Annotated in this window: 71 protein-coding genes and 6 tRNA genes; 42 read left to right on the forward strand and 35 right to left on the reverse strand. The window is 41.3% G+C overall.

Going from position 1 to position 91,263, the window contains the following annotated elements; genetic code table 11:
• Positions 1-218 precede the first annotated feature (218 nt).
• Positions 219-2,048, reverse strand: coding sequence for an ABC transporter ATP-binding protein (locus AC19MX_RS18455; protein ID WP_498299395.1), 1,830 nt, complete (start codon positions 2,046-2,048; stop codon positions 219-221).
• Positions 2,049-2,282: 234 nt separating this feature from the next.
• Between AC19MX_RS18455 and AC19MX_RS18460 the strand changes: the two genes are divergently transcribed.
• The 6 genes from AC19MX_RS18460 (at position 2,283) to sstT (ending at position 9,012) form a co-directional block, all read left to right on the forward strand.
• A complete protein-coding gene (locus AC19MX_RS18460) occupies positions 2,283-3,806 on the forward strand; it encodes a DNA-3-methyladenine glycosylase 2 family protein (protein WP_498299396.1) in 1,524 nt (507 codons plus the stop codon).
• A gap of 37 nt (positions 3,807-3,843) precedes the next feature.
• Positions 3,844-4,347: a methylated-DNA--[protein]-cysteine S-methyltransferase gene (locus AC19MX_RS18465; protein ID WP_498299397.1), complete on the forward strand. Its 504-nt coding sequence runs from the start codon at positions 3,844-3,846 to the stop codon at positions 4,345-4,347.
• Between the two features lie 77 nt (positions 4,348-4,424).
• Complete coding sequence (locus AC19MX_RS18470) at positions 4,425-5,711, forward strand: DEAD/DEAH box helicase (RefSeq protein WP_498299398.1); 1,287 nt, start codon at positions 4,425-4,427, stop codon at positions 5,709-5,711.
• Between the two features lie 11 nt (positions 5,712-5,722).
• Positions 5,723-6,202: a protein-tyrosine phosphatase family protein gene (locus AC19MX_RS18475; RefSeq protein ID WP_498299399.1), complete on the forward strand. Its 480-nt coding sequence runs from the start codon at positions 5,723-5,725 to the stop codon at positions 6,200-6,202.
• Positions 6,203-6,439: 237 nt separating this feature from the next.
• The gene (locus tag AC19MX_RS18480) at positions 6,440-7,342 is read left to right on the forward strand and encodes a chemotaxis protein (protein WP_498299400.1); all 903 of its coding nucleotides are present in this window, start codon (positions 6,440-6,442) and stop codon (positions 7,340-7,342) included.
• Positions 7,343-7,779: 437 nt separating this feature from the next.
• Positions 7,780-9,012, forward strand: a complete 1,233-nt coding sequence (sstT, locus tag AC19MX_RS18485) for a serine/threonine transporter SstT (RefSeq protein ID WP_498299401.1) — start codon at positions 7,780-7,782, stop codon at positions 9,010-9,012.
• A 99-nt stretch (positions 9,013-9,111) separates the two neighbouring features.
• Here the strand turns inward: sstT and AC19MX_RS18490 are convergent, their stop codons facing one another.
• The 3 genes from AC19MX_RS18490 to AC19MX_RS18500 form a co-directional block, all read right to left on the reverse strand.
• Positions 9,112-9,765, reverse strand: coding sequence for an RluA family pseudouridine synthase (locus AC19MX_RS18490; RefSeq protein ID WP_498299402.1), 654 nt, complete (start codon positions 9,763-9,765; stop codon positions 9,112-9,114).
• 169 nt (positions 9,766-9,934) lie between these two features.
• Complete coding sequence (locus AC19MX_RS18495) at positions 9,935-10,543, reverse strand: protein disulfide oxidoreductase (protein ID WP_498299403.1); 609 nt, start codon at positions 10,541-10,543, stop codon at positions 9,935-9,937.
• Between the two features lie 19 nt (positions 10,544-10,562).
• Positions 10,563-11,159: an acyl carrier protein phosphodiesterase gene (locus AC19MX_RS18500; RefSeq protein ID WP_498299404.1), complete on the reverse strand. Its 597-nt coding sequence runs from the start codon at positions 11,157-11,159 to the stop codon at positions 10,563-10,565.
• Between the two features lie 204 nt (positions 11,160-11,363).
• Between AC19MX_RS18500 and AC19MX_RS18505 the strand changes: the two genes are divergently transcribed.
• The 6 genes from AC19MX_RS18505 (at position 11,364) to secF (ending at position 17,127) form a co-directional block, all read left to right on the forward strand.
• Positions 11,364-11,552 carry a hypothetical protein gene (locus tag AC19MX_RS18505; protein ID WP_432401751.1) on the forward strand — a complete coding sequence of 63 codons (189 nt, stop codon included), beginning with the start codon at positions 11,364-11,366 and terminating at the stop codon, positions 11,550-11,552.
• A 68-nt stretch (positions 11,553-11,620) separates the two neighbouring features.
• Positions 11,621-12,661 (forward strand): tRNA preQ1(34) S-adenosylmethionine ribosyltransferase-isomerase QueA, encoded by a 1,041-nt coding sequence (gene queA / locus AC19MX_RS18510; protein WP_498299406.1) that lies wholly within the window; start codon positions 11,621-11,623, stop codon positions 12,659-12,661.
• Positions 12,662-12,814: 153 nt separating this feature from the next.
• The gene (tgt, locus tag AC19MX_RS18515; protein WP_432401755.1) at positions 12,815-13,939 is read left to right on the forward strand and encodes a tRNA guanosine(34) transglycosylase Tgt; all 1,125 of its coding nucleotides are present in this window, start codon (positions 12,815-12,817) and stop codon (positions 13,937-13,939) included.
• A 25-nt stretch (positions 13,940-13,964) separates the two neighbouring features.
• Positions 13,965-14,297, forward strand: a complete 333-nt coding sequence (gene yajC / locus AC19MX_RS18520; RefSeq protein ID WP_432401757.1) for a preprotein translocase subunit YajC — start codon at positions 13,965-13,967, stop codon at positions 14,295-14,297.
• Between the two features lie 17 nt (positions 14,298-14,314).
• Positions 14,315-16,165: a protein translocase subunit SecD gene (gene secD, locus AC19MX_RS18525; RefSeq protein WP_498299408.1), complete on the forward strand. Its 1,851-nt coding sequence runs from the start codon at positions 14,315-14,317 to the stop codon at positions 16,163-16,165.
• A 14-nt stretch (positions 16,166-16,179) separates the two neighbouring features.
• A complete protein-coding gene (secF, locus tag AC19MX_RS18530; RefSeq protein ID WP_160055624.1) occupies positions 16,180-17,127 on the forward strand; it encodes a protein translocase subunit SecF in 948 nt (315 codons plus the stop codon).
• A 283-nt stretch (positions 17,128-17,410) separates the two neighbouring features.
• Here the strand turns inward: secF and AC19MX_RS18535 are convergent, their stop codons facing one another.
• From AC19MX_RS18535 to AC19MX_RS18545, 3 genes are all read right to left on the reverse strand, one after another.
• Entirely contained in the window at positions 17,411-17,650 is a 240-nt protein-coding gene (locus AC19MX_RS18535) for a hypothetical protein (RefSeq protein WP_498299409.1), read from the reverse strand.
• A gap of 49 nt (positions 17,651-17,699) precedes the next feature.
• Positions 17,700-19,640, reverse strand: a complete 1,941-nt coding sequence (locus AC19MX_RS18540) for a putative bifunctional diguanylate cyclase/phosphodiesterase (RefSeq protein WP_498299410.1) — start codon at positions 19,638-19,640, stop codon at positions 17,700-17,702.
• Between the two features lie 509 nt (positions 19,641-20,149).
• A complete protein-coding gene (locus AC19MX_RS18545) occupies positions 20,150-20,551 on the reverse strand; it encodes a DUF3224 domain-containing protein (RefSeq protein WP_498299412.1) in 402 nt (133 codons plus the stop codon).
• A gap of 424 nt (positions 20,552-20,975) precedes the next feature.
• On the opposite strand from AC19MX_RS18545, the gene AC19MX_RS18550 reads away from it, so the two are divergent.
• The 5 genes from AC19MX_RS18550 to AC19MX_RS18570 all read left to right on the forward strand — a co-directional run bounded on the left by AC19MX_RS18550 (position 20,976) and on the right by AC19MX_RS18570 (position 24,592).
• The gene (locus AC19MX_RS18550) at positions 20,976-21,293 is read left to right on the forward strand and encodes a putative signal transducing protein (protein ID WP_432401767.1); all 318 of its coding nucleotides are present in this window, start codon (positions 20,976-20,978) and stop codon (positions 21,291-21,293) included.
• Positions 21,294-21,552: 259 nt separating this feature from the next.
• The gene (locus tag AC19MX_RS18555; RefSeq protein ID WP_498299413.1) at positions 21,553-21,912 is read left to right on the forward strand and encodes a rhodanese-like domain-containing protein; all 360 of its coding nucleotides are present in this window, start codon (positions 21,553-21,555) and stop codon (positions 21,910-21,912) included.
• A 7-nt stretch (positions 21,913-21,919) separates the two neighbouring features.
• The gene (locus tag AC19MX_RS18560) at positions 21,920-22,831 is read left to right on the forward strand and encodes a precorrin-2 dehydrogenase/sirohydrochlorin ferrochelatase family protein (RefSeq protein ID WP_498299415.1); all 912 of its coding nucleotides are present in this window, start codon (positions 21,920-21,922) and stop codon (positions 22,829-22,831) included.
• 79 nt (positions 22,832-22,910) lie between these two features.
• A complete protein-coding gene (locus tag AC19MX_RS18565) occupies positions 22,911-23,447 on the forward strand; it encodes a YaeQ family protein (protein WP_432401773.1) in 537 nt (178 codons plus the stop codon).
• A gap of 542 nt (positions 23,448-23,989) precedes the next feature.
• Positions 23,990-24,592: a CBS domain-containing protein gene (locus tag AC19MX_RS18570; RefSeq protein WP_432401775.1), complete on the forward strand. Its 603-nt coding sequence runs from the start codon at positions 23,990-23,992 to the stop codon at positions 24,590-24,592.
• A gap of 67 nt (positions 24,593-24,659) precedes the next feature.
• Here the strand turns inward: AC19MX_RS18570 and AC19MX_RS18575 are convergent, their stop codons facing one another.
• From AC19MX_RS18575 to AC19MX_RS18645, 15 genes are all read right to left on the reverse strand, one after another.
• Positions 24,660-27,104, reverse strand: a complete 2,445-nt coding sequence (locus tag AC19MX_RS18575; protein WP_498299417.1) for a S8 family serine peptidase — start codon at positions 27,102-27,104, stop codon at positions 24,660-24,662.
• A gap of 445 nt (positions 27,105-27,549) precedes the next feature.
• Positions 27,550-27,930 (reverse strand): rhodanese-like domain-containing protein, encoded by a 381-nt coding sequence (locus AC19MX_RS18580; protein WP_432401779.1) that lies wholly within the window; start codon positions 27,928-27,930, stop codon positions 27,550-27,552.
• 30 nt (positions 27,931-27,960) lie between these two features.
• Positions 27,961-28,173: a YgaP family membrane protein gene (locus AC19MX_RS18585; protein WP_432401781.1), complete on the reverse strand. Its 213-nt coding sequence runs from the start codon at positions 28,171-28,173 to the stop codon at positions 27,961-27,963.
• A gap of 39 nt (positions 28,174-28,212) precedes the next feature.
• Positions 28,213-31,455 carry an efflux RND transporter permease subunit gene (locus tag AC19MX_RS18590; RefSeq protein ID WP_498299419.1) on the reverse strand — a complete coding sequence of 1,081 codons (3,243 nt, stop codon included), beginning with the start codon at positions 31,453-31,455 and terminating at the stop codon, positions 28,213-28,215.
• A gap of 3 nt (positions 31,456-31,458) precedes the next feature.
• Complete coding sequence (locus tag AC19MX_RS18595; protein WP_498299421.1) at positions 31,459-32,511, reverse strand: efflux RND transporter periplasmic adaptor subunit; 1,053 nt, start codon at positions 32,509-32,511, stop codon at positions 31,459-31,461.
• Between the two features lie 207 nt (positions 32,512-32,718).
• Positions 32,719-34,002, reverse strand: coding sequence for an OmpP1/FadL family transporter (locus tag AC19MX_RS18600; RefSeq protein WP_498299423.1), 1,284 nt, complete (start codon positions 34,000-34,002; stop codon positions 32,719-32,721).
• 413 nt (positions 34,003-34,415) lie between these two features.
• On the reverse strand, positions 34,416-35,873 hold the full coding sequence (putP, locus tag AC19MX_RS18605; protein ID WP_498299425.1) for a sodium/proline symporter PutP: 1,458 nt from the start codon (positions 35,871-35,873) through the stop codon (positions 34,416-34,418).
• A gap of 135 nt (positions 35,874-36,008) precedes the next feature.
• Positions 36,009-36,716 carry a DUF3379 domain-containing protein gene (locus tag AC19MX_RS18610; protein ID WP_160055596.1) on the reverse strand — a complete coding sequence of 236 codons (708 nt, stop codon included), beginning with the start codon at positions 36,714-36,716 and terminating at the stop codon, positions 36,009-36,011.
• Complete coding sequence (locus AC19MX_RS18615; RefSeq protein ID WP_432401792.1) at positions 36,709-37,272, reverse strand: sigma-70 family RNA polymerase sigma factor; 564 nt, start codon at positions 37,270-37,272, stop codon at positions 36,709-36,711. The genes AC19MX_RS18610 and AC19MX_RS18615 overlap by 8 nt, the downstream gene beginning before the upstream one ends.
• 134 nt (positions 37,273-37,406) lie before the next feature.
• Positions 37,407-39,038: a BatD family protein gene (locus AC19MX_RS18620; protein WP_498299427.1), complete on the reverse strand. Its 1,632-nt coding sequence runs from the start codon at positions 39,036-39,038 to the stop codon at positions 37,407-37,409.
• Entirely contained in the window at positions 39,032-41,173 is a 2,142-nt protein-coding gene (locus AC19MX_RS18625) for a vWA domain-containing protein (protein ID WP_498299428.1), read from the reverse strand. Before AC19MX_RS18625 ends, AC19MX_RS18620 begins: the two co-directional genes overlap by 7 nt.
• A 2-nt stretch (positions 41,174-41,175) precedes the next feature.
• A complete protein-coding gene (locus tag AC19MX_RS18630) occupies positions 41,176-42,168 on the reverse strand; it encodes a vWA domain-containing protein (RefSeq protein ID WP_432401796.1) in 993 nt (330 codons plus the stop codon).
• Positions 42,168-42,710, reverse strand: coding sequence for a DUF4381 domain-containing protein (locus AC19MX_RS18635; RefSeq protein ID WP_498299429.1), 543 nt, complete (start codon positions 42,708-42,710; stop codon positions 42,168-42,170). Before AC19MX_RS18635 ends, AC19MX_RS18630 begins: the two co-directional genes overlap by 1 nt.
• On the reverse strand, positions 42,711-43,646 hold the full coding sequence (locus tag AC19MX_RS18640; RefSeq protein WP_432401800.1) for a DUF58 domain-containing protein: 936 nt from the start codon (positions 43,644-43,646) through the stop codon (positions 42,711-42,713).
• Between the two features lie 42 nt (positions 43,647-43,688).
• Positions 43,689-44,645 carry an AAA family ATPase gene (locus AC19MX_RS18645; RefSeq protein ID WP_432401802.1) on the reverse strand — a complete coding sequence of 319 codons (957 nt, stop codon included), beginning with the start codon at positions 44,643-44,645 and terminating at the stop codon, positions 43,689-43,691.
• Between the two features lie 249 nt (positions 44,646-44,894).
• On the opposite strand from AC19MX_RS18645, the gene fadI reads away from it, so the two are divergent.
• From fadI to AC19MX_RS18660, 3 genes are all read left to right on the forward strand, one after another.
• Entirely contained in the window at positions 44,895-46,205 is a 1,311-nt protein-coding gene (gene fadI / locus AC19MX_RS18650; protein ID WP_432401804.1) for an acetyl-CoA C-acyltransferase FadI, read from the forward strand.
• Between the two features lie 5 nt (positions 46,206-46,210).
• Positions 46,211-48,337 carry a fatty acid oxidation complex subunit alpha FadJ gene (gene fadJ / locus AC19MX_RS18655; protein ID WP_498299430.1) on the forward strand — a complete coding sequence of 709 codons (2,127 nt, stop codon included), beginning with the start codon at positions 46,211-46,213 and terminating at the stop codon, positions 48,335-48,337.
• Between the two features lie 490 nt (positions 48,338-48,827).
• Complete coding sequence (locus tag AC19MX_RS18660; RefSeq protein WP_498299432.1) at positions 48,828-49,061, forward strand: hypothetical protein; 234 nt, start codon at positions 48,828-48,830, stop codon at positions 49,059-49,061.
• Positions 49,062-49,309: 248 nt separating this feature from the next.
• Here AC19MX_RS18660 and AC19MX_RS18665 read toward each other — a convergent pair whose 3' ends face one another.
• The 3 genes from AC19MX_RS18665 to AC19MX_RS18675 form a co-directional block, all read right to left on the reverse strand.
• Positions 49,310-50,059 carry a hypothetical protein gene (locus tag AC19MX_RS18665; RefSeq protein ID WP_498299434.1) on the reverse strand — a complete coding sequence of 250 codons (750 nt, stop codon included), beginning with the start codon at positions 50,057-50,059 and terminating at the stop codon, positions 49,310-49,312.
• Between the two features lie 105 nt (positions 50,060-50,164).
• Positions 50,165-54,481 carry an EAL domain-containing protein gene (locus AC19MX_RS18670; RefSeq protein WP_498299436.1) on the reverse strand — a complete coding sequence of 1,439 codons (4,317 nt, stop codon included), beginning with the start codon at positions 54,479-54,481 and terminating at the stop codon, positions 50,165-50,167.
• Positions 54,482-55,001: 520 nt separating this feature from the next.
• Positions 55,002-57,791, reverse strand: coding sequence for an insulinase family protein (locus tag AC19MX_RS18675; protein ID WP_498299438.1), 2,790 nt, complete (start codon positions 57,789-57,791; stop codon positions 55,002-55,004).
• Between the two features lie 189 nt (positions 57,792-57,980).
• Between AC19MX_RS18675 and sixA the strand changes: the two genes are divergently transcribed.
• Complete coding sequence (gene sixA, locus AC19MX_RS18680; protein ID WP_160055573.1) at positions 57,981-58,454, forward strand: phosphohistidine phosphatase SixA; 474 nt, start codon at positions 57,981-57,983, stop codon at positions 58,452-58,454.
• A 161-nt stretch (positions 58,455-58,615) separates the two neighbouring features.
• Here sixA and smrB read toward each other — a convergent pair whose 3' ends face one another.
• Positions 58,616-59,143 carry an endonuclease SmrB gene (smrB, locus tag AC19MX_RS18685; RefSeq protein WP_498299441.1) on the reverse strand — a complete coding sequence of 176 codons (528 nt, stop codon included), beginning with the start codon at positions 59,141-59,143 and terminating at the stop codon, positions 58,616-58,618.
• A gap of 79 nt (positions 59,144-59,222) precedes the next feature.
• Here smrB and prmB point away from each other — a divergent pair, with 79 nt between their 5' ends.
• The 8 genes from prmB to AC19MX_RS18725 all read left to right on the forward strand — a co-directional run bounded on the left by prmB (position 59,223) and on the right by AC19MX_RS18725 (position 65,737).
• Positions 59,223-60,167, forward strand: a complete 945-nt coding sequence (gene prmB, locus AC19MX_RS18690; protein ID WP_498299443.1) for a 50S ribosomal protein L3 N(5)-glutamine methyltransferase — start codon at positions 59,223-59,225, stop codon at positions 60,165-60,167.
• 51 nt (positions 60,168-60,218) lie between these two features.
• On the forward strand, positions 60,219-61,313 hold the full coding sequence (gene aroC, locus AC19MX_RS18695; protein ID WP_432401821.1) for a chorismate synthase: 1,095 nt from the start codon (positions 60,219-60,221) through the stop codon (positions 61,311-61,313).
• Entirely contained in the window at positions 61,313-62,494 is a 1,182-nt protein-coding gene (locus tag AC19MX_RS18700) for an MFS transporter (RefSeq protein WP_498299445.1), read from the forward strand. The genes aroC and AC19MX_RS18700 overlap by 1 nt, the downstream gene beginning before the upstream one ends.
• Before the next feature lie 28 nt (positions 62,495-62,522).
• Positions 62,523-63,659 (forward strand): ATP-NAD kinase family protein, encoded by a 1,137-nt coding sequence (locus tag AC19MX_RS18705; RefSeq protein ID WP_498299447.1) that lies wholly within the window; start codon positions 62,523-62,525, stop codon positions 63,657-63,659.
• A 3-nt stretch (positions 63,660-63,662) separates the two neighbouring features.
• On the forward strand, positions 63,663-63,941 hold the full coding sequence (locus AC19MX_RS18710) for a YfcL family protein (RefSeq protein WP_498299449.1): 279 nt from the start codon (positions 63,663-63,665) through the stop codon (positions 63,939-63,941).
• Positions 63,942-63,964: 23 nt separating this feature from the next.
• Positions 63,965-64,504 carry an RNA methyltransferase gene (locus tag AC19MX_RS18715; RefSeq protein WP_432401830.1) on the forward strand — a complete coding sequence of 180 codons (540 nt, stop codon included), beginning with the start codon at positions 63,965-63,967 and terminating at the stop codon, positions 64,502-64,504.
• 145 nt (positions 64,505-64,649) lie between these two features.
• A complete protein-coding gene (locus tag AC19MX_RS18720; RefSeq protein WP_498299451.1) occupies positions 64,650-65,021 on the forward strand; it encodes a rhodanese-like domain-containing protein in 372 nt (123 codons plus the stop codon).
• Positions 65,022-65,041: 20 nt separating this feature from the next.
• The gene (locus tag AC19MX_RS18725; RefSeq protein ID WP_498299453.1) at positions 65,042-65,737 is read left to right on the forward strand and encodes an alpha/beta fold hydrolase; all 696 of its coding nucleotides are present in this window, start codon (positions 65,042-65,044) and stop codon (positions 65,735-65,737) included.
• A 281-nt stretch (positions 65,738-66,018) separates the two neighbouring features.
• On the opposite strand, the gene AC19MX_RS18730 is transcribed toward AC19MX_RS18725, so the two are convergent.
• From AC19MX_RS18730 to AC19MX_RS18750, 5 genes are all read right to left on the reverse strand, one after another.
• Positions 66,019-66,108, reverse strand: a tRNA-OTHER gene (locus AC19MX_RS18730).
• 421 nt (positions 66,109-66,529) lie between these two features.
• A tRNA-Met gene (locus AC19MX_RS18735) sits at positions 66,530-66,605 on the reverse strand.
• A 186-nt stretch (positions 66,606-66,791) separates the two neighbouring features.
• A tRNA-Met gene (locus AC19MX_RS18740) sits at positions 66,792-66,867 on the reverse strand.
• A gap of 86 nt (positions 66,868-66,953) precedes the next feature.
• Positions 66,954-67,029 (reverse strand) — tRNA-Met (locus AC19MX_RS18745).
• 84 nt (positions 67,030-67,113) lie between these two features.
• Positions 67,114-67,189, reverse strand: a tRNA-Met gene (locus tag AC19MX_RS18750).
• Between the two features lie 292 nt (positions 67,190-67,481).
• Here AC19MX_RS18750 and rlmKL point away from each other — a divergent pair.
• From rlmKL to rmf, 5 genes are all read left to right on the forward strand, one after another.
• The gene (gene rlmKL, locus AC19MX_RS18755) at positions 67,482-69,617 is read left to right on the forward strand and encodes a bifunctional 23S rRNA (guanine(2069)-N(7))-methyltransferase RlmK/23S rRNA (guanine(2445)-N(2))-methyltransferase RlmL (protein ID WP_498299455.1); all 2,136 of its coding nucleotides are present in this window, start codon (positions 67,482-67,484) and stop codon (positions 69,615-69,617) included.
• Positions 69,607-69,840 (forward strand): glutaredoxin family protein, encoded by a 234-nt coding sequence (locus AC19MX_RS18760; RefSeq protein WP_432401839.1) that lies wholly within the window; start codon positions 69,607-69,609, stop codon positions 69,838-69,840. The genes rlmKL and AC19MX_RS18760 overlap by 11 nt, the downstream gene beginning before the upstream one ends.
• Position 69,841: 1 nt before the next feature.
• Positions 69,842-71,758, forward strand: coding sequence for an ABC transporter ATP-binding protein (locus AC19MX_RS18765; protein ID WP_432401841.1), 1,917 nt, complete (start codon positions 69,842-69,844; stop codon positions 71,756-71,758).
• 25 nt (positions 71,759-71,783) lie between these two features.
• Complete coding sequence (locus AC19MX_RS18770) at positions 71,784-73,679, forward strand: DUF3466 family protein (protein WP_432401843.1); 1,896 nt, start codon at positions 71,784-71,786, stop codon at positions 73,677-73,679.
• A gap of 229 nt (positions 73,680-73,908) precedes the next feature.
• Positions 73,909-74,085: a ribosome modulation factor gene (gene rmf, locus AC19MX_RS18775; RefSeq protein ID WP_160053401.1), complete on the forward strand. Its 177-nt coding sequence runs from the start codon at positions 73,909-73,911 to the stop codon at positions 74,083-74,085.
• A gap of 62 nt (positions 74,086-74,147) precedes the next feature.
• On the opposite strand, the gene fabA is transcribed toward rmf, so the two are convergent.
• Positions 74,148-74,663 (reverse strand): bifunctional 3-hydroxydecanoyl-ACP dehydratase/trans-2-decenoyl-ACP isomerase, encoded by a 516-nt coding sequence (gene fabA / locus AC19MX_RS18780; protein WP_432401845.1) that lies wholly within the window; start codon positions 74,661-74,663, stop codon positions 74,148-74,150.
• 75 nt (positions 74,664-74,738) lie between these two features.
• Positions 74,739-76,478, reverse strand: coding sequence for a S16 family serine protease (locus tag AC19MX_RS18785; RefSeq protein ID WP_498299470.1), 1,740 nt, complete (start codon positions 76,476-76,478; stop codon positions 74,739-74,741).
• Between the two features lie 249 nt (positions 76,479-76,727).
• On the opposite strand from AC19MX_RS18785, the gene AC19MX_RS18790 reads away from it, so the two are divergent.
• The 5 genes from AC19MX_RS18790 (at position 76,728) to AC19MX_RS18810 (ending at position 82,601) form a co-directional block, all read left to right on the forward strand.
• Positions 76,728-76,817 (forward strand) — tRNA-Ser (locus AC19MX_RS18790).
• A gap of 104 nt (positions 76,818-76,921) precedes the next feature.
• Positions 76,922-78,247, forward strand: a complete 1,326-nt coding sequence (locus AC19MX_RS18795; RefSeq protein ID WP_498299457.1) for a site-specific integrase — start codon at positions 76,922-76,924, stop codon at positions 78,245-78,247.
• 998 nt (positions 78,248-79,245) lie between these two features.
• Complete coding sequence (locus AC19MX_RS18800) at positions 79,246-80,577, forward strand: hypothetical protein (RefSeq protein WP_498299459.1); 1,332 nt, start codon at positions 79,246-79,248, stop codon at positions 80,575-80,577.
• A 328-nt stretch (positions 80,578-80,905) separates the two neighbouring features.
• A complete protein-coding gene (locus AC19MX_RS18805) occupies positions 80,906-81,244 on the forward strand; it encodes a hypothetical protein (protein WP_432401851.1) in 339 nt (112 codons plus the stop codon).
• 34 nt (positions 81,245-81,278) lie between these two features.
• Positions 81,279-82,601 carry a hypothetical protein gene (locus tag AC19MX_RS18810; RefSeq protein ID WP_498299461.1) on the forward strand — a complete coding sequence of 441 codons (1,323 nt, stop codon included), beginning with the start codon at positions 81,279-81,281 and terminating at the stop codon, positions 82,599-82,601.
• A 100-nt stretch (positions 82,602-82,701) separates the two neighbouring features.
• Here the strand turns inward: AC19MX_RS18810 and AC19MX_RS18815 are convergent, their stop codons facing one another.
• Complete coding sequence (locus tag AC19MX_RS18815) at positions 82,702-83,310, reverse strand: sigma-70 family RNA polymerase sigma factor (protein WP_432401855.1); 609 nt, start codon at positions 83,308-83,310, stop codon at positions 82,702-82,704.
• 23 nt (positions 83,311-83,333) lie between these two features.
• Positions 83,334-86,186 carry a serine/threonine-protein kinase gene (locus tag AC19MX_RS18820; RefSeq protein ID WP_498299463.1) on the reverse strand — a complete coding sequence of 951 codons (2,853 nt, stop codon included), beginning with the start codon at positions 86,184-86,186 and terminating at the stop codon, positions 83,334-83,336.
• Positions 86,187-86,748: 562 nt separating this feature from the next.
• On the opposite strand from AC19MX_RS18820, the gene AC19MX_RS18825 reads away from it, so the two are divergent.
• The 3 genes from AC19MX_RS18825 (at position 86,749) to AC19MX_RS18835 (ending at position 90,703) form a co-directional block, all read left to right on the forward strand.
• Entirely contained in the window at positions 86,749-87,888 is a 1,140-nt protein-coding gene (locus tag AC19MX_RS18825; protein WP_498299465.1) for a hypothetical protein, read from the forward strand.
• A gap of 336 nt (positions 87,889-88,224) precedes the next feature.
• Positions 88,225-89,175, forward strand: coding sequence for a hypothetical protein (locus tag AC19MX_RS18830; protein WP_498299467.1), 951 nt, complete (start codon positions 88,225-88,227; stop codon positions 89,173-89,175).
• Between the two features lie 22 nt (positions 89,176-89,197).
• Positions 89,198-90,703, forward strand: coding sequence for a S8 family serine peptidase (locus tag AC19MX_RS18835; RefSeq protein WP_498299469.1), 1,506 nt, complete (start codon positions 89,198-89,200; stop codon positions 90,701-90,703).
• Positions 90,704-91,263 lie beyond the last annotated feature (560 nt).

A 91,263-nucleotide genomic window follows, 5' to 3' on the forward strand; every position in this document is an offset into this window, starting at 1 on the left:
CTGTTGTATCAAAGCAGCCCAATCTTGATGTGAACGTGTAGCCATGTTAACTCCTGATGTCATTATCAGTCGTTAAGATAAAGGCTCGATGAGCGCAGTTGAAGACGTACTTGCCCGGACGCTTACAATTGTACTGATAATTTTCTTCATATTTTGGCCGTAAAAAAGCCACTCAAATAGAATGGCTTCCTGGTGTTACAACGCTGAAAGTTATGACATTAATCTAACCCTAAGAACCCACCAGTTTGATGTGACCAGAGTTGTGAATATATTCCATTAGCTTTAATCAGCTCTTGATGAGTGCCTTGTTCTACAATTTTACCTTGGTCCAATACAATCAGACGGTCCATTGCTGCAATGGTGGATAACCTATGGGCAATCGCAATAACCGTTTTACCTTCCATTAATTCGTATAAAGACTCTTGAATAGCCGCTTCGACTTCTGAGTCGAGCGCTGAAGTGGCTTCATCGAGTAATAATATCGGGGCGTTTTTAAGTAAGACTCTTGCAATTGCGATACGCTGGCGTTGACCACCAGACAGCTTAACGCCGCGCTCACCAACCTGTGCATCTAAGCCTGTATTACCGAAAGGATCCGTTAACGTATCAATAAAATCAAATGCTTGGGCTTGAGTAATTGCGGCCATCAATTTTTCTTCGCTAGCGTGTGGATCGCCATAAAGAATATTTTCGCGAATCGAGCGATGTAGTAGTGATGTATCTTGAGTCACCATGCCAATGTTGGCACGTAATGAATCTTGAGTAATGTCCGTTAATGGTTGGCCGTCAATAATAATTTGTCCCTGCTCGACATCATGAAAACGCATCAGTAAGTTCACTAATGTCGATTTTCCTGCACCTGAACGACCCACTAAACCGACTTTTTCACCTGGTTTAATATGTAAGTCAAGCGCATCGATAACCCCTTTTTTCTCACCGTAATGAAAACTTACCTGGTTAAAATCAATTTGACCGTGGTTAACAACAATGTCCTTTGCATCTAGTTTATCTTGAATCGCAATGGGTTTTGACAAAGTATTCATGCCGTCAGTTACGGTACCAATATTTTCAAATAACGAGCTAATTTCCCACATAATCCATTGAGACATGCCGTTCAAACGCAGCGCTAAGCTCACAGCAATTGCTATTGCGCCAACGGTAATGGCACTGTCTGCCCATAGCCAAATTGAAACAGCAGTGATAGTGAATGCCAATAAATAATTAATGATTTGAACTAACACGTTAATTACTGTGACTAAACGCATTTGGCCATAAACCGTGTTTAAAAAAATGCTCATACTGTCGCGCGCATAATCCGCTTCTTGCTTGGTATGAGAAAACAATTTTACGGTGGAAATATTGGTGTAACTGTCAACAATACGGCCCGTCATTGTTGAACGGGCATCAGCTTGCTCAGTGGCTACAGCTTTTAGTTTAGGCACTAATTTCCATTGAATAGCAACATAGGCGGCTAACCAAATCAGCATAGGTAATACAAGGCGTACATCGGCGCTGGCAATCATGACTAACATCGAGGTGAAATAAATCAAAATGTACATCAGCACATCTAATAATTTCATGACTGTTTCGCGCACAGCTAGCGAGGTTTGCATCACTTTAGTGGCTACGCGGCCAGCAAAATCGTCCTGATAAAACGAAATACTCTGCTTAAGTAAATAACGGTGTGCCTGCCAGCGAATGGCCATTGGGTAGTTGCCGAGCAACGTTTGATAGACAATGGATGCATGCAACCAGACTAAAAAAGGGATAACAAATATTACAATAATGGACATACCAATTAAGGTTACATGTTCATCTTGCCATAATGTCTGTGGGTTCTTAGTGACTAACCAATCAACTAATTTTCCCATAAATCCAAATAACGACACTTCGAGAATGGCAAGCATTGCCGTGAGTACAGACATCACAATTAATGGCCAACCAAACCCTCGAGTATAATGACGACAGAATGCGTATAAGGTATTCGGCGGCTGAGTCGGTTCTTCTGGTGGTAAAGCTTGGGTCAAAGATTCAAAAAATTTAAACATCTATTGCTCTAACATGGTTAGTGAGATTTCTGGTGCATAGGATAACGTAAAAATGACAAATGTAATGGGTTAAATTGTTACCGTATACAAATGCGATTGAGTTCCGTTTTCCGCTAGGTGTGGTACTTTGCCTTAGGTAAAATAACCCAATGGCACGTTATACGAGACTCTTAAGATGAATGTTCAATATGCTTTTTATTTTTATTCAGTTGCAGGTATAGGTTATGCCAATTGATGGGGGCTTCAGTAGATTGCACATTGACAGCACAAGTATGCCAGCAGGCTAGGCTTAGTCGCGACGCACGTTTTGATGGTCAATTTTTTACCGGAGTGCTAACAACGGGGATTTATTGTCGTTCAATTTGTCCGGCTCCGCCACCTCATGAAAAAAACGTCCGCTATTTTGATTCTGCAATAAAAGCCGCTAATGCAGGTTTACGACCTTGCCTTAGATGTCGTCCAGATAGCGCACCCAGTTCGCATGCTTGGCGAGGTACTGACACCACATTAAATCGCGCAATTACATTAATTGAACAGGGATTTTTAAGTGGTGATAATGCAGGAACGATCACTGAGCTTGCTGATCGGCTTGGGATCACTAGTCGATATTTAAGCCAGCTTTTTAATCAAGGTGTCGGCACCTCGCCTAAACGGTTTGCGATTTATCAGCAATTGATGTTTGCAAAACAACTTATTCATCAAACGTCATTATCTATGACTGATGTCGCCATGGCGGCTGGTTTTAATAGTATTCGACGTTTTAATGAAGTTTTTAAACAAGAGCTTATGCTAACACCATCAGATTTACGCAAACAGCATAATACACTGACACTAACGAAAATCCATTCAGATAATGAAGTCATGTCAGTGAACCCTATTCAACTCGCCTTAGCCTATCGACCGCCACTTAATTGGCAAAAAATGAATCGCTTTTATGCTTTTCGCCAAGTCGAACACATGGAGGTCATTGATGGAAACGGCGGTTATGCGAGAAGCTTTTCGTTCTTTGGTGTTAACGGTGTCTTTTCGGTGAGTCCGAATACCCAAAAATCGCAACTTGATGTGAGCATTTATTTTGTTAACGTAGACGACGTGAAGCATTTGCACAAAATTGTTAGCAAAATCAGGTCTATATTCGACTTGGATGCAGATATGCAGGTCATTGAAAAAGCATTCGTTCCTATTTCATCTCTAGGGGCTAAAGTGGATGCTGGTTTACGGATCCCCGGCACAGGTAATGTATTTGAAGCTGCATGCAGGGCGGTTTTAGGGCAGCAAGTCAGTGTGGTGCAAGCGACTAAGTTACTCAATACGTTAGTGCAGTATTATGGTGACGCACTCACCATAAACGGCAAAACGTGGCGACTCTTTCCTTCACCCCAAGTCATCGCCCAAGCCTCACTTGATGAGTTAAAAATGCCTGGCGCACGTAAACTCGCATTGATTGCTTTGGGCCAATTTGTTGAGCAATATCCCGACTCTACACCACAAGATTGGCTAGCGGTTAAAGGTATTGGCCCATGGACGGTGGCTTATGCTCAAATGCGAGGCTTAAGTGACCCTAATGTATTCTTGGCCACTGATTTGGTGATAAAAAATCGCCTTTATGCGTTGCATCAACTCGCTAATAAACCTATTGAATCAACTAAAATATATGCCCAAATAGCCAAAGAAATTAGCCAACTTGCCAGCCCTTGGGGCAGTTATTTAACGTTTCAGTTATGGGATGAAGACCCACTGAACCCAACAGAAGAGTAAAATGATGCCAATAATTGCTCCCCCAAGAATACACGCTATGGTTTCTAGCCCCGTGGGTTTGCTTTCTCTCAAAGCATCCGAGCATGGTTTAACCCATTTACAAGTTGATGATTTAGCGCTGATTTGTGCAGATGTGATGATTCAATCATCGACAACGTTAATGAGTCATCACGAAGATGACTCATTAACCGCTGAAGCAAAACGACATATTGAGGTGACAATCCAGCAGTTAGCAGAGTATTTTTCCGGCACAAGGCAGCAGTTTAGTGTCACGCTAGCCGCCAAAGGTACTGAGTTTCAACTACAAGTGTGGCAAGCATTAAGTGAACTGGCTTTTGGTGAAAGCTGCAGTTACAGCGATATAGCCAATATCATAGGTCGGCCCAAAGCGGTTAGGGCCGTTGGTGCGGCTAATGGCGCTAATCCTATCGCTATTATTGTTCCGTGCCACCGTGTGATAGGTAAAGGTGGTAAGTTAACCGGTTATGCTTATGGTCTGGACATGAAGCAATGGTTGCTTAACCTAGAAGCGAGCGAATAAATCGTAATTAATCTGACTGATGCGCCAAAGTGCGGTAAAATATCCGATTGTTATCCATTGTTGAGCGCATCAGATCCATGACACAAGCTTCATTAGCTACCACCTTTGCAGAATTTGGCCTAAACACTCCGTTATTGGCTCGATTGGCAGAGCTTCAATATCTTCAGCCTACGCCGATTCAAGCCCACACAATACCCAGTATTTTAGCGGGCAAAGATTTATTAGCAGGCGCTAATACTGGCTCAGGTAAAACCGCAGCGTTTGCATTGCCGATATTGCAGCAGTTAATGAAACGCACCAATGTTAATGCCACCAAAGGAAACTTTGCCAGTGCTTTGGTATTAGTGCCGACACGCGAGCTTGCCAAACAGGTCGCCGACAGTTTTAAATCTTATGCCGTGCACTTAAATGGCGACATCAAAGTGGTTGCTGCGTTTGGGGGTGTATCAGTTAATACTCAAATGCTCGCTTTACGTGGCGGTGCTGATGTTGTTGTGGCAACACCTGGTAGATTATTAGATTTAGTGTCATCCAATGCGATTAAGTTATCTGCAGTGACCACATTAGTGCTTGATGAAGCCGACAGAATGCTCAGTTTGGGCTTTACTGAAGAGTTATCGCAACTTATCGCCTTACTGCCAAAGAAAAAGCAAACACTGCTGTTTTCGGCCACATTTCCTGAAGAAGTGCGCCAGTTAACCCAAGCGTTATTGGTTGAGCCTTTAGAAGTACAGTTACAAAGCGCTGAAGCAAGTACTCTGGTACAACGTGTTATGACGGTTAACCGCGAGAAGAAAACCGCTTTGCTTGCGCATTTATTACTAGAACATCAGTGGCGCCAAGTATTGATTTTTGTCAGTGCTAAAAATAGCTGTAATCACTTAGCGCAAAAGTTGGCTAAACGTGGCATTAGCGCTGAAGTGTTTCACGGTGATAAAGCGCAAGGTGCACGTAGTCGAGTACTCGAAAGCTTTAAAGCTGGAGAGATACAGGTATTGATTGCAACCGACATAGCCGCACGAGGTTTGGACATTGAAAAACTGCCCGTAGTAATTAATTTTGACTTACCACGCAGTCCAGCAGATTATATGCATCGCATTGGCCGAAGTGGCCGTGCAGGAGAGGTCGGTTTAGCGTTAACCTTGTTATCGCATGATGAGTATCATCATTTCTCAGTTATTGAGAAAAAGAATAAAATTCGTCTTGAACGTGAACAAGTTGGCGGATTCGAAGCCGACGAGAATATGCCTGATGTTGTGTTAGAACAACCTAAACCCGTTGCAAAATCGGAAGGTACAGGTAAGAAAAAACGCAAAAAGTCACCCCCAATTAATGTTGATATTTGGGCTAAAAAACCAGATTAGTAGTAGGTAATATGAAACATATTTTTTGGTTAGTTGATGATCAAATCGCAGGGCGAAGTGGTCCTAATAAAGATGCATGGGACTTAGCAGAGTTAAAGCAAGCCGGGTTTGGCGCGATTGCATCATTAAACAATGGTGAAGGCTGTGATACTGCTGCCATGGCACAATTAGGTTTAAAGCATAGGGTCTTTAATTTACCAGACAACATTCCACCTAAACCGCAAGATTTAGCGGTATGTGCGGAAATTTTGCCGCAAATTTTGGCCTTTATTCGTCAATGTGAAGCTGAGGGATTACCGGTATTATTGCATTGTCGCTCTGGTATTAACCGCACCGAAATGGTGATGGCGTATTACATGATGGAAAATGGTGCCGCCCCTGTACATGCAGTAAGCCAGGTTCGTAATGCCAGTGGTTTAGCATTTGATGCAGATGGCTGGGATCAATTTGTTTATGATGTGCTTTATGAGTTACAGTCACCATCAAATTAATAAGTCATTCTGTTTGTTAAGGTACTTGCAAACAGATTGAATACACACTCAACACCGAGTGTAAGGGAAACATCAAGATAGATCGTTAAGATTTATCTCAATGTTTCCCTTTATTTTTTGTGAAATCGTCATCACTGTGAATTTTTTTGTATTGTGATCCGTATGTGTTAAAGGCACGCTAAACTTTGGCGATAAATGCTATAGTGAAAAAGACAAACGTGTGAATAAGGGGAAACGATGAGTCCAAAAATGAGCAAAGCGAATCAATCGCAAGGTCTATTGCTTTTTAGGTTGAACCAAACCCAACAGTTTGCATTGGGAACCTTAAAAATTCGTGAGCTTGTTCCGTATACGCCGTTAACCAAAATCCCTCATTCTCATCCCGCTATTATGGGCGCAGCAACAATCCGTGGCATGACGATTCCTGTTATTGATATGGCTGCTGGCATTGGCTTTAAGCCTGTAACAGAACAAGAACGTCAAGATTGTTACATCATCATTACCGATTGCCAACGCATGGTGATTGGTTTTTTAGTGCGCGCAATCGATAAAATCATTGAGTGTAATTGGCGCAACATTGAGGCTCCTTCAGATAATTTAGGCAAAAATGCTTTTTTAACTGGAGTGACTCGGTTTGATGACAAGCTAGTACAGCTTCTTGACGTAGAGTTATTATTATCAAAAATATTTCCTGACGATCCCATCACTAATCGCGCTATTTTGACCGACGTTCAACGAGAGAAACTCAAACCGTTACGCATTCTCTTAGTCGATGATTCAAAAGTGGCTCGTAAGCAGTTATCTGATGCATTAGATTCAATCAACATTGCCTATCAAGTGACATCAGACGGCCATGAAGCATTGCAAATGATGTTGCAAGCTGCAAAAGAGCGTGCGCCGATAGATTTACTTGTCAGTGATATTGAAATGCCTGGCTTAGATGGTTATGAACTCGCGTTCGAAGTTAAAAATAATCCCGATATCGCCAATGCTTATATTATCCTACACACATCATTATCTAGTGAGATCAGCGTGAGTCAGGCTAAGCAAGTTGGGGCTAATGAAGCATTAACTAAGTTTGATGCCAAAGAGTTGATTGACGCTATGTTGCGCGGCGCTCAAACAAAACAAGTTGTTTGATAAACAGTAAAAACATCAATATTTTCTATAGCCTTGGGCTTGCAACATGTTTAACAACTTGATTGCATTTTATATAGAACAGATAAATTATTGTTCATTTAAACCACAACGATTGATTTTTTTTACTCTTTTGTGCTCAACACTAGACTTCTTATGTTCCATCCTGATATATAGCTACAAGGCTTTTTCGGTGCACCGCGCCTAGTGATAGCCTAAAGCTAAAACCGTTGAGTTATTTCTGAAACACTTATGTTGAGTTAAATTGTTAACATGGATGCCAACAACATAATAATTTTCAGAGATATAGGTTAATTTGTGTATCGCTTTATAGGCTAACAACAGTTTTTTTATAAGGTACTACGCTCTTAACCACTGCATTAGCTTTAGCGACTACTAACGATTAAAAAGCCATTAATATAATAATCATAGGTTAAGCAATGAATCAGAAAAAATCACTGTTAGCTCGAATCGCTAGCGGTAGCTTAGTGCTACAAATTATCAGCGGGATCATTTTGGGAGTGATCTTAGCCAGTGTTTCAACAACCGGTGCCCACAGTGTGGCATTTTTAGGTTCGCTGTTTGTTGGCGCACTAAAAGCCATTGCACCCGTACTTGTATTTGTATTGGTCGCATCATCGATTGCTAATCAAAAGAAAAACAGCCACACCAATATGCGCCCAATCATTGGTTTATACCTTTTAGGGACCTTTGCTGCGGCGTTTACTGCGGTTATTTTCAGTTTTGCATTTCCAACGACATTATTACTGGCAACCGGAATTGAAGGTTCTAACCCACCTCAAGGTATTACCGAGGTGTTAAATACATTATTATTTAAAATTGTCGATAACCCAGTCAACGCATTGTTAACTGGTAACTATATCGGTATTTTAGTGTGGGGCGCAGGGTTAGGTATTACCATGCATCACGCCAGTGAAAGCACTAAGCAAATGCTGTCAGATCTAAGCGATGCCGTATCCAATATTGTTCGCTTTGTGATTCGCTTAGCCCCAATCGGTATTTTCGGCTTAGTGGCCGCTACATTTGCTGAAACAGGTTTCGAAGCACTAGCAGGTTATGCTCAGTTATTAGCGGTACTCGTTGGCGCAATGTTATTTATTGCCTTAGTGGTTAACCCACTCATTGTATTTGCTAAAATTAAGCGCAACCCTTATCCATTGGTTTTAAAGTGCTTACGTGAAAGTGGCGTAACGGCTTTCTTTACTCGTTCGAGTGCGGCCAATATTCCAGTTAATATGGCGTTGTGTGAAGAGTTAAAGCTGCATAAAGACACTTACTCAGTGTCTATTCCATTGGGTGCGACGATTAACATGGGCGGGGCGGCAATTACGATTACCGTGTTAACCCTTGCTGCAGCACACACACTTAACATTCCTGTCGACTTTATGACCGCGTTGTTATTGAGTATTGTTGCATCGGTATCAGCTTGTGGTGCGTCTGGTGTGGCTGGTGGATCGTTATTGTTAATTCCATTAGCTTGTGGCTTATTTGGTATTTCAAATGACGTTGCAATGCAGGTTGTCGCGGTAGGCTTTATTATTGGTGTTATTCAAGACTCAGCAGAAACTGCGTTAAACAGCTCTACTGACGTTATCTTTACGGCTGCGGCATGTGAAGCTGCCGAAGCGAAAGAAGCGGCTCAAGCAAGTTAAATTATAGCGTACTCAAAAAATGCCGGCCCATGGGATAACTGTGGCGCCGGCATTTTTGTGCTTAATTTATGCCGTTATTCTTATTCTGAGTTCAGGCTTTTAGAATGGATGTTGGCTAAAAAAGGTCATTTCAACTTGGGTGTACGGGTGTGTAATGGTTAATGATTGCGCATGTAAATTGAGGCGTTTACTGGCTTGTATGATTTGTGCATCGCCATAAAACTCATCACCTAATATAGGATGACCCAGCGCCAGCATGTGCACCCTTAATTGGTGGGTGCGGCCAGTATGAGGCTTAAGTTCCATTAAGGTTGAATTTTTACGGTGTTCTAGCACACTAAAATAAGTCAGCGCTGCTTTGCCTGACTCGGTTAACATCTGAAAGGGGGGTGAATCAGGGTTTGGCCCGAGTGCAAAATTCACTTTACCTTGTTGTTCCAATACCTTGCCAAATACTTCAGCAATATACACTTTTTTGGCTTGGCGGTTCTGAAACTGAATTTTTAAGTGAGATTCCGCTTTTTTGGTACGCGCAAAAATCATAATGCCAGAAGTATCACAATCTAAACGGTGGATTAAAATCGCTTCTGGGTAACGTTGCTGTAAGCGAGTAATTGCAGTGTCATGGGTGTCTGGTGAGCGCCCCGGATTTGATAACAATCCAGAAGGTTTATTAATCACAATAATATCACGGTCTTTATAACGGATGTCCAACCAAGGAATTGACGGTGGTCGATAAGTAAAGATGTGCATGATGGAATTGTCTCTTTAATAAACTAAAGTTATGCCTGAAAGTAACGCGCGCATACTAACAAAATTTGTTCAGCAACGAAAATAAGATAACGTCAATAGGGGGATATAAGTGGAATGTTTAGGATCAAATGACAACATGCTGCCATTTAATATCTCAAGTAGAGCTTAACTACAAGCTTGCAAACCACAAGCGAAGAGACATGCCCCAACTGCTGGTAATCCCCGATGTCACAAAGCGAATTTGATTGTTACGGTCGACAATATAAATTGCAGGTAGGGCGGTTGCCCCCCATTGTTGGCTATAATCGTTGCCATTGATGTTTTGATTGATGACCGCAAATTGGTAATCATTATGCTGCATAAAAGCGTCAATGTCGCCATTTGAACCAGAGGCGACAGCAACAGAAATAACGGGGTAAACTTGAGCGTTAGCCACATTGTTGACCATCGGCGAGGTGACTTTACACACTGGGCACCATGTTCCCCAAAAATACACTAAGGTTGCTTTATTGTCCCGCGCAGCAGTATTAAAGAGTGACACCTTATCGTTGTTGATAAAATGGTTATTGACCAAGCTACTTTTTATTAAGTCTCCCTTTACTAAGCTGGCATTAATAGGAAGAGCTGTACCTGTTTGCATGTCACGTTGAAGGTAACTGGCAACGGCAAACATCAGTACCGCGAATATTGCGCTGTCTCGTAAGGCCAATAGCCAAAAACGCGGTGAACGAACGTTGCTACCGACAGTCTTTATTACACGGGTTATCCATATTGGCATATTGAGAGCTTACTTCATCTTAGGGTAAATATTGGCTTGGGGTTTTACGACTGTATATCTTGCTGTAAGCCATTAACTGTGGGTAAAAAGTTCGAAACGCTATTTCAATCTCAACGTAAAGTTTATCAACGTCACGTATCGCATGGTCAAATAGTTCCGGTTTTGACAATCTCTGGCTAACCCCTTTTATCGCTTGATTTAACCCTTGCTTCGTTTGATAGCTACTCAACCAATCCTGTTGGATTATTTTAGGTGCGATAGCTTGTAAACTTGCAGGTAATTCAGCGGTGGTATTAAGTTCCTGGTAGGCTTTTTGGCAAAAGACATCGAGTTCTTGATGATGGTATTCTTCCCAATAAAACGCTAAGTAATGGTCAAAGGTTAAATCGATTAATATCGGGGCGACTCGGCGAGACGTTTTAGGGAATTGTTTCAATAAATCGATAATAATTTCATGGCTATCAGTGACTTGATCTATTTGACGATGCAACCAAATTCCTTGTTGAAGATGTTGAGGGTGATCTTCAATTTTTCCTTTGGCGAAATCACCGCACAAATTAGCGACTAGGTGGGTATCGCTTATGTCAGCTAAATGTAAGTGAGCTAAAAAGTTCATATTTTGTGCTTCTAATTTTATTATTTTACAGTATGATACAAGCCGTTTGTAACAAAGCATTACAATAATGACAAGCTGCTTGGTTCAATCATAACGCTTTATACACAAATGTCATGGAGTATTGTGTACTGTGTTGGAATAACGGCTATAAATTAGTGTTAGCTAATTGATTATAAAAATTAAGGCTTTATTTAGGGATCATGGATGATGAAAGACTGGCTTAAAAAAATCTTCGGCAGGCCGATTGCGGCTAAAACAAATAAAGTACAGATTGATATGCGTTACGAAGTTCATTCTTTTAAGTCTGATAAAACGACAGCGCAGCCAACAACGGCAACGTTGGAACACAACAGTCTCAACTCTCCCACATCACCACAAAAGCCGACAAAGTAATCAGTAAACTTGATCTTAACTTGCGCTCGCCATAGACTAGCGGCCGTTTTTACTGTTGAGATATTACTATGCGCGTTGCTGACTTTTCTTTTGACCTTCCAGATGAGCTTATTGCTCGCTATCCAACGGCACAACGCAATGCGTCGCGTCTATTAACCCTTAATGGTATAGACGGACAGTTAGCGGATAAGCAATTCACTGATTTACTTGAGTTAATTAACCCAGGTGACTTAATGGTGTTCAATAACACCCGAGTGATCCCAGCACGCTTATTTGGCCAAAAAGCCACAGGTGGCAAGCTTGAAATCCTAGTTGAGCGTATGCTTGATGATAAGCGTATCCTTGCCCATGTTCGTAGCTCAAAATCGCCAAAAGTGGATTCATTAATTCACTTAGATTCAGGTTATCAAATGAAGATGCTTGCGCGTCATGATGCTTTATTTGAACTAGAATTATTAGGCGATAACACTATTTTAGCCGTGCTTGAGCAAGTCGGCCATATGCCTCTTCCTCCCTATATCGACCGTCCTGATGAAGATGCGGACAAAGAGCGTTATCAAACTGTTTATAATCAAACACCAGGAGCCGTAGCTGCGCCTACCGCTGGTTTGCATTTTGATGAAGCAATGTTAGCCGCGTTAAAAGAAAAGGGCGTCAATGTTGCCTTTGTTACTTTGCATGTTGGCGCGGGGACATTTCAGCCTGTTCGTGTTGATAATGTGCTTGAACATAAAATGCATTCTGAATGGGCAAATGTTTCGCAAGATGTTGTCGATCTTATTGCACAAACGAAAGCCAATGGTCACCGCGTTGTCGCCGTTGGTACGACGTCAGTACGTTCACTAGAAAGTGCTGCTCGCGCTTGTGGTGATGCGCCTCTTGAAACGTTTAGCGGCGATACTGATATCTTCATCTACCCTGGTTATCAGTTTAAGATTGTTGATGCGATGGTGACTAACTTCCACTTACCTGAGTCAACGTTAATCATGTTACTCAGTGCGTTTGCTGGTTACGATGAGGTCATGGCTGCGTATCAACATGCTATAGCGCAAAAATATCGCTTTTTTAGCTATGGCGATGCCATGTTTGTGACGAAAAAAGCCCCCTAATAGCCGAAATTGATTTACAATAGCCGCCAATAAACGCCCGCAAACAGTGGGCGTTTTGATGTTTTAATGTGTTCTTAACCTTGAAGCATTAAAATTTGCCCTCATTACTATAGAAACTAAACAAGTCAGACTGTTTATCTGGCAAGGTGATTTATGAAATTTGAATTAGACACAACTGATGGACGTGCGCGTCGCGGACGTTTGATATTTGACCGTGGCACAGTAGAAACGCCAGCATTTATGCCTGTAGGTACTTACGGTACCGTTAAAGGTATGACGCCTGAAGAAGTGCGTGCCACTGGTGCAGACATTTTATTGGGTAATACTTTCCATTTATGGCTACGCCCTGGCGAAGAAATCATGCGCAAACATGGTGACTTGCATGACTTTATGAACTGGCAACGTCCAATATTGACTGATTCGGGTGGATTTCAGGTGTTTAGCTTAGGCGACATTCGTAAAATAACCGAAGAAGGCGTGCATTTTCGTTCACCGATTAATGGTGAAAAAATCTTTTTAGATCCAGAAAAATCAATGCAAATTCAGGATTCATTGGGTTCTGATGTTGTGATGATTTTTGACGAATGTACGCCATACCCAGCAACACATGACGAAGCGCGTAAATCAATGCAAATGTCACTACGCTGGGCAAAACGTTCGCGTGATGAGTTTGACCGCTTAGAAAATCCTAACTCACTGTTTGGCATTATCCAAGGCGGTGTTTACGAAGATTTGCGCGATGAAAGTGTCAAAGGATTATTAGACATTGGCTTTGATGGTTACGCCGTTGGTGGCTTAGCGGTTGGAGAGCCTAAAGCAGATATGCACCGCATTTTAGAGCATGTTTGTCCGCAGATCCCTGCTGATAAGCCTCGCTATTTAATGGGTGTAGGTAAACCAGAAGATTTAGTAGAAGGTGTGCGTCGTGGCGTTGACATGTTCGACTGTGTCATGCCAACACGTAATGCCCGTAATGGCCATTTGTTTACCAGCGAAGGGGTAATCAAAATCCGTAATGCGCGTCATCGTGATGATACCGCAACGCTTGACGCTAAATGTGATTGTTATACCTGTAAAAACTATTCACGTGCTTATTTATACCATTTAGATCGTTGTAATGAGATTCTCGGTGCGCGTTTAAACACCATTCACAACCTACGTTACTACCAAATGTTGATGGAAGGTTTGCGCGGCGCAATTCAGACAGGTACATTAGACGCCTTTGTGAAGGAGTTCTATACCAGTCTTGGTCGTGAAGTACCTGAGTTAATCGATTAATTTTAGCTAATAAGAAGAGAGAACTATGTTAATTTCAAATGCTTATGCAAGCCCAATGGGTGGCGCTGCCGGTGGCGAAACCATGCAGTTAATTTTTATGCTTGTGATGTTCGGGTTGATTTTCTACTTCATGATTTTCCGTCCACAGTCAAAGCGCGTTAAAGAACACAAAAACCTAATGGCAGCAATTTCAAAAGGTGATGAAGTGTTAACTAGCGGTGGTATTTTAGGCAAAGTAACCAAAATCAGCGAAGAAAGTGATTACGTGTTATTAGCTATTAACGATAACAACCAAATTACGATTAAAAAGGATTACATCGCAGCGGTATTACCTAAAGGTTCTATCCAGTCGTTATAAGCCAAGAGGGCTATGGTGTGTTAAATAAATACCCAATGTGGAAAAACATCATGGTGGTGCTTATCATCGCCATTGGTGGTTTTTATGCCATACCGAATCTGTATGGTGAAGACCATGCCGTTCAGGTAGTGGCAACTCGTGGTGCAGAAGTAACTGCGTCAACTCAAGCCAACGTTGTACAAATGTTAGAAGGTAAAGGCATTGCGATTAAGCGTGCTGAGCTTGAAAACGGACAATTGTTAGTTCGAGTACAAAACCCTGAGCAACAGTTAGTGGCTAAAGAGGCCATTGCTGAGCAACTCGGACAAAAATTTACCGTCGCACTTAACTTAGCGCCAGCAACCCCTGAATGGCTTGAAGCTGTTGGTGGCTCGCCAATGAAGTTAGGTTTGGACTTACGTGGTGGTGTTCACTTCTTAATGGAAGTGGATATGGGCGAAGCGATCCGCAAAATGGAAGAAGCCAAAGTGGCTGATTTCCGTAGCCAACTACGTGAAGAAAACATCCGTTACGCTGGTGTTCGTAAAACCCCTAAAGGCATTGCGATCAAGTTTCGTGATGCTGATACGGTTAGCAAAGCTGAGAATTATTTAAAAACTCGCAGCAACGATATGGTCTATACCGATGCAAGCACTGATAAAGAGTTTGTATTACTGGCAACGATGAGTGATGTATACCTTAAGCAAATTAAGGAAGAAGCATTACAGCAAAACATCACGACTATTCGTAACCGTGTTAATGAGTTAGGTGTTGCCGAACCGGTAGTACAACGTCAAGGCGCTGAGCGCATTATTGTTGAACTCCCTGGTGTGCAAGATACTGCACGTGCAAAAGAGATTCTAGGTGCTACAGCATCGATTGAGTTTCGTATGGTGGACGACAAAGCAGATGTGAGTGCAGCGGCGAGTGGCCGCGTACCAGCCGGAGCTGAAGTGTATCAGCGCCGTGAAGGTGGCATTGCTGTTCTGAAAAAAGAAGTGATGTTAACGGGTGATCACATTACCGGTGCACAACCGGCATTTGATGAATACAGCCGTCCGCAAGTTGCGATTAATCTTGACGCGAAAGGCGGCACGATTTTCTCTAACGTGACCAAAGACAACATCGGTAAACCAATGGCAACATTGTTTATTGAGTACAAAGACAGCGGCTTACGTAATCCTGACGGCACCGTTAAAATGACACGTATTGAAGAAGTCATTTCGGTTGCGACGATCCAGGCGCGTTTAGGTCGTAACTTTGTGATTACGGGTCTTGAGCACAGTGAAGCCCAAAGCCTTGCATTACTGCTTCGTGCTGGTGCACTTATTGCGCCAGTGACAATCGTAGAAGAACGTACAATTGGTCCAAGCCTAGGTGCTGAAAACATCGAAAACGGTGTACAAGCAATGGTATGGGGCATGGTTGTTGTGCTGGTATTTATGATGGTTTACTACCGTGCATTTGGCTTTATCGCCAACCTTGCATTGATGGCTAACTTGATTATGGTTGTGGGCGTAATGTCGATGATCCCTGGTGCGGTATTAACCTTACCTGGTATTGCTGGCATGGTGCTAACAGTCGGTATGGCTGTTGACGGAAACGTGCTTATTTTTGAACGTATCCGAGAAGAAATTCTAGGCGGTCGTAGCGTACAACAAGCCATTCATGAAGGTTATGGTAATGCGTTTTCAACCATCGCCGATGCTAACATCACCACCTTTATGACAGCACTTATCTTGTTTGCTGTGGGTACCGGTGCGGTTAAAGGCTTTGCTGTTACCTTAATGATAGGTATCGCGACTTCGATGTTTACAGCCATTGTTGGCACACGCTCAATCGTCAATGCGATTTGGGGTGGTAAGCGCGTTAAGTCATTATCTATCTAAAGGAGAAGTTGAATATGTTTCAGATATTTTCAGTAAAAAACACAGTCGACTTTCTTCGTCATGCATTTCCTATCAGTGTTATGTCGCTTATCTTAGTGATTGCTTCTTTTGTGTCGCTAGGCGTGCAGGGCATTAACTGGGGATTAGACTTCACTGGCGGTACTGTTGTTGAGATGGAGTTTTCAGCACCGGTTGACTTAAATGCGTTGCGTGCAACCATGACAACGGATGACGCTGAAGGCGCAGTGGTACAGAACTTTGGTTCTAGCCGCGACGTTTTAGTGCGTTTACCTGTAAGAAGCGAACTGAAAAGTGATGCTCAGGTGGCTGCAGTATTAACGGCAGCTCAATCAATTGATGCTGGTGTAGTGCAAAAACGTGTTGAGTTTGTGGGTCCACAAGTCGGTAAAGAGTTAGCAGAACAAGGCGGCCTCGCGGTTATCGTTGCCTTAATCTGTATCCTCATTTACGTTTCATTTCGTTTTGAATGGCGCTTAGCAGCAGGTTCTGTTGCGGCACTCGCTCACGACGTGATTGTGACCTTAGGGGTGTTTTCGGTATTACAGCTGGAGTTTGACTTAACGGTATTAGCCGGTTTGTTAACGGTTGTCGGTTACTCACTTAACGATACCATCGTAGTGTATGACCGTATTCGTGAAAACTTCTTGAAAATGCGTAAAGGCACACCTGAAGAAATTGTGAATACCTCAATTACTCAAACCATGAGCCGTACTGTTATTACTACCGGTACGACCTTGATTACGGTTATTGCGCTATTCCTTAAAGGTGGCACCATGATCCACGGCTTTGCAACTGCATTGCTATTGGGTATTTTTGTGGGTACATACTCATCAATTTACGTGGCGAGTTATTTAGCCATTAAATTGGGTATTAACCGCGAACACATGCTACCGGTAGAGATTGAGAAAGAGGGCGCAGATCAGCCTTCAATGGTGCCTTAACACGCATTGTTACTGCTCAATGGCTCACAACAAACCCCAGCTTGCTGGGGGTTGTTGTTTTATCGTTATCAATTATTAAATGTGTTCAAACACTCGCCTGAAAGTAATGCCCCCAGCAACTTCGGCTTTGCGTACTCGCTATTTGCAAGGGAACACCCATAACTACATTGCGACGTCTTAATCAAACACCACTTAGCGCATTCTGAGTGGTCACTTATTAATGCGGATTGGTATAAAACGTTATCGTAGCTAGCATGAAGTATTAGGCTGGATGTTGTTGGTTTTATCGCTGAGCAGATTGTTCACGAAGATGTTGTTCACAGGCGGTAACCAGGGTTTGATACCAAGGCGTGTCAGTTTCGATGACTAAGGCTTCCCAGCCATCGGTACTCAATATCTCTACGGTAACTAATTTAAGCGAGCGATCATTGTTTACCGTTAGCCTAAATGTTCCTACCGCAGTGTTTAATCGACTAATGTTAATCAGTTTGCGGTTAGCGGTTTGAGTATTTATGCTTATCATCGCCTAACGTCCTTTATCACGACGTAATGTCGTTGATATCATAAAACATCTAACCCGCTTTTATTTGTACTACAGGAGCTTTAGTGGCTTGCGGCGCATATACACCAGTGCCTGTCATTGCAATATGATTAAAATTTTTGCTAATCATTTTACTGCCGACATCTTTAGAGGTTTCTGGACGGCTAATTAAATAGCCTTGAATGCAATCAATGCCGAGCTTTTTCACTAATTCAAACTGTGGCGCGGTTTCAACACCTTCAGCAACAATTTTTAAATCAAGGGTTTTACCCAAGCCACTAATTGAATTTAAAATCTTTTCATATTTTGGGTTAATGTTAGCTTGGTCAATAAACAGTTTATCAATTTTAATCACATCCACAGGTAAATTAGCCAAGGTGGACAGTGAACTAAAGCCAGTACCAAAGTCATCAATGGCAATTAACACTCCGGCTTGACGCAGTTTTTCTAAATCTGATATCACGTTTTCAGAAGCATCAATAAAGCAAGACTCGGTGATTTCCAATAATAGTGCTTTAGGCGGTAATCCGACCTTATTAATGATTTCCATCACCCAATCATGAAGCGGGATATGGGCTAATTGCACCCCAGAAATATTGACAGATATTCTTACCTTATTCATACCTGCATTATACCAAGCCGCCATTTGGCGACAGGCTTCAATCATGATCCAATTACCCAGTTCTAAGATTAAGTTAGAGTCTTCTGCAATGGGAATAAATTCAGCAGGCGAAATAGAGCCTTCTGTTGGATGGTGCCAGCGTACGAGACATTCAAAGTAATCGATGCTGAAATCGTTCACATTCACAATGGGTTGAAAGGATAAACTAAAGTTTTGGCTCGCCATAGCCAGGCGCATTTCTTCAAGTAAATAGTGATAACGACGCATTTTATTGCCCATTTCAGGCGAATAAACACGGTAAATACCTCGTCCATCCGTTTTAGCGCGATACATTGCAACATCGGCCATTTGTAATAAGGTGTTGGGATTTGCCGCACTGTCGGGATAAACCGCAATCCCAATGCTTGCACCAATTTTAATTAACTTATTGCCTAATACAAAATCGCCTTCTATTTCTTGTAATACATTTTGAGCAACTTCTATAGCGATGTTTTCATCTTGTAAGTCTTCAATAAATATCGAGAACTCATCACCACCTAATCGCGATAAACTTAACTCCAAGCCTAATGTTGGTGCAAAATGACTGAGTTTGCGGTTTCGCACCACAGTCGCAAGTCGTTGGGCTACCTGAATTAATACTTCATCACCAAAACTGTGGCCAAACGAGTCATTCACCTGTTTAAAGCCATCAAGGTCGATAAACAATAATGCCTGTTTTATCTTTAGGGCTTGGGCTTTTTCAAGTTGAGTTTGCAGGTGTTGTAAATAGGCATGACGGTCTATCAGTCCTGTCAATTTATCTTGATGTTGGCTAATGATATTTTTATGCTGTTGCTCATGAATTTGTTTATTGAGCTCAATCAGAGCCAGGCTCAGTTTAGAGATAGTATTTTGTTGTTCAACCTGAGGCGGAGTAATATTAAAGGCTGCCAATAGCTTATTGGTTTCGTTGTTGACCACTTCTAAAGACTTATCAAGCTTTCTCTTTTGTCGGCGAGTAATGTAAAACGGAATACCTATGGCAAAACTGCCTAAAAGCAACAAAGGCAAGTTGCTGAATAGCATAATGTTATTAAAGGCTTCATCAAGACTGATTACTTTTATTTTATTATCAATTTTTGACAACACAACATAGTTTTTTTCGTTGTCGGACACAATTTTGTAGTTCAACAACATGTTCGCCCAATGATTGTTTACTGGGGTCACATTACGTTGATCGAATTGTTGTAAATTGACGTTGTTATTATCGCGATTAAAGACTTGTAAACTTTGGTTTAGCGTTAATATAACTAAAAGATATAACCCGACCAATAAACTTAAACAAAGCAAGATTATTTTGGATGTCCGCATTAGTCAGGGCTCTTAATAGTGAATTATATTGGTTTTTTGACGGGCTATGAATTGAAGTAACCCGTTTATAATGAATTTCTGAGTGTAGAGTATATGTCACCATTTAACAATTGAGTCTGTGGCTTTTTATTCATTTTTTAATGAGCATGGTTGAGGTCGGAAATGTTTTTATTTATGTAAATCAACAATGAGTTAGCCTCAAGTCGAGACCATAACTCAACACTAAGATGGGCCAGCGTTCAGGCTTTAATTAAGATATAAACTTGCTACTCATAATGAGGCATCTATTTAAATCTAAGCCATTGATACACCGTTTTTGTACCATTGCGTTCAAGTGTTCAAAATACTCTCTTTGAAATAAAGTCATTATCTATGTGTAGGCTAATACTTTTTACTGACAAATAAGCATGGCGATAATAATTTTATTTTATAGCGTGTTTTATAGCGTGTTTTATAGCGTGTTTTTTGGCGTGATATAACGCGAACGTTATGCAGTGATTAATCCACCATTAAGGTAAGTTAAACGTTATCACATATTCAGCTTGACCATTCTCGGTTGACGTAAACTCGCCTTGACCAATATATTCTGTCAGATTTTGTGTGCCGGAACCCGCAATAACCGCAAATTGGCTTTGAGCTACGCCTGCGATAAATGTTCCATTATGCTGAAATATGATCCGGCCTGTGATTTCTGGTGTTGTAACCGTTAGCTCCTCTATACCGGTAAATACCGCAGTAGTATCTTGTTGATATGACATTGCATAACGGATCTCCGCCAAGCCGGTGATGTCTCCAGAGTAAGTTTGTTTTATGCTTGCAATCGTTTGTTTCGTGCCATCGTCATGCTCTGCGTATGACGTTTCATTCCATTGGGTGATTTGAAAAACGCCTTTTAAGACAACCTTGGTCATGTTGAGTCCTTTTGAACACGAGCTTTGCTCTATGTTATCGATAAGCTTAAGGTAATCATTGTTTAACAGAAATGTCCAATTTATACCATTCCATGCTAATAAGTGATGATTAAGCGAGAGTGTAAAAGGGCTTAAATAAGGCGCATGAATGCATAGTGGTTCTCTTTCGAAGTCATACAATGCAATGTAAGCCCTTTTTATACTCGCCTGAAAGGAATGCCCCTGCAGTTTTACTTTGCGTTGTCGCTATTTGAAAGGGAACATCCATGACAGCATTGCGATGCCGTAATCAAAAAACGCTGGACGCATTCTGAGTGGTTACTTATTAATGCGGATTGGTAATATAAACAATACTCGACAGATTTTAGTTGAGGCAGTAGGATTAAACAAAATTTGCCAGCAGAGCAATGCAGTAGGATAACGCATGGAACAACGAAAAGTATTATTGGCCGGTGGCAATCTGTTACAGGCTCACACATGGAAAGGGCTACTGGAAACCAGTGGTATTGAAGTTGATCTTAAAGGTGAAGCGCTGATAGGTGGCGTGGGTGGCCTTCCTATCGAAATGCAAACTGTCGAATTATGGGTGATGAACACCCAGTTAGCCGCTGCACAAACGTTACTTGATGCCCTCGAAATAGAACAGCCACAATGGCAATGTGTTCAGTGCCATGAAATAAATGAAGGCAGCTTTGAATTATGCTGGCAGTGCAGCGCGCAAAAGAGTGAAACGCATAACTGAATGTTATAGCCAAGTGGGTGACTGTGATTGGGTATACACTCATAAGCTATATCAATTAACTGATATTAATCCACCCACTATTATTTTAATGAGTGATTAACGAATATTACGTAACATTCACTGAAACAGACAGATAAAATCTATCTAAACACTTGTATAAAATTGTTATTTTCTTAAGCTATTGAATAAACCTTTTTTATGGTTTTGACGTATGTAGGTGCCATTGTATCAAGTGGCGTTATCTTTTTAAGGACTCGTTATGCAAGCCTCTCCTGCATTTGCTCGTTTAGTTGAATCAGTTATGCCCCATGTTACGTTAGTGACTATCGAGCAGTATCAGCAACAAGAACAATGGCAATTAATCGATGTACGTGAAGACAATGAATGGTTGCAGGGGCATTTGCCCAATGCCAAGCATGTAAGTCGCGGTATTATTGAACGAGATATTGAACACCGTTTTCCGGATAAAAATACGCCAGTTTTGCTCTACTGCGTTGCAGGCCAGCGTGCTGCATTGGCAGCTTATAATTTGCAATTGATGGGCTATACCCAAGTTGCTTCTATGGTTGGGGGTTATCGAGCCTGGATCCAACATCAATTCCCTATTGTTCAAGACTGAGATTTAAATGCAATATTTTCCACTGTTTGTTGATACTCAAGGTTTACGTGTGTTGCTTGTTGGCGCGGGCGAGGTGGCAACGAGAAAGCTCGATTTGTTGTCGCGAACAGATGCCATTATTCATGTTATTGCACCTGACGTTGCTAAAGATATTGAGACCTATCATGCAAAGGGGCGTATTACGTTATCACGTCGTGCAGTGACAGATGCCGATATTGCACATGTGGATATCGTGTATTTAGCCACAGCAAATGAACAGCTTAATATGGATTTTGCTGACTTAGCCAATGAACGTGGTATCTGGGTCAATGTGGTCGATAATCCGTCGTATTGTCGCTTTATTACCCCTTCAATTGTCGACCGTGGACGCTTAGTTGTTGCGATTAGCACCGCGGGTGCAGCGCCTGTATTTGCTCGGACTATCCGCTCACGGTTAGAAACCATGCTGCCGTCATCATTGGCCCCATTATTTGATTTTGTTGCAAGTAAACGCGAGGAAGTTCAGCAAACCCTTGCCGACGGTAAAGACCGCCGACTCTTTTGGGAGCGCTTCTTTAACAGCAATCAAGATAAATTCGATAATCTCACTGAACAGCGTTATGCAGATGCTTTTCAAGAGATGAGTCGACAAGGTGAAATTTTATTGTTGACCGAGCACACTCCAGCAAACTTGTTACCGATAGCTGCAATGCCATTATTGCAAAAACTGGATGTGATTTTTAGTGATGAAGCCGTTGATAGCGATACCAATGAGTTGTTGCGCCGAGATGCAAATAGAACCTCTATTCCTAAATTAAGTGAGATTGCGGATCATTATGAGCAAGGCGAGCGTATGCTGATTGTCGCCAGCCCTGAAAAAGTGGCTCAGTTAATTGCTTATTTCCCGATGGCAAAACATTTGCGACCGGGTGCGTTATAACGTTTTAAGCGTGCTCAACTAACACGCCGAGTCTAGTTTGTAGTAGACTCGGCTTTTTTATGCCTATTGAGAGCGTCTAATGGCCGCCAAAGCTACCGTATATAAAGTTGCACTTCAAATTGCTGATATGGATCGTCATTACTATGCTGATCATGCTATTACACTTGCTCAGCACCCTTCAGAAACCGATACGCGGATGATGGTTCGATTATTAGCCTATGCACTAAATGCATCGGAGTCATTAGCGTTTAGCAAAGGGTTATGTGTCGATGACGAAGCCGAATTATGGGATAAAAGTTTAAGCGATGAAATTAACTTGTGGGTTGAGTTTGGCCAGGCTGATGAAAAGTGGTTACGTAAAGCCAGTGGCCGAGCCAAGCAAGTTATTTTGTATACCTATGGCGGGCGCAGTGTGCCTATTTGGTGGCAACAAAACCAACAAGCATTAAGTCGTTATGACAACTTGTCGGTAGTTAACTTTCCTGAAGAAGCCGTTAAGCAACTCGAGGTCTTTGTCACTCGTAATATGGCGCTTCAAGTCAGTATTAGTGAAGGGCAAGTATGGTTTTCTGACAAAGACAACAGCGTCATGATAGAACCTGAAAAGCTTAAGTAATGAGCACTTGGGTTACTCGACCTTTGGTTATTCGCATAAGGCCTACTTTATCCTGAGGGAGTCAGGCAGTTAATATTAACGCTTCCTCTCGCGTTAAGGCTCAAACATTATTTAATCAAACACAGCGATGTCTCATCGCTGTGTTAACTCTGCACTATTTATCATATTAATTGGTTATCACATTAGATTGGTTATCACATCATATTAGTTATCAGGTTAGTTAGCAGATTAATTAGCATATGAGCTAGGCATTTATCTCACCAAAAACATTCGCTTTTTAAACATCAAGATAAGCTTTTAATGATAAGCGCCTTTTAATGCGACTACTTTAATGCCGCTAAGCGCCTAGCACATTGCATATCATTACAATGTGAATTTAACCTTAATTTACTAATTATGAATAAAGTTTAATCCAAAGGGTATTGTACTAATAAAATCGCAGGCAGATAATCAAAACATGTTTCAAACAATATGTTTATCTTATCCGTTTGATTAACAATGATTTTGTTATTCTGCGGTGGCAGTTGATTAAGGATGTTATTGTGAAAAAATTAGCATTATACCCAGTAGAGAAAATCGACGAGTTAACCTCTCCAGAAGCACACGAAGATATCTCAATCCTTTCTTCTGCTGTCAATATCTTCACTGACTTTAAGAAAGTGACCCCGTTAGTGATTGAATCTAATGCATCTGCTGTAGAAGTTGAAAGCTTGATGCAAAAGTCTCATGTACGTCTTAAATTAGTGGTTAATCATAAAAATGAATTTATTGGCTTGATAAGCTTTGAATCGTTACACAACCAAGAGATTTTAAAACGCGTCGCTGAAGGCCATCAACGTGAACAACTTAAAGTCACAGACTTTATGATTGCCAAAGATCAGTTAAAAGCTATCGATTATGACGACTTAAGCTATGCCAGAATTGGCGACGTAATTGAAACGTTAAAGTCAGCGGGCCAGCAGCATTGTTTAGTGTTAGATAGAAAAAATCATGCTATTCGTGGTGTGCTATCAGCTAATGATATTGCTCGCAGATTAAAATTAGCGGTCGATGTCAGTACTCCCAATTCATTTGCAGCGATTTTTGATGTGATCAGTAAAATTCAACAGCCTGCGGTATTAAATACATTACAACCACACTTTTAATATTTTACGCATTGTTGAACAAAAAAATAGCCACATAATGTGGCTATTTTTAATTCAACAAAGACTGTTACTGAAAGCTTAAAGTCCAAGTATCAATATAACCCGTATCTCTGTTAGCGTTATCAACCGCTTTCAGTGTCCATACACCGCTCGACTCAACGCCTGTCATGTTTGCGCTGTACGTTTGGGTAATATTGTCGGTTCCGCCACCGGTATTGTTATGTAACACAACGCTTTGGCCTGTTGGGCTAATCAGTTGGATTTTTAAATCGCCAATATAGGTGTGGATCACACCTAACGACACCGATACCGTTCCAGAGTTGCCCGTACGGCTTACCGTGATAGGGCTAGTGATCCCCGTGGTGTTGTTATCTGGAATGGTATAGTTGTTGGTATTGGTGTAAATCGCTGGACCACCCGTTCCGCTGCCAGAACTTGCCGCAGTATAATTAGCCACTAAGCTTACGCCGCTAAAGGCACTGTAACCTTGTACCATCACGTAATAGGTACCTGATTGCGCCGTAGCAATAGGGCAAGACTCTGCATTACCGCTTTTCCACGGACGACAGTCGTAACTGCTCGTGGTTGGCGAAGCGCCATACTGCACATACATGTCAGCATCACCCGTACCACCACTCATGGTAAAGCTTAGATTTGTTGCCCCTGCTGGTACATCAAGCGAATAATAAAGTTCATCATTTTTTGCCCCAGCTAAACCGGTTTTAACTACCCCTTTTTCAAGCTCGTTATCACCTGAGCCGGTACCAGGATCGGTTGGGCCAGTACATGATTCATCTAGATAAGCTTTTGCAGCAGTAGCATTGACCATACCAAAGCCAGTTTTGTTGTCGCGGCCTGCGACATTTAAGTCATCTGCCGTTGCATTTAGTGCTGCACGGATCTGAGTCGCACTACATTCTGGGTGGTAACTCCACACTAATGTTGCGACGCCCGACACATGCGGTGTCGCCATTGACGTGCCGTTATAGTATTCATAATCTTGATTGCCCAAGTTTGAAACCGTAGCCGATTGGCCAATTTTGGCTCGTAGCGCTAAACCTGTTGCACGGTCAACAGACATAGATGGCACTGTAATTTCACTGTTTGCATCAACCAAAAAGGGATTCTGTAAGCCAGGCAATGCGGTGTTACTGTAAACAATAATGCCTTTTGCACCTGCGGTTTTACACGCTTTAACGGCGTTGATTTCTGGGTAGCTAGCGCCTTGATTACCTACACGCTCCACCAAACAAATTTTATTACTCATGCTGCCACAATTAAAGCTTGTGCCATTGACGCTACACTCTGCCAATGTCGCAGTAGCGCTTGCGTTAATGGGTGCTGACGCATAGCTACTGCCAGATGGCGTTAAGCGGTTATGCGGAACAACACCATTATTAAAGTAAGATTGGCCAGCAATAGTGATATCTGCAGTGCGGCCTTCGCCGACAGTCACCGTTGATAAAATCGCTTCACCCGGGCCAGAAATCTCAACTTGGTCGGTGTATTGTGAAAATGCAGCATGGTCGCGATTGCTGTCTACCGCAGCAACAGACATCACGCTGTCATACGATGCAGGGTAACTGTAACTGCTGTCACCGGCGTTACCTGCAGCAGCAATCAATAATACGCCATTATTGAAATGGGCATTTAATGCATTACGCTCGGTGGTGGTTGAGCCGCTGCCGCCCAAACTCATTGTGACTACATCCGCGCCACCTGAATTAACACAGGTATCAACTGCCGCAACAAGCGATGAAGAATAACCCCATCCCGCTTCGTTAAACACCTTAACTACATGAATATTGGCATTTTGGTTTGGCATAACACCCACCACGCCTTCATTGTTGGCAATCGCCGCTATGGTGCCCGCAACATGCGTACCGTGCGCATTATTATTGCCTGGCTGATACCAGTTGCCGGTACCTGAGTTATTGGTCCCCGTGACATTATTACCGCTTAGGTCGTTGTGACTGCGATCGTAACCCGAATCAATAATACAAATGGTACGGTTTCCTGCTTGGCTGTCACTCAATACTGTCGCGCCGACATAAGTTTGCCCCCACGGGGTGGTTTCGGCTAATAAGCGACGCGGTAAATCTTCTTCTACGTATTCGACATCTTGACGCAGACGCAATGCTCTAATAGACGTGCTGTCGAGCTTGGTTGAATAACTATTGCTTCGACCTATTCGTTTCATTTCTCGTGCTTTAACACTGTTAAGCGCTCTTAGCTGGCTGAAGACTTCATTGGTACGAGGTTGATAGTCCATACTACTGGTATCAGTGACATCGTTAGCGCTTTGGCTAAGTGCAATATCACTCATCACTTGCGCTGCATTGTCGTTTCTAAATTTAACGATATAACGCTTAGGCAAAGGGGGCTGTTGTTCAATCTGTTGATTTGTTAAAGAAAGGGTTAACGGGCTTGGTGCGGCATTGACTTGAGTTGAGATGGCTAACGCCAATGCTGTCATGCTAAGCACAACAGCCTTATGTTGATTTTTTTTCATTTTATCTTCCATGTTATCAGGGTTAAATATTGTCTTTCTAATTATGTTTTATCGATAAGCTATGTTTGCTTAACAGAATAAAATGTAATCAAAAATTAACCTATTGTAAATAAAATGTTAACAAAATATCTTTTTGAACAAGTGTTCTAACATGCTGATTTTGAATTTTTATTAGTTTTTATTGAATTAGTATTCTCTTGTGGAGTGAGGTTGTTGCGTGGTTTTACTGCATTTGTAGCGGGTTGTGTTCGATGAAAGCGCTTAACTAAAAAGTTGGATTATGTGACACTTATTCGTGTATTTTTATTTGGCATCAGCTAGTCAGTCAGAAGGTCATCATTAAGAGAATAAAACATGACGAGTTGCATCGCTTTAGTATCGACATTCGATTGTGAGGCTATCATGTAGAAATATATGGCCCTAATGTGATTAAGGCCATAAATGATTATTGTGCAGACATTAATGAGTCAATTCCACCCGCATTGTATGTGGCGGTATAACCTTGATCGACTAATGCACTTTGAGCAATACCGCTGCGGCGACCACTGCGGCAATACAATACGACTTCAGTATCTTTGGCGAGGTTGAGTTTTCCGAGCTCTGTCACAATATTTTCAAATGGAATATTAATCGCCCCTTTCACATGACCCGCTGCAAATTCTTCAGGGGTGCGCACATCGATTAACGTTGCGCTATTATTAATTTTTTGCCATGCCACATTGGGTTGTTGCTCTACTGCCAACGCCGGTGTTGCACACCACGCCGACACCATAAACAATGCTGCCAATATTGGTTTTATTGTGATTAGAATAGATTTTTTCAACACAAGATTCCTTATTGTTAACCTTTGCAGAGGTTATTTGTTTAAGGCTATTTGCGCTGCAGTTTTAATCCCTAATTTCTTCATGATCATCGCTGCAGGGCAAAAACCTGTAAATGCACTTTGGAATAGGTTAGCGCCAACAAACACAGTAAGCCAGATAAAATGTTGGCTAACGGTTGCCATAAGCACTAAAGACAACAAAATCATAAAGCCAGCAAAGGCCATAATACTTCTTTCTAACGACATCGAGAGCTCCTTTGGGCTTAATGCCCAATAACAAAATAACTACTGAGTAATTTTTGCTGCCATTTTTGATTTCATCACTGAAAAATACAGTATTGGGATCACAATTAGCGTCAAAATTGTTGAGATAAAAATTCCGAAAATTAAGCTTATCGCTAACCCATTAAAAATAGGGTCGTCGATAATAAATAGGGCACCAATAATGGCCGCCATCGCGGTTAACATAATCGGTTTGGCTCTGACAGCGCCAGAGTGAATGACAGCCTGCTCTAATGGCACGCCGGCAGCCGTTTGCTGGTTAATAAAATCGACCAGCAATATCGAGTTCCTAACAATAATCCCGGCAAGAGCAATCATGCCAATCATTGACGGTGCGGTAAATTGCGCCCCTAATAATGCATGGCCCGGCATAACACCAATAATGGTTAATGGAATAGGGGCCATAATCACTAAGGGGACGACATAAGACTTAAATTGTCCGACGACCAGTAAGTAAATCGCAATCATACCAACGGCATAAGCAATGCCCATGTCTCTAAAGGTTTCGTAGGTTATTTTCCATTCGCCATCCCATAAAATGGCCACATCAGTTAAGCCATCTGGCTGGTTAACTAAATGTTGTTCAATAGGGTAATTAAGCTCGCCTTGTTCTGTTTCATGGTTAATTTGGCTCACCATGTCAAACATCCCATACAATGGACTACCCGTAGGGCCAGCCATATCAGCAATAACCATAATCATCGGGACCATGTTTTTGTGAACAATAGGTGCATCAATGGTGCGTTGTTTAACTGTAACCAGTTCGGTAAGGGCAATTTGAGCGCCGTTTTGACTTGCCACCCGCAATTGCAATACTTGCTGTAAATTCACTTTTGCAGCTTCATCGACTTGTAAGCGAATTGGCGTAGGGTGCTTACGTTCAGGGATGTGCAAATAACTGGCGTCATTGCCATTAACTGCACTGTTAATCGCATCGATAATGCTGCTGTAAGACACGCCAAGTAAACGCGCTTTACTGCGGTCTATAACGACTTGCCATTGCTGTTGTTGAGCGGGTAAGAAGATGTCCATATCGACAACATAATCAGTATTTTTAAACCGCTGTAATAAGTCATTGGCGGCTTGCTCTCGTAATTGTGTTGTTGGAGCATACACTTCCGCCACAATGGGTGACCACACCGGTGGTCCAGGGGGCACTTCAACAATTTTTACGTTGGCGTTATATTGCAAGGCAATACGTTGTAAGGGTTCACGTACTGATGATGCAATAGTGTGACTGTCGCGATCGCGGTGCTTTTTATCCACCAAATTGACTTGAATATCGCCTAGTTCTTGGCTGCTGCGTAAAAAGTAATGTCTTACCAAACCGTTAAAATTCATCGGTGCATGAGTACCAGCGTAAAGCTGAATGTGCTCAATTTCTTCAACGGTTGTCAGGTATTGACTTAACTCTTGCAGTACACGCTGAGTTTGCTCAACTGGCGTGCCCTCAGGCATATCAACCATTACTTGAAACTCAGACTTATTATCAAACGGCAGCATTTTGAGCACTACCGCTTGAAATACCGGTAACGCCACGGCAAATGCAATAAGCAACGTGATAACAAGCATTAATCCTTTACGGGATTTAGAGGCATGTTCACCGATTAAAAATGGACTCATTAACGTTGTAAAAAAGCGGGTGAGTGCCGTTTCTTGCTCGGTATTATGATCATCATTGCTGTGATGTTTATGTGGTTTGAGCAAGTGACTGCTTAACCAGGGGGTCATGATAAAAGCAATTAACAATGATATCAGCATACCCATACTGGCATTAATAGGAATCGGGCTCATGTAAGGCCCCATCAAGCCTGACACGAACGCCATCGGCAGTAACGCCGCGATAACAGTGAACGTTGCTAGAATAGTGGGGCCACCCACTTCATCGACAGCATGCGGAATAAGCTCGCTGATGGATTTATTACTGAGTGCCATATGACGGTGGATATTCTCAACCACCACAATGGCATCATCGACCAAAATCCCGATGGAAAAGATAAGCGCAAATAACGAGATGCGATTTAAGGTAAATCCCCACGCCCACGAGGCAAACAAAGTGATCGCGAGGGTAATGATAATTGCAATACCCACTACCGCGGACTCGCGAACTCCCATAGTGAACAGCACTAATAGCACTACAGCAGAAGTCGCAAATATCAGTTTAAAAATAAGCGTGTTGGACTTGTCACCGGCGGTTTGGCCGTAATTACGTGAGATAGCCACCTCAACATTATCAGGGATCAGCACATTATTGACCGCCTCAACTTTGGCCAACACTGCATTGGCAATATCGACGGCATTTTGGCCAGCTTGTTTACCTATGGCAATGGTTACTGCGGGGTAACTGCCTTGTTGATTAACATGCCATACACTTTGTTTAGGAATGTCGCTTTGTAATTGAATGTCGGCAACATCTGCCAAATACACTACGCCAGCAGCGCCCGTTGTGGTGGCTTGATTGACCTTGATTAATAAATTCTTTACATCATCGATATTGCGTAAAAACTCGCCGGTTTGCAGTTTGATTTCTTGATTGTATTGCGTGAGTGACCCTAATGCAGACGTCTGATTATTGTCTTGTAACGCGCTGCTGATGTCGGTAAATGTGATGCCATAACTGTTCATCTTGATGGGGTCTAAGCGCACATTTAACACCAACTCATGTTGGCCCTGGCTGTATATCTCGCGGGTGCCAGGGATCCGTTTAAGCTCCGTTTCTACCACAGAGGCTACCGAGGTTAGCTGCTCCGCTGTCATGTTAGGGTCTTTCGACCATAAAGTGAGTCCGACAATCGGCACATCATCGATACCACGAGGCTTGATGAGCGGTTCACCAATTCCGGCAGCATAATTAAATTTATCACTATTGGAATATAACTGGTTGTAGAGGTTAACCACGGCTTCATCTCGCGGTACACCGACATCAAAAATCGCAATAATTAATGCCCCGTCAGGTTGCGAAAATGAGTACAGGGTATCAATGCCTTTAATTTCTGAAATAATCTGTTCAGCCGGAAGGGTAACTTGGTTTTCAACTTCGGTTGGCGTAGCGCCAGGATAAGGGATGAATACATCGGCAAAGGTCACATCGATTTGCGGCTCTTCTTCCTTAGGGGTAATGATGACGGCAAAAATACCTAACAATAACCCCAATATGGCTAATAAAGGCGTTATTGCACTGTGTTGAAACGCACTGGCGATTTTGCCTGAGATGCCTAAACGAGATGAGCGCTCTGAAGGTGACATAAATTACTCCTTCACCTTGGTGACATTGGCATTAATTAAGTATTGTGCCGCGTCGATGATGATCTCATCCGATGGCATCAAACCCGATAACACTTCAGCTTGTTGTTTGGCGCTATCCATAAACCCTAATCGTACTTGGCTGAGTACAATTTTGTCACCGTTTTTACGGTATACAGAGGTGAGATCACCTACCTGATGAATCGCAGACATTGGCACCATTAAGCTTGGTTGACTCGTTTGCTCAAACAATACTTTTACCCATTGCCCAACAAGGTGGTCGGTGTCGTTTGGGTTAATAAAATTGACGCGTACAGCATGGCTGTGAGTGATCGGGTCGGCAAAGTTAAATGGATTGATATCGTTCGCCTCAATGACCTTGCCGTTAGCTAATTGAATGCGGATATTCTCAAGTTGTTGAATGCTGGGTAAATCTTGCTGTGATACTTGAAACACCACTCTAAGATGTTGAGTGTCGTAACCAGAAAACAGTGCCTGACCGTATGAAATGGTTTCGCCTTGTTCGACAAAACGCTGGGTAACACGGCCACTAAAAGGCGCACTGACAATCGTGTAATTTAAGCTTTCGTTGGCTTTAACAAGCTGAGCTTTAGCACTGCTTACTGCTTGTGCGGATGATTTTGCTTTTGCTGTTGCTTCATCCATCGCCCCTTTTGATATGGCACCTTTGGGAAATAATTCTTTATAACGCGTGTACTGTGCTTGAGCTTCACTGTTTACGGCTTCGGCTTTTGCGAGCTCCGCTTCAGCGCCTGCCAGTCCTGCACCCTGTTCTTTATTGGTAATTTCAAGTAATGCAGCGCCTTGGGGTACCAAATCATTCACATCGTAATGAATATTAATAATTCGACCAGAGGTTTGTGCTGATACCGTAGCCGCTTTAACTGCTTCTACTTTTGCGTCAAATACGCGTGGCTGTGCATGAGTAGAATATTGTATTGTCAGCGTATCAAATGCTTCAGATGCCGCAAATATCGGAAAAGAAATCGCAGTGCATAGTGCACCAATAAGAGAGAATGACGTGAGTAAGCGAGACATAATGGTAGCACCTATATAAAGTCTATAAGAAAATTCTAATGGACTTTGGTTTTTTACGCAATAGGTGTATTAGAAAAATTTATATATTAGTCCTAATAGATATAAAAAACCGCCAATTAAAGGCGGTTTAGTTGGATAGATCAGAAGTGGTAAACCCTATTAGTGTTTACCACTGCTGCATGTTAGGCATTTAACATGCCGACAGGCTTAAAAACTGTAGTTGTACTGCACTGAGTAATACGCCGCATTTGAGCGAGTTTGTGCTGAAATCTCGCTGTCTAATCCCGGTGCCATAGGCAGGATGGCACTGTTTTCTAATACGGTAACATCTTCACCGCGAACAAATGCAATGCCAAAATCAATGCTAGATTTATTGGTTAAATCATAGCTAACGCCAGCGGTATACCAGGTGCGATCAGAATCTGGGATTGACAATGATGAGTGCTGATCAACAACACCTTCATCTGAGGCGATACCTGCACGTAATGTCCAATCTTCTGTAAGATTGTAGGTCGCGCCTAAACTTAAGAACCACGAGTCTTTCCAGTGGTATTCTTTTAAGTCAGTTTGCGAAACACCGTTGTCGCCGTCGATCACTTCGATGCGGTCAAACTTGCTCCAGTTAGTCCATTGTGCGGTGTAATGCACTGCAAAATCATTGGTTAGCTGGTGGAAACCAGCAAACTGAGCAATATCAGCAATTGGGATATCAATTTCGTTATATTCTGAATAAGCATAATTAACATCACCCTTAGCGGTTAATGTTGGGCTTAAACGGTAGCTTAGGCCAAAACGATTATTTTCATTCATTTCATATACCACACCAGCAATACCGCCTAACGCCCAGCCATCGGCTTCAACGTCAACAATACTGCCTATTTGTGGGTTTTCTGTGGTACGAGTCAATGTTCCGCTGCCATATACGGCATCAAGGCCTAAACCTAAGCTCCACTGCTCGTTTATACGGTATGACACACTAGTGTTTAAGTTAATCGTAACCACTTCGGTGTTACCCAGTAAGTCTACCGGTGTTGGTAATGGCACAGCATTACCGCCAACGGTTGGCGTTCTGTCTGCTAATGCAGTTAAATCTGTACCTGTACCATAGTTACTAAATGCAGCGACACCAAAGGCCCATTTATCATCAATTGGGTTAATATAATAAAAATTAGGAATGACTTTTGAGTCTGCAGCATCGTGCTCGCTGCCATAGTCAACAGCCTGGCCGCCGTATGAGCCCGTTACATCAGACACAGACACATCGATATCGGCGTACACAGCACCTAAAGATAATGAGGTGTTATCAAATAATGCCATTGCTGCTGGGTTACGTGATAACACTGAGGCATTGTCGGCAATAACTGCATCGCCGGCCATTGCACGGCCAATGCCTGTTGCTGATTGGCTATTAAGTTGAAAGCCTGCTGCAGAAGCTTGAGTGCTAGCAAGTAATACTGCTGTAGCAAGAAGAGTCTTGTTGAACTTATTCATTATTATTTCCCATTTATTATTACTGTGACGAACAAGAATTAACTTGTTGGACCACTCACAGCGTAAAGTCTGGTGCATCTTAGGTAAGTGGTATGCCACTAACAACTCCGACCAGATGTTAGTTGTTGTTAATATTAAGTTAATTATGCTTTGTGACTGTGTCCTAGGTGTTTGATAGCATGGCAGTATATGTAAATACGCTTTACTCACATTTTTAAGAAATACATTAATTAAAAAACATTCATTTGTACAAAATGTAATATAAACGTTAAAAAACAAGAGGGTAAATAAGTTGGTGGGAAAGGAAACACAACCTCAGGGCGAGATTGTGTTTCCCAAGTTCGATTGTGTTATCCAAATGCGAATGGTGGATTAGGCGCTAATGATTAATTAAGCGCAAAATCGATAGCAAATTATGATTTTAACGCAGCATTAAAGTTATCAAAATCGGCCATTGTTTTAGGGGCAGGCGGTGACAGTTTACTCACCACAATGCCAACTAATGTGGCTAACAAAAAGCCCGGAACGATTTCATATAAATCGAATAAACCGCCAGTAAGCTGTTTCCATACCACCACGGTAATCGCTCCAACAAGAATGGTTAATATTGCACCATTACGGCTATAGCCACGCCAAAACAATGACATTAAGACCACCGGCCCAAATGCTGCACCAAAGCCTGCCCAAGCGTAGCTCACTAACCCTAGCACACTGCTGTCAGGGTTTAAGGCCACAATGCCAGCCACTAAGGCAATGGCGATAACACCAAAGCGTCCTACCAGCATCAGCTCTTTGTCACTGGCTTTAGGGCGTAACCATTTAAGGTAAAAATCTTCGGTAATCACACTCGAGCAAACCAGCAGTTGCGAGTCGATCGTGCTCATAATAGCCGATAAAATGGCGGCAATCAGTAAGCCACCAATCCATGGGTTAAAGGCAACATGTGCTAAGTTAATGAAAACCGTTTCTGCGTTTTCTAATGGCTCAGCGGCAAAGTACAAACTGCCAGCTATCCCAGTGGCCAAGGCGCCAACTAACGATAACATCATCCAGCTCATGGCAATACGACGAGACAGCACTAAATCTTTTGGATCGCCAATGGCCATAAAACGCGACAAAATATGCGGTTGACCAAAATAACCCAAGCCCCAAGCCAATAAAGACACTAAACCTAAAACCGTGGTGTTGTCGTTAATAAATGACAACATCTCAGGGTCTATTTGTTCAAAACCAACTTGTGTATCGGGCTGACTAAATATGGCTACGGGGACAATAATCAAGGCCAATAACATTAAACAACCTTGGAAAAAATCAGTCCAACTTACGGCAAAAAAACCACCAACAAATGTGTATGACACAATAATGAACGAGCCAATAATCAATGCGACGGTATAATCGAGACCGAAAACTTTTTCAAACAATATTGCGCCACCTACCATGCCTGAAGATGCATAAAATGTGAAAAACACTAAAATGGTCACAGCAGACACTAATCTTAATAAACCATGACTGTCGTTAAAACGATTTTCGAAAAAGTCTGGCAATGTGAGGGCGTTATCTGCCATTTGGGTGTAAATACGTAAGCGCTTGGCGACAAATAACCAGTTTAGCCATGCACCAAAAATCAATCCAAAGCCAATCCATGCTTCGCCTAAACCGCTGAGATAGACCGCGCCAGGTAAGCCTAATAATAGCCAGCCTGACATGTCTGAAGCACCCACACTCAGTGCTGTTACGGCCGGGCCCATTTTCCTGCCGCCAAGTATATAGTCGTCTACCGTGTCTGTTTTACGATAAGCCCAGTAGCCTATGCCCATCATTAGTATTAAATATCCAACAAATGTAATGATGATTGGTGTTTGAATTTCCATATATCGTCCAGAGAGTTATTTTTATGGCCGCAATCCTAGCAGAAGTTTGATCTTGTTCACACTTTGATTTTTTCATGAACAAAAAAAATCCGCTATTCAATGGAGTAGCGGATTTTTAGTGATACAACTTCAGTGTTAAATAAAGGTGTTTTCGACTTCTTTTTTGACAAAATCTAAGTCAGATGCAGGCTCGCCAACAAGAACCATATAGGCATTTGCTGTTTGAAAGCTTTGTCCTTTGTATTGATTGTCTGCAAAGGCTTCTTCTAACACCATGCGACTTTCAGCAGGCACAATAAATAAAGTGACTTTATTACCTAATTCATCAGCCATCACCAAGTGCAGTGATTTTACCCCTTGGAAATCACAATATGAGGTGTAAAACACTCGTCCCGGTTGTTTGATGAATTTAGAGTCGCTCAGACCTTTTAGGCTAGCCAGTTTAAAATTAACATCATTAAAGCCTATGTCTTGTTCCATCACTAATGCTTTAGTTTCATGGTGAACGTGTGCTAATGAGTTCTCAGATAAATTCACTGGGGTAAACCGTAACATGCTAAAACTGACGCCCACGACAAAAGCAACCGATGCTGCCATGGCCATCATATATCGGCCACGCTTTTTGGTCTGTTGGTGTTGGCTTAATTGCTGTCGCAATAATAATTTATCAGCCAGTCCTTCAGGTACATCAATTGCCAATGCCTGAGTCAATTTTTGGTCAAATGCTTTTAGGTCTTTGACAAACTTAGCATCGTCTTCATTTTCAGCAAGGTGCGCTAAAAACTCGTCGGATTGATTGTTTGGATCGCCATATGCTTGACGACGAAATTGTAGATCATCCATTTGATTGACCTCTTACCTCTGGTGCTTCTAATGCTTCTTTTAATTGGTTTCTAGCTCTGAATAGGCGCGTCATGACCGTATTGCGGTTCAATTCGAGCATATCGGCAATTTCATCGCCACTAAATCCACCAATCAGTTGCAATAACAAAGGTTCTCGGTATTCGATATCGAGCTTACCTATTTGGCGACGAAGCCAATATTGTTCTGTTTGATCTTCATTACTTGACGAAAAAACATCTTCAAGTAACTCTTGTTCAACATCACTATAGTCAAATTGTTTGCGCTCAAAACGTCTGGCATTTTCCCGTCGTAAAATGGTAATGAGCCAGGCTTTTGCGGCTTTATCATCTTTTAAAGAATCCAAAGCACGCCACGCTCGTAAGAACGTTTCTTGAGTGATATCTTCTGCAACATGTTTATCTCCGCATAGCCAAAAAGCGTAACGGAAAATGTCGGTGTGAAGTGCCCTGACAAGGCTATCGTATCGTCGTTGTTTTGTTACCATGTCAGATAAGACCGCGACATCTGTCTTTTTCTTTCGTAGGGATCCAAACATTTTTTAACTTTTTTTAGTTAAACATGTCCAGTAGCTTAAAAAGCCCGAGCGGCAATAGCAAGATAAATCACCTCAGCACCATCGTTCATGCTTTACTTAGCCGTTACTGGACACTGAGGTGAAAGACTAAGCCATTAAGGATTTAGGTCTGCGATGAGGGATGTTGATTTGGAATGAGGCTGCTCTTTATACGCCAAAATAGCATCCATCAATGATTTTTTATCCATCGCTTGAGGCTGACGGCTGTATTTGTCTGCTTGCAATTTATTAATGGCAAGGGCTAAAGCCGGTGATAATTCGCTGATTTGGCTTAAGGTCATGGCTGAACCACAACGTTCGCTAAAATAGGCTTGTACTGCAGTAATGGCCGCGCTGCTGTCATTTCTGTCACATGCATGAATAATCGCATTTAGCCCTGTGGTGGCTGTTTTTCGTGGTGTATTCACTTTTTTTGGGCTTTCATCTTGGTTGAACAAGTAACTTGCCGCCACCGCTCTGCGCCATAACACGAGAGTGATTAACCACAGCACCGCAAACACAGCACTGACGATTGGCCAGTATTCACTATTTGTTGTTGGAGTGAAACTATCTGCTGCGGGAATATCGGTAGTGGTTGCGCTACTGCCAATCACTGTGATGGTGCGTTGTGGCAAGGTGGCAAACTGTTGCTTTTTAAGGTGTGGGTTCCACCATGGCACGCGAATTTCAGGTAGGACATACGTGCCAGGTTTTGTTGGCACTATGGCGGTCGTCAGGCTGTATTGCGACACCACTTGATTGTCGCGCACAAAAGTTTGTCTAAGCGGTTTTTCTGGGTATGCTTTTAATCCTTCCGCTAGCGGGATATCAATATCGGGCAGGCTAGTGTCGTCAGTATTAGAGGCAATAAGGCTAATGGTACGGGTAATTGGGCTACCGACCTCAAATTCGGTGACATCTTCTGGCCAGGTTTCTTTTAACATGGCGATGTCGCTCACCAACCATTTACCTTGATAACTGGGTGGTGTTGAGTTGATTTGAATCACTTCACGCTCGGCTTCTGTTTGCATCGGTCTGCTTTCATTAAAGCCAAACATGCCACCACGACGCTGTGCTTCAACTAAGACATCACCGGAAAAACTTGCGCCATTGATGACAAGCTCGCCAGGCAGATCGGCAATAATGCCGTAGGTGCGCTCAATGACTCTAAAGCGACGTCCGTCGAGTATTTCACTGCCGTCTTTGTCTTCGCCAATTTGTTTAATTTGAGCGCCTTCAACGGCGGGGGCACTTAATACGCCGCGCTGTAGCTCTACTGCCAGATATAATTTAACTTTGTATGTAATTAATTGGCCCACATACGCTTCAGAAGCATTGGTTTGTACTTTAATGAAGACATTTTGTACTTCATCTGCTGATGCGCCCGATGGCATCACTTTCAAGGCAATGGGTGTTGAGCTGACATCTTTGATATTAAATGCTGGGATGATGACAGTCCCGGTGGTTTTTGGCGACAATAAGACTTGCCAGCGGGTTTCGCGCGTGGTGTCAAAGTTAACCATTTTCGTGCTGCGACCGACGCTGGTTCTACCCACAATAAAATCATCAAGTAAGACGGATGTGTCGAGTGCACCGGCATTGATATCGTCATCGGCCACGATATCCAATACAAAGTATTCACCTTCAGCCACGGGATTTCTATCTACGGTGGCTTGCACTTGGCTAAGTGCAAAAGCGGGTGAAGCAATAATAAATAGCAATAGGCTAAATAGAGTTCTGATTACCACTGTTCATTATCCTTTGACGGTTGACTATTTTGACGACGCTTTTGATATTCAAGCTGCATTTTGTTGCGAATGAGCACTTGTGGATCTTCGTTTATGGCTCGTAATGCCCGTTGCATATCTGCAGGTAAATCATTTGGATTCACTTGCGATGCTGAAATCACTTCAGAAGATGTTTCTGATGGTTTTTCTGTCGGTGCTTGTGGCGCTGCGTTCGCACTTATTTGCTGCTGTTGCTGGTTAGCTTGCTCTTCGGCGGCTTCTGTTGCAGCTTGCATGCTGGCTTCGTTACTTAATGGTTCACTGTCGCTAGGCTGTTGGCCTGTTTGTTGTGACTGTGGATCATTTTGCCCGCTGTCTGCAGCAGATTGCTCATCTGACGCTGGGTTATTGTCATTAGGCTGTTGCTCTTTATCCGCTTGTTGTTCAGAGCCTGATTGTTGCTGGCTATCTTGCTGTGAATCATCTGAAGCATTATTTTGTGGGTCATTGTTTTGTTGATCACTGTTTTGTGATTGATTGCTTTGTGAGTCATTAGCCTGCTCACTCGCATCATCTTGCGACGATTGCTGTTGTTGATTGTCAGCATCGCTTTGTTGATTCTTTTCTGATTGCTGCCCATCTTGTTGATCGCCGGCCTCATCAGATTGTGATTGCTCAGACGATGATGAATTATCTTGGTTAGATTGATCTGAGTTTGAATCGTTTGATTGCTCACCCTCGCCAGATTGATCTTGATTTGACGATTGTTCTTGTTCTTGTTTTTGTTGGTCAAGCAGCTGCTTTGCTAACTCAAGGTTTTTCTGTGCTTCACTAAACGGCGATTGTAATTCAATAGCTTGTTGATAACGATTAATGGCTTCTTGATAGTCGTTAAGCTGCATCAGCGCATTACCCTGATTATATAAACTATTGGCGCTGCTATCTTGCTCAAAACCTTCAAGAGCTTGCTGATAATCACCGGCTTTGTAATGAGCCGATGCCTGCCATAGAGGGTCTTTAAAGGTGTCAGCCGCTTGGGTGAAGTCGCCTTGTTCAAACGCCGATTGTGCTTGTTGATCTTGAGTCTGCCATAAATCTTGCCAAAGCGATGCGTGAGCAGGTTGGCTATTGATAGCCGTTAACCCCATTAGGCTGCCAAGTAAAAAAGCGGGATTTAATAGAAGTGTCAATAATCCCTGGCGAAAACTGATGAGCATAGGTAATACCAATAACATTGCGAGGTAAGGTCCTAAATCTTGCCAAGATTCACCGGCAAGTTCTGTTTCGGTGGCATCACCATCAATGGCTAACCAGTCGGTGAGCGTGTTGATATCGCTGCCGTCGGTTTGTGCGGGCACTAAAATCCCTTGGTGTTGTTGAGCTAACTTTTGCAATAAACCGTAATCTGTTTTAGCCACCACCACTTCATTGCTGTTGTCGCGCAGTAATTGGCCATCACCTAAACTAATTGGCGCACCTTGTTTACTTCCAAATGCCATAATGGATAAGCGGTAGCGGCTATTTTTTAATGCTTTAGCGGCTTGATTGAATTGGGCATCTGACACTCCGTCGGTCATTAAAATAATATCACCACGTACATGTCCGCCTTGTGCCAGTAGATTTTCGGCAAGTGTCAGTGCTGAAGAGAGGTTAGATCCTTTTGTCGGCATAATCTCTGGTGATAGTGTCGGTAATAAATTAAGAATGGTTGCCGTGTCGAGGGTTAAAGGGCTGATGGTATATGCATCACCAGCGTAGGCAATAAGGCCGGTTTCACCTTCTTTTAACTCTGCTAATAAGTCAGTGGCTCTAAAGCGCGCATAGGACAAACGATTGGGACTTAAATCGGTGGCGTACATCGATAATGACATGTCCATGATCAACACTCGGCCTTGCTCTGTCGCAAATACGGGTAAGTTTTGTTTATTAACAGCAGGTCCCGCTAAGGCAATAACCGCGATAATCCAGCATGCGATTAACAACCATTTAGGCTGGCTTTTATTGTCTGTACCTTGCGTAATTAGCAGCTGACTTAGATGAGGCGCGATATATTGCTTCCACGCCGACTGCTGGCTGTGTCTGCGCCAAAACAATAAGCTGACTAAGGCTACTGGGAGTAGGGCAAACAGCCACTCGGGTCGAATAAAATGCAACATAATCAGTTTGTCTCCTTGGTTTTAGGAGTAAAAACCGTTGGCCATTGCTGTTGTAACACAATGAATAAACTGATGAGCAATGACAATAATAAAGGCCAATAGAACAATTCACTTTTAGGGCGATAACTTAGTTGGTCGCGACTGACCGGTTCTAGTTTATCGATTTGTTGATAAATGCTGTTTAACTCTTCACTGTTGCGGGCTCTGAAATAATAACCATTGGTCATTTCGGCTAATTTTTTCAATTGCGTTTCATCTAAATCCATTGAGGGGTTAATACGCTCTTTACCAAAGATAGTGCGGCGTTCAAGTACTTCTGCACCGACACCAATAGTGTAAATGGTGATGTTACGCTTAGCTGCAATTTGTGCTGCCACTTCAGGTTCAATATTACCGGCGTTGTTTGAGCCATCGGTTAATAAAATTAATACGCGGTTACTCTCGTCGACTTGATCGAAGCGTTTTACCGCCAATGCGATAGCTTCGCCAATTGCCGTTTGTTTACCGACTAAACCAATTTGGGCATCGTCTAAAAAAGTCGCTACTGAGCGTCTGTCTTGGGTTAAGGGTGCTTGCAAATAAGCATGATCGGCAAACAAGATAAGCCCGAGTCGGTCGCCTTTACGACGCTCAATAAAATCACTGAGTACGTGTTGAATTAAGGTAAAGCGATTAACGGTTTGGCCATTAATTTCCATGTCTTCAATTTGCATGCTACCTGAAAGGTCAACGGCCATCATTAAATCGCGGCCTTTTGACGGCAACTCAATGGGATCGCCTAACCATTGCGGTCTGGCGATGGCAAGTAATAACAAGGTCCACATTACCCAGTAACGTTTTCGGCTTTGTTTATTTTTATGGGTATGAGTCACTGTGGTGGTTGTCGCAATACCGGGTATGTGTAAGTGCCCGCCGACATCAGTGGTTTTGGTTTGTTTTATCAAAAGTGGTAAAGGCAGTAACAGCAGTAACCATGGCCAATATAAAGCTAACATTAGGCCTCCTGCACATTATTGTTAAGCGTTAACGAAGCGTCGCTAAAGGTGTGTTTGTTGCTAAGCCATGTTTTTGCAAGTGACGCCAATTGCTGTTTTTCGTCCAACGTTAGACCACTGGCCTGGTGACGCTTAACCAGTAATGGGCCTATGATTTGCTGCTGTTTGTCAGGCAGGCGGGTATCTAACCAATTAAACCACGGTTGACCATTGAGTTTGGCTAGGTTTTCGCGAGGTAAATAAGTCATGGCAGTACGTTTAAGTAAGCTGTTGACCTGCGCGGCAAAGCCATCGTCGTTAATATCGTATTGATTCAACAGGGTGAGTGCCATTCTTCTTGGCGCATGATATTGATATTTTTTATAAAGTTGATAACCAAGCCAAATCGCAACGGCAATAATGAATACGGCAATTATCCAATAACCGGGTGCGATTGGCATTGAGCTAATCTGTTCAGGAAGTTTGATGTCTTGCAACTGTGCTAATGGCGACGCATTGGCATCGGTTGTTATTGGCGACATTGGCGAATTTGAGGTTGTCATTTAACGTAAAATATCCAATTGGGCACTGAGCGGTTTTGCCGCATCAATTAATTTAGGTTGTACTTTAATTAAATTCATTAGGTTAATAAATTGCTGTTGTTGTGATTGCTGGTTTGCCAACCATGCTTCATAGCTTTGGCGAGTTAACGTTAGCTGTTGTTGACCATCTCGCACGGGTAAAGTGAACTGCTTGGGCAAAGCTAATGTGCCTTGCCTGAGAGGATCGGTGACCACAAATGCGCCTATATCACAGTGGCGAGATAACTCTGTAAGCGGGGCTAAACACTGCTGATTAATATGTTGGCCGTCACTAATAATCCAAATCAATGACCCCGGCTTAGCAATACGTTGTAACCGCTGACACGCTTTAAACATATGGTCAGGGTCTGACACAAGCTGATTTATTTGGCTTAACTGCTGTTGATGAACATCAATTAACCCGGAGGTTAACTGCAAAATACCCTGGCGACGACTGCGAGGTTTAAGTTCTAAATGAGTAGATTCACTGGCAATCAGTGCGCCTAGGCGGTCGCCATGGTTAATCGCATTCCAGCCTAGCGTAGTGGCAAGGTGAGCAATTTGCACAGATTGCAGTAGGAGTTGTGAGCCAAAATAAGCGCTGTGGCTTAAATCTATTAGCAGCAGAATAGGGCGTTCGCGCTCTTCAACAAACAATTTTGTGTGTGCCACACCAGTACGCGCAGTGACGCGCCAGTCAATAGTGCGGACGTCATCGCCATTTTGGTAATGACGTACTTCAGCAAACTCCATACCGCGACCTTTAATCAGGCTACTACGATGCCCTGACAAGGCGGCTTTAGCCCGCGATTGACGATCGGGGATCGCCCGTGACAGACTTTGACAGGCAATGAGTTCTTGCTCGGTGAGGTTCACACCATCGCTATAAAGCGGCAATGACTGAGTATCGTGAATCATAGCGCGAGTATACTTACTAATATCAACATGCAATTGCGCCTTTTAAGGTACGGCTACTTGGCTAAGAATATGGTTGATAACCTGATCCGCTGTCACACCCTCTGCTTGTGCTTGATAGCTCAATAACAGACGGTGGCGTAATACATTAGGTGCAACGGCTTGAATATCTTCAGGTGATACAAAGTCACGGTTGTGTAACCACGCGCGGGCGCGGGCACAGCGCTCTAATGAAATAGTTGCACGCGGACTGACGCCATATTCTAACCATTTGGCTAACTCGGCGCTGTAACGTGCTGGCTGACGAGTGGCCATAATAATTTCAACGATGTACTGCTCTAGCGGATCGGCTAAATAAATCTCTAATGCTTGATCGCGCGCCGCAAAAACATCTGCTTGAGCAACTGGGTCGATTGTTGGCAGTTGATGCGTTTGTGCTTCTTTACGCGATTGACGCAAAATAAGGCACTCAGTTTCGGCACTAGGATAATCAAGGTTTAAGTGCATTAAAAAACGGTCAAGCTGCGCTTCAGGCAGTGGGTACGTGCCTTCGTTTTCTAATGGGTTTTGTGTCGCCATGACTAAAAAGAGTGGTGGTAATGGGTAACTGGTTTTGCCCACTGTCACTTGGCCTTCTGCCATCGCTTCTAATAATGCTGATTGTACTTTTGCCGGTGCACGGTTAATTTCGTCAGCTAAAATAAGATTATGGAAAATCGGCCCCGCTTCAAATTCGAATGTACCGGTTTGTTGACGATAAATATCGGTGCCAGTTAAATCGGCAGGCAATAAGTCTGGCGTAAATTGAATGCGATGAAACTCACCTTCAACCCCGTCGCAAAGTGCTTTAACTGCACGGGTTTTTGCTAAACCTGGAGGGCCTTCAACTAATAAGTGGCCATTGGCAATAAGTGCAATTAATAGGTTTTCGGTTAATACGGGCTGACCTAAGACAACAGTATCTAAATAGGCGCGCAGTGAGTGGAAACGACTTAACGGCATAGCTGTACTCAATTTATTTAGTTGGCATTGGGGTTATTGAAGCCTATGTTATGAATTCTATGGGTTTTTGGCTAGTAGGATTAACATATTTTAACTATTAATGAATCAGATAGTTGTAAACGCCTGTTTAAAACTATTCAATAAAAAGTTAGAATCAGATCACACTTTGATGGTCTGACCAGATAATCTGGCAAAATAGAATACTTATCGGCTCTGCCTTGATGAGCTAACAATAATAGAGGATGACATATGAGTGATAGACAACAGGTAACGAATTCCCGGGGCGAACGCATTGCGATTGTTGCCGGTTTACGAACTCCATTTGCTAAACAAGCCACTGCTTTCCATGGTGTTTCTGCGCTGGATATGGGCAAAATGGTGGTGAATGAGTTGCTGTCTCGCTCTGAAATAGACCCTCAACTTATTGAACAATTAGTTTATGGCCAAGTGGTACAAATGCCCGCCGCGCCAAATATTGCTCGTGAAATCGTATTGGGTACCGGTATGAATGTCACTACCGATGCATATTCAGTTACCCGTGCTTGTGCGACGAGTTTCCAGTCGGCGGTCAACGTGGCTGAGTCAATTATGACCGGAAATATTGAAATCGGTTTAGCGGGTGGGTCAGATTCATCGTCTGTATTACCGATTGGCGTGTCGAAAAAATTAGCTCACGCATTGGTCGATCTTAATAAAGCACGCACATTTAAGCAAAAGTTTGCGATAGCACGTCGTCTAGGCTTGAAAGATTTAATGCCAGTACCGCCAGCGGTAGCAGAATATTCAACCGGTTTGTCTATGGGGCAAACGGCTGAACAAATGGCTAAGACATACAATATTAGCCGCGCAGATCAAGATGCATTAGCCCATCGTTCACACACTTTAGCGACTGAGACATGGAATTCTGGCGTGCTTCAACAAGAAGTGATGACGGCACATATTCCACCTTATAAACAGTTTATCGACCGCGACAATAATATCCGCGAAAATTCTGTGCTTGAGTCTTATGCCAAATTACGTCCTGCGTTTGACCGCAAGCACGGCACAGTGACAGCCGCAAACAGTACGCCTTTAACCGATGGTGCATCGGCGATTATTTTAATGAGCGAAGGCCGTGCTAAAGCATTAGGTTATCAACCAATAGGCTACATTAAGAGTTATGCTTTTACCGCTATCGATGTATGGCAAGACATGTTAATGGGCCCGTCTTATGCCACGCCATTAGCACTTAAGCGTGCAGGTATGGAATTAGAAGATTTAACCTTAATTGAAATGCATGAAGCATTTGCTGCACAAACATTAGCTAACATGCAGATGTTTGGGTCTAAAAAGTTTGCTGAAGAGAAGCTAGGGCGCAATCGCGCGATTGGCGAAATCGATATGAGTAAGTTTAACGTGCTAGGTGGTTCGTTAGCCTATGGTCACCCATTTGCAGCCACTGGCACTCGCTTGATTACTCAAGTGTGTCGTGAACTTAAACGTCGTGGCGGTGGTACTGGTTTGGCAACAGCTTGTGCCGCTGGTGGTTTAGGTGCAGCAATGATTTTAGAGGTGGAGTAATGAGCATGGAAAAGACATTTAATTTAGCGCGTCGTGAAGATGGTATTGCCATTTTAACTATGGATGTTCCTGGTGAAACCATGAACACCTTAAAAGAACAATTTGGGCCTGAAATCACCGAAATACTGGCTGAGATCAAAGCTGACAGTAGCATTAAAGGTTTGGTTGTGACTTCTGGTAAGGCTGATTCGTTCGTTGCTGGCGCTGATATTACCATGTTAGCAGCATGTAAAAGTGAAGCCGACGCGAAAGCTTTGTCTCAACAAGGTCATGTGGTTTTTTCTGAACTTGAAGGGTTGTCTATTCCTGTTGTAGCTGCCATTAATGGTGCGTGTTTAGGTGGCGGTTTAGAGTTAGCGTTAGCGTGTCATTTACGTGTATGCAGTGACGATAAAAAAACCATGCTAGGTGTGCCAGAAGTGCAATTAGGTTTATTGCCTGGTGGCGGTGGAACACAGCGTTTACCACGATTAGTCGGCATTGCGACTGCATTAGATATGATGCTGACAGGCAAACAAATTCGTCCCAAACAAGCATTAAAAATGGGCTTAGTGAATGACGTGGTGCCAAATTCAATTTTAGTTGAAACCGCAGTAGAGCTTGCTAAAAAAGGTAAGCAAGCTGCTAAACCTGTTAAGCAAACTAAAATTAACCAGTTTTTAGAGTCTAGTTCGTTTACGCGCGACATTATGTTCGATCAAGCTCGCAAACAAGTGATGAAGAAAACCCAGGGTAATTACCCTGCACCAGCTAAGATTATTGATTGTGTGCGCCAAGGTATGAACAAAGGCATGGTGCAAGGTCTTGAGGTTGAAGCGACTCATTTTGCTAATTTAGTGATGTCAAAAGAATCTGCTGCATTACGTAGTTTGTTTTTTGCCACTACGGAAATGAAGAAAGAAACCGGCGCTGAAGGTGCTGTACCGCGTAAAGTGAAAAAAGTGATGGTGATAGGCGGTGGCTTAATGGGTGGCGGTATTGCCTCTGTTACCACGACCAAAGCGAAAATTCCTGCACGCGTTAAAGATATCTCAGAGCAGGGTTTAAGCAACGCATTATCGTATGCTTATAAATTATTAGATAAAGGCGTTAAACGTCGTCATATGACGCCAATTGCCCGTGATAATATTATGTCGTTGATGACCACAACCACAGAATACACCGGCATCAAAGACGCTGATATTGTTGTTGAAGCGGTATTTGAAGACTTAGCGCTTAAGCATCAGATGGTTAAAGATGTAGAGCGTGAATGTGGTGAACATACTATTTTTGCATCAAACACCTCATCATTACCTATTGGCCAAATTGCTGCAGCGGCAAGTCGTCCTGAAAATGTGATTGGTTTGCATTACTTCTCTCCGGTAGAAAAAATGCCGTTAGTGGAAGTGATTGCCCATAAAACCACGTCGCCTGAAACTATTGCTACGACAGTGGCATTTGCACGCAAGCAGGGTAAAACCCCGATTGTTGTTCAAGACGGTGCCGGTTTTTATGTTAACCGCATCTTAGCTTTGTATATGAACGAAGCCGCTCAACTGTTATTAGAAGGTCAGCGCATTGAGCATTTAGATCGTGCTCTAGTGAAGTTTGGTTTCCCTGTCGGCCCGATGACTTTGCTTGATGAAGTGGGCATTGACGTCGGCGCTAAAATTTCGCCGATTTTAGAGAAAGAGCTCGGTGAGCGATTTAAAGCACCTGCCGCGTTCGATAAGTTATTGGCTGACGATCGCAAGGGTCGCAAAAATGGTAAAGGCTTCTATCAATATGGCCCTAAAGCCAAAAAAGCAAAACTGGTTGATGAGTCGGTTTACAAAGTGCTCGATATCTTAATTGCCTCAGATAAAGAATCTAAAGATGTCGCTGAACGTTGTACCATCCAAATGCTAAACGAAGCGGTTCGTTGTTTAGAAGAGAGCATCATTGCTTCTGCAAGAGATGGTGATATTGGGGCAATTTTTGGTATTGGATTCCCACCATTCTTAGGTGGACCGTTCCGTTATATCGATACATTGGGTGCTAAAAACCTAGTCGACACATTACATGGATACCAGTCACTTTACGGTGATCGTTTTGCGCCGTGTGACACACTAGTCAAGATGGCGAGTGACGGCAGCCAGTTTTACAATAGCTAATTACTGAAAGACGTTAACCTAAAACCGCTCATCATGAGCGGTTTTTTATTACCCAATTATTAGCAGTATAAAGATACCATCGCTCGGTAAGAATTAAGGGTGTGCTTGTTTGCGGAAAGGCCTGATAATAAAAATCATCATTTCTGATTCAGTTGCCATAAAAGATGTGATCAAAATACATACGGAGTCTATTTTTGCCGATTAGCGGTGCGTCAAACTTTTGACCGACCTTTATTTTAGCAAGTAACAAGCCGGCAATAATTTGCCGCTTATTTGTTATCGTATGGCATACCTTTGCCTGATTTTTGATCGAATAACGTCATTATTTAGGGTATGGTTATCATTCTTTAGTCTAACCTTTTGGTTTGACGTTTTAGTTTAAAAAGGCTGAATTGCTTTGATTGTCTAGAGTGCCTTGAGTGTATAATGAGTGAGTTCAACTTCCTGAGGTTTGATAACTTCTTTGGTGTACGTCCTAAGGACGATATTTTTGATAGCAGAGGTTAGTAGTATGCCGGTGAGTTTGTTGGTGATTCTTGTATTATCGAGTGCAAGCAGTTGTATTGCATTTGCATTAGCAGCTTATAAGCAAGGATTAGCGGTGAAACGATGGGCATGCTTAGCATTGTTACTCGGTCCGCTGACTTATCCCTTATTTAGCGCTCATAAGCGCCTTGCTGATGTAAAGTTATTGCGTCACGGAAAATATCGAATCGAATGCTAATTATTACGGATTGCTGATTACAGATTACAGATCAATGATTGCTGATAGTCATAATGTAGATTAATAAAAAAGGAGCATAAGCTCCTTTTTTATTGGGTATCACGATTGGACATCGTGTGAATTACTTCCACCAAGCTTTGGCTTGGATAACTTCTAAATGATTCAACCCTTCAGGTAGCTTCACCTTTTTACGTGTCGGTTTGGCTAAGCCAAGTGCGATTTTAAGAGAAGTAAACATCATATTCTCCTTAAGCTGTTTGGGTGTTTAAGACTTTCAGACCAGGAATACCAGCAGTTTGCGTGTCTAGAACTTTAAGACCAGGGATACCAGCAGTTTTCGTGTCTAGGACTTTAAGACCAGGAATACCAGCAGTTTGCGTGTCTAGGACTTTCAGACCAGGGATACCAGCAGTTTGCGTGTCTAGGACTTTCAGACCAGGGATACCAGCAATTTGCGTGTCTAGGACTTTAAGACCAGGAATACCAGCAGTTTGCGTGTCTAGGACTTTCAGACCAGGGATACCAGCAGTTTGCGTGTCTAGGACTTTAAGACCAGGAATACCAGCAGTTTGCGTGTCTAGGACTTTCAGACCAGGAATGCCAGCAGTTTGCGTGTTTAGGACTTTCAGACCAGGAATACCAGCAGTTTGCGTGTCTAGGACTTTCAGACCAGGAATACCAGCAGTTTGCGTGTCTAGGACTTTAAGACCAGGGATACCAGCAGTTTGCGTGTCTAGGACTTTAAGACTAGGGATACCAGCAGTTTGCGTGTCTAGGACTTTAAGACCAGGAATGCCAGCAGTTTGCGTGTCTAAGACTTTAAGGCCAGGAATAGCTGCAGTTTGCGTGTCTAGGACTTTCAGGCCAGGGATACCAGCAGTTTGCGTGTCTAGGACTTTCAGGCCAGGAATACCTGCAGTTTGATTTGTGCTAACCATTGCATAGCTACCAACAGACAATGCAGATAAAACCGCTAGTGTAATTATTCCTTTAATCATTTTTATTCTCTCTTTTATTATTCAAGCTCAGGGTTAAATAGTTATATTATTTTGACTACTGAGTCTTAGTTAGCATTTACCATGCCAAATCTTAAAGAGAATGATTTATTTTTTCATTATTGTCTGTTCAAACGTATCAAATTTGAGTTTTTCTGCTGTGAGCATTAATTCAAAGTCAGCTTCCTTTATTGGTTTGCTATATATATACCCTTGAATTTCTTCGCAATTTAATGCTTTTAGTATGTTAAGCTGCGCAGTTTGTTCTACCCCTTCACCAACAACCGTTAAACCCATATTGTGCGCAATGGTAATAATTGAATCGACCATTTTAAGGTCGCGATCAGACTTGTCGATATCATCAACAAAAGTCTTATCAATTTTTAAACAATTAATTGGGAAGCGTTTTAAATATGATAATGATGAGTAACCGGTACCAAAATCATCCAGTGCCAAGCTAATGCCCATCTTAGCCAGCTGCTGCATCACCTTAATGGCTTGTTCAGGGTTTTTAATTACAGTGCCTTCTGTTATTTCTAACTCTAAATGCTTTGCTGGAAGTTTTGTCAGTCGTAAAATTGACTCTATACGTTGTTGCAAGTCTGTGAGAGCAAACTGTTTTGACGATAAATTAACAGCCACACGGCCCGTAAATAATCCAGACTCCAACCATTTTTGCGCAGCAAAGCAGGCTTTGCGTAATACCACGTCACCAATTTCTACAATAAGACCATTTTCTTCAGCTAATGGAATAAATTCATTGGGGCCAATCAAACCTAGTGTTGGGTGATTTAAGCGAACCAGCGCTTCCATGCCTGTGAGGCGATCTTTTTTAACGTCAATTTTAGGTTGATAGTAAACCTCAAATAAGTCGTCTTTTAATGCTTCTCTAATCAGATTTTCAATTTCTAATTGGCGCAAGGCATTTTGGTTTAATGATTCTGAGTAGAATTGATAACGACTCCCACCTGCTGATTTAGCATGATACATCGCGATATCGGCTTTACGCAGTAAGGCTTGCTCATTTTGTTCATCTTCAGGATAGAGCACTATCCCAATACTGATCCCCAATACCAGTGATTCGTTGTTCAGATTAAATGCGGGTTTTAAACAATTAATCACTTGAGTGGCAATAGCGGCACATGAACCGATATCTGGATGCTGATCAACAAGCAGGGCAAATTCATCTCCGCCCAATCGATAAAGACTTGCGTGCTTGGGTATAGCTAGTTTGATCCGCTCAGCTACGCCAATAAGCAAATCATCACCGATTTGATGCCCTAGCGAATCATTAATGCGTTTAAAATTATCTAAATCCAACACCATCAGAGTATGGTGAATGTCTTTCTTAACCAGGTTACTTAAAGTGACTTGTAAGCTCGAGCGGTTAGGTAATCCGGTTAGCAAGTCATTGTTGGTTAGTTTCCTAAGCTCTTCTTCTTGTTGCTTACGGCGGGTAATGTCCGAGAACACACCAACGTAATGACTGGTTTCGCCTTGCTCGTTGTAGATGGCGTCAATGGTGATCTCCATTAAGAAATAATCATCTGTGCCTTTGCAAGATTCAATTTCGCCACTCCAACGACCCTGTTGCTTTAGGATTGTGCGAATTTGTTCTGAATAACTGTCAGGGTAACGATTAAAACTCAGTGTTTCGTTGAGGTACTTCTCTTGAGTCGATGCGGTTAGTTCACAGCAAGCATCGTTGACTTCAACAAACTGGTATTTTTCATTGAGGATGAACATTCCTTCTGAAATGTTTTCAATGGCGCGAGCAAATAATCGCAGTTGTTCTTCGGCTTGCTTAATATTATTGATATCTTTAATCGTGCCTGTCATACGTAACGGCTGATCTTTTTGATCACGTTCTACAATTTTAGCGCGGTCTAAAATCCATACCCATTGTTGGTTACGTGCTTTCACCCGATATGCTATTTCGAAATGATCTGTTAAGGCATTAAAATGATCATTTAAGGCTTTAGTGACACGCTCTCTATCGAGTGGGTGAATATTACTTTCTTCGTTAGGGTTTCCTGAACGGCGACCGTCTTGAGGGAAGTCCAGTGAGCCCCATATATTAGAGCGATAAATTTTGCCACTTTCAATATCCCAATCCCACATTTCATCGCCACTGCCCCAAAGTGATAACTTTAACCTTTCTTCACTCTGAGCGATTTGTTTTTGTATTTGCCGGCGACGGTTAATTACCCTAATGGTTAGAAATATAACGATTAAAAATATAATTGTATAAATACTTATAGCTAAATTAGATAACCACCATGGTGGTGTTATTAAAACTTTTAGCTCTTTAATGTCGGTTTTATTTCCGGTAAGTCTATTTTCTGCATAGATTTTAAATGTGTATTCACCAGCAGATAAGTTTGTGTAAGTAACGGTATCATTACCTTTAGTTGATAACCAGTTTTGCTCTAAATCTTCTAAGTAGTAGAAAAACTCATAATTATTTTTTCTTTTCCCTAAAACACCAAATTTAAATGTGAAAGGGTAGTCTGAGTATTTCAATGTGATAGATTTAGTTCTATTAAGTGGTTCTTCTAATACTGATCCTTCTTTTACTTCCACTGGTGAGTTAAAAAGCAATAAATCTTGTAGTAATATCTTGTAGTCTTTTTTTTCTGTTATTTTTGCTAGTATTTTAGAAGGGTTTAATATGCCAACTCCTTCATTGCTACCTAATATTATTTTATTTTTTACTATTAGCGATGCTTGCGAGTTATAGTCTTCTAGTGAACCATTGTTTATATCTAATGTATATTTTGCATTGTTTTTCAGGTCTATAATGTTTGCTTCTCGGTTCGATGACGCTAGAATTAATCCATCTAAATATGTAAGTGAGTAGATAACTTTGTTTCTATTAAGAATGATTTTTGCCTTTCTGTTTTCAACACTATTTAAATTTATGGACAAAACAGAGTTTCTTGTCCCAAAATAAATATCTTCATCTACATGTAATAAGTTGAAAACAAAATCCTCATTATATATTAAGTTTAATGTCTTATTTTTATATTCAATCAATCCACTTTGCGAGGCAATCCACAATGTATCGTCTACTAACAGCGTATCATAAACAGGATAATTTGTTTTCGTTTCAATTTTTTCTAATATTTCACCACTAAAATTTAGTATAAAAATATCACCTTTGAATGTTGATATGTACAGTTTCTCACTAAATATCTTTACGTTAAATATTACCTCGTTAAGTATTTTATTTTGTTCTTTTGTTTTTGTATCTAAAACAAAAAGGCCTGATGAAGAACCAATGTAAAGATATTTATCTGTTGCTGAAATTGATTTAGGACCATGAGGTGCTTTTGTTTTAACTGTTTCTACAAGTTTTAATTCATTGTTATATATATAAACAACACTCTCGTCGTTTATTATGTATATGTTGTTCTGGTTTTTTGTTATCGACCAAACACTTCCGTTAATGCCTAATAATTTGTTTATGTAGTTGTTTTCATCAGTTATTTTTATAAATCCATCATTGTAATTTGATACGTATATATTTCCATTCTGCTCTTTTACAAATGAATTGTTTAGTTTTTCTTTTTCAATGTTAAAGCTTCCTAGGTTTGTTGCTTTTAATTCGTCATTAATTAATTCTATTTGATAAAGGCTGTTTCCATTGATTGCTATTGCATTTAAATTGTTGCTGCTTAAGTTTTGTAATTTTAAATTAGACTTCTTTGTAAGTTTATTTGAATAGAAATAAATGCCATCATTTTTAATAACTATAATTTTGTTGCGTAGATTTGATATTTCATTTGTTTTTTTGGTTATTTCTACAAGGTTATTATTATATATTTCAAACAGTGTGCCCTCATAGTTTCTAATGTAATATTTTTTATTGGTTTTTATTATTTTTTTTACTTCTTTTAATAATCCACTGTCATACTTATGTGTTATTTTTAATGTTCTATTATCATAAGATAAAAACTGATTATTCAACCCGATGAATATTTCATTGCCTTGTTGCGATATAGACCAAATGGCTTGTTCACCAATTTGATTTGAGATGCTGTTTGGGTGAAATGATTCTGTCTCTTTATTAAATTCGACTAGGCCTTTGTCTGTACCGACAAGTAGGGTGCCGTTATTATCAATGAGTAAATTGCGGATAAATGAGCTGGGTAATGATTTACCATCATCAGCAGCATAAAACTGTTTAAATTCATTGCCATCAAAGCGGTTTAAGCCATTAATGGTACCAACCCAAACGTATCCTTCTTGATCTTCAACGATGGCGGTGACCGTATCCTGTGACAGGCCGTCTGCTACACCGTAATTGGTATGGTTGAGTAGCAGGTCAAAGTTTGATTCCGTGCTCTTGTCATCAAAGGCATGTGCTAATGAACAAAAGAGTAAGCTGGCATAGACGCAGATAAAGAGTAAAATTTTAGGCATAATTGTTATTTTTGTTCTCAGTCGATGCCGCAATAAAATAGAATAATTGTCTACTTTTTCAGAAACCTGCGTCTTTGTCAAAAGCATGTTAACAAAAAAAACGAGATTGGTAGATTATTGAGCAATTATTCTAAAGAAGTTGGTGTAGAGTTACTTTTTTATCAACAACTTAAGTAGCACTAAAGTTTTATATAGCATGCAGTTCAGTAAGTTGTGTTTACACTCTTTACATTGGAGAGCTTTTCTACGTTAGGGTAATACACAGCGCTAATCACAGGGCGGTATTCCTGTTTGCTTAAAAATCAATCTGTTTAGTTAGTTCATCGTGTCAGATTGTAGAGTTGAGTTAATATTAATCAATTTGCGCATTAACATTGAGTGAATCCATTTCAATGACTAAATGGGCTGCTTATTATATTCTTTAAATACAATAAGCATACTTAAATGATAATGTTTCGCCCAATGTTAAGTCTCTATGATTAACAAACTCATCTTGAACGCTTACGTAAAAAACGATTGATTAAAATTGAAACTTATCGGCTTGTTCCTTGAAGGCTTTTAGATCGACAATCATGTTATCAGAACGAAGGCTAGCCTGACTGTGATGTTGTTCACCACAACTGAATAATACAAGGCGATCACAGTTTTTGCTGCGCATATGAGTCACCATAAATTTAATTAAATCTGCTCTGGTGAGTTTCATGACTTCAGCAACCACGGTTTCACGTTGGTTAAATTGATAATCTCGGTTTCCTAAGCTTACCCAGTAACGTTGGCTGCGGGTTTTTAAGTTAGTGTCATTTTCCATTATTTGGCTAATCATGCCTTGCTTGGTACTTTCCCACTGCTCATTGGTGATTTGCATCACAGCATAGTTAAAGTCAGCGATAAACTCATCAATGGCTTCTAGGAGTTGCCTAGGTCCAGTTGTAGGGGATTGCACATAAAAGATAATCCCAGGGTGTCGATTTAACGGTAAATAACCCGTACCAACCATATAGCCGAGTTGTTGCTTAGTGCGTAACTCGTGGAAGAATGTGGAGGACATGGTGTGATTTAGCAAACTAAATAGCGCCATTCGCTCTGGTGTTGCTGCTCGTGATTGATAATAAACGATGATGGCACTGTCTTGATGAGCAATGCTTTTCTCTCGTAGTAACGAGCCTCTTTTGTCTAAATTGACTAACTCTCTAGCAGACTCTGCACTGGGTTTAGTGACTAACGACAATAAATGCTGTAATCGTTTGCCTAGATCCAGTGTCTCTTGTTCTAACCAATCACCATAGACCAGCCCTTCAAGATAGACTTTTTTGTAGAATGCACTGACATGGTTATGCAAGTCTTCTAATGTGAAATCGGCTAACTCTTGCGCCATTCTGCCGGGTTCAAAGCTTCTTTGTTGTAATGTGACGGTAAGACTAGTAAAGAGTTGTGATATCGGCTTAGCCTGGGCAACGTTATTCCAGCTGCGTAATATTTGCTTTTTGATCATGTTAAAGCGCTGTTCGGTAAAGTTACGTTCGCGCGCTTTATTAATAATCAAGGTTAACAGTTTTTCCTGATTACCTGTAAACCCTGTGAGGTGCAGGGTGATACCGCCTTGATGCGGATAAATATTGTAATTAAGTCCTGCTACTTCAGCTTGATAAGTCGGCTCAGTTAAATAGTCGATGAGCATTTCAACATAAAGACGTGTTAATGCCGCCTGTCTTGGTGTTGAGCTGGCTTGATCTGAGTCCAGTGATAGATACAGGTGGCCTTTAGGTACATTAAATTCATCATCCTTTTTGTGCCATATCCGGTAGCCTTCACCCTCGGCGACAATCTTAGGGGCGAAGGTATTACTTTTATCGGTTCTCGCTTGCGGGTTAGCGACAATAAATGGATTTTTTTCAGGTAACTTAAGGGCTGACCTTGTAGTCACAGAGGCCCATTTTTCAAGTTGTTCTGCAGCTATTGGATTGACTTTGTAAGGCGTGTCGTACCATGCGGCTTGTTTTTCGACTTGTGATTCTTTTGCCACGGTCATCAAACGCATGTTATCGGCGGACATCATCGATAATAACTGTTTGGTTTCATGCTCAAGCATTTCATCCATACGATAGTCACCGTAAATAATGTCTTCGATGTCGTAATGATGCATGTTAATACTGAGATGACTGGCTAAATCCAGGGTTTTAATTTGCTCTTGAAATCGAAATGCGGTGTCTAATAAGCTCGCACGTTCTTGGTATCGCCATGCGGTTAAGCCATGTTGTTTAATGAGTTCAATATATTCAAATACGCAGGTGACGACTTCTTCTAATTCAGCATAGCCTTTGTCTGTGAGTTGAATACTGATTGAGTAATCTTTAAAGTTGTAACCATTAACGCCACCACCGGCAGATAAATTATTCGCCAGTCCCTGTAATTTTAAATACGACAACAAACTACCAGGACTTTCATTGCCCAGAAGGTGGCTGATGAAAGTCAGAGGTTTACGTTTGTAAAATTGATCTATTTCAGGAAGGGTAAAACAGATACTCACCCGTTTTTGATCTTTGAGCGGCACAATTTGAATGTGTTTCTGTTGTTGGTCTTTATTTAATAAGGCTTCTAACGGATAGTGTTTACTTACATTTCTGTTTTTAATACCTGAAAAATATTGGTTAACAATAACCTCTAATTCAGCAATTGGCCGTGGGGCGACAACGCAAAGCGTCATAATATTAGCGCTGTAATGCTGCTGGTAAAATGCTAATAGCTCTTGGCGAATATCTGCCTGTTTACCGGCTAAAGTGGCCAGGTTACCCACAGAAAACTTCGAAAATGGATGCTTTGGATTAACGGTTTCTTTTTGAACTTGATAAACCCGGCGAATATCATCTTTAAGCTTTAGGCTAAATTCAGATTCAATCGCATGTCTTTCACGGTCAACTAATTCTAAATCAAATTTAGGCGCGATAAAAAATTGACTGAAACGGTCTAATGAGCCCTCTAAAGCGTCGGCATTAATGCTGTAAAAAAAGTTTGTTTGTTCTGTGCCTGTCCATGCATTGTTATTGCCGCCATGTTGGTTAATGTAAGCATGGTACTCACCCGAATCAGGGTATTTTTCAGTACCTAGAAACAACATGTGTTCAAGAAAATGTGCCATGCCAGGGCGTTCAACAGGATCGTCAAAATGACCAACGCTGACCGCCATTGAGGCTGCAGCTTGGTTTGATTGCATATCTTCAACCAAAAGCACTCGTAATTGATTGCTTAATACTCGGTATTGATATTGACGATGATCGTTTTGGCTTTTATAAACTGCTGGATAATCAGGCAAAAGGAGGCTCCAGTAAACATAACTTGTTATATATTGATCTTCTTATGGGTTTTTAGCAAATAGCCGGGGCAAGTTTTATGCTTTTATCGACTAAAGTTTAGCTAAATATCGGCGATAGTAGGGTATGTTGTTACGCTATTTAGCGCTACAATTGACTCAGAATGATAATAAAAACATCCAGAGAGAAGTATGCAACTATTTTTGATGCGACATGGCGAAGCTAGTTTTGATGCACCGTCAGACAGAGAGCGTAAGTTAACTGAAATAGGCCGTATTCACAGTGGATATATGGCTAATTGGTTAGTAAAAAATATTAGCCACTTTGATTTAGTGATTGTAAGCCCTTATTTGCGTGCGCAACAAACGTGGCAAGAAGTCAGTAAGCATTTACCTGAGCCCCGCAAGTTGGTTGTACTTGATGACGTCACTCCCTCTGGTGATGCTAAAAGAGCCACTGATGTTGTGCTTGCCTACGCAGAACAATACAAAGCAGACCATGTGTTAGTGATTGCTCACATGCCTATTCTCGGTTTTATGGTCAGCGAATTAGTTGCTGGTATCGAGCCGCCATTATTTGCCACGTCTGCTATTGCGCAAATAGATAAACACATGCAGCAGTGTAGTTTTGTTGCCATGACAGCCCCTCACCAAGTTGTTTCTTGATAGATAAATAAATTGATTGATTGATCAATATATTTGTCTGAGATTGAATTCCGACACATAAGGTAAGTCATCACTTACCTTCATCACAGGTATGACACGACAGCTTTTATCGCTTGCACATGACGTCGTTTAATTTCGCTTTGGATTAATCACGTTAAAGGTTAACGTCGATGAGGCTGTTCACCTATATCTATCAGTACCAGTAACGCCGCATTGCCGCCCCATTCTCTAGGCGCTTGATGAAACGCTTTTACCTTAGGGTGCTGCGCTAACCACAAAGGCAGTTGCTGCTTTAAAATCCCCGTACCGAAACCGTGCATAACACAACAGCAAATACTGCTTTGTTTAACACATGCTTGGATAAGTGCGGCTAACTCGAGTTTGGCTTCAGACTGCCTTAAACCATGCAAGTCGAGTAATAAGTCGGGCGAATAATCACCTCGCCTTAAGCGTTTTAGCTCAAGCTTATCTGCACTGTCATTTATCCAGCGCATAGGGCCTTCGACCGGCAGCAGCGGCTGATAAGTATCCGAAAAATAGCTATCAACGTGGATTTGACGCTCTTTAAATTCGAATTGTTGTTTGGGTTTGACTGGCTGTTTAAAATGGTGGGTATCTTGCTTAAGCGGTTTGATACCGTCTATCAGTTGACTAAACAGCGACGTGTCTGAGTAATTTTCGTCTTTCATGGCGGTATTGTATTGAATTCTAGGTCATCTTAATAGACATCAGTTACAATACGGCAGAACAATTTTTTAGGAGTGTGTTTTGGATAAGATCTTTGTAGATGAAGCTGTCACTGAGTTAAGTACCATAGGTGATATGTTGCGCTGGGCGGTTAGCCGTTTTAATGATGCCAATATTTATTATGGCCACGGTACTGATAATGCTTGGGACGAAGCCATTGCATTGGTTTTTCATGCTTTACACTTACCTGAAGAAATCGGTCAGCAAGTTATTTTAAGTAACCTGACTAGCAGTGAAAAACATAAAATTGTTGAGTTAATTATTCGTCGTGTACGTGAACGTTTACCGGTGCCGTATTTAACCAACAAAGCGCGTTTTGCCGGGCTTGAATTTTATGTTGATGAGCGTGTGTTAGTGCCTCGCTCACCGATTGCAGAAATGATTAATAACCATTTTAGTCCGTGGTTATATAACAAGCCTGTGAATCGTATTATGGATTTATGTACGGGTAGTGCTTGTATTGCTATTGCCTGTGCTCATGCATTCGAAAATGCCGAAGTTGATGCACTTGATATTAGTGAAGATGCATTAGAAGTGGCGCAGATTAACATCGAGTCACTTGATGTGCTTGAGCGTGTTTTCCCTATTCAGTCAGATTTGTTCTCGGCAATTCCTAAAGGGCCGCATTACGATTTAATCGTTTCAAATCCGCCGTATGTTGATGCTGAAGATATAGGTGACATGCCAGATGAGTATCACCACGAGCCAGCGATTGGTTTAGCGTCAGGGCGTGATGGTTTAGATTTAACCAAACGCATTTTAGCTAATGCGGTAGATTACTTAACCGAAAATGGCGTATTAGTCGTTGAAGTGGGTAACTCAATGGTGCATTTAATTGAGCAATTCCCTGATGTTCCATTTACCTGGGTTGATTTTGAATTTGGCGGTGACGGCGTATTTGTATTGACCCGTGATCAGCTAGTTGAAAATGAATCACTTTTCTCTGTATACAAAGATGTTGAATAATAGAGAATAAGTTAAGGTTGATTGAATAAAATATAGAGGTAGTTAACGCGCATGTCAGGAAACAGTATTGGTCAAAATTTTGTTGTGACAACCTTTGGTGAAAGCCATGGTGTTGCCTTGGGTTGTATTATTGACGGTTGTCCACCAGGACTCGAATTAACCGTTGAAGACATGCAACATGATTTAGACAGACGACGTCCAGGTACATCGCGCTACACCACCGCTAGACGTGAAGCGGATGAAGTGAAAATTTTATCGGGGGTGTTTGAAGGTAAAACGACAGGCACCTCGATTGGTCTATTGATTGAAAATACCGATCAACGCAGCCAAGATTATTCAGACATTAAAGACACCTTCCGCCCTGGTCATGCTGATTATACTTACCAGCAAAAATATGGCATGCGTGATTACCGCGGTGGTGGACGCTCATCGGCGCGTGAAACCGCTATGCGTGTTGCGGCTGGTGCAGTGGCTAAAAAATACCTTAAGCAAGTGCATGGTATTGAGATTCACGGCTACCTTGCTCAATTAGGGCCTATTTGTGCTGAAACTATCGATTTAACCCAAATTGAACAAAACGCGTTTTTCTTCCCTGATGCTACCAAGCTAGAAGCATTAGATGAGTACATGCGTGGTTTACGTAAATCGGGTGACTCAATTGGCGCTAAAATTACGGTAGCGGCCACAGGTGTGCCAGTGGGTCTTGGTGAGCCTGTATTTGATCGACTCGATGCTGATATTGCTCATGCGCTTATGGGTATTAATGCCGTTAAAGGTGTTGAAATCGGTGATGGTTTTGGCGTGGTTACCCAAAAAGGCTCTGAAGGTCGTGACTTAATGTCACCAGAGGGCTTTGCTTCAAATCATGCTGGTGGTGTATTAGGCGGTATTTCATCAGGGCAACCTGTAGTGGCCCATATTGCGTTAAAGCCAACATCCAGCATTAGCGTACCGGGTCAAAGTATGACAGTGCAGGGTGACACGGTCGATATGATCACCAAAGGTCGACACGATCCTTGTGTGGGTATTCGAGCTGTTCCTATTGCGGAAGCCATGCTGGCGATTGTATTAATGGACCATCTATTAAGACATCGCGCGCAAAACCAAGATGTTGTTCGTCAAACTCCTGTGATTGGAATGCGTTAATGTCCTTAAGTCAACGCGCTGAACCAGATTTACGCTGGCTCGGCGCCTGCTATTTCTTCTTCTTTTCTATTCTCGGCATCATGGTTCCTTATTTAGGGGTCTTCTTTGACAGCCGAGGTTTCAACGCGCAAGAGATTGGTTTTTTGTTGGCTATTTTAATGGCCACGCGCATTGTCGCACCTAATATTTGGGCTGCAGTTGCTGACAGAACTGGAATGCGAGCGGAGCTGATTAAACTCGGGTCGTTCGCGGCTGCAATTACGTACGTCAGTTTTTTCTTTGATGGCAGCTTTTTATATCTCGCGGTTAGCTTGGCTATCTACACCTTTTTTTGGAATTCAATTCTGGCGCAATTAGAAGTAATCACCTTAGAAACCTTAGGTGATAAAGCTGAACGTTATGGCGCTATTCGTAGCTGGGGCAGTGTCGGATATATTGTGTTAGTGATAAGTGGTGGTTTTGCCATTGATTATTGGGGCCCTGAAGTGCTGCCTTATATGGGCATGATATTATTTCTTGGTTTGTTTGCCTGTTCATTACCGTTACCGGCTAATCGCAGTGTCGTACTCAATAAATCTGACCGTCCCAAATTAACGTTCGATGCCTCACTTATTTGGTTTATGTTATCTGCGATGCTATTGCAGATGAGTGTCGGACCATTTTATGGCTTCTTTGTACTGTACTTAAAGCAATTTGGTTATTCAGAAACCGTTGCGGGTATGTTGGTGGCATTAGGTGTACTTGCCGAAATTGTGATTTTCTTTTATTCATCTCGATTAATTCGCCAATATGGTATTCGAGTCTTGTTGGTGGTGAGTATGTTACTGACTTCAGTGCGCTGGCTGTTATTGGCTTTTGGTGTCGACTCAGTTTTAATGTTGATTATTAGCCAACTGCTACACGCGTTTACATTTGGTTTAGTGCATGCTGCGTCCATTCATTTTATTCATCGTCATTTTAATGTTAGCCACCGCAGCACAGGGCAGGCGTTATACGCCAGTGTCAGTTTTGGTGTGGGTGGTGCGTTAGGTACCTGGATAAGTGGCATGATTTGGGGCGATGGTAGCCAAACCATGTGGGTCTGGGTCTTTGCCGCTAGCTGCGCGTTTTTATCTATGATTGCGGTACTGATGATCCCAAATATTAATGGTGAAGCCGTCGCTAATGCAGCACAAGATTAATATCTAAAAAGAGTCGCAAGGAGCTATCGTGAAACGTTTTCGCTTAGGGGTAATCATCAATCCATTGGCTGGATTAGGTGGCAGTGTTGGCCTAAAAGGCTCAGATGGTGTGGCATTAGAGGCCATCGCTAAAGGCGCAATACCTAAAGCTCAAATGCGTATGCAGCAAGCGCTAGCAGTAATATTACCTTTTGCAGATAACATTGACATCATTACCGCCTCGGGCGACATGGGCGCAAACTTATGCCGCCAAATGGGATTTACGACTAGTGAAGTTTATCGCTGCGACAATACCACCTCCGCGCAAGATACCCAACACGCTGTGACATGTTTACTCGAACAACCATTAGATTTGCTGCTGTTTGCCGGCGGTGATGGCACTGCACGAGATATTTATGCTGTTGTTGAAGATAAGTTACCCGTATTAGGCGTGCCTGCTGGCGTTAAAATTCACTCGGGGGTTTACGGTATTACACCACATGCTTCTGGTCTGGTGGTGAGTCTGTTGTTAAAAGGTGAGCTTGTCAGTTTAATGTCGGCCGATGTGATGGACATTGATGAAGTTGCATTTAGACAAGGCACGGTAAGAGCAAAACGATTTGGTGAAATGACCGTACCCGCAGAGCCTCGCTATATCCAAGCGGTGAAAATGGGTGGTAAAGAAGTTGACGAGTTAGTGTTAGCAGACATCGCGGCAGATATTATTGAATCAATGGACGATGAATTATTTATTATGGGCTCAGGCAGTACTGTTGCCGCCGTGATGGAAGATTTAGGGGTAGACAACACCTTACTCGGTGTTGATGTTATTCAAGACAAAACGTTAATCGCTCAAGATGTCAGCGCGAATCAGTTACTCGAATTCACCAAAGAGATACCTGCTGACAAGGTTAAATTGGTGATCACTCTTATTGGTGGGCAAGGGCACATATTGGGGCGTGGTAACCAACAATTGTCACCTGAGCTGATAAAACGCATCCCAAAAGACAATATTTTAATCTTAGCCACAAAAACTAAGCTTAAAGCACTTGAAGGTCGACCATTAATTGTGGATAGTGGCGACCCTGAATTAGACAAAGCACTCACAGGCTATTACAAAATAGTCACTGGCTACCGTGATTACGTGATGTATCAAGTAGCCAACCCAGATTTAGTGGAGAACTAAACCATGTTAGAACAGTACGATGCAGCATTAGAGTCTTGGATTGAAGAAAGCGTAAATAACAGTGACGATGATGCATTGTTTGCTTGTGGTTACTTACAAGGTCATATCGCTGTTGTGTTAGCTGAATTAGAAGTAGAAGCTGAACAAGATTTAGCCGCTCTCGATCAAAAAATATTAACCTGTTTAGCGTTAGCGGATAAAGAATTAAATGCAGACGATTACACGCTAGTAGAAGCTGCCTGGCAACAACTGCGTCAACGTATCGTTGCGCAAGCTGCGTAAACTTGGAATAGATAAACAGTGTTATGGTAAATCCGTCTTCGCAAGTGACTATTGGTTTAGTCAACCCTAAAACGCCGGTAAACGTTGGTGGGATTATGCGCGCTGCAGGCTGTTATCGTGTCGACAGTGTCTGTTATACCGGCAAACGTTACGAGTTAGCGGCTAAGTCTGGTGATGCACAATATGATGTCGACACTAAAGATGCAGCTAAACGCATTCCATTAGTAGGTGTTGAGTCATTACTTGAAAATGTCCCTCAAGGTGCAACTATTGTATGTGTTGACTTAGTAGTTGGCGCGACACCGTTGCCATTATTTACTCATCCCGATAATGCGTTTTATATCTTCGGCCCTGAAGATGGCACTATTCCGCAGCAATTAATTGATGCGGCTACCGATGTTGTTTATGTGCCGACTGTAGGTTGTATGAATTTAGCGGCATCAGTCAATGTACTACTTTATGATCGCCTTGCTAAAATGACTCAAGTCGAAGCGGATGATGAATTGATTAAACAAAGTCGTGATAATAATAACCGGACCAAAGTGAAGCATTGGTTGAAGTAAGTGGCTTCAATAGCATATTAAATTGAAAATGCCGGATGAGAAATCATCCGGCATTTTTTTCAGCGGCATTGCTATTATTAGATTGAATAAAAGTCTTAACATAATGTAGTTTAAGCTAACTACTTGTTATGTGAAGGAACTACCTATGTCACTCATCAGTCGACTATCTCAGTGGCTACCATTTGGTCATGTGCCAGAAATGGATGCCAATACCGTTTTCCAACACCTTGAAAATAACAATATTCAAATTGTAGATGTGCGCACTACGCTGGAGTGGGATAAATCACACATCAAAGGGGCTATTAACCTTCCTATAACTCATTTTTCTGCAGATTCCGTTAAACAACTACAGCTTAATACAGACCAGAAAGTTATCGTTATTTGTCTCTCTGCCCATCGAAGTATTCCAGCCGTTAGAAAACTTAAGCAGTTTGGCTTTAATGATGTTTATCAACTCAAAGGTGGAATGCTGAGTTGGTGGAAAGCGAAACTTCCGACATTATCGACTCAAAACTAGTACACACAAGGCTTATCAATATGACGTTACTCTTTTTACATGGCTCGGGTTGTACGCATGTTGTTTGGCAGCACCAACAACAGTTTTTTGAACATAGCATTGCTATTGATTACCCCGGTCACCCAGAGGGGCAAGCACTGACTCATGTTGATGAGTTAACACAATGGTTAGCAGATTATATTGTGCAACATCAGTTGGATGATGTGGTATTAGTTGGGCATTCTTTAGGCAGTGCGATAGCAATGCAGCTCGCTATCTCAGCAAAAGCAAAGATACAATTAAAGGCGTTAGTATTAATTGGCGCAGGAGCTCGGCTCAAAGTGATGCCTCAGCTTTTACAATCACTATCAACACTTGCCGAGTCGGCACTGCCATTACCAGACTATTTGCTGGTAGCAAATCAAAATATTGCCGAGCCTTTACAATCACAAATTAATACTTCAATTATCAATAATGGCGTTAACGTCATGCTGACTGATTTCACTATGTGCGACCAATTTGATGTTATAGAGCAGCTACCGCTAATTGATGTGCCAACGTTAATTATTGTGGGCGATGCAGATCAAATGACACCGATAAAATATGCCACATTTTTACAGCAGCATATCCCCAACGCGCAAATTGCCATTATAGAGAAGGGCAGTCATATGGTCTTTGCTGAACAACCCGATAGGGTAAATCAATGTATCGAAACCTTTCTTAACAGACTCGAGTGAACATTTCCTGACGTAAATTGAGTTTATTCATGTAGCTGAATTGTATGCGCGGAGCTGATTTTTGATGAGAGAAAATGGTTGCGAAAGCAGGGCTTGATAAAAAGAAAGAGCGACGACCTTCAGCTTTGGCTTATAAAAAAGAGTTGTTTATAAAATACAGCGGTTTCTGAAAAGCTGAGTCCGACGAGTTACCAACTGCTTTGGTATTGATTTTTAATAATGGAGTTTTGATAATTATTTTGAATTGAATATAGGGAGTTAAGTATAAGGAATTTTCAAAATGGTTGCGGGAGCAGGACTTGACCCTACGACCTTCGATGATTGTTTATGAAAAGCTGAGCCCGACTAGCTACCTACTGCTCCATCCCGCGACTGATTTTGATTACGTTTATCTATATTCTTGTTGAACAAGAAAATGGTTGCGGGAGCAGGACTTGATAAAAAGAAAGAGCAACGACCTTCGCTTTTTGTTTATAAAATACAGCGGTTTATAAAAATCTGAGTCCGACGAGCTAACAACTGCTTTATTCACAATAAGATTTCATTAAAATTTGGTGTTTAATTTACATTGAATATGAAGATTTGGATTAGATATAGGAGAGACAATATTTTTCAAAATGGTTGCGGGAGCAGGACTTGAACCTACGACCTTCGATGATTGTTTATGAAAAGCTGAGCCCGACGAGCTACCAACTGCTTTATTCACAATAAGATTTCATTAAAATTTGGTGTTTAATTTACATTGAATATGAAGATTTGGATTGGATATAGGAGAGACAATATTTTTCAAAATGGTTGCGGGAGCAGGACTTGAACCTACGACCTTCGGGTTATGAGCCCGACGAGCTACCAACTGCTCCATCCCGCGACTGATTTTGATTACGTTTATCTATATTCTTGTTGAACAAAAAAATGGTTGCGGGAGCAGGACTTGATAGAAAAGCTACGACCTTCGACTCTTGTTTATAAAAAGCTGAGCCCGACGAGCTATCAATTGTGCTATTCCGCGTCCGATAAACGCTATCAATTATTTTAATTCTATTGACTAAAGAATTGGTTGCGGGAGCAGGACTTGAACCTACGACCTTCGGGTTATGAGCCCGACGAGCTACCAACTGCTCCATCCCGCGTCCGATAAACGCTATCAATTGTTTTAATTCTATTGACAAAGAATGTATTACTAATCGTTTATCTTTATTCTTGTTAAACAAGAAAATGGTTGCGGGAGCAGGACTTGAACCTACGACCTTCGGGTTATGAGCCCGACGAGCTACCAACTGCTCCATCCCGCGTCCGATAAACGCTATCAATTGTTTTAATTCTATTGATAAAGAATGTATTACTAATCGTTTATCTTTTTTCTTGTTAAAAGAAAATGGTTGCGGGAGCAGGACTTGAACCTACGACCTTCGGGTTATGAGCCCGACGAGCTACCAACTGCTCCATCCCGCGTCCGATAAACGCTGCTTTGTTGATTCTGAGTTACATGCCAGTTGGCGTGTAAACCTGTCTGCTTCAAAGCGGAGCGAACTATAGCGATCCCCATTTGTCTTTGCAAGTAAAATCGGAATAATTCCTTTTGTTTGCTGGTTAATTAAGCGTGCAGTGCTGTAATCAAATGAGATTGATCATTAATGGGACAAATTGGATAATTTATAGCCCCTTTTCGATAAGTCGTTGGGGATATGTGTTTGAGCAGGTATAATGTTGCACTGAATTTTGTGTAACGATGACTGACTAATACATGTTTAATTTTTTTGCTGCAGCCCCTAAGGGTTTTGAATATAGCCTAGCCTCTGAATTGAAAGATTTTGGCGCTACCGATGTTAAAGAAAGCGTTGCCGGTGTGTACTTTTCTGCGCCGCTTGAACTGGCATATCGGATCACCCTATGGACCCGCCTAGCGAGCCGTATCGTATTAGTTATTTATAAAGGAGCTTGTGAATCTGCCGAGCAACTTTATAACGCTGCGTATTGTATCGATTGGCCATCGCACTTCTCATATAAAAAAACCTTCAGTATCGATTTCCATGGTACCGGTGGTTTTATCAATAATACTCAATTTGGTGCGCTAAAAATCAAAGATGCGGTTGTTGACCGTTTTCGTGATGATGGTACACCTCGCCCAGATGTTGAGCGCGTTAATCCCGATTTTAAAATCGATGCTCATTTCCGCAATGGCCAAGTTACCATTTCGATGAACTTTTCGGGTGCATCGTTACATCAACGTGGTTACCGTTCAACAACAGGCGAAGCCCCGTTAAAAGAAAACCTGGCAGCCAATATGTTGGTGCGCAGTGGTTGGCAAGCAAATCAAACGACTATCCTTGACCCATTTTGTGGTAGCGGTACGGTATTGATTGAAGCCGCTTTAATGGCCGCCGATATTGCACCAGGTTTGAAACGTGAAAAATTTGGTTTTGAAAATTGGCAAAGTCACAACAAAGCGATGTGGCAAACCATTTTTGACGAAGCTCAGGCTCGTGCCACTTTAGGTAAGACACGTTGTAAAATTAAGTTTTACGGCTCTGATATTGAAGCGCACCTCATTTCAATTGCCAAACGTAATGCTGAAAATGCGGGTGTAGCAGAGTTTATTGAATTTACTGTTTCTGACGCATTAGACGTTACGCCACCAGTAAGCGAAGGCTTTTTAATCTCTAACCCTCCATACGGTGAGCGTTTAGGTAATGTCACTGAACTACTACAACTTTACTACCAGCTTGGTGACAAGTTGAAAAAAGAGTTCGGTGGTTGGAAAATTGCCATGCTGTGTAGCGATATAGAGTTAATATCATCGCTCAAGCTTAAAGCCGATAAACAAATGAAAATGTTCAATGGTGCATTAGAGTGTGCATTTAACATTTATACTTTGCATGCTAATAGCACGCGTCGTGAAGCGGTTGCTCTTCCCGACGGTGTCGATCTTATCGATATTGCGCCAGCATTTGTTAACCGCATTAAAAAGAATGTTAAGCAGCTTGAAAAGTGGGCTAAAAAAGAGCGTGTCGACAGCTACCGTTTATACGATGCCGATTTGCCTGAATACAATGTCGCCATTGATAAATACCTTGATTATGTCGTTATTCAAGAATACTCAGCTCCGGCAACCATTCCAGAAGCTGTGACAAAGCGTCGTATTAGTGATGTACTGTTAGCACTACCAAGTGCCTTAGGTATTCATCCCGATCGCGTGACATTAAAAACGCGCGAACGTCAAAAAGGCGCGAGTCAGTATCAAAAATTAGATGAGCGTAAAGTTGAAGTTATCACCGAAGAATATGGTGCAAGATTTAAACTTAACCTTACGGGTTACCTCGACACAGGCTTGTTTTTAGATCACCGAGTAACTCGTAAATTGGTGGGGGACAAATCTAAAGGCAAACGCGTACTTAACTTATTTGCTTATACTGGTTCAGCTTCTGTGCATGCGGCTATTGGCGGCGCTAAAACAGTCACCACCATTGATATGTCAAACACCTATATCAACTGGGCGAAAGAAAACTTTGCGCTAAATGGTTTATCTGGGGCTAAATACGACTTTATCCAGGCGGATTGTTTGCAGTGGATAAAAGACAATAGCCATCAGCAATTTGATTTGATTTTTATTGACCCTCCCACGTTTTCAAATTCAAAACGCATGGAAGACAGCTGGGATGTACAGCGTGATCACGCCGAAATGTTAGGCGGATTGATTAAGCTATTGTCTCCAACGGGTGAGCTTATTTTCTCTAATAACAAACGTAAATTTAAGATGGATATTGAAGCGTTAAACCAAGCTGGCATTAACGTGACAAATATCGATAATTTATGTTTACCGTTAGATTATAAGCGCAACCCACATATTCATAATGTTTGGTTACTCACGCATGCCAAGTAGTGCTTTGCCCTACATTTTATATCACACAGATGGCTGCCATCTGTGTGATATTGCTTTGGCACTCGTTGAACAAACTGACATTGATTTTCAACACATTGATATTTGTGATGACGCCGCGTTAGCTGAGCGTTATGGCATAAGCATACCTGTGCTAGCACAGGGTAAGCGTGAATTATTTTGGCCTTTTGATGGCGAACAATTACAAGAGTTTATAGGAGTTTAGATTGAGTCTGGTTCGGATAAATAATGGCTCGTTAGCCTACGGTTATACTCCTTTACTGCAAAATGCAGATTTTACCATTGAGCCTGGCGAGCGAGTGTGTATCGTTGGCCGAAACGGCACAGGCAAATCCACTTTAATGAAAGTGTTATCAAAAGACGTACTGCTTGACGAAGGCGAGTTTAATATCGCTAACGACGTCAATGTCAGTCGCCTACAACAAGACCCGCCTAAAGCCGAAACTGGCTCGGTATATTCTTATATTGCAGCAGCATTAAAAGACATTGGTGAAGCGTTAGAGAAGTATCATCAATTATCGCACGACGTAGCAGACGCAAATCCTGATGATATGGAACGCATGCTAAATGAAATGCAGCGTATCCAAGAGGTGTTAGACCATAACAATGGTTGGCAACTTGACTCACGTATTATTCAAAACTGTCAATTATTGGGTTTAGATCCTGACAAACCACTGAATGAACTATCAGGTGGTTGGCAGCGTAAAGTCGCCTTGGCACGAGCCTTGGTTGTAAACCCTGATTTGTTGTTACTCGACGAACCGACCAACCACTTAGACATTGATACCATCGAGTGGTTAGAGCAGTTTTTATTAAGCTTTAAAGGCGCCATTGTATTTGTAAGTCACGACCGTGGCTTTATTCAACGCATGGCAACCAGAATTGTAGATTTAGACCGCGGTGTAGTGATTTCATTCCCAGGTAATTACCAGGCCTATTTAGATGGTAAGCAAGAATGGCTTCGTGTTGAAGCGGAGAAAAATGCCCATTTCGATAAGAAATTAGCAGACGAAGAAGTGTGGATCCGCCAAGGTGTTAAAGCGCGTCGTACTCGTAACGAAGGCCGCGTTCGAGCGTTAAAAGCATTACGCGCTGAGCGTGGAGAGCGACTGAATCGTCAAGGTAATGCCAAAATGGCTGTGTCTGACACAGAGCGTTCTGGCAAGTTAGTGTTTGATGTTAAAGACGTTAACTACAATTTACCCGATAAAAATTTAGTTAAAAACTTCAGCACTACCGTGATGCGCGGTGACCGAATTGCATTAATTGGCCCTAATGGCTGTGGTAAATCAACATTAATTAAGTTATTGATTGAAAAGCTACAACCTCAATCGGGCGAAATTAAAGTCGGTACCAAGCTAGAAGTGGCTTATTTCGATCAGTATCGCGAAGCTCTTGATCCTGAAAAAACCGTTGAAGAAAACGTTGGCGAAGGTAAAAGTACCGTTACGATTAATGGCCAAGACCGCCATATTTTAAGTTACTTACAAGATTTCTTATTTTCTCCAATGCGTGCACGTACGCCAGTTAAAGCACTGTCTGGTGGCGAAAAGAACCGTTTGTTATTGGCGCGGTTGTTACTACGCCCAGCAAACCTTATTATTCTCGATGAACCAACAAACGATCTTGATATTGAGACTTTAGAATTGCTAGAGTCTTTGCTTGCAGATTTTGAAGGTACGTTATTGATAGTGAGCCACGACAGAGCATTTATCGACAATACCGTCACCAGTAGCTGGTGGTTTGCTGGTAATGGACACTGGGCTGAATATGTTGGTGGCTACCAAGATGCAATTTCTCAGGGGGCAAAATTTTATTCTGAGGAACCTGTCGCAACAACTGTTGTCCAACCAACACCTGTTGTTGAAACAAAGCCTACAGCAGCACCTGAAAAGTCAGCTAAAAAGCTCTCTTATAAATTACAAAAAGAGCTAGAAGCACTTCCAAGTCAAATGGAACAGCTTGAGCAAGACATAGAAGTATTACAACAAACTGTAAGCAGTGCTGATTTTTATAATCAACCAGCTGACACGGTTAACAAGGCTCTGCAAACATTAGCAGAGAAAGAACAAAATTTAGAGCTGTGCTTCCAACGCTGGGAAGAACTTGAGTCACTGAAGTAAAGCATAATAAAACAGGAATGGTTACATGAAGTTAAAGTTTGATAAAGCCTTGTCATTAGTTGCAATAGGCGTATTAAGTGTTATCGGTTCGGCTCAAGCCGCCTCTGTATATGAAATTGTTAACATCGAAGATTACGATTTAAATGGCACATTAGATGGCACACGAAATGGCTATGCCATGGCCGTTAATGATGAAGATGAACTTGTTGGTATTTCGAAAGGCAAAAACAAGTTAAGCATCGACGACGTTGATGATTCTGTGATTGATATCGAAGACGGTATTACCGCAGCAGAGTCAATCACGTATTCTGTTTACTCTGAAATCGAAGCCAACAACTTTACTTTTATATCAAGCGATAATGCTTCAGTGGGCTCTTGGGTTCCTGAATTCTTTAGCATGGCAGGCACATTTGATCCTGCTAGCACAGAAACAGATTCAGATGATGAGTTAATCGTAAATGATGTCGATACCTTTTTTTATGGCATTAATAATAATGGCGTAAAAGTCGGTGCTTATACTGGTCCAGAGCTAACCTTAGATTATGAAGGCACCAGTACGACGCAAGAATATTTTTATTACCGTGAATTTGAAATGCGCGGTATTGCGGTAAAAAATGATGTCGAATACCCGTTATTACCTTCATTTACCACTTACGATCGCGAGCAAACCGCTGACGTAGATGCCGCTACAGTTGAAGTCGGTGGTTGGTCACTTGCTTCTAGAGTAAATAATAATAATCTAGTGGTAGGTTATGGCAGTACAGCGCTTGCTTCATCTAGTGAGACTCGTATCGATAAATGTATTGAAGATGCTGAAGATACCGATGCCAGCAATCCAATCCCTACTGATATTTGTGTGCAAGCATGGCAGTACCCAGATACTAATGGTACGCGCTATATTCAATATCAAACTCGCGGTATGGTTTGGGATCTTGATAACATAGATGAAAATGGTTTAGCTCAGAGCACAGAGTTACCGCTTGGATTAACTCCTGATGAAGACTCAACGCTCATTTTTACTTCGCAAGGTTTAGGGATTAACTCAGCTGGTGATGTAGCGGGTCGTTCACATGTTTATCGTAATGGCGATGACGATGATTTATATTTTGATGCCGCATATTGGAAAAAAGACAGTAATGGCAACTACCAGTACAACTGGGTAGAAATGGATGATAAAGTTTATTATTCAATTGCTTATGATATCAACGATTCAGGTATTTTAGTTGGTAGCTACAGCAAGTACATTAGTGGTTATTTGCGTAGTAAGTTCTTTATGCTGGATACTAATAATCCAGAAGAGGGCATCACAACGCCAAATGATTTCCAAACGTCATTGTCTGATTTAAGCAGTAAACCAAAAGACATTAACAATAAAGGCCAGGTTGTTGGTTATATTGAGTCGACATACGACAAAGAAAAGCCTCGTCCGAAAGTGGCTTTCTTGTATGACAGCACTACTGCGGAATTCGTTAACTTAAATAATCAATTGACCTGTGAGTCAAAAGGTTATGAAAGAAACACCGAAGGTGACTGGGTTCGTCATAGCGTAAGTGTTCAAGACGGTACCGGTGAAATATTAACTTACAACACCGAAATTTCAGTTGTAGAAGCCAATAGCATTAACGAAGACGGCACTATTGTCGGTACTGCGTTTATTCTAAAACCTGAATACCAATATGACTCGACAACGGGCGACTTAATTATTGGTGAAAATGGTTTACCGCTATTTGAGTTAGATGGTAACGGTGAGCCTGTAACCTCTTATTTACCCCGTATGGTGGTATTAAAAGCAACCGCAGGTGAACCATGCTCAACATCAGATGCGGTTGAAGACGTTGCCTATGAGCGTAAAGGCGCAGCAAGCTTTGCCTGGTTATTCGCATTACCTTTGTTATGGCTTCGTCGCAGAGTAAAAAAATAACGCTGAGTCTAGTTAACATTTGTATCAGTTTGCTAGATACAAATGACTAATCAAAAAATCGAGGAATTATTCCTCGATTTTTTTAATTTATATCTCAATACCTTAATAAGAAATCCATAAATTGGTCATTTTTTTAATTGATTTTGGTTAAAAAAGCGTCTATTTCTATATTTATGGCTTCAGCTTCATCCCGTTAAACAGAAGCCTGTAAATGGAAGAGGACGCATGAATGAAAAGACAGAAAAGAGATCGTTTAGACAGAGCTTTTTCAAAAGGATTTCAGGCTGGGATAGGAGGGCGTTCAAAAGAAGTTTGCCCTCACGCTAATCTTGACTCACGGTCTCAATGGCTTGGCGGATGGCGAGAAGGCGTTGATGGTCGACTCAGTGGCTTATTTAACAAATAATGCCCAACAAAATGCCCTCAAATGAGGGCATTGTTGTAATAGGGTAAAACACAATAATACGTTTAGAACGTCGAAGTATCACTAAAAATACCGACTTTTAAATCAGTGGCAGAATAAATTTGGCGGCCATCGACTTCCATCGTGGCATCTGCAATGCCCATCACTAATTTGCGATGTATTTTACGTTTAATATTGAGTTTGTAAGTCACTTTTTTGGCATCTGGCAATACTTGTCCGGTAAATTTAACTTCACCAACACCTAAAGCTCGACCTTTACCTTCAGCGCCTTCCCAGCCTAAATAGAAACCCACTAACTGCCACATAGCATCTAAACCTAAGCAACCCGGCATAACAGGGTCTGTTTTAAAGTGGCAATCAAAAAACCATAAGTCAGGAGTGATATCAAGTTCGGCAACAATTTCACCTTTACCAAATTCACCACCATTTTCATTGATGGTAATAATGCGGTCAATCATCAACATGTTATCGACAGGTAAGCGAGGTCTGTTAGGGCCTAAAAGATTACCGTTACCACAGGCGATAAGTTGTTCTTTAGTGAAACTGTTAGCTTTTTCCATTTAATTCTTTACCACTCTATAAACTATTAATCCAAACAAGATAGCGAACACGTGTAAGCTAAACAACTCCGATCACTATATAATCCGTAATCTAGCTAACAATTTAGCAAAAAAGTTGAGCTCAATATCATCATCATCTTGTCCTGCGAGTTTATCCAGCCGTTGTTGTACCAAACCATAAAGGGTATCTGCTGCAAAGTCGTTATCTTCATTGGCAACGCCTGCTGGCATTTGCATTAAAATCTCAACAGCCTGGTCCAAGTGTTCAATGGCATGGATATGAAATAAGCCTTTGTTTACCGCATCAATCACAGCGGGTTCTAAATTGAGCTGTAATACGTTCGCTTTAGGAATAATTACACCTTGCTCGCCGCTGAGTCCACGACGTTGGCATAAGGTATAAAATCCTTCAATCTTTTCATTTACGCCGCCAATGGCTTGTACGTTACCAAATTGGTCTAATGCTCCCGTCACTGCGAGGCTCTGCACAATGGGTTGCTCAGCAATGGCAGACATCAAACAGCAATATTCAGCTAATGAAGCGCTGTCACCGTCGATTTCTTGGTATGACTGTTCAAACACAATGTTAGCATTCAAATGCAGCGGCGCATCACGGCCAAAGATACGATATAAACAAGCTGACAAAATCATCATACCTTTAGTATGAATATTGCCACCTAATTCAGATTTTCTTTCAATATCTGCAACTTCACCGTCACCATAATGCACTGACGTGGTAATACGAGCGGGTTCACCGTAGGTGTAATCGCCAGTATCAATGACTGTCAGTCCATTAATTTGCCCTACCATAGCACCTTTAGTTGGCAGATTTATGAAATTATCGTCAAAACTCTGGGCAGAATACACTTCAGAACTATTATGGCGAAACTTGAGCTTCTCCAGCGCTTTAGCAATCGCAGCGGCATTAAGAGATGACTTACCGGCATAAGCTTTGGCTTGAGCAATGAGTTGCTTAATCTCCAGCATGTTTAAACTTAAGCGTTGCTGGTGCTCAACTTGACGAGAGCTAAACCAAAACAGCGGTAATAAACTCGACGGTTCTAATTCGGCGGCTTCATCCTTAGCTAACACACTTAGCCATTGCACATAAGCAGATTCAGGGTGCTGAGTTAAATCAACCTCGTTGCTCATCTCTGCAAGTATAGGGAAGTGGCGGTTAAATTTGCGGTCTTCTGATCGTAATTGGCCATAAGCAAGCCCTGAACCAACCAAAATAATTTTGCAATTAACCGGTATAGGAGCCAGCTCGTTATTGATACGATAGTAACCGTCATGCAGGATTTGCATTAACAAGTCCCACAGGTTTTCACGTTGCCAAATAGACTCTAAACAAATAAAAACCATATGATTACTTGCCAAAGCCCCCGGTTTGTAAACACTGGCTTTGTCTGTCTTAATCATTCGGCCTAATAAATCCGCACGGCGCAGTGTGCCTTGTAAATAACACGACAATGATTCTTGCTTAGCAATAATACCGACATTTTGCGCAGGCATTGCAGCTTGCCATTTGAACTGGATCTCTGCATCGTCAGACAACTTTTTCGTCGCCACTAAGTAGTTATTTGACGGCGTATCAGCCTGAGACACTAATGCCTTGATAAATAATGGTCTATCAACACCCGAAAAATCACCAAGAAACAAATGTTGCGAATCGATTTTGGTCATTAATTTAAATGCGTCAACAGCGCGCTCTTGTCCTAGCAGTAAATGGCTAGGAAAAAAGGTCGATGTGGCCGTTTCTGGTAAATGATATTGAGGGGCAAGTTTGGCACTAGGCAATAACGTTGGGTTCATAGAGTAATAATCGGGCCATAGCAACGAAAAATAGTCTGATGATATTAGCATAAAGCACCACAAAAGCCTTAGCTGATTCTCAGTCCAAATCGATTAAGTCACTAACGAATTTAACCTGTTACCGCTTAACACCTTAATAGTGCGAATGCATAAAATCATAGCAGGATGATTAAATGCTAAACATTCAGCCATTTTTTTGAAATTTATGGTTTACAAGCAAACGAGTTACTTATATTATTCACGCCGTTCGGAGGGATGGCAGAGTGGTCGAATGCACCGGTCTTGAAAACCGGCAACGGTTTATCCCGTTCTAGGGTTCAAATCCCTATCCCTCCGCCACATTAAATACGAGAAAAGCCGTTGATTATCAACGGCTTTTTTTGTTTTTGGCGTTTGAGGGGCTCTCCATAAGGATTGACTCAGACAATGTATCCATTTTTTACATGAGCAGAGCACCCAACAACGTATACTTCACACGTATCTGTTTAGCCAAATATTTACGCGACAAGGGCTTCCCTTTTGACGTAAAAGTCTCCTTACTGACTCGCGACAGAGCTGAAGCGGTCATCCGTAACATCGATGTTGCCGGAGCACTCAAAAAAATCATCAGGTCTATTGACCATCAAACCCGTATTAATGATTTTATTCGCTACGTTGATGAGGTCATTAACCATCTCAGATCTCAGTTTGATGCAGCTGATTCTGATATCACGTTCAATATCACGCCTAAATCTCATGCTATCCCTATTAGGGACACTAAGTTGTCAGAACACCGTGAAACCACGGCTGTCGCGCAAGCAAAGCCTGTTACTGGGTTAAACGAAGCATTAAGCGCATTTATTATCTCAAAACAAAAATCAGCCATTAGGCCTCTCTCTATTCAGCAGCTTGAGCAGCGTACTCGGCATTTTATTGATACTGTATCATCAAAATACACTCTTAAAACCAAGCTTAAAACTGATGATAAATGTGTGCATGACATCACCAGTGCTGATGCGATGACCTATCGCGATGAGTTACTAACTCAAGGCCGAAGCTACAAAAGCAATAAAGAGTACTTAGCTGCCATATTTCAGTTCTTTAAGTGGGGCCAATTAATGACTTACTGCACCAGCAACCCCTTTGAAAGCGTTACAGTCGGACAAAAACCAAAAGCTAAACCGAATCAAGCTAGAGACCGCTGGACGCACATTGAACTTAAACGACTACTTCGCAGCTCATCATTCAAGGCTTCAACAACCGATTTCAAATGGGTCACCCGATTAATGCTTTATGGTGGTTTAAGGCCTTCAGAAGCTTGCCAGCTCAAACCTGGAGATATCAAATTAATCGATGGCGTACACTGCATTAGCGTTGATGACAGTGGTGCTGTACAACGATTAAAGAACCTCAATGACAAACGTTATGTGCCAATACATCAGCGCTTGCTTGAGCTTGGCTTTATTGCGTTTGTTGAGCAAAGAAAATCAACACATACCCAGCTGTTTGACTATAAACCTGTCGGCATCATTGAAGATTGGTCAAAAACTTACTGCAAACAGCTCGCCAAGCTTCAAACCGAGATAGGCATGCAAGCGAACCTGCGCCCCACGTCATATGGCTTCAGACACACGTTTATCGATGAAATGAAGCAACTTGATATCAGCGAGCATATCGTGGCGCAAATCGTCGGTCACGCTAATCCCAACATCACTTTCAGTCGTTACGGCAAAGATATAAACGTTGCTGCATTGCTTAAGGATATTGAGAAAATTGACTATCAAATTTGATGATCGGGTGTGGTTAATAAATAAACTTTAAACCTAAATTAACAATCTGTTTCAATTGGCAGTAACAGTGCCAGTTGAGGCACAAACACTGCCAAAGCTGTCATTATTTCGCTACAGCAGAGAGCGAGAGATTAGGCTGTTGAAAATGGCTCGCAGTCGGTGAGTGCGAAGCAAAAAACAGCCCACAATTATGTGGGACTAGTACGTAACCCGGTACGCTTGTATCCCACTTTTTGTTCCAAAAAGATCGGATACAAGCTCGGGCAAGGGGAAACCCCTTTGAACCCAAAAGCTACATGCTGCGCATGTGAGAAAAGCAAAGTACAAGCCACAGCCTATTGTCATTCAATGGTTTGCCAATAGACGGCACAGTATTGACATCTTCTTGTCGTTTAAATCAAGGTAAATTGAGAATTGACTTTGAATGCCATACAGGGACTTTCTGTCATGAATCTTAATAAATTACTGTCTATTTAGTAATTCAAATTAGAAAGGGTACTTGTTTATAAATCATAATCGCTGTAGTAGCACCGTTAGTTTGACCACACAGGAATGGTTCTTCAAGCATGCTAAAAGCAATTGTAAACACACTAATGTACAAAATTGAAGTCACAATCAAGCTAAACCCATCACAGTGTGATGATATATAGAAGTACAGTAAGTATTAATCAAATAAAGACAGATTTCTCTGCCTAAAAAATAATTGAGGGAAAAGATCTTTATTGCCTAATAAAGGCGATATCTCATTACTTTTGAACAATGTGACACAGGATTATTTAAACGTCATTGGTATGGCATATCAAGTTTCTCCTGTATGTATTAAAAAAAATTGTGGTTTTTTTTCAAAAATACGTCTGTAGCAACAGACTTAACACCAAGGTATTTTCGTTAGCTATGTTGGTTTAGCATGACCTTTAATACTCATTATTTGACATAAAATTAAGTAGTTAGTTAAAGGTTGTGATTTGATAAACAAATTATGCAAAAGGGTTAATTAGATGACAAATATCTTTAAATTTTCTACTGTAGTCGCTGCAATTTTTATAGCCCAAGGTTGTACTCAAGGCCCTGATATTGGCAAGATAGATGATTCATCAATGCGTTATTTAGGCTCGAGTAAAGTCGATATTTATACACTCGATTCATCGGCAATCGAGGATTGGGCTGAAGCTAAAGCAGACTTCAAACAAAGAATGGAAGAAGTCACGGGCACTAAGGATTTAAGTGATGCAGAAGCCTTCGTTGAAGCCGTTGACGATTTAATTGATGAAATGGATCTTGTTGATTTAGTCGATGACGTAAAGCCTTTTAACCTAGTAGAGGCTAAAGCAAAACTGAAAGCGACCTATCAAGCACAACTTGATAACGAATTAGCACAGCTAGCAGCGAGTAAAGCTGAAAAAGATTCATTTCTTCCCACTTACAATGAGTCTTTTGCTGCCTTTGAAAAGGGGAGATCTGATATTGAGTCATTTAAATCTCAAAGAGTAGCGTTAAATGATGCGTTTCAATTGGCAAAAACAGAAGCCATTAAAAGTCTGGCTGATGTAGGAGTTGACTCGACTGGAAACATAAGTAAAAGATTAGGCAATGACAGATTTTATAATACGTATTCGTATAATTTCACAGAGGCATTAAAAGATAAAACGTGTCGCGATTTAGATAGAAATGCAGGAAATAAACCAAATGCTATTTATTATTCAGATGCACGTATAACAGACGATAAATCAGAATTGGTTTGCACAAAAATTACATTCCCTTCTAGTTATGCGTCTGATAATGCACAAAACCAGAAACTTAAAGAACCTCAAATTAACGCAATTAAACTTGCCTTAAATAAAGCTCAATCGTATTTGCGAGACGGAAATCAGTTAATAAAACAATCCAACTCGTATTACCAAGACCATCCTCAGATAGCTGATTTACATAACAGATACCAACGTAATGACAGAAGAATGCTAGAAAGCCTTGAAACCAAAGTGAAATGGGCTCAAGACGCAGTGGATAGAGTGATAATTCCTAGTGATGAAAAAATAGCTAACGAAGTTGCTTTTGAACATATGCGTACTTTGAATTTGTATTCGGAGTTTCACTACAATAATATTCTTTTAAATCAGCTAGATTATGTGTCTACTGTTAGCGCGGATGGGCGATTTAAGCTTGATAATAGTGAAAAATTTAATTTATTAATTGCACGTCCAGAGAGAAAAATTAATCAAAAAGCCGCTTATAAAATAATTCGACTTGCTGAATTTGATGACAAAGCTTTAGTCACCATAGGGCTGAATGATATTTTGACATCAAAAGAATTCCAAACTATTACACTATAAACTTGACCGATGGAGCCTGAAAATAATTTACAGGCTCCAAAAAACTAAAACGGTAATACCCCTCATATAAATCATTTATAGGACTTTTTTAGTCAAATGAGTTTGGCCATGCCGCAACTGTAATTCTTCAAATACTGTCGAACATCGCTCACTTTGCAATGAAATCATTATCTAACTCAAAATTTGATAAAAACAATTGTGGTTTTTTTTAAAAACGACGTCTGTAGCAAACGGCACCTTTTCTAGGTATTTTTATCTGCTCGCATCGTCTGACATCGGCTTTTACACCCTCTAGATGATTTATATTTGAGTTCGCAAAGGAAAATTTATGCTGAAAAAATCTTTTATCGTTGCAGGTTTATCACTTTTACTCGCAGCTTGCGGGGGACATGGCTATGAAGGTCAATATGAATCAAGCATCGAGGCTACCGGATTAGGCAGCTTAAATAGCATGATGCCTAAAACAACAATGTACATCGGCACTGATTACATTGAATCAAATGGTCAAAAAATAGAAGTCGAAAAAATCTACGTCAAAGAACAAGGCGACAGAAAAATTTTAATCATGCAAACACAAGAAGGCGATCAGGCCTACATCATCGATAAAGACGGTTCATTACTGATTAAATCAGGTATTGCAACCATAAAATTTACTAAAGTTGATTAATGACACACTGACCATGAAGAAAGTTGAAAATAATATGAAAAAATATACATCGTTAATCAGTATCGCATTATTATCTGCAGGATTAACTGCATGTGGTGGCAGCGACAGCAATGAAAACACCGACGACTCAGTCAATACACCTAGCAACGGCAACGGCTCCTCTTCTTCTGAGCAAAGTGTCTATATGGCCCCAACAGGTGAACTTGCTCAAAAAATGCTGGCGATAACCCCATCGGTATCAGATAACAGCGTAGAATCTCAATGTTCGACAACAAGCAGTGTCTATGAAACGACAGACTTGTATGTAGGTTTCAGCTCAAGCGCCAAAAGTGATGGGAATGACGCTGATTTAATTTATGCAGCACAACTTACTCAAATAGCCTTAAATGAACTGATAACTGCGACGGGCTTAAATAAAAGTAATGACCTAAATTTAGATGGACAAAATAAGTGGGTAATTTGTCTCGATAACAATCAAACGGGTAATGGAACAGGCTCAATTGCCAGTATGACATTTAGCCCTATTGAACTTAACGCTAGCGGTTTTAAACTAGCAAAACACGAGCTATTCCATGTTGTTCAAACTGAATTACTTGGAAAAAATACAATATACCATCACTTACCTCGTTGGTTCCAAGAAGGCAGTGCGGAGTATTTTGCTTCAATGGATTCAAGTAATGTAAGCCGTTCATTATTAATGAACTTTACAAGCGATCTGGCAAGTAATCCCTCATTACAAGGGTTGCAATCAGCTTATGGCATTAACACCTATAACCACCAACAAGATATCTTAGAAGCCTATCCACAATACGATAATAAACTATACTCAATCTATAAAACCTCGGTTAACTACTTAGTAGACAAAGGGTTAACTGATCAAGCACTTATCTCACTCATTAGAAATTCGTATCAAGCAGGACAAGATCCTCAAACAATGCCACAGTTTCACAGTGAAATCGCAATGTTGCAAGCAACAGGCGCATTCACACTGCCTTCTGGCTATGACTACACAGACCTATTAACAACAGAAGGATACAGTGAACTAATCCTAAATGACTGGCTGAATACAGATCAATATTCAGCATCATTTACATCTGTTTCAGCGACAGTCACCATCGCCAGATTGTTTCTAATACCAACACTGGATCAAGAAAATGAGTATGAAGTTACGGTAAATACAGATCAGAGCGGCTATAGCTATGCCGTTGGCAGCATTCCAGATGGCGACTACCAAATTTACGCCATCGACACCGCTGATGAAAATGCTTATGGTCCAATGACACAATCCGTTGTTAATGGTGAATTAGGTGATATTGATTTCACCGGTGTTAACGTTTGTGAAACTTGTAATGACTGATCTTTATTCGTTAGTTAAATGAGTTCAATAAAAAACCAGACAGCTTGTCTGGTTTTTTATTGGTGGTTAAACGTATCTTAAATCACTATCACAACACCGTTTATGCAAACTCTCTAGACGGTTGAACAGACGGCTGCATGCGTTGCTTTAACCATGCTTTGGCAAACCGTAAATCATTTTCTACCGTTCTTAAAGACACTCCGAGTAACCTGGCAATTTCTTTGTTACTCTTTTGAGCAAAATAGCGTAAATCCAGTGCCTCTGCCTGCCTGGCATAGTGTTTAGAAAAGCCGTCCATTTCGAGGTACAAAATGATGCTATTAAAGTCGTCCTCCAAAGGTTGGCCTTTTTGATTAATCGCGATGGTTGATGACACTTTACTCATCCCCCTCGCCTTGCTCTTTACCGTCTTACGATAATGATCAATAAATAGGTTTCTTACCGTTGAATTTAAATAACTGTAAAACTCACGTAATGTTTCAACAGGTAAAGTTGACTCGGCGACCAACAACTTTTCATAGCAATCATGCGTTAAATCCGTAACAGACAAAGATAAAAATGCAGTATTTACATCCTCAGGCAGATTGTCATAATGAATATTGGCATACTCTTTTATTTTAATATAAGCCAATTCCATCAATACCTTCGTTGGCTCAGGCTCGCCATTTTGCCAAGCTTTAATTAAACACAACACTTCACTTTCTGTCATTAACAAGCTCCTTTGAATCGATATTAACTGCTGCGTTTTGCTAAACCCACAGACCGTTCAGAAACGGCAACGTCATCCACCAGCTGCTGGTATTGTTTATACCAATTACTATTACTCTGAATATTTCGGTTATCTAACAGTGTTTTAATCTGGGTAATGTTGCGCTTTGAAAACGCTATATCGTGATAATTAAGTGCGATTTTGGCTTCTTTTATCAATACATCAAGACGATTAGCAGAATTGCGACGCTCTTTTGCTCCCCATGTAAACTGAGGTAATGCTGCTAACGCAATGTTAGGGGGCACTTCTGTGCTTGCGCTTTCACTCAGTAAATAGGCAAGTTCAAGTTGTTTCTTATTGTAAAAATAAACATCTCGCTTTGCTGTTGTAGTAAGCACATCTTGCGATTGCAAATAATCAATACGCGTTAGTGCTAAGTCCTGGCTTGTGACTAAATTCAGTAAATAAGTATTGAATGCGGGTGTAAATAGCGCTGTGGTTCGCTCTGGGATATTGTCTTTGCCACTCACCAGCCCATCAACATCATTTAAAATTTGAGTCACAATCGCGGGCAAGTGTTCAGGGGCTTTCCCAATAATAGACAAATACTCATCTATAATTTTTGCTGCTAACGTCACCGATGCAATGTCCCGCTTATCAGTACCAAGGGTTAAATACACATTAAACAACCGATTAGCATATTGTTGATATTGTTCAAAATCCCCTATGTTGTATAACGTGAACAACAGCACCTCAAGCGAATTCAGATATAAACCGGGGTTAGTCGCCAAATATGTTTCCGCTAACGTGACACCGTTTACCGCCGCTTGATAACTTAATTGCGGCGCATCATAAGCATAAAAACCAGCAATCATGCGATAAAAGTGAATATTATTAGGATGTTGTTCACCGACAATTTTTTTGTGGTTATTCAGCGCCTGACTCATTACACGCTGTCCTTCTTCAAATCTGTCTAATTCTATGTACGCCCGGCCTAATACTAACTGCTTTTTTAATACTTCAATTTGGTTATTCAAACCAGTATAAATCTCGACCGATTGATTAAGGGCAACAGCGGCTTCTTCAATAAGAGGTTTATATTGTGAGTCAAAAATGAGTTCATCTGTTTGCTCAAAGTTAAACTCAATGCCAATGGGTATTTGATTCTCTAACGCACCACCGAGTGCGCCAAGCACATTACCCTTAAGCTCATCGGTTAATTCATCCCAATAATGGGCTTTGATATTTCTCAGTAAATTAATGTGTTGTAGCCCCATATCGCTGGGCATACTTTGATATAAATGGTATTTCTGGCCATTAAGGTAATTATGATAAAAAATGGCTTGCAATGGTGTATCTGGTAACCCCTTAACACCCGAAAATGTTAAATGATCAAGTAACACACTTGTATTAGGGTCAATCAAACTAAATTCATTTGAATAGTTGTACAATTGCACTAATTGTCCGCCGGCTTTAAAAGCCATATCAGCGTCGCTTAATAATGCAACACTATTTATCACTTCTTGATACAGAGTTTTAGCTTGTGCAATATTACCAATAGACTCATAACTATCAGCCAGAGTCAGTTTGATTTTCGCAATAGAATCGGCATTAAGGACTTTATCGTCTTTAACGATTTTTTTAGCATTATCTAATAAATCTACCGCGAGTAACTCTTTACCATTCGATTTTTTTAAGTCTGCCATTTCCAATAGCTCAGATAACTTTTTCACCACCAAGTCAGACTGATTCTTAGCCACTTTAAGGTCTTCAAACTGTATGTACAAATTCACAGTTAGATAAGTTATCGCGGCAAAAAAACTCACCGCTGTCAATGTCGGGATAGGATATCGCTTAAAAACAAACTTTGTTAATTTAAACCCATAACTGCCCGAATACGCAGTTACATTTTGATGACTTAAATAGCGTTCAATATCATATTTAAGATCTAAAACAGAAAGATAACGTAACGAACTATCAAGGCTGGATGCTTTATCAGCAATCGCATGTAATTCCACTCTTTTGCTATATTCATCTGAGCAAAGCAGTAAGTCTTTTAAAATTAACCCAAGTGAGTAAATATCACTTGTTGTATTGGCAAGCTCGCCGAGTTTAACTTCTGGGCTGGCATAAATAGGGGTTAACGCCTTAACATACGTTTTGTATATCTGTTGGCTTGGTTCATCACTATTACAAAAGATACGCGCAATACCAAAATCCAATACCTTTATTTGATTGCGATTATCGACCAGAATATTAGCGGGTTTAAGATCTGCATGAACAATTTGATTTTGGTGCGCATGATGAATGGCGTCACATAAGCTACAAAAAACGCTTAACTTATCTTTTAGTCGAACGCTGTTATCGGCCCATAACGTTGAAATTGGCTTACCATCAACGAGCTCCATCACAATGTAAGAATAACCTTCAGCGGAGATCCCCGCGTCAAAAACCTTACCAATATTAGGATGATTGAGCTTTGCCATAAAGCTGGCTTCACGAATTAAGGCTTCTTTACCTATAAATGACTCTAATTGATGATTAATAATTTTAACAGCCACTTTCTGTTCAAATTTCTCATCAATTCTATCGGCTAAATAAACGGCTCCCATGCCACCTTGGCCAATGAGTTTCACCAATTTAAATGCACCCACAAAACAGCCTGTTAACGCGGTCACATGGTTAGATAAACTGTCAAACTGGTCTGCCATTAATCTTGACCAATCATGTTCAGCAAGCTCGTTATCATTGGTAATAAGCACATTAATTTCATCAATTAATGCTTGTTCACCTTCACACTGCTGATGAATAAATGCACGTTGTTGTGTAGCAGGAAGTGATATTGCTTGAATAAAAATATCGTAAAGTGAAGTCACGTTCCCGCCTGTGAATGAGAGTTATATCCGTATAAAGATGCCTAAAATACTCAACAACACGCAAATAATGAAACCATATAAACACCAAAGTTATGTTTTTACTCTTTCACAAATCAACATGTCGTTATTAATGCTGCACCGTTAACATTTATGCAGCAACATAAGGTAATTGACTGCTTGAGCAAGTGTATCGCTGAGTCATCACAAAGTATGACACGGTGTAATTTGTGACTATATCCTTAACCGTTTAAAAGTCCATAACAGACTGATTTGAATGCTTAAAATTTGAGCTGAAACGCTATAATATAAAAAAATTTTCAATTCTTATGTGGTTTTTTTTAAAAAATCCGTCTGTAGTCATTCTCTGTAAATTGGGTTATTTTTTTATAAGGGTGTTTGTGTATTCATGCCCCCTTTACTGCTCATGGCGAGTAATTAATTGGGGACTAAACACTGAGGCTGAAAACAACGAAGTATTGTTGTTTTTACATTAGCTTTTATCACCACACATTTAATGTGTGGATGGATATTAATGGCGTTATTGAGATTCTGTGACATTAAAATGAAAAAACATTCTTATACATTATTAGCGGCATTAGTGTTATCTGCCTGTGGTGGCGGTGGCGACTCAGAAAAAGAAACCGATGCTCCATCAGATACAACACCATCTAAAACCTATGTATCTGGTAATACGATGCAATCTGGTAGTGATGGCTATATCGAATATCCAACAGAAGATGTAGGTCAGGGTTATTACTGTAATGGTAGTTCTGACAAGTATTTTGAAAGCGAATTTGTACGAGTTTATGCTAACAGCGCAGTTGGCAATAATGACTTAATGGCTGTTGCAACACTTGTTCAAAACAATATGTCTTTTTCCTACGGGAAAATGAACTTTACCACGGCATCTCTAAAAGAATTTATGCCGCAATACTCGCCAACAATCGCAAATCGTTTTTTAAACACAACTGAATACAATGATGAACTTGCGTATAACTATGTCTACACTGGCATTCATAAAGATGTTGATTGGAAGTCAATGACTTCTAGCGATGTTTACTATGGCATCCCAGATCATTATCAGTCTCTTGACACTCAGGGCGCTATTGACTCGGCCTTAATTCTAACAGAAAAATTTAGCGGGGATTCAGGAGAGGAAGTTGAAAAACGCAGCGACAAAGTTATTGTCTGTCTTGCTGGACACATGAATAAAAGTCGTTTTGCTGAAGGGACATTTCACGGACTAAACTTCGCTGAGCCAGAAGCGGATAGTCGTGTATTGCAATCAGTTTACACCAAGCACGAGCTTATTCACCATGTTCAAATGCAACACTATCGAGTCACTGAGCGCTCTGTTATTGGTATATACAACCTTCCGAGCTGGCTTGTAGAAGGTCAAGCAGTGTATCTTTCAGGCCAATCAATAACTAAACGAAGCGAAGTGTCTAATACATCAATTGATGATATGAACAACGCATCAGATAAAAATGCATACTATGAAGAATATGGTTTGGCTTATAGTTATCTTCATCTAAATAATGATGTTAGCACCATAAACAAGCTATATTCAAATACAGCAAGCGGCATCACTAGCTTTGAGTCAGCGTTTGATGCGCTTAATCTAAAAAATCATTACGGGCAAGTAATGACTTACAGTTCATTTAAATCAAATTATCAAACATGGGTAGCCGACTGGAAATAAGCTAAATCAACTTAATCAGCAGCCTTTACATAGGTTGCTGATATTTTACGTTATGACACATAAAGGCGCACACTTTCAATTTAATAAAATATTAATACTTATATTAAATTGAAACTTAACATTTCGCATTAAATGCAACAGCAATAGATAACACGCATATTAAAAGAGCTTAGCGCCGCCTGTTAAAAATAAAAAATAATTCAACACCACAGAATTACTTTATTAATTTTTTCTCAACCAACTTGTTACCTTATTAAATTATTGCATTAAAATTAATAATTAGCTTATAACACAACAATCAACTTTACACTTCGTAATATTAATCGAGATTATATAATGAAAAAGAACATCGCTCTGTTTATTTATACTGCGGTTATAACCGTTTTTCTTTCTGCTTGTGGTGGGGGCAGTGACAGCGATGAAAATGATAGCTCCTCGGTGATACCAACGCCACCAGTAACCACACAGCCATCTCAACCAATGACAGTTAGCACGTCTTTGATTAGTGCCTCAGTAGATGAGTTAGGCTCAGTTTCTGGCTCATTCTCAGCAAGTAATGTTAATGGCACACTGTCGGCAACAAGTAGCTATTCAGGCAAAGGAAAAGTCAAAATTGATATTAGTGGTAATTCAGTTAATGTGACCTTTACTGCCCCTGAAATGAACAACGATCTCATTGAGCAGTTTGTCGTTACCGCCAAAGACAGCAAAACTTCACATACCGTTACGTTCACGGCTAATGTTAAAAACACATCTGCCGTCAGTAAGGTTTCGTTTTTAACCGCCTACGCATCATCAGTGAGTCAAAAATCATTATTTGCTGACATGACGAATATTTACCGCTTTTACAGTAGTGCTGCGGTGTATGTTGGCGAAACAACAGCATCCGATGCAGATGATTATCAAGATGCCTTTAGTGACGCGCAAACAGTGGCATACAGCACCTTAGCTAAAAACAACTCTTACTCTTCAGCAGCAATCACCAAAATGCTTGCAGACTACAAGGCTGGCGCACTGAGTGAGACAGATATTGATTCGACTATAAGCGGATTGCAAACCTACATTCTTCCAATCAACACCACTTTGGCAACAAAAATCAGTGATATTGCAGCGCTTTCAGACAAGCTACCGGTGTTTACTCCTGGTGAGTTAAGTATGACCTTGACTGGCATGTCATCTTTAATTGGTAATCCATCAATGGGCTCATATGTGAACGGCCAGTGGGTTTTTAATAGCGAATTTGCGTTAATCGGCAAAATCATTTCATCAACTTGTGCCGCAGAATAACGCTGTATAACCGGAGAATATCATGAAAAAATTAACCACCTTATCAATGGCAATACTCGCGTCTTTCGTAGCAACAGCAGCAATGTCTGCGCCAAAAGAAACACAGATTACTGAGCGTTACTTTACGCCACAGCTTGCACCTCAGCCTACTGGCAAGCAGTCTGTGTCATCTGATAGCTCATTGCCTAACGATGCTGAGTTTCAGCGCCTACAGTATTCTTATATGCACTCTTCATTAACTGAGGCAACTGTCGGCAATCAATTTATTGGCTCGTGGCTAAAATCACAAACAAAGCAGACAAAGAAAATCCGTGTTGGACTTGTTGATGCGGGATTTGCTCCGCATCCTGATATCAACTACGCGAGTGAAAGTGCAGACTTTTTTGAGCGTGACAGTGATGCATACAGTGAAAAGTTAATGCGTGAGTCATCCTCATGCAATCCTCACGGAACGTATGTCGCTTCAATCATTGCAGCAAAAAGCAATAATGGAGTGGGAATCTTTGGTGCTGGCAATAACGTTGAAGTCATCCCAGCACGAGTGGCTGCCTGTGGTGAAGGAAGCACCTTCGACTTAAATGACGGCATAGCTTGGCTGGCAGGGAAAAGTTTTGCCGATGAGGGTATCGCTGATATTAGTCGCCCAGTTGATGTAATTAATATTAGTCGCTCCGGTTATTCTGACTGCCCTATTGAGGCTCAGGAATCAATTGATTATGCCCTATCAAAAGGTATTGCAGTTGTTGCTGGCGCAGGAAATGGCAGCGTCGAAACCGCACTTGCATTTCCGGCAAACTGCAAGGGTGTAATTGCTGTTTCTGCTACTGACATAAATGACAACCAGGCAAGCTTTACTAATTATGGGTTTATGAATGACATTACTGCTCGCGGAGATGACTTGGCCGTGTATGGATTAGATGACCCATCTCTGCCCAACAAGGCATACGTCGGTGATGGTACATCATTCTCAACTCCTCTTGTCTCAGCAGCGATTGCCAACGTGCTTAGTGTTACTGACGGGCTAACACCAGCAGAAGTAAAATACCTTCTTTTATCAACATCTACTGAGTTTAGTGACACCACAACGTGTACTGTTGATAGCTGTGGTGAAGGTCATCTTAACAACGACAAACTTGTTGAAGCGGGTGAGCTTTATCAGGCGGGTAATTTAAGCTACATCAAGCAGGCACTTCCTTATGGTAATGCATGTGATAAACAGCTACTAATTGAAACATTTGGCGAGTCACTTCCTTTATGCGGAATGCTTGAATTAACACTGAATGCGCTTGGTACGGAAAGAGATCATGTAACCTATAACGTCTATCGCGCACCAAAAGGCACCGCTATTGATGTGAATGACAGTGCCACTGAGTTATTCATCAGTGACACGAAAAAGACAACACAGCTAGTGCCTGATTTCGATATCGAATCATTCGACTATGGATTTACAGTGTGCTTCTCAGATGATTGTTCTGATGATGTTATTCACATCACAACATACGAAGAAAAAGACGCTAGCTGCGAATAACAATGTTGTAAGTTAGAGAATTTAGCTATGTATTAAGGCTCTCATTAAGGAAAAGTAGCTGTTTACTTAACGAGCTACTTTAAATATTGATGTATCAGTTTGTACTGAAAGCTGTGGCAGTTGCATTTGTTTATTTAGCTTTACACTTCAAAAATGAAAATAATGTCATTATTGAAGTGATAGGCTAATTCAATCGTAAAATGGTTTTATCGCCTATTTATAAGTTACATTCTAGCTTAACCTACGTGAATGTATTTTGAGTGACTTAAACTGCTATTTCAGTACATATTGCAAATGGAGCGTTAATGCGCTTTTCATTAAATGCTGAAATAGTGTCCATAATACAGAGTTTTAAATAGGAAATAGCGAATATCCCAGAGCCAGAAAAGTTGGAGCTTTAATTAGTTTGCAAACAGGTAACTGTAAGTTAAAGCGTATGCGTCCGGCGAACTACGCCTTGTCTAGCCTAACCTGCCAGGGTAAGAGATTGTTGAGGTCACAATCAGGGTAGGATAATTGCTCTAAGCAGTGTTCGATGTAATCGAACGGGATAAGTCCAT

Source organism: Shewanella sp. MF05956 (assembly GCF_059758055.1).

Excerpts from the sequence above, each read along its gene's own strand:
- AC19MX_RS18560 (WP_498299415.1), top strand. The coding sequence starts at position 21,920 with ATGCAATATTTTCCACTGTTTGTTGATACTCAAGGTTTACGTGTGTTG.
- rlmKL (WP_498299455.1), top strand. The coding sequence starts at position 67,482 with ATGTTTAATTTTTTTGCTGCAGCCCCTAAGGGTTTTGAATATAGCCTA.
- AC19MX_RS18770 (WP_432401843.1), top strand. The coding sequence starts at position 71,784 with ATGAAGTTAAAGTTTGATAAAGCCTTGTCATTAGTTGCAATAGGCGTA.
- sstT (WP_498299401.1), top strand. The coding sequence starts at position 7,780 with ATGAATCAGAAAAAATCACTGTTAGCTCGAATCGCTAGCGGTAGCTTA.
- AC19MX_RS18700 (WP_498299445.1), top strand. The coding sequence starts at position 61,313 with ATGTCCTTAAGTCAACGCGCTGAACCAGATTTACGCTGGCTCGGCGCC.
- AC19MX_RS18710 (WP_498299449.1), top strand. The coding sequence starts at position 63,663 with ATGTTAGAACAGTACGATGCAGCATTAGAGTCTTGGATTGAAGAAAGC.
- AC19MX_RS18495 (WP_498299403.1), bottom strand. The coding sequence starts at position 10,543 with ATGCCAATATGGATAACCCGTGTAATAAAGACTGTCGGTAGCAACGTT.
- yajC (WP_432401757.1), top strand. The coding sequence starts at position 13,965 with ATGTTAATTTCAAATGCTTATGCAAGCCCAATGGGTGGCGCTGCCGGT.
- aroC (WP_432401821.1), top strand. The coding sequence starts at position 60,219 with ATGTCAGGAAACAGTATTGGTCAAAATTTTGTTGTGACAACCTTTGGT.
- AC19MX_RS18505 (WP_432401751.1), top strand. The coding sequence starts at position 11,364 with ATGATGAAAGACTGGCTTAAAAAAATCTTCGGCAGGCCGATTGCGGCT.
- AC19MX_RS18470 (WP_498299398.1), top strand. The coding sequence starts at position 4,425 with ATGACACAAGCTTCATTAGCTACCACCTTTGCAGAATTTGGCCTAAAC.
- AC19MX_RS18545 (WP_498299412.1), bottom strand. The coding sequence starts at position 20,551 with ATGACCAAGGTTGTCTTAAAAGGCGTTTTTCAAATCACCCAATGGAAT.
- AC19MX_RS18490 (WP_498299402.1), bottom strand. The coding sequence starts at position 9,765 with ATGCACATCTTTACTTATCGACCACCGTCAATTCCTTGGTTGGACATC.
- putP (WP_498299425.1), bottom strand. The coding sequence starts at position 35,873 with ATGGAAATTCAAACACCAATCATCATTACATTTGTTGGATATTTAATA.
- AC19MX_RS18795 (WP_498299457.1), top strand. The coding sequence starts at position 76,922 with ATGAGCAGAGCACCCAACAACGTATACTTCACACGTATCTGTTTAGCC.
- AC19MX_RS18785 (WP_498299470.1), bottom strand. The coding sequence starts at position 76,478 with ATGAACCCAACGTTATTGCCTAGTGCCAAACTTGCCCCTCAATATCAT.
- AC19MX_RS18665 (WP_498299434.1), bottom strand. The coding sequence starts at position 50,059 with ATGATTAAAGGAATAATTACACTAGCGGTTTTATCTGCATTGTCTGTT.
- AC19MX_RS18465 (WP_498299397.1), top strand. The coding sequence starts at position 3,844 with ATGGTTTCTAGCCCCGTGGGTTTGCTTTCTCTCAAAGCATCCGAGCAT.
- AC19MX_RS18575 (WP_498299417.1), bottom strand. The coding sequence starts at position 27,104 with ATGAAAAAAAATCAACATAAGGCTGTTGTGCTTAGCATGACAGCATTG.
- rmf (WP_160053401.1), top strand. The coding sequence starts at position 73,909 with ATGAAAAGACAGAAAAGAGATCGTTTAGACAGAGCTTTTTCAAAAGGA.
- AC19MX_RS18615 (WP_432401792.1), bottom strand. The coding sequence starts at position 37,272 with ATGTTTGGATCCCTACGAAAGAAAAAGACAGATGTCGCGGTCTTATCT.
- AC19MX_RS18625 (WP_498299428.1), bottom strand. The coding sequence starts at position 41,173 with ATGTTGCATTTTATTCGACCCGAGTGGCTGTTTGCCCTACTCCCAGTA.
- AC19MX_RS18610 (WP_160055596.1), bottom strand. The coding sequence starts at position 36,716 with ATGGATGATCTACAATTTCGTCGTCAAGCATATGGCGATCCAAACAAT.
- AC19MX_RS18715 (WP_432401830.1), top strand. The coding sequence starts at position 63,965 with ATGGTAAATCCGTCTTCGCAAGTGACTATTGGTTTAGTCAACCCTAAA.
- AC19MX_RS18635 (WP_498299429.1), bottom strand. The coding sequence starts at position 42,710 with ATGACAACCTCAAATTCGCCAATGTCGCCAATAACAACCGATGCCAAT.
- AC19MX_RS18670 (WP_498299436.1), bottom strand. The coding sequence starts at position 54,481 with ATGCCTAAAATTTTACTCTTTATCTGCGTCTATGCCAGCTTACTCTTT.
- AC19MX_RS18475 (WP_498299399.1), top strand. The coding sequence starts at position 5,723 with ATGAAACATATTTTTTGGTTAGTTGATGATCAAATCGCAGGGCGAAGT.
- AC19MX_RS18480 (WP_498299400.1), top strand. The coding sequence starts at position 6,440 with ATGAGTCCAAAAATGAGCAAAGCGAATCAATCGCAAGGTCTATTGCTT.
- AC19MX_RS18830 (WP_498299467.1), top strand. The coding sequence starts at position 88,225 with ATGAAAAAGAACATCGCTCTGTTTATTTATACTGCGGTTATAACCGTT.
- secF (WP_160055624.1), top strand. The coding sequence starts at position 16,180 with ATGTTTCAGATATTTTCAGTAAAAAACACAGTCGACTTTCTTCGTCAT.
- AC19MX_RS18630 (WP_432401796.1), bottom strand. The coding sequence starts at position 42,168 with ATGTTAGCTTTATATTGGCCATGGTTACTGCTGTTACTGCCTTTACCA.
- AC19MX_RS18720 (WP_498299451.1), top strand. The coding sequence starts at position 64,650 with ATGTCACTCATCAGTCGACTATCTCAGTGGCTACCATTTGGTCATGTG.
- smrB (WP_498299441.1), bottom strand. The coding sequence starts at position 59,143 with ATGAAAGACGAAAATTACTCAGACACGTCGCTGTTTAGTCAACTGATA.
- AC19MX_RS18550 (WP_432401767.1), top strand. The coding sequence starts at position 20,976 with ATGGAACAACGAAAAGTATTATTGGCCGGTGGCAATCTGTTACAGGCT.
- fadI (WP_432401804.1), top strand. The coding sequence starts at position 44,895 with ATGAGTGATAGACAACAGGTAACGAATTCCCGGGGCGAACGCATTGCG.
- sixA (WP_160055573.1), top strand. The coding sequence starts at position 57,981 with ATGCAACTATTTTTGATGCGACATGGCGAAGCTAGTTTTGATGCACCG.
- AC19MX_RS18540 (WP_498299410.1), bottom strand. The coding sequence starts at position 19,640 with ATGCGGACATCCAAAATAATCTTGCTTTGTTTAAGTTTATTGGTCGGG.
- AC19MX_RS18600 (WP_498299423.1), bottom strand. The coding sequence starts at position 34,002 with ATGAATAAGTTCAACAAGACTCTTCTTGCTACAGCAGTATTACTTGCT.
- AC19MX_RS18590 (WP_498299419.1), bottom strand. The coding sequence starts at position 31,455 with ATGTCACCTTCAGAGCGCTCATCTCGTTTAGGCATCTCAGGCAAAATC.
- AC19MX_RS18555 (WP_498299413.1), top strand. The coding sequence starts at position 21,553 with ATGCAAGCCTCTCCTGCATTTGCTCGTTTAGTTGAATCAGTTATGCCC.
- AC19MX_RS18835 (WP_498299469.1), top strand. The coding sequence starts at position 89,198 with ATGAAAAAATTAACCACCTTATCAATGGCAATACTCGCGTCTTTCGTA.
- AC19MX_RS18825 (WP_498299465.1), top strand. The coding sequence starts at position 86,749 with ATGAAAAAACATTCTTATACATTATTAGCGGCATTAGTGTTATCTGCC.
- AC19MX_RS18640 (WP_432401800.1), bottom strand. The coding sequence starts at position 43,646 with ATGATTCACGATACTCAGTCATTGCCGCTTTATAGCGATGGTGTGAAC.
- AC19MX_RS18725 (WP_498299453.1), top strand. The coding sequence starts at position 65,042 with ATGACGTTACTCTTTTTACATGGCTCGGGTTGTACGCATGTTGTTTGG.
- AC19MX_RS18815 (WP_432401855.1), bottom strand. The coding sequence starts at position 83,310 with ATGACAGAAAGTGAAGTGTTGTGTTTAATTAAAGCTTGGCAAAATGGC.
- AC19MX_RS18760 (WP_432401839.1), top strand. The coding sequence starts at position 69,607 with ATGCCAAGTAGTGCTTTGCCCTACATTTTATATCACACAGATGGCTGC.
- AC19MX_RS18585 (WP_432401781.1), bottom strand. The coding sequence starts at position 28,173 with ATGTCGTTAGAAAGAAGTATTATGGCCTTTGCTGGCTTTATGATTTTG.
- AC19MX_RS18455 (WP_498299395.1), bottom strand. The coding sequence starts at position 2,048 with ATGTTTAAATTTTTTGAATCTTTGACCCAAGCTTTACCACCAGAAGAA.
- AC19MX_RS18810 (WP_498299461.1), top strand. The coding sequence starts at position 81,279 with ATGAAAAAATATACATCGTTAATCAGTATCGCATTATTATCTGCAGGA.
- AC19MX_RS18805 (WP_432401851.1), top strand. The coding sequence starts at position 80,906 with ATGCTGAAAAAATCTTTTATCGTTGCAGGTTTATCACTTTTACTCGCA.
- AC19MX_RS18460 (WP_498299396.1), top strand. The coding sequence starts at position 2,283 with ATGGGGGCTTCAGTAGATTGCACATTGACAGCACAAGTATGCCAGCAG.
- fadJ (WP_498299430.1), top strand. The coding sequence starts at position 46,211 with ATGGAAAAGACATTTAATTTAGCGCGTCGTGAAGATGGTATTGCCATT.
- fabA (WP_432401845.1), bottom strand. The coding sequence starts at position 74,663 with ATGGAAAAAGCTAACAGTTTCACTAAAGAACAACTTATCGCCTGTGGT.
- AC19MX_RS18595 (WP_498299421.1), bottom strand. The coding sequence starts at position 32,511 with ATGTCTCGCTTACTCACGTCATTCTCTCTTATTGGTGCACTATGCACT.
- AC19MX_RS18535 (WP_498299409.1), bottom strand. The coding sequence starts at position 17,650 with ATGATAAGCATAAATACTCAAACCGCTAACCGCAAACTGATTAACATT.
- AC19MX_RS18565 (WP_432401773.1), top strand. The coding sequence starts at position 22,911 with ATGGCCGCCAAAGCTACCGTATATAAAGTTGCACTTCAAATTGCTGAT.
- tgt (WP_432401755.1), top strand. The coding sequence starts at position 12,815 with ATGAAATTTGAATTAGACACAACTGATGGACGTGCGCGTCGCGGACGT.
- queA (WP_498299406.1), top strand. The coding sequence starts at position 11,621 with ATGCGCGTTGCTGACTTTTCTTTTGACCTTCCAGATGAGCTTATTGCT.
- AC19MX_RS18645 (WP_432401802.1), bottom strand. The coding sequence starts at position 44,645 with ATGCCGTTAAGTCGTTTCCACTCACTGCGCGCCTATTTAGATACTGTT.
- AC19MX_RS18500 (WP_498299404.1), bottom strand. The coding sequence starts at position 11,159 with ATGAACTTTTTAGCTCACTTACATTTAGCTGACATAAGCGATACCCAC.
- AC19MX_RS18800 (WP_498299459.1), top strand. The coding sequence starts at position 79,246 with ATGACAAATATCTTTAAATTTTCTACTGTAGTCGCTGCAATTTTTATA.